We start from the raw sequence: 115,343 nt of genomic DNA, 5'->3' as shown, positions 1-115,343 counted from the left end.
GCCGGAGGTATCTAGCCTCCAGCCCCCACAACACCCTGCATGCGGGTCCGCACAGGGCGTTTCACTTAGAATGGTGAAGCCTGATCCATCCATCACGCAGTGCATATAACCCCTGGGATTTCAGATACGCATTATTCAATGCTTCCTGGATTCCCGGTGTTTTTGAGCTGCGCCATGGGCCTTTGCTGGTAATGCCACATGCCACTGCGGCTTGTACTCTGACGCCACGCGCCATTAAGTTCCTTACCTTGGTGCGTGGCTTTCTCCACTGTCGCCAATAGGCCATCCGCACCCGACGCCTGATCCAGTTATCCAGACCGACGCAGAGCAGCGATACCAAAGTAGTTGATCCAGCCCCGCAGGAACTGGTTGACCTTGAAAAGCTGAAATCTCATCGAGACTCCCCAGTTGCGGTTCGTTAATCGTCGAACTTGCTGCTTAAACTTCAACTGTGTTTTCGGGTGCCATTGAATGCATCCTGCCCGGAAGGTGAATCCCAGGAATTGGCTTTCGGTGGTTTTAACGACCAGTTTCAGGCGGTTTTTCAGGTAATAGCTGATGCAGCGGAGTACCCGTTCGCCGGTACGTCGACTTTTTGCCAAGCTCGAAAAATCATCGGCGTAGCGAGCGAATTTGTGCCCACGTTTCTCAAGTTCTTGGTCCAGCGAATTGAGCATAATGTTGGCCAGCAGAGGGGATAATGGTCCTCCCTGAGGTGCAGCTTCCCGGCTCTCAATATAGAACGCGTTATCGATAATCCCCGCGCGCAAATATTGGCTAATCAGCTTCAATAGACGCTTATCCTGCACTTTGCGGCCAAGATGCGTCATTAATAAGTCGTGATTAACCCGGTCGAAAAATTTTGAGAAATCAACATCCACGGCGAATCGCCGCCCTTCCTTGATGAGGCTTTGTACCTGCTTTACCGCTTGCTGCCCATTTCGACCCGGACGGAAACCGAAGCTGTGCTTCGAGAAGCCGGGATCGAAGAGGGGCGTGAGTACCTGGGCAATGGCTTGCTGGATCACGCGGTCGGTGACGGTTGGTATCCCTGGCTGGCGTTTACCGCCATCCGGTTTATCGATTTCAATACGCCGAACCGGTGACGGTTGGTACTGACCTGATTCCAGATCAGTCGTCACCGTTTTCCAGTGGCCGGCTTTGGCCCAAGCGGGGAACTCATCGAGGGTCATGCCATTAATACCATCTGCCCCCTTATTGGCTCGAACGCGATTCCATGCGGTCTGCAGGTTTTTACGCTGCAGAACCTGTTCGAACAGGTCATGGCTAAAGGCTGGCTTCAGGTCATGGCGCTGAGTCACGTCATCGCCGGACGGCATTTGCGTGTTCAGGTCTGACAAGGCTCTTCCTTTGTTCTAAATGTTCAGGTGACAACTACGCTGACATATAGGGCTCGGGCTTCCTCCAGACAGCCTCTCGCGGGACTGCCCTTGCCTTCGGCTAGTAGTTGTCGTTCAATGGATTTCAACGCAGGGAATCAACCGCTCACAAGGAACTGTATGATCACCCCGATTTGCCATCGACGTTGGTTCTCCTACAGGGGACTTTCACCCCATAAGTTCATGCCCATGCCGGGCGTACACAAGCATGTCAATCGGAACGCCAAAAGCTCCGCTTTTGGTTCCTTACGCTGGCACTCCGGCGCCCGCTTACATGAACGTTATGCATCGAGAATGCTATGACTGATATTTCGAAGAAAACCAAGAAAATATTGAATGAGCTAGCATCACAGGCATATGAAAAAGATTTGAGCCGGTGCTTAGACGTCGTATACAAACACTTTCAGGCTTGGAAGGCTGGTGAAATCGAGGTTTGGGACGTAAATCAGGCGGTTCACGATTATCATGATGGTATAGCCAGAGAACTATATAAAACATACTGCATGAATGATCCTTTATTTTCTGTTGTGTTCGGAGTACACCAAGGGCTTATTTCAATCGATGACGTGCCAGAAGAGGTGCGAATCGACGTTGAAAGGATGGCTAGTTCGATTAAAAAATAAAATGCATAACACATATGGCCGTCCCCGCGTAATAGGCGAAGTAACCTCTGAGGCTTTCCTCATGGGTGCTCTTTAATAGTTCGATCCTTTCTGTTGATTACCTGCTGTGCGGTAACAAACACATATAGAGGGTCTCTTATGCACCAGAAGTGCCGCCATAGCGGAGGTCCAGCATCGTATAGGCCACTGGAAATTACTCGGCAACTCTGGCTGTCCTATTCAAGGAAGGTTGGATCACCTGGGTGTACCCGTTAGTAGCGGGATCAGTCAAAGCGTACAGCAGTCGAATTACTAGATTCAGGTGCGGAGGCTGTCCATCTCATCAAGGCATCATTACAAACTAAATTTTAATGCGGCTGGTATAGTCGAGGTTTTATGCACCAAGCTAGCCAAAAATTAAAAAGCGCCTGCAATCTGGCCTCCGGCAGTTGAGGCGGGCATTATGCCGAAGGGGAGATAATTTGATGCCTGTACCCAATCCATCGAGAATCATGACATTTGCAACACCGAAAGAGCTCGGCCAGTGGCTCAAGGTGAATCACGCCACTGAAAGTGAAATATGGGTGAAGATATACAAGAAAAATACGGGGATTCAGAGCGTGACATGGGACGAAGTCGTGATTGAGGCCCTGTGTTGGGGGTGGATCGACGGTGTTAAGAAGTCAATTGATGACCAAGCCTATCTTCAGCGTATTACTCCCAGAAAAGCGCGAAGCAACTGGTCCAAAAGGAACACAGAGCATGCGGAACGTTTGATAAGTGAGGGCCGAATGATGGAATCAGGGCTAGCGCATGTTCGTGCGGCGAAAGCTGACGGTCGTTGGGAAAACGCTTATGTGGTAAGCGAAATGGAAGTACCCGCGGATTTCCTGGCAGCATTGGAGAGCGAGCCGAATGTGAAGCAGTTTTTTGAAACGCTCAATAAATCGAGTCGTTATGCTATAGCGTACGGATTGACAAGTGCGAAGAAACCAGAAACCAGACAAAAGCGGTTTGCAAAATTTATGAACATGCTGGTTCACGAAGAAAAGCCCAAATGAGTGGAATACGGCATAACACATATGAGCCGCCCCCGAGTCAATAGGCGAAATAACCCCTGAGGCTTGCCTCATGGGTGCTCCCTAATAATTCGATCAACATACCTCGCTCTCTGTTGATTACTGCTGTATCGCTTTAATTCAAAGAAAAATAGGGGAGTGTCTGAGGTGGGTATTTTTAAAATAAAAATTTTGATCCGGCAGCTCTGTTAACTGATAAAGGGTAATACACTAATGAGCGGATATATAATCTATCACTATAATATCCTGGATGATGAGAGAATCAGTGAGTTAGGCCCTCTGTCTCTTCCTGTTCTGGAAAAGTACTCTGGCGAATTAGTCGTCGGCAGCGGTGTACGCGTTCTTGAAGGTACGCCATATACTAATATGGTTATGTACAAGTTTAAAAGCATCGATACTGCGAAGAAGTTCTATGATACTGCAGAGGCCAGGCAGCTCTCTAAGCTTAGAAATGAGATTACAGATGGCATTGTGATGTTAGTTCCTGAGTATAGTTCAGATACTTAGAGAATGCAGCCAACCGCAAAAGGCATTGGACGCAGTGAGTGTCAGCCTTTGTGAAAATTGTGGAGAATACGATGAAAACTGAAGAACTTAGTGACAGGGAAATACTCGATATAGTAAGGCCACTCGCTGAGCACACCGAGAATGCATGGAATGAAAAATGCTACAGTGATTTTGTCCGATACTTTCTTGATGAAGATCCTGCTGAACATTTTCCCGAAGAAGAATTCAATCGGCAAATTGAAGAAAACTACGACATATATGGCAAGCACACAATCGCTGATTTGGTTGCCATACATAGAAATCCAGATCATGTGATTGTATTGTGGAAAGTGGATTTGGAAAAACGAGCAGAGCCCGGTCTACTGATCTACGGTTTTAGAAAGCATAATGGCCAGATACTAATCGAAGGCTGTTCATATCATGCGTAAGACTAACAGACGCATATTGTCGAGAGACGATCAGCGGTTTTCTGTAGCACTCCGAGCCAGCTAATAATGCAGGCGTAGTTTATACTGGGTGAAGAGTGTAAAGGGAATTACATGAGCATAGTGGCAATGGCAGAGAATGATGATGAAGAAATCTCATTGATCATCAGCGAATCGAACAAGGATGTAGCTGAAGTATTTGGCCTGAATATCGACAAGAATCCCAAGCATCCTTGATTCTGTAAAAAAGACTGGGCTTTATCCGGGTTTCGCCGTGGCGAAAAGTACTGCATCTATGAAACAGGAAGTGTAGGTGTCGGGCGCGTAGCTTTTGATAATCCAAGACTTGGTGTTGCTTACCTAAATCGTAATTTCTGTACTCCCAAGGTGCCGATATAATGGCATCGGGGAGGAACTGGTGAAACACATCGTTCGATACACAGCACCTAAAAACATTCAAAGAGTTAGCATCGGCATAATTGCTGAGCATAAAAAACTTAATAATTGGTACTTGAAACTGGGGTTCATTGAAGGTGAGGTAAAGGCCTTTCCACATCTTCCGTTTGATGTCCGCTACATGAGCTATGAGGTCAAATTAGCTAACGGTCAGGTCAGGAATTAGTGATTGGGGTTGAGAGTTCAATATATGAATTATTGTCCTGGGCTCATAATAAATTACTGACTTTATATAGAAACAGTATGTCTTCAGGGGATTAAAAATTGAAGGCTTTCACCTTAACCTTATTGTTTTTCTTAAGCTCAAGTGTTTTATCCTCTGAGCTTGAGATGTTCTCACCGATGTTGCTATGCAAGAAAACAGAGGCAGGGCACCGCTATCCTTATGAGTACTTTGCACGATTTTATCTGAAAAATATTTCAGAAAAGAACATTCGGGTTTTATCTGGTGTCAATAAAAGCATGTTTTTCAAGAACAGTGACAACGAAAATGAACTGCATTTCTCAACCCTGAAAGGTGGAACTATTAACGATATTCCGGTCATTCCAAGTGTTGTTGAGTTGAAGTTGGTGGAACTTCGAACGGGTGAGGCTGTGTATATTGAGACTAGGTTTGGCTCTAAGAGGCTGCTCGAAGAGGTAAATTTTATCTATAACATCGGAGATGATTTTGACGGGCGCTTCGGGTATTGGGTGGGAAGGGTTAGCCTGAATAATGTAAGACTCACGCGGCCGAAGCGATGCAAGACATAGCGATGCCGTAATGTGTATCACTATGATGCCGGGAGGTCTGCGCTACCTCATACATACGCAGGCGTTATGCATCCGATTGCCCCGCGATTAGTCGATACCTTCTGTGCTGTGGTCAGGTTTATCCTGGCCTGTTGAGTGCAAGCTGTCGTAAGCCCGCGTAGCTGGATCTTAGCGCTGTTTGTCTCATACTCTCTGTGCTTGAAATTATTTTGATGGCCCTAAACGGGCTTAACTACCGAGAAAACATGATGAACACCCACGAAAAGCTTAACTATGTAGAGTTTCCGGCAAAGGATCTGGAAGCGACTAAAGCGTTCTTTACTGCTGTCTTTAGCTGGTCGTTCGTTGACTATGGCCCGGACTATGCTGCCTTTGCAGACCAGGGGCTGGACGGTGGTTTCTTCAGGGCAGATGCCTGTAGCCAGACGTCAAACGGCGCGGCACTGCTGGTGTTCTACAGCAGCGATATCCATCAGACCCTGAGTAAAGTGACCGCCAATGGTGGTGTCATCGTGCGGGAGATCTTCGATTTTCCCGGCGGTTGTCGTTTCCATTTTACTGAGCCGAGCGGCAATGAGTTTGCGGTCTGGTCTGAGAAACGCTAACTGATCGGATCACTGATCTCAAAACAGCATCTGTTCAGGGAGGTGATATGCGTTTAAGGATTCTATCTGATCTGCATCTGGAGCATTACGCGCAAGGGCTGGATCTGCCCGATGTAGAGGCAGATGCCGTGATATTGGCGGGAGATATTTACACCGGCACGCAAGGGCTCGCCTGGGCCGCCGAGCGCTTTGCAGGTGTGCCGGTGTTGTACGTGCCGGGCAATCACGAGTTCTATGGCCACTCGATGCCTGCACTGCGGGCCGAGATGCGCTCTGAAGCTGAACGCCTGGGCGTCCATCTGCTTGATAACACCAGTGTTGAACTGGGCGGAGTTAAGTTTATCGGTACCACCCTCTGGACCGATTTTGCCCTGTATGCGGATGATCCCGATTACGAGGCTGATATGACCTATGAGCGGGCGTTGGCGGTCGTGCCTGATTTCAGTCTGATCGAGCAGCCGGATGGGACGGCGTTTACACCGCAGGAGAGTCAGCGCCTGCATCGTGAAGCGATCAGTTGGTTGGAGCGTGAGCTGTCTACTCCATTTTGTGGACCTAAGGTGGTTATCACGCACCATGCACCACTCGCCGACTGTATCCCGACCCGCTATCGGGGTGATTCGCTGTCGCCGGTATTTGCATCCCGGTTGCATCAGTTTATGGGGAAAGCTGTCCTTTGGGTCCACGGACATGTGCATGAACCGGTTGATTTAGTCTGTAAGGGGACAAGGGTTATCGCTAACCCCGGTGGCTATCCCGACGAGTTTGAGACACCTTGTTTTGTTTCCGACCTGGTGGTGGAGGTGACGGTAGCTGCGCCGGAATCGCTGTAGCTGTCTCGGGGCAGGACAAGCACTACCTGTGCGTTCTTTTTAACCGCTTAGCGCGGGTGAGAGTGTGGGTTGCCGCTATTCAGTTTCCTCTATTGCTTCCCCGGATCGCCTTCGGCATCATCGATGGCCGTGCTTTATCATCTCTGTGAGCAACCGTCGGGCCCGGCACAGGGTACCCGCCAGTAACAGTAACTATCAGGACGACACTACCTTGCAGGACGAGACTATCTTGAAAAACACCACTATGGCTGATCAGGAAACCATTGACGTCTATAACGATCAGGTCGAAAGCTATGTCGAGGTGATCGACCCGGAAGCGGTTGATCCGTTGTTACTGAAGTTTATCGCCCGGCTGGCGCCGGAGGCCTATGTGCTGGATCTTGGCTGCGGCCCGGCGCTCTCTTCGGTGACAATGCGTGATCATGGGCTGCGGGTTGATCCCACTGATGCTTCCGAAGAGATGGTGAAGTGGGCCAATGAGAAGTTTGATATCGGCGCCCGGCAGGCGTTGTTTCAGGATATCGATTGCAGCAATACCTATGACGCCGTCTGGGCGAACTTCTGCTTGCTGCATGCCCCGGAGGAGGTCTTTCCGGATATCCTGCGTGCGCTGAACCGGGCCTTGAAACCGCATGGAGTAATGCATCTGGCGATGAAGCTGGGTAGCGGTGCTACCCGGGATAAGATCGGCCGCTTCTACAGCTACTACTCCCAGCAAGCATTATGCAGCTATCTGCAGGATGCGGGCTTTATGGTGGCTGATATCCAGCTGGGCGAGGCGATGAGTCTTGCCGGCGAAGTCGAGCCCTGGATCGCATTAACCGTTTTCTCCGAAAAGGCTGCCTGATTTCGCACTGCATCTGGCCGTGCCCTGACCGTGAATGAGTTGCCACTGTCAGGTCTGATCGCCATGTAAGTGCATTGCTATGACGGCTCCATAATTGCTGCACCGGGTGGCGGTGACTGCGCTGGGTTGTGTGATTCCCCGAACTGCCTTGCCCGCTGCCATCCCTTGCTGACGCTGTCGTTTTTGTTGCTCCAGCATATTATCTCGACCAACCGCTATAACCAACTGCACGGGCATCCGGGACAGGCGGTGCTGGAAAGACCCTTGCCAGCGCTCGGGTGATGGGTAAGGAAACGCCCAGTCAGTCATTCTGATCCGATAGTTCCTTTTCTGAGTACAAGCTTTAACCCGGTCAGCTCAGGCCGGGTTACCGGGGGCTTGCTTAAGGCCCGTTGCGATTGATCTCTTAGGTTCCGAGGATGCGTAGTGATGTCTGAATTCACAGAGAACTTATCCCGTTTGTCGGGTTTTATTGCCGATGGCCTGGTATCCGGGCCGCTGGTTGCCCTGACGGTGTTTCATATCAGTGCAGCCCTTATCGTCTATCTCAGTTTCAGATTTCGGGCTGATCGTCAGTCGTGAGGCCGGGCCGAGGTTGTTTTCGCTATCGGGTCTGTGATGGCAGTTGCGTCAGCCTAAACATTTCCTGATCGCTTTCTATCGCTGTATGATGCCGCTTTTTCTAAACCTTGTCGGGAATCGATCGTGGAAATCAAACGTATTAACCCATGCGCACGCTGGTCTGACGCTACTGTTTTCAATGGCATGGCGCATTTTGTTGAAGTACCTGAAGGTGATCTGAGCGAAGGGATCAGCGGACAGCTGGCGCAGATCTTCGAGCAGGCGGAAGCCTCCCTGGCCACGGTTAACAGTGACAAATCCCGTCTTATCTCGGTCACCATCTACCTCACTGACTTTGCCAATATGGCGGCGCTGAACGAAGCCTGGGAAGCCTGGCTACCGGAAGGAACTGCGCCAAGCCGTGCGTGCGTTAAGGCCGAGCTGGCAAACCCTGATTACCTGGCTGAGATCGCTTTTGTCGCCGCGGGCGAGTAATTCTGCCCTTATCAGCTGTGCCGTAAGGCACAGTAACAGCCAGAAAACCGGATAACTGAAGCAGCCGCTGAGCTGCTTTTTTTATGCCTGGCGCTGTTAGCATTTCTGCTGTCGATGGATTTTATCAATAGATTTTCTAATGCGAACCATTAGCTGAAATTTTCCCAATCCATAACTCTTACCTTTTGGCGACCAGCTATGATCTGTGGGCGACATTGCTGGTCGGGCTAAGAGTCATTTACGACTGCAATGGATTCCGTGCCAGCCGTTGCCGGGTTGCTTCACCCTAAGTACTTCGGGCTGTTTAACCCTGTTTTAACAAACGCAAGCACCGTCTTGATCGTTACCGGAAACGACAGTTGTAACAATTTTGACATATTCCGGGGTTCGGATAATTCTTTCTTTAATTAAACGATCAATTAAAAAAGATTGGTTGTTTTAGCCATCGAATAATAAGAAGTCAAAAGGTGTTGATTGATGAAGAACCCTTATCCAAAGCTGGCACTGACCAGTGCTGTTGTCCTGGCGTCCACCTTCGGTATGGTCGGCCAGAGTCAGGCGGCGGTATCGATCTCCAAAGGGAAAACCAGCATTCCCGCAGGTAACGCCATTAGCGAACAGGATATGACCATCCGCAACGATAAGCTGGCGTTCTCGCTGGCGATCGGCTCTGCACCCCCCTGGGGTGTCGCCAGAGGCTGTATCGTTGATATTGCCAATGTGAAGCCGGATGGCAGTCTGAGTAATGACCGGGTGGCCTTTGCCGATTTCATACCCAACAACTGGTCCGGCTGGCCCAATACCTACCAGAAAGTAGATGTGCTGAAAGACACGCCCCAGGAGGCGGTGGTTAAGGTCAGCCGTGATTTCGGCGAGGTGGATATCACCACGGTTTATACCCTTAAAGAGGGTTCTGACCTGATCCATGTGAAGACCAGCATGACCAATAAAGGCGACGATCTGGACGAGCTGATCTCCGGCTTCACCCTCTGGCCGGACGGTGGCTTTAAGTTTGCCGTACCGGGTTATGCCGGACAGGAAGAGGCCGTGGTCACAGATCCGATTGCCGATCGCTTCGTGGGTTATGACGCTGACTGGGGAATCGCCCTGCACGCGCCTTACTTCAGCGAACTCAAATACAAATCGCGTGACCTGTACAAGAAACATGGCCTGAAGAAGGGGGAGACGGTCACCTTTGAAGGCGATTACCAGGTGCTGGGCAGTGGCGATATCTCACCGGTGGTCAAGGCTGAGATCGAGCGCAAGCAACTTAAGTCCGGCAGCCTCAGTGGCCGCGTGAAAACCCGGGATGGCGCAGTGGTCGAGGCGCCCGCCGTGATCGTGCTGAAGGACGGTGCCCCCTATATCTGGGTGATTGGTGAGAAGGGGCGCTACCAGCTTGATCTGCCGGTGGGTGACTACGAAGTCTATGCCGCCGGCAAGGGATATTCCGATAGCCGCAAGCATAAGGTCAGTATTGGCGCGGGTAAGCGATCCAGCCTGTCATTCGATGACCTGCTGGCACCGGGCGAGGTGAGTATTCAGGTGGTGGACGCCAACACTAACCTGCCGCGTGATGCCAAGATTCAGATCGAGAAGGGCAATAAGCCGCTGATCGAGTTCCTCGGTGCTAAGACCTTCTTTACCGAGCTGACCGAGGTTGGTCAGGCGCGCTTTACCCTGGCACCGGGCGACTACCAGCTTAAAGTCTCAGCGGGCAGTGATTTCCTGTCAAAAGCAGCATTGGTGGATGCGAAGGTTCAGCCGAATAAGACCACCGATCTGACCAGCAAGGTCGAGATCAGGACCTATCCGACCGAGCGCGGCTGGTATGCCGGTGATCTGCACCATCATGCCGATGTGCTGGAAGGCTCAACGCCGCCGGAATACCTGGTGCGCTCCCAGCTTGCTGCAGGCCTGGATGTGACCTTCGTCAGTGACCATGATTCCACCAAAAACCACCAGGCGATCAGCAAGCTGTCAGCCCAGCGCGGTGTGCCTTTCGTGCCTTCGATGGAGGTGTCGCCATCCTGGGGGCACTTTAACCCGTTTCCGCTGAAGATCGGGGCTAAGCTAAGCGTTGATCCGGGTACAGATGATATTCATAGCATTATCCGGGATGCCCGTCGTATGGGGGCGATCAACGTGGCGTCCAACCATCCGTTTATCCCGTACGGCTATATGAGCAGTCTGGAGAAGGGGATTGCGCCGGGTGGTTTTAACGCCGGTATCGATCTGATTGAGATCAATGCTGAAGTGAAATACCAGAAGGCGATCGAGAAAGCGCGGGCGCTCTGGAGTGAAGGGCTGCCGTATTACTATACCGCGGGCTCTGATACCCATGATGTCTGGAATGAAACGACCGGGCATAACCGGATGTTCGTCTATACCGGCAGCAAGCCAAGTGCCGACAGCTTCGCTCAGGCGATGAAAAACGGCCGTGGCTATGTGTCCTTCGGGCCGGTGATCTATCCGCAGAACGTGATGTTTGGCGATACCCTGAAGCTGACTCAAAGCCAGCCGCAGAAGATCAGCTTTGACCTGTTGTCGGTTAACGGCCTGAAGACAGTAAAGCTGATCGGCAACAACGGGGTGATTTCCGAACAGGCACTGGTTGGGGATGAGCAGAGTGTCAGCTTCGACGTGCCGCATCAGTCCGGCTGGCTGGCGCTGGTGGTGGAAGATGGCAAGGAACACAAAGCCTATTCCAACCCGATCTGGCTGAAAACGGTGGCGAAGTCGGAGTTCTGATTACCAGGCTGGAAACATTCAAACGCCCGGAGAGTCCGGGCGCTTTCGTTCTAGCCGCTGATCAGAAGCTGTTCTGCAATACCACTTCGCTCAGAGGTAGCTGACCACCGCGACCGTTGGCAGGCTTAGCCGCCTTACCAATTGCCACCATCATCACGAAGATATGATCTTCCGGCAGGTTAACAATCTTCGCCATCTGCTCCTGATCAAATCCGATCATCGGGCAGGAGTCATAACCCATCGCTTTGGCACTGAGCATCAGGGTCTGGGCTGCCATCGCACCGGAGCGGATCGCTTCGTCACGCTGAATCCACTCTCGGCCATTGTAGAAATCCTGCAGCATCGGTACCAGCATCGCCTGGACATCTTCCGGTGCATCCTGCCAGTAGCGCTCTGGTGATTTCTGCCAGGCGTTGGTGTCACCGCAGATCAGTACCAGCTCTGAGGCTTCGCTGACCTGAGCCTGATCCCAGGCCGCTGCCCGGACAGCCTGACGCTGGTTCTCATCAGTGATGCGCAGGAAACGCCAGTGCTGGATGTTGTAGGAGGTCGGCGAAAGCAGGGCCTGCTCATAGAGGGTGGCGACCTCTGCTTCCGTCATGCGGTGGCTCGGATCGAAATGCTTTACTGAGCGTCTTTCGGTGATCGCTGTTGTCAGGTCCATGGTTATCTCCGGTGATGAAAGTATGCAGCGGAGCTTAACATGGTGCTGAAAACGTAATAAATGGCTTTATTCGTAAGGGTAAGTTGCATAAATGGTGTTAATAAATAGACCCAGGTTAAGGCCTGCGGGTGTCGTTCAGGTTTTAATAGCGGGCTTAGTTGCGCCTGCCCTTTAGGATCTAATGGGCTGAATGATAAGGCATAAATCTTAGTCAGGCGCTAGAGTTGGTATTCAGGCTGTCTTGCAGCGAAACGGTGCCGCAGCGAAACAGGGACAGGTGATGACTATCGTATTTAAATACAGCGTTCAACCCGGTGACAGCCTTTCGGCGATCGCAAACAACATCAGCCGGAGTAGTGGTGTCAGCGGGCAGTCGATTGCCACAGCTAACGGGCTTGCCGATGCCAACCTGATCAGCCTGGGGCAAACGCTTAAGATCCCCTGTAATGATGGGGCCGCTTACTGGAACTATCAGGTCGGGCCGGGCGATACGCTCTCCACAATAGCCGCCAAGATAGGACGCTGCCGGGGCCTCAGCTGGTCGCAGATTGCTGCGGCCAATCCCGATATTAACCCTGACATCATCCATGCCGGACAACGGCTGCTGATTCCCGCCACAGAGGATCCTGCTGCTACAGCGACAACCTCAACTTCAACCGACGCGACAGGCCAGCCTGCAGTGGCGGCTGAACACGTTGGTTATTGGGACTGGACATGGACTGATTCAGCACCGCTTCCCGGCGCTGATATAGCTATCGCATTTAGCGGCTGGGCGGATGTCGATAAGGCAATTACCGACAGTGCCCGTTGCAGAGACAGCCTGCAGGGCGAGCGCTATATCTCCCTCGGGGGTGGCTCGGAGACGACCGGCGCATTTAGCCGTGCGTTTCTCGATCAGATCGATCAGGCGATCGTTCAGGGACGCTTTAGTGGCTATAAGGGGCTGGCCTACGATATCGAAACCGGTGAGGCCGGTCTGGCGAATGCCTTTGCGGCCTCGTTTAAGCGTGCTAAGGCGGCAGGCTTTAAAGTGCTGGTAACCGTCAGTCATTCAGCGCCCTACGGGATTGCTGACCGGGTGGTCCTGATGGAGTCATTGTTCAGCGACGGAAATATCGACTTTATCTCTCCCCAGCTTTATAGCAGCGGCCAGGAGTCGCACAACGACTATGCCGATCCGGCCCTGAGCTGGAGCCAGTATAGCGCGGCTAAGGCGAAGATTATCCCAAGCCTGGTATCGGCCACTAACTACCCGGATGCACAACGATACTTTGCCGCCCAGGGTGTGACGCTGTCCGGCTATATCCAGTGGAAACAGGCAGGTTAACCGGATTTACTGACCTGCACAGCCACTGTGCTGCCTATACTTGTGGCAATGGAATACAGGCAGGAGTGGGCAAGATGGCTGGATTCAGGCAGATTTCTTACATCGCAATACTGTCCCTGGCCGCGCTGCCGGCCCTGGCCCATGATGCGGCGGAGAAGGTCGGTTATGTTGCCCCGCATGGCGGTGGCTTTATGGCAGGGCTCAGCCATCCGGTGCTGGGGTTTGATCACTTACTGGCAATGATCAGTGTGGGCGTGCTCAGCGCTCAGATGGGCGGTCGGGCGATCTGGCAGGTGCCGCTAACCTTTGTATTTCTGATGCTGCTGGGCGGTGTGGCCGGTATGCAGAAAGTCCCGCTGTTTTCGGTTGAGCTAGGGATTGCGATATCGGTACTGGCGCTGGGAATCGCCATTGCCGCAGAAAGCAAATTTTCCGCTCTGCTGGCGATTACCTTCGTCGGCTTCTTTGCCATCTTCCACGGTCATGCTCACGGTACCGAAATGCCCTATCTGGCAAAGCCGGTGCTCTATGCGCTGGGCTTTGTTGCAGGGACTGCGGCGATCCATATTGCCGGAGTCGTCATCGGCCTGGTTTCACAGCGTTATCAGCAAGGGGTGGCGGTATTGCGTTATACCGGTGCCGCGATAGCCGGGATTGGCTTTCACCTGATCCTGATGCCGGTGCTGGGTTAGCTCGCAGAGAAAGGCGGCTCTGCTTTATTGCTGCCAGGTTGTGGTAGGGTGGAGCCACAATCGAACGGGCAGGGTCGCAACCATGAAAATTGAAACCGAAGCGCAGCTAAGGCAGATCTACGGGGAGCCGGTGGATCGGGTAAAGCGCAAGCAACTTGCTGCCTTGGAACAACACTCTGTGCGGTTTATCGAAATGGCTCCCTTCGTTGTGCTGGCTAGCACTAATGGCCGTGGGTTTTGTGACAGCTCGCCAAGAGGTGGCGCGCCCGGGTTTGTTAAGATCATCGACAATCATACGCTGCTGATTCCGGATGCCAGGGGGAATAACCTGCTGGACAGCCATATCAATATTCTGGAAACCGGTCGGATCGGCTGCCTGTTTATGATTCCGGGTATGGATGAGGTGCTGCGCGTTAACGGACGCGCTGAAATACGTACCGATAGCGATTACCTCGGACGCTTTGCCCATCCGAAGCATCCGGCTGTTTCGGTGATCAAGGTCGCTATCGAAGAGGTATTTCTCCATTGTGCCAAAGCGCTAATGAGAGCAGGATTATGGCAGGCCGGGAGTCAGATCGACCGGCGTGAATTTCCCTCTCTGGGCCAGATGGTTAATGACCAGCCTGGTGAGCAGGTCGCAGTCGAAAGTCAGGCTGAGATGGCGGAGCGCTATAGAAAGCTGCTGAGTGACTGAGCACAGCGATCTTATCACCGCATGGGTCCGGGCAGCGAGGCAGTTTAAATCGCCAGGGCCTGAAGGCTTGCGGCGGCACGCGGTTTTGAAAAAGCCCGCTATCCTGAATATGGCGGGTAACAGTTTGATGACAGTTGGGCCTTCATTCTGTCGTCATCTGCTTTGGGTAGGGTTCCGGCGGTATCGGCTTAGCTGAATAAGGAGCTGCGATAGCAACGCATGATTTGCAATGATGCGGAGGCGCGAATGGATTTCAAAGAGCTGGAAAGACTGATTAACCTGGATGCCTTTACCACCGATAAGGCGGGCGTAGACCGAAATGGCGCAGTTTATGCGCAGTGGTTGCAGCCGCTCGGGTTTGAGGTCGAACGCTACCAGCGCGAGCTGATTGGCGACCACCTGATGTTTCGCTCAGAGAGGCGGCCGGGTGCCCGATTGCTGTTACTCGGCCATCTGGATACCGGATCGCCCGCACACTATTCCCCCCGATTTACCGAAGATGATGGCTGGGTATATGGCCCTGGCGTCTGTGATATGAAGGGGGGCAACTACGTTGCCGTCTGCGCCCTGCGTAACCTGCACGAACAGCGTGGCCGGATTGCCAATGTCGATCTGTTACTGGTCAGTGATGCCGAAGGCGGGAGTGGCGACAGTCACAGTCTGACTGCGGCGCTGGCGCGCGAGTATGACAGTTGTCTGGTATTTGCCGCAGCCGGTTCACGGCATGAAGTCGTGACCGGACGCCAGGGAGTGGCGGCCTATGTCATCAGGCTGTCCGGGCGTTCATTTCAGGCAGGCAGTCTGTATACCCAACATACCAATGCAACGGAGACCGCCGGATGGCTGGCCAGCGCGCTGATCGCACTGTCGGACCCGGAACGGGGTTCCTGTGTCAGTGTTGCCCGTATCGGAGAGGATGGAGTCGCCGCTAAAGTGTTGCCTGAAGTCGAGTTACTGGTTGAAGTGCGTTATTCGTCAATTCCGGAGCGGGAGCGACTGCTGGGCGAATTTTCAGAGTTACTCGATTCCAGTAATCTGCGGCTGGTCGATATCGAAATCAGTGGCGGCATACAGCGTGACGTGATGGCGCCGGATATGGAGCAGGCTGACTGGCTGGAGCAGATCGAGGAGTGGCTGGGCTACCCGCTGAAAACAGAGCGGCGGACGGCAACCAGTGATGCCAATATTGTCGCTGCCGAAGGTGTCCCGACATTAGATGGATTCGGCCCTCATGGCGATGGCGAGCACACCCGAAAGGAACGTGCCCGCAAAGCCAGCTTCGTGCGCCGTATCGATGAAGTTACCCGGATTCTACAGGCATTTGATGACCAGTCAGAACTGGTGGAAGAGTCTCGCAAGTGGCTTGAAAAAGACTCTTTAACTCATTGATAATTAAGCATTGCAGCTTGCAGCTTGCAGCTTGCAGCTGCTCTTAACCCTTATTCTTCGACGATATCGTCTTCGTCGTCATAATCGAAGTCGTCGTCTTCCGCGGCTTCCGCACGGGCGGCTTCAGCGGCTGCAATAGCGGCGGCGCGGGCTGCTGCGGCTTCGGCTTCCTGCTCGCGGCGGATTTCACGACGCTCATCGCGACGTTTGTTACGCTGAGTCTGGCCATCCAGGAAACCTTTCAGGGTTTCTTCTGCCCAGGCAATAGCTTCTGCTTCAGTTGCAAAACCATCCTTGCTTTTGGATACGACAGTCCGGCGGGCGGAAACCTTACGGATAATGCCTGCAGTCCAGCCTTTATCGTCCTGCATTACGCTGAAGTCGTATTTTTTACCCTGGCTCATTATCGGTTATGTCCTGTGTGTAGCGGTTAATAAGATTCCCGTTGGATAGGCGTGTATTAGCAATAGATTAGCTCTGCGCTGAGTCAGGTCAGGGCGGGGTTGCCGGGCCGGATTTACGGGATGATCGGGAAAGGGCATCGACCTGGACTGGTCGGGAATCTGCGGGCCTTCCGGATTTTGCGCGCATCTTACCACGTTCTGAGACAGATGCTCAGAAAATGCTGGAAAGAAAGCCAATCCGCAGGCGACGGAAGTGATCCTTTGAAGGCCCGTCTTTATCGGTGTTTTAGCTCCGCTTTCGACGAAGTTGGCCTCACCATGCCGATGTCTAATTAACATTTAGTCTAATGGAGGGTATCGGTAGGGCAGCTGTACACGGATGTTTAATTACCGTGATTTCATTCCATAACAACAATAAGAAGCCGATTTATGAAATATCGTTACGGATTTATCGCATTATCTCTGGCCGGGCTGGTTGCCGGTGCGGCCCAGGCAAACAGTATCAGCGTGGTTTCGTTTGGTGGCGCGACCCAGGACGCGCAGCGCGAAGTGTTCTACCAGCCATTCAGCCGCGAAACCGGGGTTGATATCACTGAAGTGGCATATAACGGCGGCCTCGCTGAGATCGAGTCGATGATCGATCAACAGCAGGTTCGCTGGGATGTGGTGCAGGTGGAAGACCCTGACCTGGTCTCGGGCTGCAAAAAAGGCTATTTCCAGCGTCTGGACTGGCAAAAGCTGGGCGGACCACACCAGTACCTGCCCAGCGGCGTCAGTGACTGTGGCGTGGGGCATATTATCTGGTCCAGTGTTATTACCTACGATAAGAACAGGCTCAGCAGCGGTCCGAAGAACTGGGTCGATTTCTGGGATATCCAACGTTTCGCCGGCACCCGTGCCCTGCGCAAGGGGCCGCGCGGCAACCTTGAATTTGCCCTGATGGCGGATGGGGTGCCACCCGAGAAGGTCTATGTCTACCTGGAAACCCGTACCGGGCAGGACCGGGCTTTTCGCAAGCTTAAAGAGCTGAAACCCTATATTCGCTGGTGGGAATCAGCCTCACTTCCGACCGAATGGGTGGCCAATGGTGAAGTGGCAATGGCAACGGCCTATAACGGCCGGATCAGTAATGCCAATAAAGAGGGCGCTAACCTGGCGATTGTCTGGGATGGGCAGATGTTCTCGGTCGATTCCTGGGTCATTGTCAGCGGCAGTCCGAACGCCAGTAAGGCTATGGAGTTTATTACCTATGCCAGTTCCGCCGAGGCCTCAAGTAAGTTTCCGGCAGCGATGCCCTACGGTGTAACCAACCGGGCAGCCATCAGGGCGATTCCGGAAAGCCTGGCGCTGAGTCTGCCGACCCATCCATCGAACACGGTGCACTCCCTGCGTGAGGACTCCCAGTTCTGGCTGGACCACAGTGACCAGCTCAGCCAGCGCTTTGAACGCTGGCTGGCGGACTAGTGTCGGTTTAAGTCGTCACCCGCTCAGTAACGGCAGACTGTCAGAACAGCCCTTCGATATTACCCTGCTCATCCAGCCCGATATCCAGAGCGGCCGGGTGGCGGGGTAATCCCGGCAGGGTCATCATATCGCCGCAGATCGCCACGACAAATCCCGCCCCGGCCGCGAGGCGGGCCTCTCTGACCGGCAGTATATGTCCCTCAGGGGCACCTTTAAGGCCAGGTTCTGATGAAAAGCTGTACTGGGTCTTGGCGATACAAACCGGCAGGTGGCCGAATCCCAGTGTACGGAATTCTTCCAGCTTAGCGGCGGCTGCGGCGGTGAAGCTGACATCAGCCGCGCCGTACAGACGGGTGGCAACGGTACGGATCTTATCGGGCAGCGGCATATCGTCGTGGTAGAGCAACTCCACCTTGGGCGATGGCTGTTCCAAGCGGTTTATCACCGCTCTGGCGAGATCCAGTGCACCTTCGCTTCCCCGCGCCCAGTGCTCCGAACAGACGGATTCTGCGCCCATCGCCTGGCAGATGCGTGTGACCTCTGCCAGCTCTTCCGCATGATCATTGCTGAAACGGTTGATACAGATGATCGGATTGAGGCCGAACTGCTGCATATTGTCGATATGCCGCTTCAGGTTGGCTGTGCCCTCACGCAGCGCTGGCAGGTTCGGCAATTCCAGTTCTGACTTAGCAACGCCTCCCTGCATCTTTAACGCACGCAGGGTGCAGACCAACACCGCTGCATCGGGGCGCATACCTGACAGCCGGCATTTGATATCGAGGAATTTCTCAGCACCCAGGTCGGCACCAAAGCCGGCTTCGGTAACCGCTACGTCGCAAAGCGCGAGTGCTGAGCGGGTCGCCACGACCGAGTTACAGCCGTGGGCGATATTGGCGAAGGGACCGCCATGTACAAACACCGGATTATGTTCGAGGCTCTGGATCAGGTTAGGCTGAAAGGCCTCCTTCAGCAGTACAGTCATCGCCCGGTGTACGCCGAGATCCCGGGCAGTTACGGCGCTCATATCAAACTTACGTGCGACGATAATATTGCCCAGCCTGCGCTCCATATCGTCGAGGTTCTCTGCCAGGCAGAGGATCGCCATGATCTCCGAGGCGGCGGTGATGTCGAACCCGGTCTCGCGAGGTATACCGTGGGGGCTGCCACCGAGTCCGACCATAGTGTTGCGCAGGCTGCGATCATTCAGGTCGACCACCCGGCGCCAACTGATATGGTGGGAATTGATGCCCAGCTCGTTGCCCCAGTGGAGGTGGTTGTCGATCATCGATGCCAGCAAGTTGTGCGCAGCCGTGACCGCATGAAAGTCACCGTTAAAGTGCAGGTTCAGATCTTCCATCGGAATCGCCTGCGCGCGGCCACCGCCAGCGGCCCCGCCTTTCATACCGAAGCAGGGGCCGAGGGAGGGCTCCCGCAGGCAGACCGCGCTGCGCACACCCAGTGCGTTCAGGCCATCGTTCAGGCCGACACTGGTGGTAGTTTTACCTTCCCCGGCCGGGGTCGGCGTTACTGCAGTGACCAGTACCAGTTTGCCACGGCGGGTCGGTGTGGTGACATCCAGCTTGCTCAGATCAAGTTTCGCTTTGTAGTGGCCATGAGGGATCAGGGCTTCGGGTGACAGGCCGAGTGTCTCATGAGCCAGATTAAGGATCGGTGTCGGTTGCACCGCCCGGGCAATCTCAATATCGGGCGTGCCCGGCGGTGGCAGCTCGTGTAATCCGCGTCCTTCGCTATCCGTTTTGATATTCATGCTGTGCCTCCTTTGCGCCGCATCCGATTGCTGCGCATGACTAACTGGCTGGAATCATTGCTGTAAAGCTTGGACCAGATCAGCCATTGCTGCCATTGAGGGGCGTCAGTAGAAAACTAAAAGACGTTATTAGGGCGCAAGTAAGTGGAACACCAGATCACGGTTGGCATTTGCCTGGGCTGCCAGCGCCAGGGAGGCCTGAACCCAAAGCTGATTGTGGATCTGTTCGGTCAGGATAGCCGCCGAGCCTGAATCACTCAGGATCAGGGCCGGATTAACGCCGTTGAAGGTAAAATCGATCAGGCGCTGGATTGAGTCATTCAGGTTATCCTGGCGCTCACCCAGTTGCAGCGCGATAGTTTGCAGAAACTCTTCGGAGTTACGGATGATATCGACACTGTTGGGGTCTCTGATATCCAGCGTGAAGACGCCGAGGCTTTGCAGTTCGGAGGAGATATTAAACGAAGGGATTACCTCAAAATTCCCGCCGTCAGGCCCGGTTTCGATCACTATCCGGGTGTCATCTTCAAGCAGGGAGGCTCCGTTAAATGTTGCGCCTAGTATAATCAGCAGGATAAGTTCCAGCAGTTCATTGGAGCGCTTTTCCAACGACTCCAGGGCGGTTGCATCGAGGTTGCCGCTCAGCACCAGATCGGTAATTTGCTTAAGCTCGCTGAGGGTAGAGGTGATGTTACCGATGCCGTTTTCAATCACCTGCAAGGTGCTAACGCCCTCAGTACTGCTGCGCAGGGAGTTGGATTGGCTCAGCAACTCGTTGGAAAACTGTATCAGTACTTCGACCCCGACCGGTTTCCGGCTACGGGTTTCAACCGGGGCTACATTGGTATTCGCCGCATCAGTCGGGCTGGCACGGTTAACCTGATTGGCAGGCTGCACGCCTGGGGTCGTCCTGACCGGATTAAATTCGATCGCCATCACAACTCTCCCTTGAGAGGTTGTTTCTGGTCCGTCAGGTATAAATTTAAGAAGGTGCCGGAGTCCGGCTATATGGCACCTAAGGTGACAAACGCCCCGTGGCAGGGCGATTCGTTAAGAAGTTGTTGAATGTAATTATAGCAATCGCAGGGTGGTGCAGATTAATGTGGCTAAGAGCGGGTACAGCTAACCGACTGGCAGCTTCGGTGACGGTACCGCCAGGCAGCAAACCGGCGATAGGCGGCATTCAGCAGGGGTGTCATGCCTGATATCGTTACCAGCCGCGCCAGCCATCGGTATCCCGGGAGTTCGCGCCAGACAATCACGAAGGCGTCCACACCGATATGAAGGTGCTGCATCCTGTCGAGGACATGAAACAGTCGCAATGCTTTGTCAGGACAGATCTTATGCTGTTTGAGCAGTGAGGCGTCGATGGAGATATCGACCCATTGAATCCGATTACGCCTGTCCAGCCGCTGATAGTGTGCGATCTCCCGACGGCAGAGCGGACAGCTGCCATCGTAAAAGACCACTGGTTTCAGCGCAGCGCGCGGAACGCTCATAAGAATTCCCTGGCTGCCAGCCGATGAAGCCCACTCCAGAACGCGTCCAGATCCGATCTGGAAGGGTGATCGGTGCGATGCTTGTGGTGAAAGTAGATCCATAGGTTGACGCGGCCGTCCCCGATCTGCAGGGTATAGCCGTCGACGTCAGACCAGGCAAAGTAGCCATCCAGATAGTAACGTTGCCCGACCTGTTCACCAAAACGGGTAATTTTATGAAACGCCTGTAAGGCATGTTTAATATCGGGCTTATCGCTTTCCATCTCTTAAACCTCATACTCCGACGCATATCCTACGTTTTGCTCCGTTCTCTGGATCTGTTTTTCAAACCGTTCAGGGTAAACGAAAGTTTTAAATAATCGTTTGTATTTACTGCCCGGCCAGAAGTGTTAGAGTTTCTGACGACTTATTGGTGTGTTCAGGGAAGTACGCATCCCGAGGGGTTATATCCTTTAGCCTTTCAAAGGCCCGATGTCATGGACGATATAATGAGGCAATCTACTGCTATTGTGCTTGTTCCCTTCGCTATGCTCTCTGGCCCTTACATGCGTTGACGCACTTTTTTCCTGTCAGCCTGAAAACAGTTTCTCTGGTAGTGCTATCCGACATCGATACGGATGATCGGAGTCCGGCTACTGAATCAGCTTTTTCATTCCGACAGGGCGTTAAATAACTCAAATATCAGGTAAGGAATACTTGTATGGCATGTTTTGGCTTTAAACCCTCGGTATTGGCGCTCGCCGTAGCGCTGTCGAGCTTGAACGCAGTTGCAGTCGATAATGACTTTGACGGCTTATCTGACAATGAAGAGCTGGCGCTTGGCCTGGATCTGTTTAACCGTGACAGTGACAACGATGGCATCATCGACGGGCTTGAGTACGGCAAAAATGCCATCCTGTCGGTGAATATGGCAACACCTTACAGTACGGTCGGCGATTCAAAGCATGCGCGACTGACGCCTGATGGTCGTAAGGTCGTGTTTCATTCCAATAAGCCGGGCCTGATGCACCCCGACAGTAACGGCGCGGCGGATATCTTTCTCCGCGATATAGTTTCAGGTGCAATGACACTGGTGAGCCGCAATGCGGCCGGTGCACAGTGTGACAAGGGTGCCTGGGACCCGGAAATAAGCGCCGATGCCCGTTACGTCGCATTCTCATCATCCTGCACTAATCTGGTGAACCAGACGGTCTCGGGTTCGAAGGTTCAGGTCTATGTGAAAGACCTGCAAACGGGAGCAGTAGAACTGATCAGTCAGACTCAGTCAGGTAACGCCGCCGGTGCCACCAGTCAGTACCCGGCGATCTCTCCTGATGGTCGTTATGTGGCTTTCTCCTCCTATGCTTCTGATCTGGTCGCGACGCCCGCAGGCAGTAACCGGTCTGATATTTACCTATATGATCGTAGTGCTCAAACGATGCAACTGGTCAGTGCAAACCTGACGGGCGTACATAGTAATGGCAGTAACTACAATCCGGGCTTTTCCGCCGACGGACGTTTTATCAGCTTTCATTCGTCGGCCAGTGATCTTGTCCCAGGTGATACCAACAACAAGATGGATGCCTTTGTCTTTGAGATTGCCACGGGGCTGCTTGAGCGGGTGAGTGTTGACAGCAGCGGCGGCCAAAGCGGAGGTGCTTCAACCTTTCCAACGCTGTCGGCTGATGGGCGCTATGTAGTTTTCACCAGTTGGGGCCAGCTAAGTGCAGCTGACAACAACACTAAGTTGGATGTTTATCTGCACGATCGGCAGACAGGTAATACCGAACTGATCAGCCTGGACGGCAATGGCCAGTCTATTCAGCAGCATAGTATCGGCGGCCGGGTGTCCGAAAACGGGCGCTATGTGGCGTTTCGTTCTCAGGTGCGTTCCATGACCAGCGACCTGATGCCGCCGAGCCAGTATCCACCCTCAGCGGGAGCTATTCCGACCCATGCCGATTTCTTTGTATACGTCAAAGATCGTCTGAATGGTACCGTATCTCTGGTGAGTCAGCCCTGGGATGTGGCGGCGGCAGCGGGTGGTTCGGTTCAGGGGATCGACCTCGCGGAAAACGGCACAGTGGCCTTTCATGCCACAGGCCCCGGGAACGCCTGGATAGAGGCTGAGGCTTCACCGGGGCTGGATGTCTATATCGCTAAAACGGAGTTTATCGACAACGCAGGCCCGGAACTGTTTGCCGGCAATATCAGCGCTGTCGATAATACCGACTGGGTGAAGGTAGAGCTTCCCCAGAACTATCGCTCACCGGTCATAGTCACCACGCCGGTATATAACGCTTCGAGCGTGCCGCTGGTCACCCGGGTACGTAACGTCCGGAACAACAGTTTCGAAATCAGGGTACAGCGTACCGATGATATCAGCGCTGCCGTAGAACCCGTTCAGGTGAATTATCTGGTGGCGGAAGAGGGGGTCTATAACGTGCCGGAGCATGGTATTCAGATGGAAGCAACGCGCTTCACAAGTACCTCGGTTGATGGCAAATATGTCGGTTGGAACGGTGAGTCTCGCAGCTACCTCAATAGCTATACTTCGCCTGTGGTACTGGGGCAGGTTCAGTCTGCGAATGAGGCATCCTACTCGGTGTTCTGGTCCCGCGGCAGTGCTGTCGCAAAGGTTCCGGATTCGATCCTCAGAGTGGGGCGTCATATCGGAGAGGGCAGCGTATCCGAGGTGGCAGATGAATCTGTTGGCTATATGGTGTTTGAAGCAGGGACCGGGGTATTGGGCGATAGTAATTACCAGGCTTTGACAACGGCTGACTATATTCGGGGGATGGGGAACGGCAGTTATAATGTCGGGTTGAGTACCGCCTCTGACGAGACTGTCGTGATCAGCAGCGCTACGGGTATGGATGGCCGTGATGGCGGCTGGCCGGTGGTCATCCCTGATAGCACGGACGCCAGTGGTGTCCGTATCGCGGTTGATGAAGATCAGGCAGCAGATAACGAGCGAAAACACACCACCGAGCAGGTCGCAGTGTTCGCTTTTACACCACAATAGCCTTCGGCTGCAGACCGACGCTGGCCGCATATGGCCAGCGTCTGAACACTCTGACTTTGAGCCCGGCCCTTCGGTCTATCCTGATAGTACTATTACCCTAGCATTACTAAGGAAATGGTCTAGACTATTTTCTTATCAAACGTTCAAGATTTCTGCGCAGTGGCTATAAGAAAGGCCCTGTACGCAGAAAACAGGTTCACTGAATGTGAAGCCGTCTTTCAGGGGAACAATCCAAAACACAATCTAATTCGCCACTGCAGGGGTATTGGTACGCTTGCACTGCGCGACAGGGATCTGTTTTGCCTGAATAAGGGCAATGCGCAGCGATCCGGCCAACTGATCTGATCTGATGAGATCTGTCTATCCCCGTGCGGTCAGGGGGAAGAGAAATGAAACGGACGAAGACGTTTACGCCGACCAGGTTGTCTGTGGCGTTAACTCTGGTGTTTGGCCTGACATATGCCCATGCCGAAGTCGGTCTGGAGCGGATCAGGCAGATCGATGAGGGTAGCAGGCTGTTTAATGAGGAGACGTTCGAGGGCAACGGGCGTACCTGCGGTACCTGTCATATTCCTTCAGAGCAATACAACATATTTCCAAGCACTATTCGCAAACTCAAAGGTGACGATCTGGCTAAGGTACTGGCCAGTAATGTGCCGGGGCTTGAAAACCCGACTCTGGTGCTCAAGCGGGCGTTGTTTAATACCGAGGGTGGGATTGCTGATCCACCTACCTCAGATGGGGTACATCCCGGACCGTTTTTCCGCGGCTCTATGACCGTTGGTCCTATTCGGGATGCCAGCGATTGTGGCGGGCATCCCGCGCCCTTTCCTCTGCCAGATCCGGCCGGAGCCGAAGCGGAGATTACTACTCGTCTGGGGCCCTTGCCGCAGCTTGGCTGGGCTGCGATCGGTTCACCCCGTGGCGGATTCCATCATGGCAACGTAGACACCGATGCCAATGGCTGCCTCAGGGCCTTTGCAAACGGCGCGATTGCCCAGCACTTTACCTTGAACCTGCTACGCAAAGAGAAGGGCAACAACCCCGGCCTGACGCCAGGTGCCGGAGATGATAACTACCATTTCCGCTTTGCCACCGGCGAAGAGCTGGATGCAATGGACACCTTCCAGCAGTGGCTGGGACGGCGTGAACAGTTCTTTGTCACTAACCCGGCGACCGGAGATGAGATGGTTTTCTCTGACCCGCGCGCCGAAGCCGGTAAGGAAATATTCCTCAGTAATGAAGCCGGTTGTAATGTTTGTCATGCCAATGGGGGCGCGGGCTTCAACCCTGCGTTTGTTTCCCGTACCGGGATCAATATCAGCCAGCATTCGGATGTGAATAAAGAAGCCGAACGACTGTCGCGACTCACCGGTGTGCACATTCCTGAAGATGAAGGTAATGCGGTGAACCCTCCGGGGCCACCGGACGAGGATGAGCCGGAAGCGTTTAATATCCAGCCGGTGATAGAGGCCGTGCGTAAGAAAAGCTTCTTCCATAACCATGCGGTGTTGAATCGCGGTGAAGGGCGTCGGAACAGAGTAGAAGCCTGTGGCGGCATTGAGGGTGCCTCCATGTTCTATTTCCGGGAGCCTTTCCTGGGATCGGATATCCATGCAGCGCTTCATAATGTGCTGGGCAATCCTAACCTGGCCGACCGTACCGGGAATCCTCACAGCGACTCGATTGAGGAGTTCCTTGAGAAAAAAGGTAAGGACGCCTTTGCCCTGATGGGGGCATTTATGCGGTCCTGGAGCGCCTTCTACAGCCTGCGTGATTGCGAGCGGCTGGTGGATGAAACCATCGAGCGTATCAACCACAATGCCCTGGCTACCTCTGAGGAAGAGAAGGTATCTGCGTCACTGGCCGCCGAGCATTGTGCCTTTAACCTCGAAGATACCCGGGATGTGCTGAGAAAAGTCGATGATCGGAAACATCGCCGCGGAGGTCATGGCGATTTCGATATCGACGGGCTGGATAAGGTGAGTTTCGATAAGGATGACTGGGGACCGCATGAAGATGATCCCTTCATCGGGCACCGGCTCAGCAAAGTCCAGTGCGGTGTCCATCCGGCGCCTTATCCGGAAGTCCGGATTGCGACTTACTGGCTGAAGCATCGTCTCAAATGGGCCGTCCGTCAGGGTGATGTGGCCGAGCTCGAGTCGATCAGGCAACGTATAGTCGAGCTACGAAAACGGATTGCTACCACTACCGAATTACCGGATTAATCGGTATCTAAGACGCCAGGGATGGCTTTGTTCTTCAAGTGCAAAGAAGGAATTCACCGCTTTCCTTGTTTCTTTATAGGGTTGTATCTTTTATCGAATACAAGGATGTTCTCGATGAGTTTATTCAACGTCCGAGGTCAGGCGTTGCGCAAGGGGCGGGTATCGATTGATTCACAGATCTATATGGTTACTGCCTGTACGCGAGGCCGTGTCAGGCTGTTTGAGAATCTGTATATGGGCGCTGCCTTGTGAGAGCGCTTATCAGATCACAGCAATCCGCCGATACGCTGGCTTATGTTGTAATGCTGGATCATTTCCACTGGTTGATGCAGCTAAAAGAGGGTTACGAGCTTTCTTCAGTGGTTAGGTACGTAAAGGCAGATACCACAAGAGGCGTTCGCCGGATAGCAGAACACATCGATCCGGTCTGGCAGCGGGGATTCATCGATCCGGTCTGGCAGCGGGGATTCCACGACCGGGCAATTCGATCTGAGGAGAATCTGGTCGACTATGCTCGCTATATCGTTGCAAACCCTTTAAGAGCAGGGATAGCCGGATCTATCAGACAATATCCTCTTTGGGATGCAAAGTGGGTCTGATAAAAAGCTATGACAGTACACTATGGGCTGAATGAATTCGCTGTAGGAGCCCGGTCCCCGGGCTCTTTCAGTAATTCAGCGCTTCAAGTATTCGCTAAAGTCGATATTGCCTGCAGACAACACAGCCTGGATACGGTTGTGTACGCCCAGTTTACGCAGTATGGCGGATACATGGGCTTTAACCGTGGTTTCGGCGATGTTCAGGTTGTAGGCGATCTGTTTATTGGATTCACCGGCGGACATACGCTCCAGCACCAACAGCTGGCGGCGGGTAAGGGAGGAGAGCAGTTCCGGTGGAATCTGCTTATCGTCGTTACGGCGGTGGCTGCGGGTTTCACTCTGGTTCGAACGGATGATATCCGATGGCAGGTAGACGTTGCCGGCGAGGATCTGCTCCAGTGCTTCGGCCATCTGTTCGCGCGGTGATGATTTGGTGATAAAGCCCACGGCGCCGTAAGTGATCGCCTGTAGCACGATCTGCTTATCCTCCTCGGCAGAGACGATCACCACCGGGATGGTCGGTGATTCGTTGCGCAGGGTGATCAGGCCGTTGAGGCCGTTCATGCCCGGCATATTCAGGTCGAGCAGGATCAGGTCGAATTCATCCTCCGCTTCCTGGCTTAATTGCAGGGCGGAATCCAGGTCCTGGGTTTCCACGGTTTCACAACCGGGAAAGCTGCTCTGAATCACGTTGTTGATCGCTTCGCGAAACAGCGGATGATCATCAGCTATCAGAATTTTGTACATGGCTCTACTCCAGACCTGTCGTTGTTATCTTTTTATTATCAATTCAGCGGTACCGGCGTTGCGGTGCTCATTTTCAGCCCTGCATCGCGCCAGCCATCCGTGCCTTCCCGGTACCAGTACAGCTGTCTAAAGCCCCACCGGGATGCCCTTTTTACCGCGTTCCAGGACATCCAGCAATCGGCACGGCAGTAAATTACCAGCGGGTGATCCCTTTCGCCGTTACTGCTGATCGCCAGCTGATCACGAAAGTACTGTTCCTGATCAGTGGTTAACTCGCCCAGTCCCACATTGGGTATCCAGCGACTGCCCGGGATATGCTGCCTTGCTTCCTTCTGGACAAAAAAACCGTTGTGCCAGGGTAGTGGCTGTACATCCAGCAGCGCCGGCGGCGATGCACTGTCGAGTAGCTGTTTCAGCTGTGCGGTGGACAGGGTTACAGCATCTTCACTCGTGGCGGGTGTCGGGCTGCGGTAGCGCAATAACCGGTAGCCGTCGACGGAGTACAGCTCTATATCGTCGTTAAAGTCATCCAGCCAGTGACCTTCAGCTCCGTTCGCAGCCGCCTGGCTGAGGCTCAGCGCTGCGATCAGCAGGGCGGGGACAATACCCCGGTAAAGCATGATAGCGCTGGTCATGAGGTTCCTCCTGGCTGCTGCGGATTGTCGCTAAAAGTCTAATCCGATCAGTAGGTTATGGGGGCGACCTCTGACTACCTCTATTACACACCCCGGAAGGAGTGGGTCGGAATTGAACCATAGAGTAAAAAAAACAGTACTAAAGTACTATTTTAGCAGTCAGCGGGTCGGTTTTTGGTTCTTCTGTGGATTGAAACCCGTCACCGCCAGCAGGGAGAACACCGCTGTCGCGGCGGCTGTGACCAGTAACGATTCGGTATCAAGCTTCAGATACAGTGCATGGCGCACCAGTTCGACGGCATGGCTGAATGGATTGATGCGGCAAAGCCAGTAGAGCCATTCACTGGACTCCTGCATCTTCCACAATGGATAGAGGGCCGAAGAGAGGAAGAACATCGGAAAGATGACGAAGTTCATAACCCCGGCAAAATTTTCCAGCTGTCTGATCCGGCTGGAGATAAACAATCCCAGCGCGCCCAGCATGACGGCGACCAGCACCAGCGCCGGCAACACGGTGATATAGCCGGCGAGTGGCGGCTCGACGCCTACCAGCAGGGCGATCGCCAGAAAGGCATACACCTGCAGCAGCGAGATAATGGCGATGGAGAGCAGCCGGGACAGCAACAGGAACTGCCGCGGCAGCGGACTCATCAGCAGTACGCGCATGCTGCCCATCTCCCGGTCGTAGACCATCGACAGACTGCTCTGCATTCCGTTAAACAACAGGATCATGCAGCACAGCCCCGGCGCAATATAGACCTCATAGGTGATATAGGTCTCGTAGGGTTCGATAATGGCGATGCCCAGAGCGGCGCGAAAGCCGGCGGCAAACACTATCAGCCACAACAGTGGCCGTACCAGTGCACTGAGAAAGCGTGAGCGCTGGTTGATAAAGCGCAGGTATTCCCGTTTAAGGATACCGCAGAAGCAGTGCCAGTAAGCGCTGGCAGGCAGGGACAATGTCCCGTCAAGATGACTCATGCAGCCTCCCGGTTCAGGCCAGTGATACGGTGGAAGGCTTCGCTAAGTGAGTCGACCTGTTGCTGCAGGCAGATCTGCTGACCACTGTTATGGGCCTTGAGCTGGCCGTTATGCAGCAGCAGGACAGGATCTTGCGGATCGATCTCCTCAATCAGGTGGGTGGCCCAGAGTACGGTGAGGCCTCGGTCTTCACACAGTTGTCTGACGTGCTGGTTCAGGGCGCGGCGCGAGGCGGGGTCCAGTCCGACGCTGGGTTCATCCAGCAGCAATACGCCGGGTTGATGCAGCAGGGCGCGGGCGATCTCTACCCGGCGGCGGTGACCGCCATTCAGGTTGCGCACTTTGTCATGGAGCCGGTCCAGCATCTCCATCCGCATCAGTTCTAGCTCTATCTGTGCCAGCGCGGGTTTCCTGGCGATACCATGCAAAGCAGCATGGTAGAGCAGGTTCTGCTGTACCGTTAGGTCGAGGTCGAGGCTGCTCTGCTGAAACACCACGCCCAGCTGCGACATCACCCTGGCCGGATGCTGGCGGATATCATGGCCGTTGATGCTGGCGCTGCCGCACTGCAGGGCATTAAGCCGGGTCAGCAGTCCGAAGAGGGTGCTTTTACCGGCGCCGTTAGGCCCTAACAAAGCGTTAAAACACCCGGGTTGCAGCTCAAAGCTGACCGATTGCAACGCCTGGCGCTGACCGTAACTGAAACTGATATCCGCAACAGCGATACTCATATAAGCCTCCTCGGCTCAGGGCTTAACCACCACGCCCCAGGGATAGCGGCCAACCTTGATCGATTTGGTGACTTTAAGGTCGGCGATATCAACCACTGACACATCTCCGCTGACGCCGTTGGTGGTCAGTAGCTGAGACTGGTCTTCGTTAAATGCCAGGTGCCAGACGCGACGGCCAACCAGCAGGTAGTCCAGTACTTCGTAGGTTTTAGCATCGACGACGGCGACATGGTTGGCCGGGCCGAGGGCGACAAAGGCATATTTGCCATCGGCGGTCAGCTTGATGCCCACCGGCTGTACTTTGTCCGGATGCACGCCGCGGATCTTGAAGCTGAGCTTTTCGATGATCTGGCGGCTGTCGGTATCGATCACCGATACGGTGCCGCCGATCTCGGAGGAGGCCCAGACCCGGCTGCCATCGTCGCTGAACTCGACGTGGCGGGGACGCTGGTCGACCAGGGTGTTATCAACCAGTGTGTGGGTTTTGGTATCGATCCAGTGCAGCATATTGGTGGTCTCACTGGTGTTGATCGCCCATTTTCCATCCGGACTCACCGCCATACCTTCGGGTTCCACGCCCACATCGATCTGGGCGATGACCTCTTTGCTCTGGGTGTCGACTACGGTCACCAGTGCGTCATCCTCATTGGCGATATAGAGGAAGCGGTTATTCGGGTGCAGGGCAAACTGCTCCGGGTCTTCGCCGGAGGGTAGCTCGGTAATAATCTGGTGGTTGGACAGGTCCATCACCTGCACGGTGTCGGAGTCGCTGGCACAGATATAGAGGTATTTCATATCCTTGGAGAAGATGATGCCACGCGGACGTTCACCGACATCGATGGTCTCGATGACCGTCTGGCTGTCGAGGTCGATAAGCGACAGGGTGTCATCTTTCTCGTTAGAGACGTAGGCCACAGCCGCCAGGGTCTGGGTGCTTGCCAGTAGCAGGGCTGCGCCCAGCGGTTTGAGGGCATGTCGGAAAGCGTGTACAGCGTTTAGTGTTTTCATTGTTATTGTCTCGGCATGTCGGGTCAGATCTGGCACTGGGATTCAGGGGCGTCATAGCCCAGAGTATCCAGCTCGGTTTTTGGATGAAGGAATCCTTCCTGTGGTGGCTGGGATACCAGCGCGCGTGGATGAACCAGCGGGATAGGTTGTCTTAGCTGGCCGTTCCAGGGACGGTAGTTGAGCTTACGGCCCTTGAACGCGGCCAGTTCAAACTGATCAGAGAGGATATAGTTGCGCAGGGTGTTCATATCATTACTTTTCGTGCGCGTGACCGCCTCGGCGATCGAGCGCACGGCTGCCCAGGCGGCATAGTCCTTGTTGGTCATCCAGCGCCCGGTCAGCTTGTCAAAGCGGCTTTGCAGCTGCGCCGCGCCCCACTGTTCGACCACGCGATGCCAGGCAACCGGGGTAAGGCCCTGGGTACCGGCAACGGGGCGGGGCAGCCAGGTGTTAAATTGCACATATTCGCCAAAGTCGCCCAGCTCATCGGCCACCAACACCACATCGTAGTCCTTGCCCTGGGTGAACAGCGGCAGCTCTTTCTGAGCGGTACGGCGAAGGTCGGTATCGAAGCTCCACTGTTTTTCTTCGACAATCTTGCCGCCAAATCGCTTGGCGCTGCGTTTCAGCGCGGCGCTATAGGCTTTATCTGCGGGTTTATCACCACTGATCAGGAACCACTTATTGAGCCGCTTGGCGATCAGCCACTGGCCCAGGGCATCAGTCAGCATCGAGCGGCTGGGCAGGGTATGCAGCACATTGTTCAGACAGCTGTTGCTGCGCAGCTGATCACTGGCACTGCCGGCATTGAAGATCAGTGCCTGATCGCCGAGTCTGGCGGAGAGGGCCTTCAGCTGATCGGCAGGCATATTACTGACAAACAGGCTGATTCCCCGGGCCTGTAGCTGAGTAGCCTGCTGTAACAGCTCGCTTTGCGAATCGCTGACCCGCGTCTCCAGCTGGTAATGCTGCTTCAGGAAGCGTCCGGTGGTATTGCTGTCCTTGATCGCCAGTTCACTGCCGCGTAATCCGGCATCTTCCGGCGGCGGCAGTATATTGGACAGCAGCGGAGGCTTAGGCGGCACGAATTCAAGATAGGCGATATTTACCTCAGTATTCTCCGCAGCAAAGGCTGTGGAACTGCAAAACAAAGTGGCGATAGCCAGAGTACGGCGCATAGGTAACTCCCCCTTGGAAACTCTGCATTCAGCTTAGGGCGAAGGCACTGGCGGAGAAATATGAAGAAAGTACAAAACAAATAGTTCTGAAGTAGCATTTTTTAAAAAACACCGTCTCGTAGCATGTGTAGACAGTAGAAAAACAACAATTTTCAGAGAGGCTGCTATGACAATGCTTAAGACTCCATCCGTAAAATCCCTGCTTGCAGGCGCAGTCCTGGCGTCGACAATGGTTGTATCTACGGCCCAAGCGGCGGGTGACCTGACACGCAAGCCACAGAAACTACCTGATCTGGTGATGGGCAGCGAAGCTTCCGACTACTCCCTGTCGCAAAGCGAATATAACCTGGAAACCGGTACGGCCTATAAGCTGGCCATTATCTCCACTGGTCGTAAAGAGTATGCGGTGCAGGCACCGGAGTTCTTTGCCTCTGTTTTCCTGCGAAAGGTGGAAGCCGGCGGTATGGAAATCAAAGCGATCAGTCTGACCGAACTGGAATTCGAAGATGAAGGCGAAGCTGAAATCTACTTCGTACCGGTTAAGCCCGGGAAGTTCGAGTTCTATATGGATGGGCTGGAAGGCAAAGGTATGGTCGGCGTATTTAACGTTAAATAAGTCTTTGGGCCGCTATGCCGGTGACGACGTAGCGGCCAATAGACCGAGCGAAGGTGTCCCTTGAAAGCCCCGCTGCGACTTCACCTGCTGGTCAGCCTGTTGTTCCTGGTCTCTATGGTCCTGACGCTCTATGGCCTGATCAGCCAGGGGCGTAAGGATATCGCGCGCGAGATCGGTGCCAGTATCCATGTTGCCGAGCAGATGATCGAGGCAGCTGATTATGCCCCGGAACGCCTGGGGCCCCTGCTAAACGGGACGACCCGTCATATCCGCTTCTATCTGAACAGCGCGCCGCAGTCTGATCCGGAAACACTTGCAGACAGCGATATTCCGGCCTGGTTTTATCAGCTTATCTGGCAGCAAAGCCACATCTTCTCCCGCCCCTGGCGCTATCCGCTGGACAATGGCCAGACCCTGTATGTTGTCGCCGCTCCTGCCGATGAGATCGATGAGGTGTGGGAATCGGCATGGCTACTGGCGATGCTGTTTGTAGGGGCGGCATTGCTGTCCAATATAGCCGTCTGGATTGCTGTCCGGCAGGGGCAGCAACCTATCCAGCAGATGCTAAAAGAACTGGAGTGCAAGCCATCCCACCCCTTTAGCACGGGTCTGGAACGATATCCGCAGCCGGAAGCCCGCCGACTTGCCGGACACTTCAACCGCATGGCCGAAGCGCTGCAGCGGGAGCAGAGTGATAAGCGCCAGCTCAGCCGGCAATTAATGGCGTTGCAGGAGAAAGAGCGAACCCGCCTGGCCCATCTGCTGCACGATGACTTCGGCCAGTATCTGACCGGTATCCGCGCTCAGGCATTTATGATCGACAAGGTGAGCGGGCAACCGGAACTGGTTGCGACCACGGCGAAACAGATCATTCAGCACTGCGATGCGATGCAGGGCGGATTCCGGCACCTGATCCGGGATCTTCATCCGGTGATCCTGAGTAAACTTGGACTGACTGAGGCGTTGCAAAGCCTGGCTGACCAGTGGCAGGAAGCCAGCGGCATATCCCTGCGGCTGACGATCAGTGATGGCTTACCTGAGCTGAATACCGAACATAGCAGCCATATCTACCGTCTGGTGCAGGAGGCTTTGCACAATATCCGTCGTCATGCAGACGCAACCGTGGCGGAGGTGATGCTTTGCCGCAGTGCGGAGCAACTGACGCTGAGGGTATCTGATGATGGCAATGGCCTGTCGCCTGATGCAGAGCCGGGGATAGGGATGCATTCGATGCACGAGCGGGCACGTTATCTGGGCGGCGCGCTGAAACTTGATTCTGTGGCCGGAGGCGGCACCCGTATTTCGCTGAATATTTCACTGGAGGTGTTATGAAGATCCTGATTGTTGATGATCATGCGGTCGTCAGGCAGGGCTATGCCAGCCTGTTATCTGTCATGTTACAGGATTGCGAGGTGCTGGAGGCTGCCAGCGGCGAAGAGGCCTGCCAGCTCTACAGTCAGCAGCAACCTGACCTGGTGGTGCTGGATATCAATATGCCAGGCATCAGCGGAATCGAGACGGCGCAGCGGATGTTACGCCGTGATAATCGGGCCCGGGTGCTGTTTTTCAGCATGTATGAAGAGATGCCGATGGTGCAGCAGGCATTGGATACCGGCGCGCTGGGCTATATCACCAAGAACAGCTCCCCTGAGGTACTGATTGAAGCTGTTATGAAAGTGGCGACCGGGCAGATTTATGTCGAGCATGAGATCGCAATGAAGCTGGCAATGCGTCACCAGTCCCACGGCAGCTCTGATCAGCGCCTGCAGGAGATGACCCAGCGCGAATTTGAAGTGTTTGTTATGCTGGCGCGAGGAAACAGCGTGCGGGTTGTAGCGGAGAAGCTTTGTATCAGTGCCAAGACGGTATCTAACTACACCGCCATCCTGAAAGGGAAGCTACAGGTGGATTCAACCGCTGAGCTGGTTCATCTGGCGATTGAAACCGGCGTGCTGAAAGTGGCGGGTTCAGCAGAAGGTGCGGCCCGCACAGTATAATGCCCGGGGTAACCGGAGTGCCTGGTTACCCCATTAAAGCGCATCCCTTTGCAGTTAACCCCCTACAACATATCCCTGCGAAACCTGACCAATCGAAGCTTGCCCTTTAAAGGCTACCAGGGCTTTTGCCAGTCCACCGGGCAGGCCTTGCATCCTTCCATATTGATATCCATAAAGTTGGCATAGTGTTTACGGGTACCGCTCAGATCGGCATTAGCGAAGTTACTGCCACTCATCTTTGCTTCCTGCAGGTTGGCGTTCACCAGCGAGGCGTCTTTCATATCGACTTTTGTTGCCCAGGCCATCTCCAGATTGACCGCCCGCAGGTTGGCATTATGGAATCGCGCCTTGCTGATACGGGCGAACTCCAGATTGGCGCCCTGCAGGTTTGCTCTGCTGAAATCCGCCACTTGGGCGAACATCGCCCAGCCGTTAATGGATTCAAGGTTTGCTTCAGTCAGGTTAGCACCACGTAGATTGGCATGGCGAAGATCTGCACGGGCCAGGTCGGCGTTGTCCAGTCGTGCTTTGCCCAGGTCGGCATTCTTGAGTACCGTGTGACGCAGGTTGGCGCCACGCAGGTCTGCCCCCTGAAGCAGGGCACCGCTGAGATCCAGGTTGCTCAGGTCGGCACCGCGCAGGTCCGCCCCCTGGCACTGGGTTTTCGGCACCAGGTGGCACCCATTGATCGTGCGGTCAGTCTCTTCTGCGGCGCAGAAGGGAGAGAGAAATATGGCGCTGGCCAACACGGCGGTGGCAGATGGCCTATTAGGGAGTGGGTATCTCATATCAGAACTCCAGATCAGAACTCTAAAAAAGCCCGCTGCGACGAGCGGAGCGGGCAAAAAAAGGTGAAGTGCGTTTAAAGCTTCAGGAATCAGTTGCTTGCGACTGATTTGGCCCAACTTGGCAATTTAAAGGCCCAGAAGGAGCCGCCCTGAGGTACAGGCTTGGTCAGGTCAGCCATATCGCCGCCCCATAGCGGTACCGCGCCGCCGTAACCCGTGGTTACCCCGATATACTGTTCGCCATCCATCTCCCATGTGATCGGCGGGGAGATAATGCCGGTGCCGGTCTGGAAGCTCCAGAGTTCCTTACCGGTGCGGTCGTCAAAGGCCTTCAGGTAACCATCACCGGTACCGGTGAATACCAGCCCGCCGGCGGTGGTGAGTACGCCGGCCCACAACGGTAGCTTCTCTTTATGCTCCCAAGCGATTTCGCCGGTTTTCGGGTCCATAGCGCGCAGGATGCCGACATGATCGTCGTACATTTTCTTGATGCGAAAGCCCATGCCCAGGTAGGCACTGCCTTTGTTGTACTGAACCTGTTCGGCCCAGTAATCCTCTTTCCAGTGATTGCCCGGAATATAGAACAGGCCGGTATTCTGGCTGTAGGCCATCGGGTTCCAGTTCTTGCCACCGAGGAACGGCGGGGAGACTTCGACGGATGCCCCGCGCTTCTGGCCTGCCTCTGGCTTCGGTGGGCGCTGGCCCTCCACCTCGATCGGCCGTCCTGTTTCGGGGTCGATACCGGTCGCCCAGGTGATGTTATCGACAAAAGGGAAACCACGGACAAAGTTACCGTTTTCACGGTCAATCACGTAGAAGAAGCCATTTCGATCGGCATGTCCGGTAGCTTTGACGATACGGCCGTCATCTTCCTTATACTCAAACAGCACCAGCTCGTTGTTGCCGGAGAAATCCCAGGCATCATTCGGGGTGTGCTGGTAGAACCACTTCACCTCACCGGTGGTCGGATCTACACCCACCTGACCCGACGTGTACAGGCTGTCAAAGTCCTTCGGATCACCCCCCTCAGCCGTACGTGCCCAGCCATTCCAGGGTGCCGGGTTACCTGCGCCGATAATGATGGTGTTGGTTTCCGCATCAAAGCTGGCGCTCTGCCAGGGTGCACCGCCGCCGTGGCTCCAGGCTTCGGCTTTGCCGGTCGGAGAGTTTGGATCATCAGGCCAGGAGGGCGCGGCCGGATCACCGGTAGGTGTGCTCTTCTCACCGTTCAGGCGGCCATAGTGACCTTCGACAAAGGGACGCATCCAGACCTCTTTACCGGTATCCGGATCGCGTGCAAACAGCTTACCGACTACGCCAAATTCATCGCCTGAAGAGCCGTGAATCAATAATACCTTGCCGGACTTCTGGTCCTTAACCAGCGTGGGCGCACCGGTCATGGTATAGCCGGCACGGTGGTCGCCGAATTTCTTTTTCCATACAACCTTACCGGTATCTTTGTTCAGCGCGACGATTGCCGCATCCAGGGTGCCGAAATAGATCTTATCGCCGAAGATCGCTGCGCCACGGTTGACCACATCGCAGCATGGACGGATATCCTCAGGCAGTCGGGCGGCGTAAGCCCACTTGCGTTTACCGGTGCGGGCATCGATGGCAAAGATACGGGAGTAGGAACCGGTGACGTAGATAGTGCCATCGTGAACCAGGGCCTGGCTTTCCTGACCGCGTTGTTTTTCATCGCCAAAAGAGAACGACCATGCGGGTGTCAGCTTATGGATGTTTTCCTGGTTGACCTTGGTCAGCGGGCTATAGCGCTGGGCTTTGGGGCCAATTCCGTAACCCAGCACATCCTCTGGGGTGTTGGCGTCGTTGGCGATATCATCCCAGGATACGTGAGAGCTGGCCTGCGCCAGTCCGCCAAACCCCAGCGTCAACGTGATCAGGGCTGTCTGTATGCCCGCGCTAAGCGGATGTCGGTTTATTTTTGTTTTCATCTTCAATCACTCAGAGGGTTATTGATCGGGAGTTACCGGTACACCGGCAGATGTCTCTATTCTCAAACTGATGGCCGATCAGCCTCAACGGAACAACGCCCGGCTATCGTGGGACAGCGACATATTTTGAGAGGCGAAAATCCCGAAATTTTTCGGGGCAAACGCCCGGTTGTAAGGGCGTCCTATTTCAGCGGGTAAAAAGGCGTAGTACTTAAGGATTGGGTGAAACAGGCCTGAATGAGGGTGAGGGAAAAGACGATGGAGGAGGGCTGGGAAGCTGTTGAAATCGCCTTGTCGCCGGCGCAAAAGCTGTCCCGGATATCGGCTAACCTTTACAGTAGGGTTCCAACGTGGAGTGCGTTGCTGGTCATGAAATTCCTCAAGATAGATACTTATGAGAAGGATGAAAGGGATGCGAGCATACGGATACCCCTTGCCCTTCTGAAAGTTGCTGCCAGATTGTTTCCCAGAAAGCACCTGACATCGCTGGAAGCGCACGCGATCAGCTTTGAAGATTTGCTACAGATCGCCAGCAGCCCCGAGGTTTCCGGCACCCTGATCGAAATTGAAGATCATCGCAGCGCTGAACGTCTGGTTATCTCGGTGGAGTAGAGTTCAGCGATACAAGGGAAGCTTCAACTTCGGCTTTACTGGGCCGGTAACCAGACGAAAACTGAGACACACCGATAAATCAGTATCTGGAGGGGGCATCGCTATCCCCCAAGAAAAAACTGTGCTGAAGTGGTCAGCGTTATTTCGAAGAATATGTATTAAAAACGAGACCAATATACTCATAGAAGGTACAGAACAGACGTTATCCGTATGAATATATGAAGGACAGGTCGCTTAAGTTGAAAATACAGGATGTAAAAATTTTCAGCCTCTTAGGCTGACTTTATGGACAACCAGTGGATTAAATTAACCCTTAGCAGGACCGTACATTACTCTAATTGTGATGAGTAATATCATGTGTTCTTAAGTCGTCAAATGATATAGTTGCCGGACTCTATTCATCTTACGCTCAAGACTTGGAAACAATCCGTATGAAAAGGATATTCTTACTAGCGGCCTTGTGGGCACCTGCTGTATTCGCGCAGGAATCTGTGACTTTCTCGCTCAGCTACCAGCCGTCGTCAGTTTACCAGATATCGCATGAAATAGACGCGGATAATGTATTGAGTTTCGCTGGAGACCATTCGCAACTTCCGGAAAAGCTAAAGGGCAGGATTCCCCTGAGTTTCAAGATGAGGAAATACAAAAACACTGAGATTGTAACAGGAGGGGTATCAGAGAATGGTGGCTATCCGATTAAGCTCAGTGTCACCAGTGATACAACATACGCTGGAATAAATGGATCTCCACTTAAGCAGGTTTCGGATTCTTCGAAATCGGCGCGGGGGCTCACAGTAGACGGTGTCATCTCCAGTGATGGTCAGTTTGATATTACTGCCGTATCAGGCTCTAAGGTAAAAAAATCGGATGAACAGCTGATAAAGTCGATTTTCGAACAACTATCGGCACTAAAAGCTTTTGAAGGTAAAACGGTATCAGTTGGCGAAGTTTTGAGCCTCGAAACCCCGATTAAGATTCAGGTGCCTACTATAGGGATAATGGATTACCAAATAGATATTGACTATAAGTTGGAGTCAATCGAGCAAGGGATGGCGAGCTTCAGGCCAGATTATAAATTAAAAATTGCCTCAAATATAAAGGGTCAGAGCATAGCCGTTGATGGAAAGGGGCAGGGTATTTTGACCTATGATATTGAAAATCAGCTAACCTCTGAAAATAGCAGCACAATTGAGCTTCAGATGGATATTCCAACCCATTTTGGCGTTTTTAATTTTTCTTCCGTCGCAAAGAGTACATCCAGCACGAGCCGAGAGCGAATTCCGCTGAGTACACTGCACATTCAGGAGTGATCAAGATGGAGTGCAGGCCTGTTTCCTTTCCCCGGGATCAGCAACAGCTCGCTGACCTTATTACCGAGTACGTTGATTGGCTTGGTATTGACCTTTCTTACCAGAGCTTTGAGCTTGAGATGGCCAGCTTAGACTCAATTTTTACATTACCTCATGGTCAGTTTTTCTTTGTTGAAGTGAATACAGTGGTAGCAGGTGGTGTTGGCTTCAGGGCTATAGACAGTCAAACTGCAGAAGTGAAACGCTTTTATGTGCGTAAGCAGTTCCGAGGCAAGGGACTTGGTGTCAAGCTTATGGATACGTTGTTACAGAAGACTAGAAGCCTGGGCTTCAGACGTGTTGTACTTGATGCGGTGCCGCCGACGCAGCGTGCTCAGCAGCTATACCAGTCCTTAGGCTTTTATGAGATCGATCCATACTTCGATAATCCAGTTGAAGGTACGCGCTTTTACGCGCTGGATATCAGTGGAGCCTGCGCTTTTATTGGACCAGGTGCTTGCGGGCGTAAAAGTCACGGCATAGAGTGATCGGCTAAACTCCTTTCAGATGGATCAGGATGATGTCACGTGCCTTGCTACTCCCGACTCTGTTTCTTATCACTACTTTTCTATCGTTGTCGGCTACTGCCGGTCAGACCTATAAACTGCGTCTCTACTTCGGCCTCTCAGTACCCTCGGGTGGCGCGGTATCGCTGCAGCAGTGGCAGACCTTTCGTGATGAACAGCTGGCCATGACCTTTGACGGTTTCAATGTGGTGGATTCGGTGGGCTTCTATAAGGGGAAGCCGGAACGTTCTAAAATCGTGACCCTGATTGTCGATGAAACTGATATTCCCAAGGCGAAGCAGCTAGCTCAGGATTATGCTTCACAGTTCCATCAGGAGTCCGTGATGCTGGTGAAACTGCCGGTACTGGAGTGGGAGTTTGTTAGAGCGCAGTAGCCTCCTGCCAGCGCGATTCTGATCTGTTGCCCGGCCTTATATCTGGATACTGGTTTCCCGGACGTCTGTCGTTTGCTGCTCATGACGATCAGTCCATCTCGTTTTCTACGTAAAATACTGTTTTGCCGATTTAGCGGGTGCGCATGAAAGAGTACGATCTGGATAGCTCTTTAAAAAGTACAAAAGTGCGAGATAAGCACCTGAATACGCTGCGGTTTCTATGGCCTTTTGTGACGCCTTACCGTAGGCGGTTAGGCGCCGCGCTGGTGGCGCTGGTTTTCACTGCGCTCATAACGCTGGCGATCGGACAGGGAGTGAAATACCTGATCGATGCCGGTTTTGTGGCCGGCTCTACAGAGCAGCTCAATAGCGCGGTACTGACGATTATGGGCTTATCGTTGTTGATGGCGCTCGGTACCTTTGCGCGTTTCTACTTTGTTTCCTGGCTGGGGGAGCGGGTCTGCGCCGATATACGGCAGGCGGTGTTTGATCATCTGCTGACGCTGCATCCCAGCTATTTTGAGACCAACCTGAAAGGCGAGATTATGTCGCGCCTGACCACGGATACTACCCTGTTGCAGAGTATTATCGGCTCATCGTTTTCGATGGCGTTGCGCAGTTGTCTGATGCTGGTGGGCACCTTGCTGATGATGCTGATCACCAATGCCAAGCTGACGGCGATTATCCTGTTGGGTGTGCCGCTGATCCTGCTGCCGGTATTGTTCTATGGTCGGAAAGTCCGGGCCTTGTCCCGTCAGAGTCAGGATAAGGTGGCTGACGTCGGTACTTATGCCGGCGAGATTATCCAGCATATCAAGACGGTGCAGAGCTATAGCCGGGAACAGATGGAGAGCGGCGCCTTTGCGGTGGAGGTGGAGCAGGCGTTTGCGGTAGGCCGTCGCCGGGTCTGGCAGCGCGCGGTGCTGATTGCAGCGGTAATCACTATGGTGTTCTCAGCCGTAGCGGTGATGGTCTGGATTGGTGGCACCGATGTGTTGAAGGGCGAACTCAGCGGCGGAGAACTGGCAGCGTTTGTTTTCTATGCCATCCTGATGTCCGGTGCCGTGGCGACCCTGTCTGAAGTGTTTGGCGAACTGCAGCGCGCTGCCGGTGCGGCTGAACGTCTGGTGGAGTTGCTGCAACAACAGACATTAATCAGCGGACCTGCTTCAGGTTCTGACCCAGCTGAAGTAACCACAGAAGCCGCCCGGCTGTGTTTTGTTGCGACCGGATTCAGCTATCCCTCGCGACCGGAGCATCCGGCGATCAGCGAGTTCAGCCTTGATATCCAACCGGGTCAGTCTGTAGCACTGGTCGGGCCTTCCGGGGCAGGCAAGTCGACCTTATTCGAGCTACTGCAGCGTTTTTACGATCCGCAGCAGGGCGCGATATTACTGGGTGAGCGGGACCTGCGTAGTTTCGAACCGCAATTGCTGCGACAGCAGATGGCACTGGTACCTCAACAGCCGGCGCTGTTTACGGCCGATGTCTGGCATAACATCCGTTACGGTAAGCCGGATGCCAGCGATGATGAAGTGATTGCTGCAGCCAAAGCCGCCTATGCGGATGAATTTATCAATCGCCTGCCGCAGGGCTATAACAGCTTTCTGGGTGATCAGGGCGTGCGCCTCTCCGGCGGTCAGAAGCAGCGTATCGCCATCGCCCGGGCGATCCTTAAGAATCCACGTATCCTGCTGCTGGATGAGGCCACCAGTGCGCTGGATGCCGAAAGCGAGCATCAGGTGCAACAGGCACTTGCCGCCCTGATGGAAAACCGCACGACGTTGATTATCGCCCACCGGCTGTCGACCATCCTGAATGCCGACCGGATTATCGTGCTGGACCAGGGCCGAATGGTTGCGTCCGGTACCCATGAGGAGTTGCTGAAAAGCAGTCCGTTATACCAGCGACTGGCGCAGCTACAGTTTGAAAACGGTAACGAGCAGAGCCGGAAAGGCTGAGTATCAGAGGATGAGCCTGGCGCGCTTACCACAGAGGTTCGCGGTGCCTAAGACGGGGGCGGGCAGTGTCCGTGCCTGTTGCTGAAACAGGAGAGCCTTTGCCTCGCCCCGGTTTGGCTAGCCGGAAGTATCAGATCGATTTGTCGACGTGGGCTTCCATTTCGTCGCCGATCTTTTTACGCATCTCCATCAGGCGGATGGCAGAATCACGCAGGTCGATATCTTCCTGAATCTGCGGTACCCATTCCGGTACGTCGGTGGGTTTGCCGTTCTCATCGACGGCAACCATGATCACGATACAGTGGGTTGTGAGGTGGCGCTGGCTCTCTTTGGGATCACCTGCACGTACGTCCAGGCCGATATGCATGGAGCTGCGTCCGGTGTAGATCACCTTGGCGGAGACTTCAACGATATTACCGACATGGATCGGCTGCACAAAACGGATACCACCGGCATAGGCGGTAATGCAGTATTTGCCGCTCCAGCCCGCTGAGCAGGCGTAGGCGGCAAGGTCGATCCACTTCATTACGGCACCGCCGTGTACTTTGCCACCGAAATTGACATCTGCAGGTTCTGCCAGAAACCTGAGGGTGATCTGTCTTTCCTGACCGGCCATCAGTGTTACCCCTGTATGCTATAAATTAAGACCTTAGTCTAAGGTAATTGGCCGCTAATGTATCGGCTATCAGGGAAACTGGTTATACCGGACTGAAGCGGATACTTTATCTGTTCAAGCCAATCGGAGGAGGGAATCATGACTGATACACGCGAAGCCAGTGGACGCTGTTTGTGTGGAGCCTGTGTGCTGCATGCGGAGAAGCTCAGCCGTCACAGCAGTGCCTGTCATTGCAGTATGTGCCGGAAATGGGGCGGCGGGCCTTTGCTGGCTGTTGAGTGCGGCACTGAAGTCCGCTTTGAGGGCGAGGAACATATTGCCACCTATGCCTCGTCGGCCTGGGCAGAACGGGGATTCTGCAGCCATTGCGGTACCCATCTGTTCTATCGCATCAGCGACAACGGCGCTTATATCGTACCGGTAGGATTGTTTGATGATGAAGCGGATTTTGAACTGGTGAATCAGATCTTTATTGATGAGAAGCCGACGTTCTATGACTTTGCCAATAAAACCAAGATGATGACCGGTGCCGAGGTGTTTGCCATGTATGCTCCGGGAGGCGGCGCTGAGTAAAACTATGACAACGCCTGGAGGCCGGGGCTGACAGGTCGGATATGGTGGCCGCTGTAGCGGTGTGCTCTGCAAGCAAATGAGAGGCCAGCCCCGGACAACCTCTGCCGCCGGCTTAGCTCGCCGTGATGATTGTTACGGGGCGCGTGACAGTGCTCCTGACGACGGGCCTGATGGCGATTCTCAGTCGTCCATCTCCTGACCGAAGGCGATATCGTAGCCATCGAGATCCTGAATGCCGAATTCGCGACAGCCATAGGGTTGGTCGCAGAGTTCATAGTCTATCCGGGCACCTTTGGCTTTAAACTCGGCGTAGAGTGACTCTACATCATCAACCCAGAAATAGACGTTCCACATGTTCTGCACCACTTTGTAGTGCGGCAGGATCTTCTCTGGCTGATCTGTCTCGCTCAGCATCATATGACAGTTATCACGCTGCAGGATGGAGAAGCAGGGCGGCTCTCCCCAGATCTGGGCCTTGAACCCCATAGTTTCTTCGTAATAGGCCGCTGACTTGAGTACATCTTTAACCAGCAGGATGGCTGCGCTGCCGATCAGTTTAGGCTGTTTCATAATGATCTCCTTCAGGCACTGATCTCATAGTAGACTCTCCTCTTCAGTCTGTTATCTATGCTCTGCAGGGAGTCCTTTGATGAGCCAGATCGCCAATACACCAGAGCCGCCATACTACGCGGTAATTTTCACGAACGAACGTACCGACATTGAGGCGGGTTACGGCGAGATGGCCGGGCGCATGGTTGCACTGGCGCAGGAGCAACCGGGCTTCCTGGGTATCGAGTCCGTCCGGGAAACGTTGGGTATTACCGTGTCCTATTGGAAGGATCTGGAATCAATCAGGGCCTGGAAGGCCCATGCAGAGCATCAGGTCGCACAGCGGCTGGGGCATGAGAAGTGGTATGCCAGCTTTAAGACCCGGATTGCGAAAGTCGAGCGGGATTACGGTATATAACCGATGGATCAGGCGCTACAGTCATTGCGCCTGATCCGGATTGTCTTGAGACGGGAGTGATCTGATCGTACGGCTTACCAGTCGTCTTTCGGGGCTGGTTTCTTTTGTGTCGGCTTTTTCTTGTTTTTGGTAAAGATATTCAGCAGCTTCTTCTTAGGGTCTTTCTCTTCCGTCGGCAGGGCGTTTTCAAAGCGCTGCTTAAGCGCGTCGGCTTTCTGTTCTTTCTTCTGTTCTTTGGCTTTTTGCTGGCGACTGCTGAAGTCGATAACGTTACCACCCATGCGGAGTTCTCCTGCGTACTGACCGGTTAATCCTGATGAGAGAAGGATAAACCATATTTGAGTGATCGCCTATTGGCAGGGCCGGGAGACAGCATCCTGACGGCCGGCACCTGCGGTTTGCCCGTCTTCAGTTGCATGCACCCGTTGCGAAAAAACTACTACCAAGGAACGAGAGCTAAAACGCCAAAGTACAATTCTGGCATTTGCAGCCATCAGCCATGCTGTTACTCAGTGAACAAACACGCTACGACAGCGGGTTTACAGATTTACCGTTCCTGAAAGTTACTGGTGATAAAAGATGGCTCATAACAAGAAAATTTTTGGTCTCGCCCTGGCATCTATGCTGACTGCCTCGGTTTCCCTGCAGGTTGCTGCCCACGGTGATGTGACACCGCAGGGGGTGAAAACAGAGGGTCTTGAACCACTGGGTGAAGAGTGGGTGGATGAGAATCCATACCGTAAACCTTACGCGAATCACGATCTGGCAGTGACCATCGGCGATTCTGCCTACAACCAGAACTGTGCCCGTTGTCACGGCCTGGAAGCGATCTCCGGCGGCATTGCACCGGATCTGCGCGAACTGGAATCCGATTTCGACGGCGACGAATGGTACCAGTATCGCGTACGTAATGGCGCTGTGCGGGACGGTGCGGTCTATATGCCAAAGATGGCTGACTATCTGAGCCAGGAAGCGCTCTGGGCTATCCGTACTTACATCGAGTCGCGTCGTGAAGCCGAATAAGCTTAACGGCCTGTGGCTGGCAGCCTGTCTGGCATTTGCCGGGCAGGCTGAAGCGCGCTACTACGACGATGTGATCAGCTCCGGCTATATCCGCATCGGCGTCTATCGCGATTTTCCGCCGTACTCCTTTGTCGAAAACGGCACCCCGACCGGTGTCGATATTGAGATCGGGCGCCGGATTGCCAAGGCGCTTGAGGTGGACTTCCGGGTTCACTGGATCACGCCGGATGAGAATCTGGATGATGATCTGCGTAACAACGTCTGGAAGGGACACTACCTCGATAAGAATGACGCACAGCCGCTGGCGCCGAAGCAACTGGCGGATGTGATGATGCGGGTGCCTTACGATCGCGAGTACAGTTTTCGCCGTGATGAGGCGACTGGCGAGATGGTCAACGAGCAGGTGGTGATGTTCGGGCCCTATCAACGTGAAGGCTGGCGCATCGCCTTTGATACCGAAAAGCTTGAAGAGGTCTCTACCGTCGCGGTTTTCCAGTACCACCCGATCGGTGTTGAGATCGACAGTCTGCCGGCGTTTTATCTGACATCCGCATTTCAGGGACGGATGCGAAATAATACCCATCACTTTCCAACGCTGCATAAGGCGTTTGCACAGATGCAACAGGGAAAGGTGGATGCCGTGATGGGGATGCGATCGGAAGTCGACTGGCAGATGCATAAGGTCGGCGATACACGTTACCGCATCGGTGAAAATGGCTTCCCGATGATCGGGCGGCAGAAGTGGGATCTTGGTATGGCAATCAAGCATAGCTATCGCCAGCTGGGATACGCAGTGGAAGAGGTGGTGGATGGCATGATCCGCTCTGGCGAAATGGAGCAGCTGTTCGGTCGTTACGGCCTCACTTATGAACTGCCGGGTTTGTACCAGACGCAGCAGTAGGCGCAGGTACACCCGCAATCCTGTTATCGGCCTGTGCCTGCTCCGATGCAGCGTCCGTATCAGGGCAGGTCTCCAGACAGGGAAGGAGGTAGACGATGAAAAGGCTAATCCGTATAGGGCTGATCCCGCTGTTACTGGCAGGATTGAGTTTCCCGTCAGCAGCGTCCCAGACAGACCCGCAAGGATCGTTGATGTGGGATTATATGCGCAAACTCTTCCTCAATGACGATCCCTACCTGTTTGACGAGCGTATCAAGGTTCTGGTGCCGGAATTCGCTGAAGATCCGACCCAGGTGCCGGTATCCGTCGATGCCCGCGCTCTGGATGGCGATATCCGCCAGATTATCGCCTGGGCCGATTTCAATCCGATCCAGCATATCTTTACCTACCGTCCACTGCGTGATGTGCATCCTCGCCTGTCGCTGCGTATCAAGGTACAGCAGGCGACGCCGATCCGTGCGGCGGTACAGACGATGGACGGCACCTGGCATGTGGGTACGGCGCAGATTGATGCCGCAGGCGGTGGTTGCACCACGCCCAGCGTGGGTAATGCCGATCCCTATTGGGAGAGCCATCTGGGTGAGATCAGCAGCCGCCGGTTCAGCCGTGACTTCGGCTCACGTTACAAGTTTAAGGTGATCCATCCGATGGATACCGGTCTGGTGGATCTGATCCCCGAATTCTACCTGCAGCAGGTGACGCTTAAAGATGAGGCGGGCAATGAGTTGCTGCAGATGGATCTGTCTCAGCCGGTGAGTGAAAACCCGGTACTGACATTCGATACCAAAAACAGCGATCAGTCTCACTACCTGCTGTTACGGGATAATAACGGCAACGAATTTGAACAGGCGCTGTGAGGAGGCATGATGGCAAATCCGACAATCAAATGTTTGTTTTCCGCCGCAGTGCTTGCGTCTGCCGTGCTGGGCGGGGTTAAGGTGACCGCGGCGGCACCGTTGCAGTACAACCTTCAGCCGCAGGAGATTGCCCGGGATACCTGGCTGCTGCAGGGAAAAACCGAAGACTTCAGTCGTAAAAATGGCGGCAATATCGTCAATACAGCATTTATCGTCACGAAAGACGGTGTGGTGGTGTTTGATACCGGTCCTTCGTTCCGTTACGGCCGTGCCCTGCGCCAGGCCATCGCATCAGTGACGGACAAGCCGGTGGTGCATGTGTTTAACAGCCATCACCATCCGGATCATTTCCTCGGCAATCAGGCTTTTCAGGATTCAACCATCTGGTCGTTGCCAGAGACCGGCAAACAGCTGGCACTGCACGGGAATGGCTTCACCGACAATATGTATCGGTTGGTCGGGGACTGGATGCGCGATACCGAGATGCGCCTGCCCGATAAGCCGATCAGTGAGGCGATGATGTCTCAGGGCCTGGAGATGGGGGCACATCGCTTGCAGTTTTACCGCTTTAGTGGTCATACCGGATCTGATCTGGTGATGCTGGATAAAACCACCGGCGTGTTGTTTGCCTCCGATATGCTGTTTTTCCAGCGCATGCTGACCACGCCGCATACACCGGGGCTGGATATCTGGCGTCAGGAACTGGACAAGCTCAAAGCGATGAAATATCGCAAGGTAGTACCCGGTCACGGACCGGTTACTGAAGGCAGCGCCGCAATCGATCAGATGCGTGACTATCTCAGCTGGCTCGATCAGCGCCTGAAAAAATCGGCAGAGCAGGGACTGGAAATGGTGGAAGTGATTAACCTGCCGGTGGATGAGCGTTTTAAGGGCATCAGCCTGAGTCAGGCAGAGTACCGGCGCAGTGTAGTGCATCTTTATCCCGCCTATGAGGATGCGCAGTTTTGAAAAATAACCTGATGTTTTAGCTGATTTCGTTCTGTTCTGTTTGGGAGATCTACTGTGGACAGTAATCAACTGATGGCGCTGTCGCCGGAATTGACACCCCGCAGCCACCTCTACTTTGATAGCCGCCGCCAGCGCTGGATTCTGACGGCACCCAATCAACTGGTTATGCCAGACCCTCTATCGCTGGATATTCTGTTGTGTTGCGACGGTGAACACGCTACGGCAGAGATTGCTGACGGACTCGACCGGAGCCTGCATGAGCTGGCAGCGCCATCCCGCGAGATTACCGCCGAGATAGTATCAGGCTTTATGCAGCGCGGTTTCCTCAAAGTCGCCTGAAGTACGTTTAATCATCGGCTTCCTCCTGCCGGCTGATCCCGTTAAAGCCCTGGGCCTGGTCCGGGGCTTTTTGCTCTATGTCCCGTGATATATGGCGTTGCGGCGAGTAGTACTACTAAGTGACGAGAAATCTTGTACCCCTGTTTAATGTCGCCTTTTGCTGATTTGCAGAAAAATCACTATCAGTCACGGGAAAAATTCCTGACTCGGAGAACGTCAGATCAAAGTCCTCAGGAGCCACTGAGAACACCCAACGACGTATTCACGGTTTTCAGAATAAAAACTAATCCGTAAGGAGAGTGCGATGAAGTACAAAGGCAGCAAAAAAGGCTTTGCCGTCACTGCGATGGTCGCGGCAATGTCTCTGGCTGGCATGGCCAACGCCGGTGTAACCGATCAGGATATCCTGAACGATGCGATGACCACTGATGATGTTGTTTCTAACGGTCTGGGACCGCGGGGGCAGCGCTTCAGCCCGTTGACCAAGGTAAACACCGACACGGTTAAAGACCTGCGTCCGGTCTGGGCCTTCTCCTTCGGCGGCGAGAAGCAGCGTGGTCAGGAATCACAGCCGATGGTAAAAGACGGCGTGATGTATGTAACCGGTTCTTACTCCCGTGTTTTTGCCGTAGATGTGCGAACCGGTGATGAGCTGTGGCAGTATGATGCCCGCCTGCCGGACGGTATTATGCCTTGCTGTGACGTGATTAACCGTGGTGTGGCCCTGTACGATGATCTGGTGATTTTCGGCACCCTCGATGCCAAGATGGTCGCGCTGAACAAAGACACCGGTAAAGTGGTGTGGAAGAAGAAAGTCGCCGACTACAAAGCCGGTTACTCCATTACCGCCGCGCCTTTGCTGGTAAACGGTAAGGTGATCACCGGTGTATCCGGTGGTGAGTTCGGTGTCGTTGGTAAGGTCGAAGCCTATGACGCCAAGACTGGCCAGATCGTCTGGACCCGTCCGACCGTTGAAGGTCATATGGGCTATATCTGGAAAGACGGTAAAAAAGTTGAAAACGGTATCTCTGGCGGTGAAGCCGGTAAAACCTGGCCAGGCGATATGTGGAAAAACGGTGGTGCGGCGACCTGGCTGGGCGGCACCTACGATCCCGATGTAAACCTGTTGTTCTTCGGCACCGGTAACCCGGCACCATGGAACTCCCACCTGCGCCCGGGTGACAACCTCTTCTCCAGTTCCCGCCTGGGTATCAACCCGGATACCGGTAAGATTGCCTGGCACTTCCAGACCACGCCGAACGATGGCTGGGATTTCGATGGTGTGAACGAACTGATCTCTTTCGACTATAAAGAGAAAGGCAAAACGATCAAAGCCGCAGCGACTGCCGACCGTAACGGCTTTATGTATGTCCTGAACCGTGAGAACGGTGATTTCATCCGTGGTTTCCCGTTCGTTGATGAGATCAGCTGGGCTAAGGGCCTGGATAAGAATGGCCGTCCGATCTACAACGATGACAACCGTCCGGGTGACCCGACCGCTTCCGCTGATGGTAAGAAAGGTAAGGCGATCCGTGCCGTACCATCCTTCCTGGGTGGTAAAAACTGGATGCCGATCGCCTATAGCCAACAGACTGAGCTGTTCTACGTACCGTCAAACGAATGGGCGATGGATATCTGGAACGAGCCGGTTTCCTACAAAAAAGGCGCTGCTTACCTGGGTGCTGGCTTTACCATCAAATCACTCAATGACGACTACATCGGCGTACTGCGCGCGATGGACCCGAAAACCGGTAAGGAAGTATGGCGCTATAAAAACTACGCGCCACTGTGGGGCGGTGTACTGGCGACAGCCGGTAATCTGGTCTTCATGGGTAATCCTGAAGGTTACCTGATGGCGTTCGATGCCAAGACCGGCGATGTCAAATACAAGTTCAACACCGGTTCCGGCATTGTCGGCTCGCCTATCACCTGGGAGATGGACGGCGAACAGTATATCTCTGTGGTCTCCGGCTGGGGTGGTGCGGTACCGCTCTGGGGTGGTGAAGTGGCAAAACGCGTGAAGCACCTTAACCAGGGTGGTTCTGTCTGGACCTTCAAGCTGCCTAAGGATGCTTAAAAGCTGCTGCGCGCGACGCGCGGTAAGCTTTCAGCCAGGAGTTAGAAGCTAGGAGCAAAGTGCAACCCGATTGATACAGCAAAAAGGGCCGGTTTTCCGGCCCTTTTTACGTCTGGAGACAGGGGGAATGGTCGGAAGAGTTACAACTAAAGGCGTTGTTTTTAACGACCTCAGTGCAATGGGTTACGGCAGTCAGCCGGTTAAAATAGGGCTATTCCCAGTGAGGGAGCGCTCTGTCTTATCCGGTGTAGTTGTTGCGTATACAGATTGAGTCTGGCGACAACCTTGGGGCGGCCTGCGGGTCGCCCTTTCTTTTCTGCAGGCTTTCGTCTGTATTAGGCACAATGCCGATCTCCTAGCTAAACTTTCAATGGGTCACACTCATTGCCGAAAGGCGGGAGGTCACATGGCCATTGCAATAACACTTAAAGATTACCTTTCTAATAATCATATAGAGTATGACGTGGTCAGCCATCGCCATACCGATAACGCATTTAACTCCGCCACGGCTTCACATCTTCCTACCGCCCAGGTCGCTAAGGCCGTGGTACTGAAAAACCGTGACGACAAATATCTGATGGCGGTACTGCCGGCAAATCGGAAGCTGGCTCTGGAAGAGCTGAACCGGATTACCGGTAAAGAGTACCGTATGGTTTCGGAACCTGAACTGGGTCATCTGTTCGGGGATTGTGAAACCGGCGCGGTGCCAGGCGTTGGTGATGCCTACAAGATCAACTCGATGCTGGATGATGAGTTGTTCGCGATGCGTAAGGTTTATATTGAGGCGGGAGACCATGAACACCTGATCGAACTGGATCAGGCACAGTTTATGGAGATGATGTATGGCGTTCCCCATGCCCATATTTCCGGGAGCGCGGTCAGCGAGCAGGGCAGGAGGGAGCAGCCCCGTCGCTTATAAATGCCTAATGCGTGTTATAAAGCCCGGTGTCGCAAATGTTGCGATACCGGGCTTTGTCGTACAGCGGGCACAGGCTCAGCGCATCGCGCAGATCGATGAACTTTGACGCAGATTGCTGAGCCGGTAAAGTCGATTGGCGCACCAGTAAAAAGGGGCAAACCGCATCATTGATGCCAGTAACTGAAAACGCCGCTTCGGCAGGTGTGACCAGAGCAGGCGGATCGCATCAACACCTCTGATACGGTTACGCTGTTCATCGAGAACATGCAGCTCGCGCCGGGCTGCTTCAGGCAGGATACCGCGATCGCGGAGCCAGAGGTCCTCACCGGTGATATCAAACCATTCAATGCTGTCGCCGGTCATCTGGCGATACTGCTGAATAATACTTCTGCAGATCCTGCAACGACCGTCATAGAGCACTGTGATACTCATTGTTTCCTTGTCCCCGTTTCTGAACTAACAGGCTGCGTTTCCGCAGCGTTGCTGGTCTGGCGGATAACGACAACTCTTCCTGAGTCTGCGAACTGTACTCCGGCGATAATAAAGCGTTGTTACATAGTGCAGCGGAGTGAAACGCAACAATAATCCCAGTAACCGGTAGTGCCAATAGGGCATCATTCGTAACAGGTAACTGTAACTGTCGATTCCCTTCACTATGCGGCCATCTGCCGTAAGCAGGTAGAGCTCGATCAGGGCGTCGGTCGGGTCTATGCCAAGGTGACGCAGATGCTCCTGCTGTCCGGTGATATCAAACCAGTGGATCGGCTGATCGGGCATCATCTGCCGACAGCGGGTTACCGATTCGATGCACAGCGGACAAAGTCCGTCATAAAAAACGGTGATAATCGATCGCATAAAGCCTCCGGTTGGGCTGCTGGCCTGAGGGTCGCCTTTTAAAGTATAGCGTTAGGGGAATATCCCTAAATTGAAAGTTATGGAAGGTAATAAATCGCTGTTAAAAATCCTGGTTGCGCGTAATTTTGCTGAAAAAATTGGCGTATACAGTGGTAGTACACTTGCGACCTGATAACGCACATGTTGCAATGACGTCTGAAGTTTTTCCGAGACAGGTAGCGCAACGCATGCAGAGTCACCCGCTTCAAACTCAACTGGCAAACGAAGTTCACGCACGGCCATTTCTTAAACTGAATCCCCCCCTGAGCATTACCCATATGGCGGTTATGCTGGATGGCGAGCGGATGCAGGAGATGGTTGGACTGATGCTCTGTATGGCAGAAGAGATGGGGATGAAGATCGAGAAACAGATCGGAGGCTTCTTTTACGCTGCATCAAAAGAGGGAGCGTTACGCTTTGAACCTCATAATGAGTTTTACAGCCTCACGCTGTACAGTTTTGGTCACGCCGATCCCCCGGAGATACCTGACGCATGGCAGGAGCAGCTGCCTGGCGCCGTGCTGTGCAGTGTCGAGATCGTGTTTCGTAAGAAGCGCTCGGATCTGAAGGGCTGGTACGTTGAATCTTTTGGCGATAACCAGGTATCCGGTTCGGAGGTGATGAGCGGGGCTGCCAGTATCTGGACTGATTTCGTGCTGCGACCGGATACCGGCCGGGTGCGGGTGTTGGTGGAAGACAGGGCGCTGCTGCCGTTTCAGGCAGGCCGCCTGTTACAAAGGATCTGTGAAGTCGAGACCTACCGCCACATGGCCCTGCTGGCCCTGCCATCTGCGACAGACGCGATGCCTCAGGTGACGCAGCTGGACCGCCAGCTGGCCGATATTACCCACCGGATGTCGGGCGAAGATTCAGCCCCGGCCCAGAAACTGCTTGCCGAACTGACCCTGTTGGCCGCCAATGTAGAAGAGCTGGCGGCAGATACTGCAAACCGGTTTGGCGCATCGGAAGCCTACTTCGCCATGCTGGATAAGCGAATCACCGAGCTGCGAGAAGTGCGTGTCGAGGGGTATCAGACCGTTGCCCAGTTTATGGAACGTCGACTTGAGCCCGCACGCCGTACCTGCCTCGCTGCCGGAGCGCGCATCGAACGGCTGTCGAAACGAATTGCCCGGGTCACCGAACTGATCCGCTCTCAGGTTGACCTCTCGGTCGAACAACAGAACCGTGACCTGCTCGAAGCGCTTAACGGCCGCGCCCGGCGCCAGCTGCGTATGCAGGCTAAACTGGAAAGTTTTACTATTATTGTGGTGACATATTACGCTTTCGACCTGATTGAGCGCACCCTGCGCAATACGGTTCAGGCGGATGATATGCGTGATACCGCATTAATGGTACTGAGCTTTTCAGTTCCTCTGATTGCCGGTGTTCTCTGGTGGTACGTTCGCAACCTGCTTAAGCACTATGGCGAAGACTAGGGGATAGCCCGACAGGCCGGGACGCAATTTATTTAGTGACAGAGGGTCTAAAGAGCTACAAACCGCCTTGAAGAAGAGGTGCCTGATATGAAGCTCTTCAAGTTCCTGCTGATTGCCATCGCCGCGCTGGCGTTGCTGACCATTCCGGCCCAGGCTGCTACCGAGCAGAGTGAGTCTGAAGTGGGTAAATTACCTCCTGCCGTCCAGAGCCTGATTCAGGAGGACGACTTTTGTCGCTCCTGCCGTTAAAACTGTAAACACGGACGATAAAGAAGCGACCAGCAATGCCAGTCTGGACCGTCGCGAGCTGAGGTTTATCTACCTGATACAGGCAATCCACGCCGCAACGTCTAAACGCTAGCCAGTAGTTGTACAGGAATTGACCTGATTGGTAACTTATTAAAAATAAAGCGATATTCCTGTTGCATCTCCGAGATTCGACTGTATACTACGCCCCTGTCCTGAGACGACATCTCAGAGACGCGTTATGGTGGCCCTGTTGGTCCTCCCGCAACGATAAGCCGTGAACCTGGTCAGGCCCGGAAGGGAGCAGCCACAGCGGTGGATTTGTGTGCCGGGATGTGGCTGGCGGGGCCATCTCCATTTCTACCCCTCCTTGTTGTCGTTTGTATCATAAGTCTGCATAGACAGTTCTTCCCGTTTTCCTAAACTGCTATCGCGCTTCAAGATCGCAGCTTCGCGTGGCCGCGCCATCCTTAGCTTTCTTCGTATCTCTCTTTACCCTGTGCGCTTTCGGCCGCTGGAGTTAGATCCTGTGCTGGATTTCATTGACCGCATTTACTCTGATACTTGTTGAGCGGTAGCTATCAATTCGCATTGCCTCTCCGCAATCAACGTTACTTGGTGATGGGGCCGTTTGAGGCGCTTCATCGGTGATAGTTAGTATGGAATTCAATCATCACGAAAGCTCCGGAATGGCTGTCTCTGAGGTGCTAGGAGTTCTGCGCTTTCTCTCCTATATTCCAGAACTTGATGATTCGCCGGGCGCTTGGAAAATCCTATGCTAAGCTGAAATTTGATACTGGATCGGTTCAACGTTCAGGGAATCAGTAAGGTCACAGGGAGATGATTGCATGAACAGCAATCCGGAAGCGATGAGGGATGCGCAATCTGTTGCCCAGATGCAGGAGCTGGTCAATGTACTTGCTCACGATATGGGGGCACCGCTTCGCGCCATTGTTCAATTTTCTTCCTTGTTACAACAGTCCGCCGCGGATGATTTACCGCAGAAGCAGCGTCACTGGCTTCAGATTATTAACGAAAATGGCGTTAATGCCCAACAGATGCTGGAAGCGTTGAGTATATATTCACGCCTGGGACGTGAAGGAAGTCATCACGGCTGGTTTTCGCTTGATGCTGTGCTTGCTCGGGTAGTAGAGAATTTCGATCTACAGAAAGCGGCAAAGCCTATCAGTATCGAAGTCCGCGTCAGCTCGACAGACATTTATGGCTGTCAGTCTCAGTGGCAGCAGTTACTACATTGTCTGTTGGATAACGCACTTCGTTATCAAACAGCCGATACAGGCCATCATTCAGTCATAATTGTCACCGCGTCTATAACAGACAAGGAGTTCACCTTGGCTGTTGAAGATAATGGCATGGGTGTTGCCGCCGAATTGCAGCCATTGCTTACACTGCCTTTCAAACGTATAGATCCCTCAGGGGCGCGACCAGGGATGGGGCTCGCTTATTGCGAGCGCATTGCGCAGTTACATGGTGGTGGGATGTCATTCACTACTTCCAGTCAGGGTGGCTTGGTCGCCATTCTAAATATACCTGCCTCCCGATTCAGGAAATCCGGCAATGACTGATTCAAGGTGTCTAATTTTAATTTGTATAAATGGTAGTGGCATGGTGTTTAAGTGATATTGAAATATCGGAAAATGATTTTTATGGCTGCTCTGGATTTTGTTAGGTGTACTTTAAGTTAACTGGAAGGCGTTGGTTATTTAGTATGAAATAGTTTTATTTGGTGCTGTTGGGTTATTTGAGTCAGGTGTCCTAATGATGGCAAGGGAAAGCTCAGTGGATTTTATTCGTCATAGTGAGAATAAAGTATTCTTGATGGCCGAAGATAATCCGAGTGATGTTGAAATTGTAAGTGAAATGCTAAGGCAGGCGTTTAAAGGTGCCTGTTCCATCGTCTGCGTTGATTGTTATGACAAAATTGTCGAGGCAGTTGAGGAAAGAGAATTTCGCGCACTTATTCTGGATATGAACCTGCCCGGTCCTTCAGGCGTTAAAAACATTACGCATTTATCAGAGAAGTACCCAGATTTACCAATAGTAGTATTAACAGGCCAGCAGGACTTAAGTGTGGCCGTTGAGTCTATTAAAGAAGGCGCTCTGGACTACCTTACCAAAAACAATATTACACCGGAGGTTCTTGCCAGGAGTTTAGAATATGCTGTGGACCAGAAGCTGATAGAGTCCAAGCTAAAAGAAGCTCTGGATGAATCAACCTATAGGAATGTTCAGCTAGAGGCCATGGTACGGCATGATCCTTTAACAGGCCTTCCTAATCGATCCTATTTTCATGATGCTTCTACACGCATACTGCATCGCGCAGACCGGGCCAAAAAGCAGGTTGCACTGTTATTCTTTGATCTCAACGGTTTCAAGAGAATAAATGATACCTATGGACACCTGATTGGCGACGAGTTGCTAAAGCAGATGTCCCGAAGGCTGGAGAATGTTGTTCGTGATACAGATTTTCTGTCGAGGCTTGGAGGCGATGAGTTTGTCATAATCACTGACTGTCTTGATAGCAGGGAACAGATTCATCCATTGATAAACAGAGTGTTATCGGTATTTGATCAGCCTTTTGTGATCGAAGATCACAGCATCACAACGGCGGCATCTATTGGAGTCTCTTTCTATCCCCTTGCCAAATCGCTCGACCAGTTGGTTAAGCAGGCCGATTGTGCAATGTATGAAGCCAAAAGTAATCACAATCATCCGTTGTGCTTTTTCACGGACAGCATTGCCAACAGAATATCAAAGAAAGAAAAGATAGAAAATGAATTGGATAACGCTATTGCCAATTCAGAATTGAGCTGCTGTTTTCAGCCGATAGTATCAACCAGTAAAGATAAGGTTGGGATTATGGAGGCTTTGGTTCGCTGGTCCTCCCCGGTTATTGGAAGAGTACCTCCCTCCGACTTTATTCCACTCGCTGATAGCAAACCTGTTGCGAATAGTATTACCTGGGCTGTTATTTCTGATGTGGCAGATCTGTACCATGGATCTATAAGTAAAGGCAGAGAGATAAGCATATTTTCAATTAATGTTACCGCATCCCAGCTGGCTGAGAATGACTTTATAGACTCATTTTTAGACTGTCTTATTGAAAAAGCCCTTCCGGTTGACGCCATCTGCATAGAGTTAACAGAGCGACAGATCGTTCAATGCTCGGCTATGTGCAGGGATCAGTTGCAGCGACTCAGGGCGGAAGGCGTCAAGGTTGCGTTAGATGACTTCAGCACCGACCACTCCTCCGTTATGAAACTCCTAAGCCTGCCGCTTGATATGCTTAAGCTGGACCGTGCTTTTATCGATCACCTTGATTTGAATAAAAAAAGTCAGGCAGTTATTGCAGGTATAGTGGAAATGGCACACCGGTTGGGTATTGAAGTGGTCGCTGAAGGTATAGAGAGGAAAGAAGAATACCGTATCGCGGTCTCTCTGGGATGTGACTATGTGCAGGGCTTCTACATAGCGCAGCCGATGCAGCCCGATAAGGCAGTTTCGTTCTACGGTCTGAATGCTGGCGAAGGTTGTGTTTGCAGCTAGTTTATAGTTAGTGGTTTTTGATTTTTGTAGGTTAAGGTGTTGTTTCTGCTGGAATAATGTGTTCTATGTAAGGTTGTAGGTAAAGGAATATATGCATTGGAGCTTAGGCTAAGGCGTTTATTGTAAGTCGCATGTTTTTATATGCTGATTTTTACGCGGTGTTTTAAGCTGTAATCCATCAAAATTACTATAAATTCGGGAAGGTAAGGATGAGTCCCATTCAGATCTTAGCGGTTGATGATCAGATATCGAGCCTGCTGGCGCTGGAAGATGTACTTGGCACAATCGATGCAAAATTTATAAAAGCTACGTCCGCAAAAGAAGCCTTGCTTATCATGCTTAACCGGTCCGTCGATTGCGTACTGTTGGATGTAAGTATGCCGGAAATGGACGGCTTCGAGTTTTTGAAGACACTGCGAAATGCACCGGCCCATGCAAAGATTCCGGTCATTATGATCACCGGAAAAGTGTTTAGTGAAAACGAGACACTTAAAGCCTATCAGTATGGCGCGGTGGACTTTTTGCTAAAGCCGCTTGATCCCCAAACGGTGTACCGTAAAGTCAGTTTTATCGTGCAACAGGCGCGCCGGATCAAGTCGATTGAGAAAGTCGAGCAGCACCTGAATAACCTGGGTACCGGAGTTATCATGCCATTGGATGCTTTGCTAGGGAAAGAAGGCTTACAACATTACTGCAATGAGCTGACTGAACTGTCCCTGCAACTAAAAGAACTGGATGCCAGCTGGCAAGGGATCCGAGATGCCAAATGATACCTCATCGACCTACGAAGAAGCTGTAACGGCTGAAACAAATTTGCTGGGCGAGCCACCGGAGTATGTGGTTGGTATAGGGGCGTCTGCAGGGGGGCTGGAAGCCCTGGAGGAGTTATTTAGCAGCATGCCGTTTCAGACGGGTATGGCCTTTGTAATCATCCAGCATCTATCGCCCGATTACAAAAGCATGATGGATGAACTTTTGGCGCGAAAGACCATGATTCCAATCAGGGTTGCTGCCGACCAGATGCCGCTAGAAGCTGACTCCATCTATCTGTTACCGCCAAAGAAAGAGATGATCGCCGCAAATGGGCGGCTTTACCTGACCGAGCGGGAAAGCGGTGATTTTGTAAATCTGCCGATCAATACGTTTTTCCGCTCTCTGGCCGAGACCTACGAGGAAAAATGTATTGCCATCGTGCTGTCCGGTACCGGATCAGATGGCAGTAAAGGTGTGCCATTGGTCCATGACTGTGGTGGCTTTGTCATTGCACAGGAGCCGGACAGTTGCCGCTTCGATTCAATGCCTAGCAACGCAATCGCGACCAATAAGGTTGACCTGGTGCTGTCACCAGAGCGGATTCCCGAGGCTCTGATTAAATACTCTAAGCGTACAGCAACTGTCGAACAGCAGATCGAGCAAGGCAGTATCGATCCTGAAGTCGGGGAGTTTTCAGAAATACTGATTCTGCTACACAGCCGCTTCGATCTGGATTTCTCACAATATAAACCTTCTACGATTACGCGACGGTTAGAGCGGCGACTGGCATACCGAAAGGCCAGTTCGTTACGTGAATATATAAATGTTCTGGTTTCAAATCACGATGAGCTTGAGTTGCTCTATCGAGATCTGTTGATTGGCGTTACCCGCTTCTTCAGGGATAGTGGGGCCTTCAAGTCATTGAGGGCTGAGTTGCCGAAGATGCTGGAGCATTTTCAGGACGAAGCCGAAATCCGCATCTGGGTTGCCGCTTGTGCTACCGGCCAGGAAGCCTACAGCATGGCAATGTTAATGACAGAGGTGATGGCGGAATCACCTTACGGAAAGAAACCATTCAAGATTTTTGCAACTGATATTCACTCCCGCTCCATCCAGACTGCGGCTACCGGGATATATCGGGAAGATGAAATGCTCGGTCTGGAAGACAGTTACCGTAAGCGCTTTTTTACGCCCCTGTCTTCCGGCAGTTATCAGGTCAATGCAGAAATTCGTAAGCCCATCGTTTTTGCCCAGCATAACCTGTTGAAAGATCCGCCATTTACCCGCACTCAGATCGTAAACTGCCGCAACCTGCTCATCTATTTTAACAATGTTGCGCAACAGCGGGTGTTAAGCCTGCTGAGCTTTTCGCTAATGAATCAGGGAATTATGTTTCTTGGTCCGAGCGAGTCTATCGGAAATCATTCTTCAGACTTTCATGGTATCGATTCAAATCGCCGCATATTTCGTAAAAGCCGTGACTCCTCCAGACGAATTGATATGCCGTTAACCGTATCTCCGAAGCCTTCCCGTGCTCTCAAGGCCAGCGCCTCGGGCAGGGTGATGAGTGTTAAAAGCAAAAAGGCAATGGAGATACTGCTACAGCGCTACGTGCCGGCCAGCATACTGGTTGACCAGTCCGGAGATGTACTCCATGTATTTGGTGATGCAGGAGACTTCCTGTCGATATCTTTTGGTGCAGTATCGCTGAATATTCGCGCGATGGTGAAGGATCAGGCAAAAGCCGTAGTCAGCCAGATGCTACAGCAGGTTGTGCGGACAGGTAATCCGCTTAAATCCAGAGCGGTGACTGGGTTTAGTACTGCCGAGCCGGTGGATATAGAGATGCATCTTCTGTCCGAAGCCTCAGGCGACCAGAGCTACGTCATTATCTCACTACGGAATTCTCAGGAAAGTTGTCTTGAGGCGTCAGGTAATGAGGCGGGTGAAGTGGTAGGGGAGGTTTCTGCACTTGTAACCACAGCCAGGATAAGAGAACTCGAAGATGAGCTGAAGTATACGCAGGAGAGCCTTCAGTCCACGGTCGAAGAACTTGAAGCCAGCAATGAAGAATTGCAGGCGGCAAACGAAGAGTTGATGGCCTCGAATGAGGAACTGCAAAGTACCAACGAAGAGCTTCAGTCGGTTAACGAAGAGCTGTTTACAGTCAATAACGAGTTCCAGAAGAAAGAGCGTGAGCGCAGCCAGTTGAAGTCCGACGAGCGCAGCATCATCGAAGAATCCAATATAGGCATTCTCTTTCTAGACGATCGCCTGCGCGTACGTAAGCTGTCACCTGCAGCTGCCCATTTGTTTAATCTGATTGATGATGACTTCGGCCGGCCATTTTCGGCGGCATCTGGACGGATTGTTAGTCAGCTTCAGCAAGATATCTACGCTGTATTTAAAGGAGGCGGGCTTGTTGAGCGTGAGTTGGTGGATGAAGATGGTTCGGTCTACCTGATCCGTATTAATGCGCATCAGCGTGATGAAGCCATGAGGAGCCAGGAAGACGGAGAATTATTACCCTGCAATAGTGGAATCGTGCTGACGTTTACCAATATTACGCGCTACAGAGTCTTACAAAACGCTTTGGAGCAGACACAGCGGCGCTTCCACAGCACTCTGGATGCTATCTCTGATGGCTACTTCGAGTGGACAATGGAGAGTGACGAAAGTTATTTCTCTCAGACATTCCTGCAACAACTTGGATACTCCGAAGAGCTCCCGGATCTGAATCAACTGCTGGGAGACCAGGTTGATACCTTTAAAAACCGGGTTAGGGAAGGAGCGGCCGATGGGCGCAGCCTGCAGGAAGTTCTTAGGTTTGTATGTAAAGACGGGCAGGAACAGTGGATGATCTGTAAAGGCCGGGTTATGCATGGCACAGAGAAAGAATCCAGCCGCTTCACTGGCATACTAATGGACTTCAGCCGTCAGAAACTGGTTGAGGGACAGTTGAGCCAGCAGGCATCAGACCTTGAACGTTCTAATCAGCTTTTGGAACAGTTTGCCCATATTGTTTCCCATGATATGAAGGCACCGCTTCGCCATATTCAAAGTTACCTCGGGTTCCTGGAGCACGCGATTAAGCAAGGTGATAGTGACGCTATTGAAAGTGAGATTCGTGCACTGAAAGAGAATACCGACGGCCTAGGGGAGCTGATCGACGATATCATTACTTACTCGCGAGTGACTTCTGAAAAGAAAGCCGTTGATGACGTCAATATTAATGAAATTATCGAATCAGTATTAACAACCTTATCTCCTGTCATTCTTGAAAAGAGTATCAGGATATCAACCGTTGAATTACCACTGTTGCGTGGCGACAGGAACTTATTGACCCATCTATTCCAGAACCTGATTGGTAATGCCTGTAAGTATACCGATAAGGAACAGCCGGATATTGCAATCAGCTACGAAATCGAACGCGATTATTGTGTGATCGATGTTCGGGATAATGGTATCGGTTTTGATCCGGCCTTTGCTGATCGGATTTTCGCCCCGTTTCAGCGATTGGTTTCCAAGGCCCAGTTTGAGGGAACAGGGATTGGTCTTTCGATCTGTAAAACTGTGGTTGAACAGCATGGTGGTACTATCAGTGCCAGTTCTGCATTGGGTGAAGGTGCCTGTTTTACGGTGTCGTTACCAATGAGTTAAGGAAACCAATATGGATTATGATTATAGCCATTTCAGTGTTTTGCACGGTGAAGACGACGTTGCCGACACCAGAATGATGGAAGTTGTGCTTGATAAAATGGGTTTCAATGGTTCGTACGAGAACCTGTACCTTGGCCAGGATGTCATGGCCCGGATGAATGATCCGGCTTTGGCAGTACCGGATCTGTTGATTCTTGATATTGGCTTGCCAGGCATGAATGGCAAGGAGATTCTGGCGGGCTTACGGCAGAATGAGCGAACTTTGGCCGTACCTGTACTTATGCTATCGGGGTCCAGCTCTCTTCGCGATTATCAGGAATGCGTCAGGCTTGGCGCGAATGGTTATATTAAGAAATCGTCAGATTTTGTTCAGTTTTCACTGACTTGTGAACACTTTATTGAAGGCTGGGCTCGCTTGTCGAATCAAAGCTTTTTCTGACTCCCCATCCAGTTTATATCACCCGCTATAAATCTAACTATATGTCGAGGGATCGCCGCGTGAATGTCCAGGAAGTTGACTCAAAGGAACTCCTAAAGGCCTTACAAGCCTGGAAGGATGAGTCCGAAGTTGTTGATCACAAAGCCTTGCTTAAAGCCTTGCGAGATTATCGAAATGGTAATTTCGCTGTTCGCCTACCCGAAAATAAAACCGGAATAGCCGGCGAAATAGCGCGGGCATTTAATGAATCCGTTGAGCTTAACCAAATGATGCTCAAGGAGTTTCAGAGGGTAAGCCGAGCAGTGGGCAGAGATGGACGCCTGAGCCAGCGGGTTTCGATAAGTGCTGCCAAGGGGCATTGGGCCGATACGGTGGTGTCGTACAACACGACGATTGACGGCATGGCAGAACCTGTTGGTGAGTTCGGCCGGGTGGTTGCGGCCATTGCCAAAGGCGATCTCACAGAACCGATGTCGATGACGATTGAAGGGCGCCCGTTAAAAGGTGAGTTCTTGCGTGTTGCCCGCACGACCAATCAGATGATTGACCTCCTCAACACATTTTCGACCGAGGTAACCCGTGTTGCGCTCGATGTCGGGACTGACGGCATCCTGGGCGGACAGGCACGCATTAAGGGTGTTTCCGGCGTTTGGTTGGAACTTACGAACAGCGTAAATGGCATGGGGGATAACCTCACCAACCAGGTACGTAATATCGCCAGTGTTGCAACGGCTGTTGCCAATGGCGACCTGTCGCAACGCATCACCGTGCAGGCGAAAGGCGAAGTACTGGAGCTGAAAGAAACCATCAATACCATGGTTGAGCGTCTGACGCAGTTTTCCTCTGAGGTAACACGGGTTGCACGCGATGTAGGCACCGCAGGCAAGCTGGGAGGGCGTGCGGAGGTGCCGGGTGTATCCGGCGTCTGGCAGGAGCTGACCAATAACGTTAACGGTATGGCGGACAACCTGACCGGACAGGTACGTAATATCGCAACGGTGGCGACCGCGGTGGCCAATGGTGATCTGAACCAGAAAATTGTTGTGGATGCCCAGGGTGAAGTCCTGGAGTTGAAAAACACCATCAATACCATGGTCGACAGTCTGACTCAGTTTTCTTCGGAGGTGACCCGAGTTGCCCGCGAAGTAGGAACTGAGGGCAAGTTAGGCGGTAAGGCCGAAGTATCCGGCGTAACAGGCGTATGGCGGGATCTGACCAACAACGTTAATGGCATGGCAGATAACCTGACCAATCAGGTGCGTAATATTGCTACGGTCGCAACGGCCGTTGCCAACGGTGATCTCTCTCAGAAGATTACCGTCAATGCCCAGGGTGAAGTGGCGGACCTGAAAGAGACGATCAATACCATGGTCGACAGCCTGACCCAGTTCTCATCTGAGGTGACGCGAGTGGCGCGTGAGGTGGGCACAGAAGGCAAACTCGGCGGTAAGGCTGAAGTGACACGAGTTGACGGTGTCTGGCAGGACCTGACCAATAACGTAAATGGTATGGCGGACAACCTGACCAATCAGGTGCGTAATATCGCAACGGTCGCAGGGGCGGTTGCCAATGGAGATCTGTCGCAGAAGATCACCGTAGACGCCCAGGGTGAGGTGGCCGACCTTAAAGACACCATCAATACCATGGTCGAGCGCCTGACCCAGTTTTCCAGTGAGGTAACCCGGGTAGCACGTGAGGTGGGAACCGATGGTCAGCTTGGCGGTCAGGCTGCGGTGCCGGGCGTGTCCGGGGTATGGCTTGATCTGACCGACAATGTAAATGGTATGGCCGATAACCTGACCGGCCAGGTACGCAACATTTCAAATGTCGCCGCCGCCGTAGCCAATGGTGATCTCAGCCAGCGAATAACGGTAGAAGCGCAGGGAGAAATGGCGCAGCTTAAGGACACCATCAATATCATGGTGGAGAAGCTGACCCAGTTCTCATCCGAGGTTACCCGGGTAGCCCAGGAGGTGGGTACCGATGGCCAGCTGGGCGGAAGTGCCGTTGTAGAGGGCGTCGCCGGCGTTTGGCAGGATCTGACCAACAACGTAAATAATATGGCTGATAACCTGACCAATCAGGTGCGTAATATCGCCACGGTGGCCACCGCTGTAGCCAACGGCGATCTCAGCCAGGAGATCACCGTTGAAGCTAAAGGCGAGGTACTTGAGCTTAAAAACACCATCAACACCATGGTGGACAAGCTCAACCAGTTTTCGTCTGAGGTTACCCGAGTCGCCCGAGAGGTGGGTACAGAAGGTATCCTGGGTGGACGAGCCAACGTATCGGACGTCGGTGGAGTTTGGGAAGAACTGACCGGCAATGTTAACGGTATGGCAGATAACCTGACCAATCAGGTGCGTAACATCGCCACGGTTGCAACGGCCGTCGCGAATGGCGACCTCAGTCAGCGTATTACCGTTGATGCGCAGGGCGAGGTTGCAGAGCTTAAAGATACCCTCAATACCATGGTGGAAAAGCTGACGCGCTTCTCATCTGAGGTAACGCGTGTTGCCCAGCAGGTCGGTACGGAAGGGATTCTCGGCGGTAAGGCAGAGGTAGAAGATGTCTCCGGTGTCTGGCAAGACCTCACCAGTAACGTAAACAATATGGCGGACAACCTGACCAATCAGGTACGTAATATCGCCACGGTGGCAACCGCGGTGGCTAATGGAGATCTGTCTCAGAAGATCACTGTTGAGGCTCGTGGTGAGATTCTTGAACTGAAAGAAACGATCAACATCATGGTTGATAAGCTGACACGATTTGCCGCAGAGGTAACCCGTGTCGCACAGGAAGTAGGTACTGATGGTGTACTGGGTGGTAAAGCCGACGTAGAAGGCGTCTCCGGCGCCTGGCAGGCGCTGACCGACAATGTAAACGGAATGGCCGATAACCTGACCAATCAGGTGCGGAATATCGCCACGGTTGCAGCGGCAGTGGCAAACGGTGACCTCAGCCAGAAAATCATGGTGGATGCTCAGGGTGAAGTACTTGAGCTGAAAAACACCATTAACGGCATGGTGGATAATCTGACACGCTTCTCGTCTGAAGTGAGTCGTGTCGCGCAGGAAGTGGGTACCGAAGGTAAGCTGGGCGGGCAGGCCGAAGTAAAAGGTGTAGCCGGTGCCTGGGAAGATCTGACACGCAATGTAAACCAGCTCGCCAATAATCTGACCGGTCAGGTACGTGACATCGCGCGCGTGACCTCTGCTGTGGCAAGGGGTGATCTCGAACAGAAGATCACTGTTGATGCACAGGGGGAAGTACTGACCCTGAAAAATACTATTAATGCGATGATCGACACTCTGTCGGTGTTTGCCAATCAGGTTACGTTCGTTGCAAAAGAGGTGGGTAACGAGGGTAACCTTGGCAATCAGGCCGATGTGCCGGCGGCCGAAGGTGTATGGCGAGACCTGACGGAGAATGTAAATGAGCTGGCGGATAACCTGACACGTCAGATCCGATCAATTCTTACCGTGGTGACGGATGTAACCAAAGGCGATCTGAGCGGCAGTATCGATGTTGCCGCTAAAGGCGAGGTTGAAACGTTGAAAAACGGCCTCAACCAGATGATCGTGACGCTCAGGGAGACTTCGGAGCTAAACGCCGAGCAGGACTGGCTGAAGTCCAACCTATCAACATTCAGTGGCTTAATGCAGGGTAAAAAGGACCTGCAAAACCTTGCCGACGTAGTAGTGACAGAGGTATGTCCTGTTATCAACGCGCAGCACGGCGTGTTTTATGCGCTTGAAAGCGGGCTTGATGAAAGCCGCACCAACGATACGCCGGAGCTGGTCATGCTTGCCAGCTACGCCTACCACGAGCGTAAATCGGTGGCGAACCGGTTCGAGGTTGGCCAGGGGCTGGTAGGGCAGTCTGCTCGTGAGAAGAAACGGATTATGGTGCACCAGATCCCGGATGACTATATCCGTGTCAGCTCGGGGCTTGGTAACGCCAAGCCGGGCGTATTGGTGGTGTTGCCGGTACTGTTTGAGGGCGGATTGATCGGCGTTGTGGAACTCGGCTCCTTCGAGCCGTTCAGCGATAATGTGCTGACTTTCCTCGACCAGCTGATGATCAGCTTGGGCATCGTAGCCAACGCCGTTACCGCCAGTGCGCGTACTGAACGCCTGTTGAAAGAGTCGCAGGCATTGTCTGAAGAGCTGCAAAGCCAGCAGCAGGAGCTGAAAAATACCAACGACAAGCTTGAGACCCAGGCGAAAAACCTCAAGGAGTCTGAAGGTAAGCTCAAGTCCCAGCAGGAAGAGCTGCAGCAGACCAATGAAGAGCTGGAAGAGAAGTCCCGCGTCCTGGTAGATCAGAAGCGCGAAGTTGAATCCGCTAAGGCTGAGTTGGAAGAGAAAGCCCAGCAGCTGTCGATCTCCTCGAAATACAAATCTGAATTCCTCGCCAATATGTCTCATGAGTTGCGTACGCCATTGAACAGCCTGATGGTGCTGTCCGATGGATTACGGAAGAACATAGACAAGAACTTCACTGAAAAACAGATCGAGAAAATGAACACCATCCACGACTCGGGTATCGAGTTGCTGGAGCTGATCAATGAAATCCTCGATCTGGCGAAGATAGAAGCCGGCAAGATGTCGATACAGGTCGGCGATATTTTCCTACAACGAATTCAGAACTGGGCAGTGCGCGGCTTCCAGCTGATGGCTGAGAACAAGGGCATTGTTTTTGAAACTGAGCTGGATTCAGGCCTGCGTAAAACCATCCAGACGGACGAGAAGCGCGTCCAGCAGGTAATTAAAAACTTCCTCTCGAATGCGATTAAATTTACGGAAAAAGGCTTTGTTAAATTTAATATACGCAGTGCACAAACAGGCTGGAGCCCACATATCAACAGCCTGAATGAAGCGGCGAATGTCATTGCCTTCAGTGTGGTTGATAGTGGAATTGGCATTCCTGCGGATAAACATCAGGTTGTATTCGAGGCCTTCCAGCAGGCGGATGGCAGTACCAGTCGCAAGTTTGGCGGTACCGGACTGGGATTGTCGATCAGTCGTGAGATCGCCTACATGCTGGGCGGAGAGATCGTATTGGAGAGTGAGGAGGGTAAGGGCAGTACCTTTACCCTGTTTATTCCTCAGACTTACCCGGAGGCACTGGTCGTGGCCGCTGAGCATGGCATGCCTGCCTACACGCCGAGTCCGCAGTCCCTGCTTTCGCCTCCATCTGTGAACAACCGTGAACCTGATCCAGCCTTGCTACCTGTGCAACAGCCGGTGCTGAGTGCCGGTGGGCGCTCGGCGCAGGTAACAACAGGCACCGTTGGTGGTTTGATCAGCGAAGTAGAAGACGACCGCATCGATATTAAGGCCGGTGACCGGATAGTATTGATTATCGAAGATGATATCGCCTTTGCCCGCATTCTGTTGGAGAAGGCACGTAGCAACGGTTTTAAAGGTGTGGTCGCAACAACCGGTGATGCCGGACTGCTTTGCGCGCAGGAGTACCGTCCGGATGCCATCATTCTCGATATTAAACTGCCGATTATGAACGGCTGGACCGTGCTTGACCGGATCAAGCATGATCCTAAGATCCGCCATATTCCGGTGCATATCGCCTCGGTCGAAGATGTGCGTAAACGCAGCCTGAAACAAGGGGCGGTCTCCTTCCTGCACAAACCGCTGAATGACAGCTGCCTGAAAGATATTTTCGTGCAGATAGACAGCTTCCAGAAGCAGAAACTGAAGCAACTGCTGGTAGTGGAGGACAACGATAAGCAGCGTGCTGCCATCATTGACCTGATTGGTAACGGCGATGTTCATGTCACGGCGGTGGGTACCGCGAAGGAAGCCAGAAAACTCCTCAGCGAGCAGACATTCCATTGCATGGTACTTGACCTGGTATTGCCGGATGAAGATGGCCTGTCGTTGATTGAAGCGATCAAGAAGGACCCGGCGCTGGTGAATCTGCCGATTATTATCTATACCGGCAAAGAACTGAGTGAGGATGAAGAAACCCGCCTGCGCTCTGTTGCCGAAACGATCATCGTTAAAAACGTGAAGTCGCCCGAACGGTTGCTGGACGAAACGGCGCTGTTCCTTCATCGGGTAGAGTCGAGACTGCCAGAGTCTAAGCGCCAGATGCTGCAGCAGGTGCACGAGAACGATCCACAGCTGAACGGTCGTACCATCCTGATAGTGGATGACGATGTACGGAATATCTTCACCTTAACTTCGGTATTCGAGGCCCATGACAGTGTCACACTGTATGCTGAGAGCGGAGCGCAGGCGTTGGATAAACTGGAGCAGCATCCGGAGATCGAAATCGTACTGATGGATATTATGATGCCGGAGATGGACGGCTACGAAACCATGCGCGAGATACGTAAGAAGGAGCAGTATCGCAACCTGCCGATTATCGCTGTGACGGCGAAGGCGATGATGGAAGACCGACAGAAGTGCCTGGAGGCTGGCGCATCTGACTATATTGTCAAGCCGGTGGATACCGAACAGCTGTTGTCGCTGGTACGGGTCTGGCTCTACAAGGAACGAAACTAATGGACCGGAAAAGGTGGCAATGCCAGGGTCGATACCGACATGACTGATGCAGTGAGTGACAACACTGAAAGTAGCGAATATACCGAGAATGCTGAAATTCCGGCCAGGCATCGACAGCTGGAGCAGATCGAAATTGATCTGCTCTGCGAGGCCATTTATCGGTACTACGGCTTCGACTTTCGTCAGTACGCGAGGGCTTCACTTAAACGGCGCATTATGAACCTTCTGAGCCTGGAAGGGCTCGGTTCGATCAGCGCTCTGCAAGACCGCGTGCTGCATGACCGGCAGATGATGGAGCGTTTCTTACTGAATCTGTCGATCAATGTCACCGCAATGTTTCGTGATCCCGCAATGTACGTTGCCTTGCGCAATAAAGTTGTGCCGCTGCTCCAGACCTACCCCTCGATACGGGTCTGGCATGCGGGTTGCTCATCAGGCGAGGAAGCCTACTCGATGAGCATCCTTCTGGAGGAGGAAGGGATGTCGTCGCATAGCAAAATATATGCGACGGATTTTAACGAAGCGATTATCAAGCACGCGCAGGCCGGTGTTATGCCGTTGAATGAGATGCAGGCATATACGGCTAACTACCAGAAAGCAGGAGGAAAAAGGTCATTCTCGGAGTATTACAGTGCCCGCTATGACAGAGCGATCCTGGTGCCGCGCTTGCGTAACCCTATCGTGTTTTCCCGCCATAACCTGGCGACAGATGGCTCTTTCAATGAGTTCAATATTATCTTCTGTCGCAATGTGATGATCTACTTTGACGATAACCTGCGGAACCGCGTGCTGGAATTATTGCATAACAGTCTGTGCAGGTTCGGGATTCTCGTGCTGGGCACCAAGGAGAGTCTGCAGTTCACGCCGTTTGAGCAGTACTACAAAGAGCTGGACGGCCCCGGGCGAATCTATCAGAGGATTCGGTAACTGATGACGGTCGATTGTATCGCAATAGGCACCAGTCTGGGTGGCATGGACGCGCTTCGCAGGTTATTGACCTCGCTTCCTGCAACACTGAAGGTGCCTCTGGTTGTTGTTATCCATCGCGCCTCGGTACAGCATGATTATCTTCTGGAGGTGTTGCAAAAGCACACCCCGCTAAAGGTTCAGGAGGCTCAGGATCGATTAGCGGTGACACCCGGAACTATCACTATTGCACCGGCGGACTACCATCTGCTGGTTGATAGCGGACGTTTTGTCCTGTCACTGGATGCGCCGCTTAAATTTGCACGCCCCTCGATTGATGCATTACTGGAATCTGTTGCCGATGAGTATGCCGAAAATGCGCTTGGAATCTTGCTGACCGGAGGAGGCGAGGACGGTCTTAAGGGGCTGCAGGCTATTAAGAACGCGGGTGGGATCGTTTTGGTGGAAAATCCGCAAACCGCGTTTGAACCCGGGTTGCCAGCTGCTGCGATTGGGGCCGGTATTGTTAGCGACGGCCTCACGCTGGAAGAGATTTCGCATTTTCTGGCGAAGTTTGCTGAGCCATAGAAGCGGTGTCATAAGGGCGTGCTCGGGCGATCGGCCTTTTGATCACGAATCGGATCGGGGTGATCTCCGCTACCGGCCGCAGAATAATATCTGCGGCGTCTTCCTATGTGGATGCTAAGCAACAATAGTATCTGTTTTAAGGTCTTACTCATTGTTACTCCCTCATACAGAATTTGGCCTCAGATAATTAAAATAATCCTTTTCCAGTAAGCATAAACTTAAGTGCATCCACCACTAAAACGAAGCCAGCCAGTGCGAGCAATATCGGCATAATATAGCTGCTAACGCGCTCTACTATCCCATTAATACGTCCCAATATAGATTGACTGCGCTTACCAATGATCTTCACTAATACTGGGATAATCAAAAAGGGCAGGGCATAAAAAAGGTTATAGGCTGCCAGCACCATTATTGAATCAATAACCGCAAGATCTGCCTTCAGTATTTGGTCTAGAGCCGCAAAGTAAGGTAACGCAAACGGAATACCTACGAAATTAACGATAGCCCCCAGGCCGAGTGCTTTTATCGGAGTAAGTGTGCCACTAGGCTCTTCTTGCTTTTGTGATTTATTGGGAGATCGGAATGCAACTCCTATCAGAAGGACGCCGATTAAAAAGCCAATGATGTAGTCGATGAGTTGCGGGTTTTCTAAACGATCGGTGAGTTGCTCGAGCCCAAGCGCTAAGGCGATACCAACAATAAAGTAGGCACAAGTATGCCCGAGCAAAATTGCACTGCTATTTGAAACCGGACGTTCCGTTCCAGCTGCATAGACCATAAAGGCGAATAATACAGGATTGACTGCATCTACAATTAGGATAGGGATTAGAACAGCGAAAATGTCAGCCATAGTCCTATATACTCCTCTGAATTTTTCTCAATACATACCAGCTTGCGCCTAAATTCAACTAGATCGAAGCTGTGATTAAAACACGGAAACTATTTGAGAGGGGCTACATATTCATCCCCGTATAAGTTCCTCCATGCCGACTATTTCCATCTGACTATCTCTGGATTAAGTAAGAATTATAGGTCGTAGCAGCATACCTTATATAAATTAGTAGGAATTATATAGGTGTTGAGTCACTGGGACAGCACGCTGTCCCAGACCTTCTTGTAACTTAGTGCGCCGCAGTGTCGCCGAAATTGAGCTAGCGAATTGCGCTGCTGAGTATTGCCTGTAGAAGTACGTTACCGCCGGCTGCGACATCTTCCAGATCGACATTCTCTGCTTCGTTGTGTGATATACCCTTTTCGCAGGGGATAAAAATCATGCTGGTTGGTGCAACCTGGCTGACGTATACAGAATCATGGCCGGCGCCGCTGAAGAGTTCCATATTGGAGTAACCCAGCGACTGCACCGCATCTCGCACTGCATCAACGCAATTTAGATCAAAGACAACGGCGGGGGAGTTCCATTCATCGCGCACACAGACCTTCAAACCGCGGGGATTGGATTCCTCTTCTACGATGCGGCGGAATGACTGGTCCATGCTATCCAGAGTATCCTGATCCGGGTGGCGCAGGTCCACTGCCAGCACGATTCGCTCCGGCACCGTATTGCGGGCACCCGGTTCGGTTTTAATGTCTCCAAAGGTGACACGGGCCCAGGGGCCGTGTCGCTCGGCCAGCTGGTATAGTCGCTGTAGAATTGGAGCCAGGGCCATCATCGGATCCTTGCGTACCTCCATAGGGCTAGGTCCGGCATGACAGGGCTGGCCTTCAATGGTCAGATCGTACCAGCGCATGCCCTGTACTCCAGAAACGATGCCAATTTGCTTCTGCTCTTTTTCCAGTATCGGTCCCTGTTCAATATGCAGCTCAAAAGCTGCTTTGACAGGTTTGGCTTCCGCTGGTTGCTCTCCCAGATAGCCAATGCGCGCTAGTTCTTCGCCGAGGCTCTTTCCCTTGGCATCGGTGCGACTGTGGCCATATTCCTCGTTGAATACTCCTGCCCAGACACCAGAGCCGATCATTGCCGGGGAGAAGCGGGCGCCTTCTTCATTGGTCCAGGCGATCACTTCGATTGGGTGCTCTGTTTCGATCTGGTGTTCGTGCAGAGTTTCGAGAATTTCAACGCCAGCTAATACCCCGTAGACACCGTCAAATTTTCCGCCAGTTGGCTGCGTGTCGAGGTGGCTGCCAGTGATCACGGGTGGCAGATCGTTATTTCGGCCGGGACGTCGGGCAAATACGTTACCCATGCGGTCAATGGTGATGCTGCAACCAACCGCTTCGCACCACTGGATAAACAGATCGCGTCCTGCTTTGTCTTCGTCTGTCAGTGCCTGACGGTTACAGCCTCCATTGGCCGTGCCGCCAATTTCTGCCATCGATTGCAGGCGTTGCCACAGCCGCTGGCCGTTAATTTTTAGCGTCATCAGATCTGACTTATTCATCGTATTTTCCTGTGCTGTACTTTTGGGAATAGGTGTTGGCTTGTCCATCGACACCTGCAGTGGCCAGGCTAATTACTTTGAGCTCAACTGGGAGCGCCTCGGTTGTTTCCGCTAACTAGAGTTCGAACTGCGCAATAGGATCTGGATTGAGATCTGCCTGATGCGGGAAGCCCAGATTGAGCGGTCTCTAGCCACTGCCTTTCATGGGCGAAGTTATCGCCTTTCACCCGGTACAGGGGAATACCACCTAGTGGGTATTAACCATTCCGTGGTATTGGGGAGGGGGGGAGCCAGGGCTAGGATAATTCGAAAACGGGTAAGTGGTATTCACTGCCGTTTGGAGAGTTACCTCAGATATAAAACACCTGAGGGGTTATCTCCTCCTCGCTCGAGAGGCCCATACTTAAACAGATGCAACCGATAGAGACACAATAAAAATGAATCAGCATCTTAGACAGATCGATAGCCGTATCAGTTTGCTGGGGGCCTGTGCACTGGGCACCGCTGGCGTCAAAATCTTTGCGGTTCTACCGCTGTTGCTTGGCACCATCGCTGAGCATCTTCAACTCGATGACACCGAAACGGGCATGGTTGCTTCGTTGTATTACGTTGCCTACTTTGTTGTGACATTGACCTCAATGTTTTGGATTCGCCGTGTCAGCTGGCGTGTGTTGGCGTCGCTGGGTTGTGGTCTGATGGTGCTTGGGTTGATTGGTAGCGCAGTTTTCAGTGAATCCTATCAGGGCGTGGTTGCCGGGATGATGGTGTCGGGTCTGGGGGCTGCTGTGGTGTTCGCACTGAGCTTCACGCTGGTATCTGATATGTCCGACAAGGATCGCCGCTTTGCCATAAAGCTGGTGCCGGAGCAGATTATCCCGGCAGCGCTGATGTTTATTCTCCCTGCACTGGTAATCGAAGACTTTGGCCTGAAAGGGATGCTGTATGCATTGGCGTTGGCCATTCTGGTGCTGGCGTTTCTAAGCGGCGGTATTCCAACCCGAGGCGCGGCAAAGGATGACGCGCCACAGGCCCGTAAGCAGGTGAGTGGCGCCTTGGTGTTCACCGGTTTGGGTGCTCTGGTGCTGTTTTTCGCTGGATTTGCCGGCCTCTGGGCATTTTCGGAGCGTCTGGCGCACGATTCTCTCGATCCAGTGCTTGTCGGCCAATTGCTGGCACTGGGTTTGGTGTCCTCGGCTGTTGGGCCTTTTGTTGCCGCATTTGTTGCTGATCGCTGGGGTCGAGTTACCCCTATTGTCATCGGTGTCGTACTCAGCCTGGGCTCTCTGTTCCTGTTGGTCGGTCAGATCACCGCAGTCAAGTTTGGCTTGCTGATGGCCGTACTTCCGGCGGCCTACTACTTCTCCCTTGCTTATCTGTTCGGAATTATCAGCGATGCAGATTTTTCAGGTCGCTTTGCTGCGCTGATCGCGTCGGCATTGGCATTGGGTGCAGCGGTCGGACCGGCTGTATTTGGTGTGATTCTTGATGAGCAGGGCCAGAACGCAGCCTACCTGACCGCGGCCATTCTAGTCGCTGTTGGTGCCCTGATTTTTATCTGGATGGAGCGCCGCCTGGAGAGAGCGCATCTGATCGCTGGCGAAGGCGCAGAAAAGTATCCGCGGGCTGAAATCTCGAAATAACAAACCGCTAATCGGAAAGAGGAACACTGAATGTCTGTAACCGATACTCGCACCGAGAATATCAATTTTATCGAATACGCCATTAAGCGGGTGTGGATGGCCGCAGGGGCTAGCGAAATCCATGCGAACTATGTTGCTGATGCTATTGGTTTTGGGCACCGACAGGGCAAGTTGAACCAGGGGTTGGGGGTGTACGAATGTATCGACCTCTGTCTGGAAGCTGCTGGCTTGGATATTAAAGCGGTTCCGGACGTGATCAGCGAGGGAGCGGCGTGGGCGGTAGTCGATGGCAAGCGGTCATCGGGATATTACACCCTGAATGTAATGGCTGATATTGCGATCGAGAAAGCACGTACCAGTGGTATCGCGATAGTTTACGGTGGCAATCACTTCGATGGCGGTAGCTTTTCCGCTTACGTCTACAAGGCGTATAAAGAAAACATGATGGCTATGGCCTCCAACAATACGGTGCCACTGGCTGCACCTTATGGAGGCATGGAGAACCAGCTGTCTTGTCCACCTTTTGATGCGATCGGTCCCAGTGGCGAACAGCCGCCAATCTGGACTTCGATAAAATTCGCCGAGTTTTATGATGCGGATATCGCAGAAGCGGTTCTGCAGAACAAGCCGATGAAAGGTAAGTGGTGTATCGATCCTCAGAGCGGTGAAGTGACCGATGATCCGCGGCCCTATGCCAAGCAAATCGAAGGCTATGGCCGTCTTTGGGACTATACCTGCGCCGGGCAGCTTGAAACGCCAAGAACCTACGCGATGAATATGTGGAATGAGTTGATGACAGCCATTATCAACCCGATCGGGATTCCATCAACGCAGATGCCAACTATTGATGATTTTGAGCATGCCGCTGAAAGTGAAGATGAGATCGGCACTAGTGTTGGCGGCAGCTACTTCCTCTGTATCAACCCGGCTGTATTTGGACCGCTGGCAGGGGTGCTGGCGCGTTCCGATGAGTATGTGAGTCATATTAAAGACTGTAAGCCGCGTCCCGGGCACAGTGTGCGGGTACCGGGAGAGGCTGGCTATGAAAGTCTGCAGCAGCACAATGACCAGGTTGAAGTGCTGACCAACCACTGGGCACCATTTTTTGAAACCATAGCTCATCGTTATGGTTTGTCGGAAGCACAACTACGCTCGGAGTTTGCCGCCGTACAAGGAGACGCTGTTCGATAGAGGTGCGTATTTGTATCTCCCTGCTTGCCGGTATGCATCTGCATACCGGCTCTTTTTGTTAGCAAGAAGGTCGAATGGCAGAGTAAAAAGTGGTTTAACTCGCTATCCGGCAGGCGTTTTGTGAAAAGTAGAAGCTAAGTGGGTCTTCGTCGCTGTTGAGGGGCGCTAACGAGATCGCATCCAGGAATAGCGAGAATAGTTCGGCTTGTGAACTTACTTTAAGCTTTGCATGAAAGCGTTTACGGTGAACTTTCACGGTATCAGGACTGATGTCGAGTACCCGCGCGATGGACTTGCTGGAGTGCCCTTTTAGGATAAGACGGATTACCTCGCATTCTCTTTCGCTCAGAAAGTCACGTCCGAAGTTCATAAAGGTACGATCCAGTGATTCACCGTAGAGGGGCTGGATGCAATCCACAGCTCCTCCCAGCATCTCCATGCCGATACCGTTTCCAGACCAGAACTGTTCACAGATACTGACCAGCATGGTGCTGATCGTCTGAAGGTCCTGATAACGGACTTTATGGCTTTCGTTATCCTCAGAACGGAGGCCAAGAGAGACAACGATATACAGATCTGCAGTCACGCTGATCACTATGCCTGCTTCATCGCGCAGTTGAGTTCCTGCGTAATAGGTGTGGTAGTACTCGCTCTCATAGAACTCGTCCGGAGCCAGGTCAGCTAGGCGATAGATGCCGCTGGGAGCCTTGTTTTGGCACAGTGCGTAAAAAGGATCCAGTAAGTAGGCACCGTAAAAATAGGGCGTGAGAGTACGGCTGATCTGATTTGCCGGAAGATTACTGTAGATATGAACTGGTCGGCGGTTGCGGGGATAAGCGGTGATCAGGGTGCTATTGTAGCCGGATACCTTTTGGCAGGCTTTAGCCAGCAAGTGCGGGCAATTCTGGTCTCCGGTATGTTTTACCAATCTCGCTAAAAGGCTGTACCAGTCACTGGTTCCAAGATATTTGTCCGTCATAGCCCGTTCTCCTGTTTCTTATGTTTATTCGTAGCTGTCGACGTTTATATGCATAGAGCCGTCCGGGCTGGCGCTGTAGTTCGCCTCAGCTTGTAACCACTAATGGGTATCTTTGCTGCTGTGTTGGATTGAGGTTAATGCACTATCCCTGAATGGGTGATAGCATTTAAGATCAATACCAGTAGCACTTAGGCTCAAGGTAATGAAAAATCGAATGCAAGATCAGACACTCGCGCTATATGCGATTAAAGCGATAGAGGTAATGGAGAGCCGAGGTGTAGATTGCTCCACTTATATAGCTGCAGCGGGCCTGCACCGGCATGATCTGCAAGATAGTCAGCAGCTGATCCCGGTGGATGGCTACCTGAAGCTGATGGATATCCTGCTGGCGGACACACCGGTCCAGGGGTTGGGGCTGATCGTGGGGCAACACACCTCGCTGCCTGAACACGGCGTATTGGGATACGCCCTGCTGGGCAGTAAAACCTTCCGTCAGGCACTCGAGCGGTTGCAGCGTTATATCATCCTCTATGGTGAGATGCTTGAACTGGAGTTACAGCAAGAGGGGAAGGAGGCTTGGATTGCTGTAAGGACATTCAAGCGGCCTTTTATGTCTGATAGGGTAACTTGCTATCTGACAGAGGAGCTATTGGCCAATCTCTGCAATATAGGCGTTGATATTGAGATCGGATACCAGTGGTTTACCCGCATTGAGCTGGGCTTCCGGTCGCCGGGTTATCCGGAGTTGTATGCCACCGAGTTGGGATGCCCGATCAGCTACAATCAGGCTGAAACCCGACTCTTCTTTTCAGCACATATGCTTGAGCAACCCTTTGACTGTCGCAGTGAAAGGGCCGATATACTCTGTGAGCAGCAGTGTGAGATGTTGCTCAATGACCTGCAGTTAGAGCGGGGGTTAACCAGCGAAATCCACCATATGCTGGCACGGGCGCCTGAGAATATACCGACGATCGATGATGTGGCCCGTGTATTTAATATGTCAGTCAGCACCCTAAAGCGCCGCCTTGCAGAGGAGCAGATGACATTCCGGCAGATTGTGCTGGACTTTCGCCTAGGGATGGCCAAGGCCTATTTGCAGCAATCGCCGCTCTCGGCCAATGAGATTTCCAGACTACTGGGTTACTCAGATCCTCCCAGTTTCTATCGTGCGTTCCGCAGGAAATTCGGCTTCTCCCCACAGCAGTTCCGAACGCAAAACTGATGCCTTGATATAGACTGTTTGTGCCGTGAAATGCCGACACGGCGCGTTCTGCGAGCAAGGCCGTTACCCATTTCGGGTAACTACTCAGCCAATTTTTAAAGTGATTAGATGAGCCTAACAGTGGCGCGCTTACTTCATCTCAGCCGCCCTTGAGAACTGGTTAGGAGAATCTAATGTCAATGCAAACCGAATTTGATGCCAAGCAACTTTGGCAGATGGATAAGGATCACTTTATCCATCCCTACACTGACTTCAGTACATTCAAGAGTGAAGGCAGTCAGGTCATCGTTAATGCTGAAGGTGCCTATGTATCGGACACTGAAGGTAACCGTTTTCTCGACGGAATAGCGGGTTTGTGGTGTGTAAACATCGGCCATGGCCGTCGTGAAATGGCTGAAGCTATCGCGCAGCAGGTCGTGCAGATGGACTACTACAATCCATTCGGGCACACCACCAATGCACCGGCGTCCATTCTGTCCGCTAAGCTGGCCGAGATGGCACCGGGTGATCTGAACCATGTGTTTTACGGTTGCGGTGGTTCTGTGGCCAACGACACCGCAATCCGTCTGGTTCACTACTATTTCAACCTGTTGGGTAAACCCAACAAGAAGAAGATCATCTCCCGTGTCGACGGCTATCACGGTTCAACCTATCTGGCAGCGACCCTGACCGGTATTCACGCGACCAAAAACAGCTTCGACGGTATCGACGGCATGATCCACCACGTCTCCGCGGCCAATATGTACCGCCGTCCGGACGGTATGGATGAAGCCCAGTACTGTGATTTCCTGGTCGCGGAGTTCGAAAACCGTATCGAACAGCTGGGTGCCGACAACGTGGCCGCCTTTATTGCCGAGCCGATCATGGGGGCCGGTGGCGTGCTGGTGGCGCCGCAGGGCTATCACAAGCGTATGTACGACGTGTGTAAGAAGTACGACATGCTGTATATCGCCGATGAAGTGGTGACAGCATTTGGTCGTCTGGGCCACATGTTTGCCTCCGAAGCGGTATTTGGTGTGCAGCCGGATATCATCTGTATAGCCAAAGGCCTGACCTCTGGCTACCAGCCGCTGGGTGCCACCCTGTTGTCAGACAAAATCTATGACGTGATCAGCGAGCCACAATGTGAAGGTGGTGTGCTGTCGCTCGGTTTCACCTATTCCGGTCACCCGGTTGCCTGTGCTGCGGCGCTGAAAAACATCGAGATCATGGAGCGTGAAGGTATTTGCGATGAGGTCAGAGAGCTTGGGCCATACTTCTACGAGAAGGCGCAAGGCCTGATGGATCTGCCGATCGTGGGTGATGTGCGCGGTAGCCACTTTATGGTGGGTATCGAGCTGGTCTCCGACAAGCAGAGCAAAGAAGGTTTTGATGCCGCTACCGGTTCTGCCATGCGTGTGTTCAAGCGCTGCCTGAACCGTGGCGTGGTTGTCCGTCCGATCGGCAACCTGCTTGTCCTTTCTCCACCGCTGACACTGTCGAAAGAGCAGTGTGACGAGATCATAACGACCCTGCGCGGAAGTATCGAAGAGGTGTCGGCCGAACTCAAGGTCGCGGGCCTTCTGTAACCGTTTTATCCATCCGTGCCCCACGGTTTGGGGCACGGGTGCGACCTATCTCTGTTAGGGAGTAATACATGAAAAAAATAAAACCAGCCGTATTTCCTAAACAGCGCAGCAGCTCCGAGCAGATCCTGGAGCAGTTAGATCGCCTGAAGCAGGAAATGACTCCCGACACCGAAGGGAAGTTAAGTAGCAACTCACTGAAAGGCGGCGAAGACATTCAGGCTCTGATTGAACAAGCCTACCTGAAGTTTTTCTCCCACAACGCACTGTTCAGTTTCCAGCAGGCCGGCGCGGCCAAGCTGGAGAACGAAGTGATGGATATGTGTGTTGAGATTATGCACGGTGATGAGGAGTCCCGTTGCAACATTACCTCCGGTGGTACCGAGAGTATTTTCTGTGCTCTGCACGCCATGCGCGAACAGGCCAAGGTGACCAAGCCCCATATCACAGAGCCTGAAATCGTCGCGCCGTACTCCATCCACTCAACCTTTTCCAAAGGTGCGCATTTCCTCGGCATCAAAGTCATTCGTGTTCCGGTAGGGGAGGACTTCCTGGCGGATGTGGAAGCAATGGAAGCAGCAATCGGGTCGAACACCATCGGTATCGCCGCGTCTGCACCGAGTTGGCCTTACGGGCTGGTGGACCCGGTCGAAGAGCTGGGACAGCTGGCGCTGAAGCACGATCTCTGGTTCCACGTGGATGCTTGTGTGGGTGGTTACGTGCTGCCGTTCCTGCGCGAGGTGGGCTGCGAAATCCCATTGTATGACTTCCGTGTACCGGGTGTGTCTACGATCTCTGCGGATCTGCATAAATACGGTTATGCGGCGAAGCCATGTTCGACTGTACTGTGGCGCTCCAAAGAGGAACAGCAGTACCACTATGTGCCGATTACCGACTGGCCCTGTGGCCTCTATGTCTCCCAGTCATTTGTGGGCAGTCGTCCGCTGGCGTCCACCGCCGCTGCGTGGGCGATTCTGAAATACATGGGGGAAGAGGGTTATCTCGATAACGCCCGTAAGATCCTGCATGTGAAGAACTCGATTCAGGGCAAAGTTGAGGCGATAGATGGCCTGAACTGCTGGCATACCCACGGCCCGCTGATGATGATTCAGGCCGAAGGTGACCTGAACATTCAGCATGTGGTGGGTGGCATGACCGAACGCGGCTGGGTGTTGCTTGGCGTGAATGAACCACCGGCGATCCACCTGACGATAGATCCTATGGAAGAGGCGCTGCTGAACAAATTCCTACAGGACCTGGAAGAAGTAGTGGCGGCGATCCGAGCCGGTGAAATTGATACTGAAGGCCTGCTCAGTTACGGCGGCGTGGGTGATTCAGGTACGGCTCCAAAGTGGTTGCTTGATTGTGTGGAGTATATGGAAAAGCAATCGGATTCCTGATTTGAAGCTTAAACCGTATCAACCGAATCAAGTGAGAGAACGATGAAACCACTTCATGAAAAAGTAGCGTTGGTGACCGGTGCGGGTCATCCGAACGGGATCGGTCGCGCCATTGCACAGAAACTGGCGGAACAGGGGGCGACCGTTGTCGTAACCGATCTTGAACAGGCAGCTGAAGATATGGCCGACGCCGTGGAACAGCTGAAAGCGCTGTCCGGTGATGCGATGGCCGTGGCCATGGATGTGACTAAAAAAGAGCAGATCGCATCCTGTGTTGAGCAGGTTCAGGCGCGTTTCGGCAAGATTGATGTCTTGGTGAATAACGCCGGGGTCGGGCTGGGGTCCACCGATTTTACAGAGCTGACCGAACAGGACTGGAATATCAGTCTGCAGGTTAACGTAGTCGGTATGGCGAACTTCTGTCAGGCGGTGATTCCTATCATGCAGGCGCAGGGTGGCGGCAGCATTGTCAATATTGCGTCCCTGGCCGGCCTGGGGGCTATTGAAGCGATTCCCGCCTGCTATACAGCCAGTAAGTTTGCCGCGATTGGACTGACAAAGCAGTTGGCGGTCAACTATGCCAAACAGAATATCCGTTGCAATGCGGTGTGCCCAGGTTCAATCGTGACCCAGATGCATAAGGCCACGCTGGAATTTATTGCCCAGGAGCATGGCATCAGCGTTGAAGAGGCTCAGCAGCATGAAGATGCCGGTATTCCATTGGGATACTCTGCGCAACCGTCCGTTGTGGGAGATGCTGTCGCCTACCTTGCTAGCCCCGCAGCTACGTACGTCACTGGCATAACGATGCCGGTGGCGGGCGGCATGTCACCGGGTATTTGATCTGAATAGATATAGAGGAACCCAACGATGGATTCTTTTTTTTCCCTGAAAGGTAAGGTGGCGGTCGTCACCGGTGGTGGCTCGGGTATCGGTAAAGCCGTAGTAGAACGCTTTGCCCGCGCGGGCGCCAAAGTGGTGATCGGTGATCTGCGAGACTGCCCGGAGCTGGCGGCCGAGGTAGGAGGTATTTCCGTACCCACCGATGTCACCGTTGAACAGCAGGTTAAGCAGCTGTTGCAGACTGCCGTCGATCGTTTCGGCCGTCTCGACATCCTGGTTAACAACGCCGGTATCTTCGCCAACTACCGTCAGCTAAAGGATGCGACCGCTGAGGATTTTCAGCGCTGTTTCGATGTAAACACCCTGGGTGCGTTCTACGGCATTAAACACGCTGCAGCCCTGATGAACGAAGGCGGCAGCCTGATCAACACCGCTTCCTATGCCGGTAAAACCGGATTTATCGACCTGGGCTCCTACGGTGCCAGCAAGTTCTCCGTGGTCGGTATGACCCAGACCGCCGCGCTGGAGCTGTCCGAGCGCAACATCCGCGTGAACTGCGTGTGCCCGACCTCGGTAAATACACCGATGGCCCTTGAAGAGGGCGGTGACGCCCTGCTGCAGATGGAGAAAACACTGGTACCGCTGGGCCGTATTTGTGAACCGGAGGAGGTGGCCGCGATGATCCATTTCCTGGCGGCGGATGACTGCGGCTTTATCAACGGACAAGCACTCAACCTGTGCGGTGGCTGGTCGGCCGGCCTTAACCAGCGGGTATGGGACAAACTGGGCGCTTAAAGAGAGCAATAACAATGGCAAAAATGAGTAAAGAGCGTCTGGAAAAGTACCGGGCGCTGGACCACGCAGCCTTCGATTTTGGTAACAACTACGTAGCCAATTTCTTCGAACGTGCCGCCGCACAGGGGTACAACCTGGATACCACAGGCTTCCTGGCCCATCCGGGCTTTTTCCAGGCACCGCACAGCCGCGACAACCTGGATCAGGTGGATATCGCCATGGTGGGTTCACCGTTGGATCTGGGGGCCATCGGCCTGGCCGGTACGCGACATGGCCCGAAAGCGATCCGCGAGTGGAGCCGCAACTACGGCCCGATCAACGATGTGACCGGCAAGATTCCGTTCGAACAGTGCTCGGTGATCGACTACGGCGATGTGGAGTGGTCTTCCACCGATCTGCAGACTCGTGTGAACGATATCTACGAGGTGTTCAAACGGCTGGGTGATGCGGGTATCTACACCCTGAACTGTGGTGGCGAACACACTACCGCCTTTGGCGCCCTGAAGGGCTTGTCCGAGGCGCACGGTGACGAGGCGTTTGGCGTTATCCATATTGATGCGCACTCCGACACCATGGCCACCTGGGGCGGTGATGCAGTGAACGACGGTTCCATCTTCCGTCAGGCAGTGCTGAACGGCTACGTGGATCCGGAACGTACCGTACAGATCGGTGTGCGTGGCCGCGCCAACTTCCTGTGGGAATTTGCCCACGACAGTGGCATGACGGTGATTACCGCCGATGAGGTGTTCGACAAAGGCACCCAGTACGTCATCGATAAAGCCCGTGAGATCGTGGGGCGGGAGAAAACCTACTTCTCCTTCGACGTGGACGGCCTGGACAGCAACTACATGATGGGCACCACCGGACCGGAACCCTTTGGCCTGACCCCACGCCAGGCGCGCGACATCATTCATGGTTCCCGTGGCCTGAACATCATTGGTGCTGACTTGGTGGAGTACAACCCCAACCGTGATCCAGACGGCAAGTCCGGCCACATCGCCGCAGCTATCTACTTTGAACTGCTCTGCCTGCTGGCGGATAGCCGTGAAGCTGCAACAGGGCGTACCCGCCCAACGAACTGGGCCTGAGGCTTCAGGTCGGTGTGAATCACTGGCAATAAGGGGTGGTTTTCCGCCCCGTTCCAATTCTGATCCCCCAACAATAATAACTATCCGGATACCCCTATGAATACACAGGCCCAAGACCCTATCAATTCGCGAAGCTGTATTGCAGCGACCTCAATTATCTCAGCCGCCGGGGCAGCCATCTTCCTCATTCTGCCGATTCTTTTAGGTGCTGCGGCAGAACATCTGCAGCTGGATGAAGAGCAAGCTGGCTTGATCGCGTCCAGTTACTTTATCGGCTTCCTGTTGGTGTGCCTGAGCGCCGTATTCTGGATTCGCCGCTTTGACTGGCAGTATGTCAGCGGTACCGGCTTTCTGTTGTTGTCGGGCGGTCTTGCTGCAGCTGCGTTTATTAATCAGTACAGCATCTTGCTGGCGCTGATGGCCCTGTCCGGTATCGGTGCCGGCATTCTGTTTGGTCTGGCTGTGTGTGTAGTGTCGGATACCGACGATCCGGATCGTTATTTTGGGATCAAAATACTCGCGGAACAGGTGGTGGGTGCCGCCTTGCTCTTTTTGTTGCCGATCTATGTGACAGTACACTGGGGCTTTCCCGGTATGTTGCTGACCGTTGCTGCGGTGTTGGCGTTGCTGGGGCTGTCAACCGCTTGGTTGCCAAAGCGTGGCAAACGAGGGGTTGAGTCAGCATCCAGTAGTGACCATACAGCCACGAAAATCTCTGTATGGCCGGTCTGGGCCGCGCTGCTTGCGTTGATGGTCTATTTTGCCGGACTATCAGGTCTGTGGGCCTTTGTGGAGCGTATCGCCACCCAGCAGGGGATCGATGCGGTGACGATTGGTAAGGCTCTCTCCTTTGGACTCGTGGGTGGAGGTCTGGGGGCGTTTGCCGCCGCGCTGTTGGGCGACCGCTTTGGACGCCTGTTCCCATTGGTGCTTTCCACCGGATTTCTGGCTGCGGTGATCTTTATCTACAGTAGCGCCTTCGATGCCTTGCTGTTTGCGGCGTCTACCTTCGTGTTCTCCGGCGTATGGAACTACGGTCTGGCCTACCAGATGGGCCTCGTAGTGAGCCTCGACAAGCGTGGCAATCTGTCGGTCCTGATCTCTTCCTTCCTCTCTCTTGGCGCAATAGTGGGACCTGCAATCGCTGGCATGCTGATTGGTGAGCAGGGCTATGGCGGCCTGTTTGTGTTTACGGCGATCACCATCGTATTCGGTCTTGCCGTATTTGCATTGCTTCTGACCAAGGCGGGAGCACCCGTTGCACAAAAGAAGTTGAGTAAGGTTTAAGTTTTCCAAGGAGTTTATGCAATGTTTTCAGTGAAGGATAAACGAGTTTTGATCACGGGCGGTGCCAGTGGTATTGGGCTGGCGTTGGTCAGGCATTTCCAAAGTGCCGGGGCAACGGTGGCGGTGATTGACCTATGCAGCAGTGAGCAACTGGATGCTACCGGTGCCGAGGTTTATCTCGCGGACGTAGGGGATGAAGCGCAGCTGGCCGATGCATTTGGCAATGCGGCCGCAGATTCCCCACTGGATGTGGTGATCAACAACGCTGGTATTGCGCTGCCTGAAGGGCGCTATGAAGATGCCGACCTGTCTAATCTAGATAAAGTCCTGCATGTAAATGTGCGTGGCGTCTATCTGGGGCTTAAGTATGCCGCGAGGTATCTGCGGGATGGCGGTGCCATCATCAATACTGCCTCGGCTGCTGCGCATATCACCTTTCCGGAGTACTCCTCCTATTCCGTATCCAAAGGTGGCGTACTGGCCATGACCCGCACTGCCGCGTTGCAATTGGGACGTCGGGGGATCCGGGTCAATGCAGTCAGCCCCGGCACTGTGCTCACCCCTATGGAGTCGAGCGAGGGGGCGGAAGCGAGGATTAGCGTACAAGCTACTGCGCTGGAAAGGCCCGCCAGAGTGGAAGATATTCTGGGCGCGTACCATTTTTTAGCCGCTGATGAGAGTAGCTATATTACTGGTACTGAGATCCGTGTGGATGGTGGTTGGATTGCCGGCATGACCTATAACCTGATGGAAAGAGCATTAGCGTAATTGATATAAGAGGGCGGTGTGATGTAATTCCGTTAACCCGTTGTGGGTATTTTTATAGCCTGCATGGTCGTTTAGCCTCTTAGTTATAAATAATAACTAGGAGAAGTTTTATGGCTATCCATAAAATAATAATAAGCATCCATTATTTATTGGGGCAGCACGGAATTAAGGTAGACCTATTTAAGGGTTTTAGTTCCCCGGTTTATAGCGTATTTAATCTGGGCGGGGGGCATTAAGATGGAGAGTTATGGCGTTTACGCAATATTTCCAACCCTTGCTGTTCTCATTGTCGCACTCATCACTAAACGTACAATTGAATCACTGCTAGCCGGTGTTGTGATTGGTTTGCTGATGATCTCGCCGACTGAGCTGGTAACCGGATTCGCCACTGTTGCGCTGGACACCATGCGTGATGACACTATTGGCTGGATCATCCTGGTGTGTGGTTTCTTCGGAAGCCTGATTGCGTTGCTGATTAAAACCGGCAGTGCAGTTGCATTTAGCGATTACATGGCGCATTTCGTAAAATCCCGTCGCAGCAGTCTGGTCGTGACCTGGATTCTTGGTCTGATTATCTTTATCGACGATTACCTGAACGCATTAGCAATCAGTTCGTCGATGAAAAAAGTGACCGACAAATTCAAAGTGTCGCGTGAGATGCTGTCTTATATTGTTGACTCAACAGCAGCCCCTATTTGTGTTTTGGTTCCGTTTTCTACCTGGGCTATATTCTTTGCCGGTCTTCTGGAAGATAATGGCATTGCCGACAAAGGTGAGGGGTTAGCTGTTTATATTGAGTCGATCCCTTACATGTTTTATGCATGGGTAGCAGCCATCATCGTACCACTGGTAGCGATGGGTAAATTCCCACTGCTGGGGGCGATGAAAAAGGCGGAGCTGCGGGCGCAGGGTGGTGAAGTGATACCGCCGGGTGCAACCGAAATTGATCTGACCGTGGCTACCGGTGAGAGTCTGAGCTCTGCCCGCACCAAACCTGCACTTCACAACTTCTTTATCCCGATTGTGTCGCTGATCTTTTTCACTTGGTACTTCGACGTCGATATTCTGATGGGTGTCATTGTGGCACTGGCAATCACCATGCTGCTGTACATGTCCCAGCGTATGCTGACGTTTAATGAGATCTTTGACACTGGTATGGAAGGCTTTAAGTCAATGATGGTGCCGCTGGGGACCGTAGTGGCCGGTTTCATGCTTAAAGATGTGAACGATGACTTGGGTCTGACCCTGTATATCATCAATACCGTGAAACCATTGATGACAGCTGATCTCCTGCCAGTAATGGTATTCCTGGTGATGGCACTGATCGCGTTTGCGACCGGTACCTTCTGGGGCATGCTGGCGGTGGCTCTGCCAATCGTGATGCCACTGGCAATCGCGATGGATGCTAATTTGCCGCTGGTGATTGGTGCCCTGATGTCGGCGGCGGCATTTGGTAGTCACGCCTGCTTCTATGGTGATTCCACCGTATTGTCCGCGCAGGGCAGTGGCTGTACCCCAATGCAGCACGCATTGACTCAGTTGCCATATGCGCTGTTGGCAGCAGCCGTAGCCAGCGTTCTGTTCTATGTAGCAGCTTAGATGTGGTAATGCCTGAAACGTTACTGGCTTCGTCACACTGAGGTTGTGTACGAAATTGTAGGCTGGTTATGCGAGTCGCAGAAAAAAGCTCAAAATTACCGTAAAGTTTCATAACTCGATGGAGTTTTAGCCAGTTTTCTGGGATTCGCTATCTTATAGCCAGCCTATACCCGTCCTTATAAAGTTACTTTCACAGTCTGTCTGCAGCTGTGAAAGTATTCGTTTTTATGCGGCTGTAACTGTGGATACTAAATAGATTGTTCGCAAGGCTTAGGTATTCGATATAACGGCGGTAAGACAACAATAATGCTATGACAACGCTCTCGGTTATAGTGATTTACCCAGTTTACCTATGCCCAGTGACGTATCACCGAGATAGCGTAGGGCACCACATAGGCGCACTCTCACAACAGGGTCTGAATAAGGCACTCTGTCTTACCATTGTTTCCAGGCGCAATATTATGGTCGAACCAACTACGATACTAGAACCCCGTCAGATTATTTATCGGTCGGGTTGCTTTCCAGCATTGCTTGCCAAGCTTCGCTGCCAGGTCCGACTACGCAGCGGCCCTGGTCGCGCATAGATAGCCTTAATTTGCAGCGACGTATCTCTTCGGTAAATTCGTGAGTAGGGATCGTGCGTACGGCAGCCAGGGCCTGGGCGAAGAAGGCTTCGTTTTCATTATTGAGTGTGTAAAACACCCACTTGCCTTCCTTCTGGGCTGAGACCAGTCCTGCTTTCTGTAAAGTCTTGAGATTGCGTGAGACGTTGTAGTGGGTATCGCCCAATACATCCATGGCTTCTGCCACACAGATGCGTTGATGGATCTGTACCAGCAGCCAGTACAGGCGTAACCGTCCTGGTTCAGCCAGTGCTTTAAGGATATCTACGTAGCGTTCGATCATAGGCGTTCCTGAGAGAGTGGCGATTTTATGGGCTAAATTGGCAGCTTCAAAGGAGTATTACTCCTCTGGTCGTCTGCGGGAATGATACATCTGTAGTAAGCCTGCCAACATCAATAACCCCGAATGTACGGCATTGAGAATCATGACTTTCTGGCTAACGCCGGCGAAATAATCAATCCAGAAAAGCGGACAAAACAATCCCCGCAAGAAGATGACCATGTCAGGGTGCGTCCTGTGTTTACCTGGAAGATGCTAGCGTTTTAGGATCGAGTGCAACTGCTGGCTGTATGGCCACCGCTCCAATAATTTGAGTAGTAGGCGGCAGGCTGAAAAGGTAACGGGCATACTGTTGCCGATTTTCTCTGCAAGGAGGTGACGGGCACGGGCTATTTTTGCAGAGCATCAGGCAGTTTTCAAACGTTCTTTGATCCGAATAGATGCGCGCATTTGTCTTCATTCGATGTTGGTTAAATGACGGGCTACTTTGGGACGGATATGCCCTGTAGTCACCTCCATACGACCGTCTGGCTGTATGGAGGCGGACAGGTGAAACTTTCTGTTGAACGCAGATCAGGTGAGGCTGTTGAAAACCATGCCGCCAATGACTGCAGCCATCAGTACGGTTAGTACAAAGGCCACAACGGCTTTGGGTTTAAGTACGGAAGAGATGAGCGCGATCTCTGGCAGGCTTGCCCCGGTACCGCCAATGATCAACGCCATGGATGCGCCCATGCTCATACCTTTAGCGATCAGGACCTTGAGCAAGGGCAGTGCCATTTCTATACGCAGGTAAAGAGGGACTCCGATGACTGCTGCGAGGGGAACTGAATACCAGGTATCACCACCGACATAGCGTTCGACCATATCCGCTGGCAGATATGCCGCTGATACTGCGCTGATCGCTGCGCCAATCAGCACATAGGGAATAATCCGGGTGAACAGGGCGCGGGCAAAGCGGGCTGCATTTTGTAGTTTCTGCTTTGTATCTGGGCTGGTAGTGCTTTGAGACGCAGCCGCCGCACAGCTACCAGCCGGGAGTGCTGTTGCCAGCTGTGGTGTCATACTTGCCATCACCGCTTCTGCGCTACAGCTGTTGCTGGCTGGTTCCGGGGTATTGGTGGCGCTGCAATTGGGAGCGCTCGCTTTGCTTCTGAGCAGTTCTTCCCCGCGTTTAACCTCATTGCGTAGCGGCGAGCGACCGATCAGAAAGCCGGATATCACCGCGGCACTGAAAGTAATCAGGAAGTATAGTGCCGCGACCTGCCAGCCGAAGACGGCAGTAATCATGCCGACCACAACAAAGTTACACAATGGTGCGGAGATCAGAAAGCCGAAGATAGTGCTGAGTGATACGCCCATCTCGGCCATACCCATGGAGACAGGTACGACTGAGGCGCTGCAGAAAGGTGTCAGCGTGCCAAATGCGGCGCCGATCAGGGAGCCGAAGCGTTCGTGCTTGATGAGTTTTTTCTGAATTCTATCCTGTGGAATGAATTCGCGCATGATACCCGTTAGTAAGGCGACGACTGCGATAATGACGACCAGTGCTCCACCGACGTGGACGAACTCTTCGAGGGCAATTGTCAGGCTGCTTTGTTGCATGCTTTAGGTCTCTCTGTGAATGGCTAGGAAGGCTAGTGAACGCTAGCGTTGCGTTACTATATATGCATGTATGCGCGTATGTAAATATGATGTCTTGATCCTAGTACCAAAAGACGCGTCGCTTTTGTCTTCCGCCTATTTGAAGTAAGGAAAATAGGACCCGGCTCAGAGAAGGGGCCGAGTGACAGCCTTTGTAGGCGTTTATCGAAAAAAATCGAGGTACTTGGCGATAGATAAGAGAGTCGGGGGGCAGGCGAAGCAGACTTCAATCGAAAAGAAGGCTGCGCTATTTGCTGTCCTCTTTGTATTCTTCTGTAACGAATCGTGTTGCTTGCAATCCAATGTGGTAATTCGGGGGAAGGGTTAATCTTCGGGCATCTGAGCGGAGGTGAGTTATGAAACCTTCAAATTTCATGATTACCTTATTGTGTCTGCTTCTGGCTGTTTCAGTAAGGGCGCAGGCTGGACATGGTTCCTCTGCGCTGGTTGTAGGGGCGTTCTTCAAGCGAGTGTCTGAGTGATCTGCGTATCAAGGTAGCACCCGCAACAATAGGCTGGGTGGGCGTGATGCGTCTGGATAATCTGGATAGCAAAAGCGCGAAGTGCAAAGCCCTGTTTCGTAGCGGGCCAGAAAACACTGGTCAGCGCCGTGTGTGCCTGGCACCGGGTAGGTAGGTCACTCTGGCTAAATCCGTCTGGCGTTATGCATCGGGAATGCACATTACGGTAACGTGTAAGGCATTGTGACACAGGAAGGTGAAGTACTGGCCTGAGGGTTCAGGCCAGTTTGCGCAGTAGCAGGTGCTTCTTAGAAGGGCCCGTAGGCCTCATCCAAAACCTTGCTCATGATGGACATCGGCAGCAGTACTGGCTTTTGGGTGGCGTTGCGCACGCATTGCCAGTGTTCACGGGTAAAGGCCAGGCAGTCGAGCACGATCAGATCAGCCCCCTGGGATACCAGATCCCGCGTGGCGGCGGCCAGCTCATCCAGGCTGTTTTCGTGGGGCGAGATCGTTGCTCGGGCCACAGGCACATCCAGTGCCGTCCAGTGTTTGATCTCTTCGTCTTTTGTCAGTGCATCCGGCTGGATGACGCCGATACAGCCGCCTTTGGGCAGCAGTGCGATAGCGTTGGCTTCCAACACCCGGCTCGGGCAGATGACACCCGGCAAGGATTCGAGTGAATGCCATGGCAGGGTGCAGCACATCATCACAGTATCGGCGCCTTCGTTCAGCATCCCTTTGATGATGCTGTTTGCACGCTGGTCGATCTGGTCATGGTCGATGTACAGCCAGTTGCCGTCACTCAGTTCTACCGGTACACCTTTTGCGATAGGATCGGCTGCCATGGTGCGCAGCTGGTCGTCATCGAGACCATCCAGTGCGCCGGAGATATGAATGTCAGCAGAAGTTTCCAGATGCTCACCTACAAACGCTGCAAGTTCTTCTGAGAACTGGGAGTAGAGTACGACCTCAACGGTTTTCTTCTTAGCCATCGTTATTACCTCGCCAGTCAGACCTTGATCCAGACACCTTTGGTCTCCAGGAAGTGCTCAAGCTGTTCCGGTCCCAGATCCTTACCGATACCGGACTGTTTAAAGCCACCAAACGGCATAGACGGATCACCCGGATCATGGATATTGACCCAGACACTGCCTGCATCCATCTGTGGGATCAGGCGGTGGGCGCGGGATAGATCCTGGGTCCAGATACTTGCCGCCAGACCGAAGATACTGTCGTTGGCCAGTGTCATCGCTTCCTCTTCGTCATCGAACACAGACATTGCCAGTACCGGGCCAAAGATCTCCTCCTGGACGATGGTCATGTCGTTGCGGCAATCCGCAAACAGGGTTGGCTGGATAAAGTGGCCCGGACCGTCAAGCGACTGGCCACCGGTGACCAGTGTGGCACCTTCGGCCTTACCTTTATCAATATAACCCAGGATGCTGTTACGCTGGCCGGCGGAGATAACCGGGCCCATCACACCAGTTGGGTCCAGAGATGGCGCCAGTTTGATGCTCTCGGCGATCGCTTTGACCTTCTCTACCGCCTCTTCGTAGCGGGAGCGGTGCACGTAGAGGCGGGAACCCGCCGAGCAGACCTGACCGGCGTTGAAGTAGACGCTGTTGAGGGTTGCGCGCGCGACAGCGTCGATATCCGCATCTTCAAACGCCACCATCGGTGACTTGCCACCCAATTCCAGTGTCATATGGGCGATGTTATCGATGGCTGCGGCACCGACCATTTTGCCGACCGGTGTTGAACCGGTGAAGGAGACTTTCGCCACATCCGGGTGACCCACGATGTAGTTACCCACCACGGAGCCTTTGCCGGTGATGATGTTGATTGCGCCGCGTGGCAGGCCCGCTTTTACACACAATTCCATCAGGTACAGCATCGACAGTGAGGTCATCTCGGCCGGTTTCAGTACGACGGAACAGCCCACAGCCAGTGGTGCAGCCAGCTTCCATACCGCCATCGCAAACGGCCAGTTCCAAGGTACGATGGCGCCGACTACGCCGACCGGTTCTTTACGGGTGTAGGTCATGCACTGGACCGGGAAGGAGTTATCGCGGGTGGCGCCCTGGATCTTAGTTGCCCAGCCGGCAAAATACTCAAAGGTGTTAGCACCGACATTAATATCAACCGCTTTACAGCCGGTGATCGCCTTACCGCTGTCCAGACACTCAATCTCAGCCAGGGTCTGGGCATTCTCGCGGATCAGTTCGGCAATACGGCGCAGAATCTGTTCACGTTCACGCGGTGTCTTCTGCGACCATTCGCCTTTTTTCATGGCGTATTTTGCGGCAGCAACAGCAGAATCGACATCCTCTGTGGTGGCCAATGGAATCTCTGTTAGCTGACCGCCGGTGGAGGGGTCTTCGACCCGAGCCATTTGGTGGTTACCCTCGATGAACTCGCCATCGATGAACATCCGTTTCGGTTGATCAAGAAAGCGAAGGGTATCGGTTGTTACACCGTACTGATTGATCAGCGCGCGAACATTCGCATCCATAATTCTCTACCTTTTTATTGTGGTCGAATAAGTTGAATGGGTACGTATCTAGTGCATTGATTTATATGGATTGATCGGGAGATAACTACCTAACCAATGCGAATTCAGACGTTGATCTATTTAAGCACGGGCATCTGAGGAATGAGTTACCACCAACAGGGTACGGGATGCCGTGGCTGATTTTATCGGATAAGGATTGGATCAATCCGGGTGCGGGTAGATGCGATGGCTTAGCGCACCAAAGGCTGGTGTCAGAGCGAAAAATTGCGCATTTCAGCGAAGACGTGTGAGGCTATCGATTTTGGCGATGACAGTCCTCAGTATCGGGATGCGATTTGTGGTAGCGTAGCGCCCTCAATAATCTGGCGCCGATAAGAATGGTCTGGCTGTCATAAAATTAATGTCGAACAAATAAAGAATGCTTTGTTATGTCGTTTAATACAGTTGAACTCAATCGCCAGCGCCAACCGTTGGATCATTTAGATACGGTTTGGCTTTTTGGCTATGGTTCACTGATTTTTAAAGTGGACTTTGAGTATCTGGAATCGCGTCCCGCCAGCATTCAAGACTGGGAACGACGCTTCTGGCAAGGGTCTCATGACCATCGAGGAACTTATGAGATGCCAGGGCGGGTGGTGACACTGGTCGAGTGTAAAGGCAGCCACTGCAAAGGGATCGCATATCGGGTATCCACCGCAGTGTTTGATCATCTGGATGTGCGGGAAAAGAACGGATATCTGCGCTTTTTTACGCCGATGACCTTTGATGATGGACGCCAGGAAGATGGACTGGTTTATGTTGCATCCGAAGATAACGCTGCTTATCTGGGCCCGGATAAGGATGAGTTGATTGCCAGGCAGATAGCGATGGCATCTGGCCCTAGTGGCCCTAATGCAGAATATCTGCTGAAACTGGCAGAAGCGCTGCGTACCCTGGGAGATCATGATGAGCACGTATTTCGGCTGGAAAAGCTGCTCAAGAGTGAATCGATATAAACCACCAACTTACGCCAGTTATAGTGAACTGGCGTGATGATTTTAGTTTTTGCCTATTTCAGTCGCTCAGGTACTAAATGGCGGACGAAGACGTCATCCAGTGTCTCATGACGTTTTATCAGGTCGGCCTGATCGCCATTCACCAGCACCATGCCCGGGCGAGGCAGAGCGTTGAAGTTGGCTGCCATCGGTTCGATGTAGGCGCCGGTATTTAGCATGGCGATGATGTCGCCTTCTTCCAGCTCCGGCACCGGTACCTGCTGGTAGAGCCATTCGGCATTGCACGTTATACCCACAATATCAAACTGGCAGTTGTGAGGTTGCTCTGCTTTGTTTGCGACAACGTAGTCAAATGGGGGGGATGGGTTAACACCCGTGATGCCGAGAAACACTTCGGAAGTGTCTACTTCCGCCCAGCGGTGCTGGATATGAGTGGTTTCCTGTTTGATGTTATGTACCCGTGTCAGGTGAAGCATGGTTTCGTTGTGCAGGCCCCGGCCGGGTTCCACTTCAATGGTAATGCCGTCAGTCACAAGGCCGTTCTGCTGCATCGCAGTGCGAAAGCTTGTGGTGACAGTACGGGCGTAATCCTCCAGCGACGGGGTGGGGTAGTCAGTAACGGCGACCCGGGTTTCCTGATCCTGTGGTGCTGCGAAACCGCCGCCGAAGTCTACCTCTTGTGGTATCCAGCCACCCATTAGCTCGCTGAGTTTCTTTATCAGCTGTACATAGCTTTCGACCAGCTGTGCCCAGACTTCGAGCTTTTTACTGTGGCGTCCCATATGGATATGCACGCCCACCGGCTCTACGTATGGCAATTCGATGGCGCGCGGTCCCATCGGCAGCAGTTCGGAAGTGGGAATGCCGTATTTGATGGTCTGGGTCAGTTCCCGTATCTCCTGTTGGGGTAGAAAATCCGATTTTTCTTCCAGGTGATGCAGGTAAGGCTTAAGGCGCAGCATGACGCGAACGGTCTTATTCAACTCTTCGCCCACTTCATTGCAGATCTCCAGCTCCTTGGGGCTGTCCAGCACGATACGGGCACCCAATGAGGCCGCCTTTCGAATGATATCCCGGTCTTTAATCGAGCCGTTCACCGAGATCATTTCCGGTGGCACGCCGCCACGTAGCGCACATTCAAGTTCTCCGGGACCAAATACATCGCAACCGGCACCTTCCTCCGTCAGTATTTTGCGTACTGCGACCGTTGGATTGGCTTTGATAGCGGGCATGATGCGGACCTTTCCTTCCGGCCAGTGCGCTTCAAAAGTTCGCTGATACTCGCGCAGATTGTTACGCAGATGTTGTTCAGAAAGAACGAATAGCGGAGTGCCGAATCTATTTGCCAACTCGGTGGTGTTGCAGCCTTCGCAATAAAGCTGGCCAAATTCTATAGTCAACGGAGTGCCCGGATTATCTTTTAAGTCAGTCATATAGATGCTCTTGTATATTGGTTGTATTTGTTTTCTTGAGCGATTAGTTAATTAGAACTTTATTTTGTGTAATTAATCCAGGTCCTCAAGGTTGAAAATAAATTGAAATAAAAGAGAGTTTGTAGGCATAGGCTGGCTGTACAAAAATATAACGATTTTGACTATGAGTATAAATAAAAATCAATCCAAGAATGAGTGTTTTACTCATGGGCTGTTATCTGATTTATACACTGAGCATTTTGTTCCCCATGGAAATGTTCATCGACTTCAAAGGTAACAGTTCTAGCTGATTAGTTGCTATTCGTGAATACCCATAACGGGTTAAGAGGCCTGTTATCCCTGTGATGTTGTACTTTCTAGTAGCCTATTATATTAGGCTGATCATCGGTGGCGCATATCAAAGTGCAATAATTACAGATAGTTGGGTTTCCAATTTCGTGCGTCTTATAACGACAATTTACGTTCTTTCTTTTTGGTGCAAAATTTTAAGCGTTGGGTCTGCCTGTGGGAGTTAGACGATTTTTTCTATAGAGCGTGGCGTTAACTCTTTGTGGGTATTCAAGAGGCGCATGGTATGGCGTAGAAATATAAATGTATCGCGATGTAGATAGTGTTCGTGGCGCTATGTTGCGGTTGTTGGTAATGCTTACTTCAATCCAATGTTTGAATTTAGATATGTAGCACGGTGAAATCGATGAAAAATAAAAAGACTAAATCGAAAAATAGGTGGCGCTCTATTACGCCGCGGCTGCCAATGTTTGCGGCAGCCGCATTACCGCTGGCGATAGCACTCAATGTGCATGCTATAGAGCTGGATTTTGGTGATGATAGCGAGTTGTCAGGAAACCTGGATATGACGTTGGGCTATGCTGCGTCGATCCGAGCCCAGGATGCCGACAGTGCGGCGATCAATCCCGCAAACAATCTGGCTGGCTCCTACACCACGCCAAACTACCTTTCAGATGCTCGCGTGCCCGATGCGGGTGATCTTATCTCAAACGTATTCAAAGCAACGGCAGAGCTGAACCTGGATTGGCGTAACTATGGTTTTGTCGGAGCAGCCGCTTATCAGTACGACACAGAGATTATGGACGGTGATGCAATCGATCTGGCAGGCAACACAGCCTCCTGGTCTGACGGCGCTCGGGACTACTCCGGAAATGTTTTCGATGTTCTAGATGCCTATGCATACGGCACTTTTGATGTGGGTGAGAATCCGCTGGAAGTTCGGGTCGGTAAGCAGGTGATCAATTGGGGGGAAGGGCTATTCTTCCTTGATGGCGTGGCAACTCAGGTCCCCCTTAATATCAACAAGCTGGTGACGCCGGGCTCCGAATTGAAGGAAGCCTATATCGGTGTAGAGAGTGTCTACGCTCAGATGGGTGTTGGTGATGCATCCTCAATCGAAGCTTACGTCCAGACCGATTGGCGTCGCACGGAAATGGCTCCGCGTGGCACCTTCTACGGTGATGACGCGTTTTTCCGAGGTGGAGATGAGATCGATCCCGTGCTGGGAGTGCCGGTACGTGATCCGGATATTGAGGCAAGTGACTCGGGGCAGTGGGGTGTTTCTGGTCGCACTATGGTCGGAGAGGATACCGAAGTTGGACTTTATTACTCCCGCTATCATGAAACCTTCCCATTTGTGAAATGGACCGGCGGTGCATCTGCCCTGGGGGCTTCCCAGATCTGGCCAGAAGATCTCGATATGATCGGTGCCAGTATTGCTACCACACTTGGCTCTTGGTCGGTCAATGGCGAGGTCGCCTATCGTCCAAACCGCCCTCTGTTTACCAATTTAGGCGTGACCAACGCGGCGGGTGAGGGTATTGAAGAGCACGACACTATCAGTGCGACGGTGCACGGCATTTGGCTGGGGGGGCCGCTGGCCTTTGGTATCGATTCACAGGCCGTATTGGTGCAGTTCGGTGCTGATTACATTGAGGGCGATCTGTCCAACCTGGCTGCGCAAAGCTCCATTACCAAAGAATCTCTGAACCCGGATGACCTTGCCTATGGTGTCGCCGCGGAGTGGACCGGTACCTGGCAAGGCGTCTACCCCGGTACGGATCTGGCGTTGAGCCTGTTCCTGCAGCATGACCTCCAAGGTAACTCTCATTTCTGGGGTAACTTCGCAGAAGACCGCACGCTTGGTTCAGTTTCCTTGACCGCAAATGTCGGCACCGATTGGGAAGCTAGTGCAGGTTACTCCTTCACAGTGCAGGACAACTCCCACTATGACACTCAGGACGTCTTTAACCTGTCCGTTAACTACAAATTCTGAGCCGCGTTGCTGAGAGGAGATAGCAAATGTTTAACAAATCTATTCTGTGTGCAGCAGTCGCTGTGTTGGCATTTAGTGCGGGTAGTGCCTTTGCCGAAATCAGCCCAGATGACGTAAAGCGTCTGCAAGCGGATCTGACGCCTCTGGGCGCAGAACGTGCTGGCAATGCCGATGGAACTATCCCCGAGTGGACCGGTGGTCTGAGCGGCGCGTTCCCAGGTTGGCCAAACAAGGACAACCACCGTCCGAATCCGCATGCGGATGACAAGGCGCAGTTCACTATTACTGCTGCCAATATGGATCAGTATGCTGCCAAGCTGCCGGAAGCGGCAAAGGCGATGTTTAAGGCGTACCCGGATACGTTCAAGATGAACGTTTATCCAACGCGCCGTACTGCCGCGTATCCGCAGACCTTCTACGATGCGATTGCCCGTGATGCGGTGACCGCCAAGCTGACCCGAGGTGGTGATGCTGTCGAGGGTGTATGGGGTGCGGTTCCGTTCCCGATCCCGACAAACGGCCATGAGGTGATCTGGAATCACTTGTTGCGTTATACCGGTGTCTACCGTGAGGCTTCCGTGGGTGAAAACCTGGTTTACACCAACGGCTCCAACCTGCAGTACGACTTCAAGCTGGATATCCACCATACGTTCCACGATCCAAATGTGTCCGAGAAAGACCGTAAGGGTGGTGTCTTGTGGAAATATTCCTCCACCATGAGTAAGCCTGCTCGTGATGCGGGTGAGGGCATTCTGGCGATGGATAACATCAACTTCGCCGATAATCCACGTAAAGCGTGGATCTATGATCCGGGTGAGCGTCGTGTGCGTCGTGCGCCAAACATGGGCTTCGATACCCCGGACCGTGCGCTAAACGTGTTTGACGACTATGAGCTCTACAGTGGTTCGCCTGAGCGTTACGACTTCAAGCTGATCGGCAAGAAAGAGATGTACATCCCGTACAACAACAACGAAGTGAACTCGCCACGTCACGATGTGAGCACGGCGCTGACACCGGGGTTCATCAATGCTGATCTGCTGCGTTACGAATTGCACCGTGTGTGGGTAGTAGAAGCAACCGTTAAGAATGGCCACCGTCACGTGTATGCAAAACGTCGTTTCTACGTCGATGAGGATACCTGGAACATCATGGTGACCGATAAATACGATGGTAACGGTAATCTGTGGCGTGTGGGTTTCTCCTATCCAGTCGTAGCGGCTGAGATGCCTCTGACCGGTGGCGGTAGCTACGTGCACGTTGATCTGAAGAAGAATGGCTACTACCTGGCATTTACCTCCCTGGGTAAAGGCCGCAAAGGTACCGACTTCTCCCAGACACCGCCAAAAGCGTCTTACTACACCGCGGGAGCACTGCGCCGCCGCGGTCGTTAAGCACTATCTATGCATTGCTGATCAGGCCCGGCCCCCTTCCCGGGCCTGACGGCACTTCTCAAATTACCTGCAGCAGATTCGAACGGACGCGTGACGCTCACGTTGGATCCTGCGTGAAGGTTTAATTATGAAAAAAACAATTATAAATCCAACGCTCCGAGACCGATTGTATACCCTGACCGCATCGGCGCTGGTATACCTGGCGTTGAGTACCGGGTCAGCCACAATTGCCCATGCGGAATATCTGGATCCTCTGGACCAACCCGCAGTGGTGATGGCCTCTGCACAGCATTCTCTGTTACTGGACGTGGCACGTGCCGGTAACCGCTTGGTGGCTGTGGGTGAGCGTGGCCACATTATCTATTCCGATGATCAGGGCGCAAGCTGGACGCAAGCACAGGTGGCGGTACGTTCGCAGCTTAACGCCGTGCACTTCTGGGATGATAAACGCGGTTGGGCCGTGGGTGAGGACGCGGTAATTCTGCACACCAACGATGGTGGTCAGAGCTGGTCCAAACAGTTCGATGCCCGCGATACCGAGATGAAAGGCCCGCTGCTGGATCTCTTCTTTATCAGCGCCAACGAAGGTTTTGCCATTGGCGTTTTCAACAAGCTGTATCGCACCACCGATGGTGGCCAGAGCTGGGAAAACTGGCAGGCGCATGCCGACAACCTGGACGAGTGGCACCTGTTTGCAATGGCGTCTCCCGTAGCGGGTGTGATCTATGTGGCGTCTGAAGCTGGGCTGCTGTTCCGTTCACTCGACGGCGGTGACAGCTTTGCGCCACTGCAGACCGATCATGATGGTTCTTTTCACGGTGTCCTGGTGCGTCGTGGTGACGATGGTCAGGATCAGATCCTGTTGTCCGGGGTGGGCGGTAAGTTGTTTGTCAGCCGCGACAGCGGTGACAGCTGGCATGAGCTGGACTCGCATACCGAAGCCGGTTTGTCCGGTGGTGCCTGGCTGGCGGATGGCTCGGCGCTGATTGTGGGCGCAGATGGCATCATGTTGAACGTCTCTGCTGATCTTACCTCCGTACAGAAGTACCAGCGCGATAACGGCTTACCGTTGAGCAATATGACGACTGTCGGACAGGACCAGTGGGTTCTGGTGGGGCTGGGCGGTATCCAGACCCTGAACGCAGCTGAGGTGAAGCAGAATGATGAATAACAACGACACCCTTAAGTTCTCCGTGCTGACACAGCTGATATTCCGCCACCGTCTGGCCATCATTCTATTCAGCTTGCTGGCGACACTATACCTGGCGTGGCAGGCAAGTTTTGTACGCCCAGATACCCGTCTGGAGCGTCTGATCCCAGGTAGCCACGAGTTTGTCCTGAATGCAAAGACCTTCCTGGGCAATGAAACAGCTGGCGGCAGCAGTGTAATCCGTGTAGCGGTAGCGCGTTCCGAAGGTACCATCTTTGACTACGAGCACCTTGTAACCCTGCAGAAGATCAGCGATGAGCTGTCACTGCTGGATGGCGTGGATACGGGCAGCATCAACTCCCTCTGGGCACCGGGTATGCTCTGGTTTGCCATTACACCGGAAGGTTTTGGCAGCGGCCCGGTGATCGATAACGCGACCTTTAATGACTCTGCTGAGTCGATGGACCTGATCCGCACCAATGTCTTCCGTGCAGGGATCGTCGGCAGTTATGTCTCCAACGACTTCAAGGCGAGCATGATCGACTTTGAAGTACTGCCGATCAATCCGACCACCCGCGCGCCGATCGATTTTAACGAGTTTTCCGAGCGCCTGGAGCAGGTGCGCCAGAAGTACCAGAACGACGATCTGAGCATCCACGTGATCGGTGACGTGAAGAAGGTCGCTGATCTGGTGGATGGTTTCGGCCAGATCGCACTGTTCTTCCTGGCGGCGTTTGTGATTACCGCAGTGCTGCTGTTCAACTACTCCCGTTGTTACAAGTCCACCCTGATTCCGCTGCTGTGTTCGGTGGTCGCGGTGGTTTGGCAGCTGGGTATCCTCAACCTGATGGGCTACGGCCTGGGTGTGTTCTCCGTACTGGTACCGTTTTTGGTGTTTGCCATTGCGGTGAGCCACGGTGTGCAGGTGATCAATGCGATCGCCCATGAAACCGCCAAGGGCGAGGACCGTCTGAATGCGTCTCGCGTGACCTTCCACCATCTGCATAAGGCGGGACTGGTGGCGCTGATCAGTGACGGTATCGGTTTTGCCACCCTGTTTGTCATCGATATCGGTGGTATCAAAGACCTGGCGATGGTGGCCAGTGTGGGTGTTGCGCTGGTGATCTTTACCAATCTGGTGCTGCTGCCGGTGCTGATGTCTTACGTGGGGGTGACCCAGCGTTGTGTCGATCACGCCCAGCATAAACTGGAGAACAAGACTGCCCTGTGGGATGGCCTGTCCCACTTTGCCGAGCCGAAATTGGCACGAGGCGCCCTGGTTGTGGCGCTGGTGCTGGTGGGCGTGGGGACCTGGTATAGCCAGGGCTTGAAGATTGGCGATCTGGATAAAGGCGCGCCGGAGCTGCGTGCCGACTCTCGCTACAACCTGGATAACAACTACATCACTGGTAACTTCACCACCAGTACCGATCTGATGACCATCTTTATGGGTATGCCGGAAGGGCTGTGTGAAACCTACAAGGCTATCGATCTGATCGACCGCCTAGGCTGGCAGCTGGAGAACACTCAGGGTGTTAAATCGGTGGCGTCACCAGCCACCCGTGCCAAGCTCAACCGTTACCTGGGCAACGAAGGCAACCTGAAGATGATGGCGCTGCCGCGTGACGAGCGCGTGCTGAGCCGTGCGATTGCCTACTCCGGTTTTACCACCACCGGTGGCGGCGGTGCCTGTGATCAGCAGCAGCTGAATCTGGAGTTGACCGACCACAAACAGGAAACGCTGCAGCGTGTCGTAAGCGTAGTGCGTGACTTTGCCAACGCTAACGATGATGCCGAGATCTGGTTCCGCTTAGGGGACGGTAATGCTGCCTATGAAGCGGCTACCAATGAAGTGATCGACCGTGCGCAGTACGAGATTCTGGCCTATGTCTACGGCATCGTGGCGCTGATGATCCTGTTGATGTTCCGTTCCATCAAGGCGGTGATCTGCATCCTGCTGCCGTTGGCACTGACCTCGCTGTTGTGTCAGGCCCTGATGGCCGTGCTGGGTATCGGCGTGAAGGTGGCTACGTTGCCGGTGATCGCCTTGGGCGTCGGTATCGGTGTGGACTACGGTATCTACATCTACAGCCGTCTGCACTCCTATATGGAGCTGGGACACCCACTGCGTCTGGCATACCTTGAAGCGCTAAAGACCACTGGGAAGGCGGTTTCGTTTACCGGGGTGACGCTGGCGATTGGTGTGGCCACCTGGATTCTGTCGCCAATCAAGTTCCAGGCCGATATGGGTATCCTGCTGACCTTCATGTTCCTGTGGAACATGGTGGGGGCGCTGACCCTGCTGCCGGCGCTGGCGCACTTCCTGCTCAAAGCACCTGCGCCTGTAGAAGAAGCGTTTGGTAACGCGTCTGATAAGACTTTGTCTTCCGGTTCATAACCCGGGATACCGTCTCGTCGCAATTGTAATCAAGGACAGTCCGCACTGTTATCGCGGTAACTAAGGTGAGAAACGATGAATACAAAGATCATAAAACCCGCTGCCAACGCCTATCAGTATCCTCTGCTGATTAAAAGCCTGTTGTTGTCAGGGAAGCGGTATGAGCCGAACAATGAAATTGTCTATAGCGATGTGATCCGCTATGACTACCGTACCTTCTATCAACGGGTCTGCAGGCTGGCGAATATGCTTACTGACTTAGGTGTTCAGGCTGGTGATACCGTTGCGGTGATGGACTGGGACAGCCATCGCTACCTCGAAGCTTATTTTGCGGTACCGATGATGGGGGCGGTGCTGCACCATGTAAATATCCGTCTAAGCCCAGATCAGATCGCTTACACCATCAACCATGCCGATGACAGCCTGGTTTTAGTGCATGAAGATTTCCTGGCAATTGCCGAATCGATCCAGGCTGAGCTTCCTAACGTGCGTGGCTATATCCAGCTAACCGATGAGGAAGGGTGCTCATCTACCACCCTGAACACACTGGGCGAGTATGAACAGCTGCTGCAAAAAGCTGGCGCTGAGTATGATTTCCCGGACTTTGACGAGAACTCGGTTGCCACCACTTTCTATACCACCGGCACTACCGGAAGCCCCAAAGGGGTTTACTTCACCCACCGTCAACTGGTGCTACATACCCTGAACGGCGCTGCCACGCTCGGTCTGTACGAAGGACAGCCGCTGTTGCGCTCCGATGACGTCTACATGCCGATGACGCCAATGTTTCATGTCCACGCATGGGGTGTGCCGTATATCGCCACCATGCTGGGTGTGAAGCAGGTGTATCCGGGCCGCTACGAGCCGAACAAACTGGTGAAACTGTTCCGTGAAGAGGGTGTGACCTTCTCCCATGGCGTGCCAACCGTGCTGCAGATGATCCTCAACTCTGCCGAAGCTGAGACGACTGATTTGAGCGGTTGGAAGCTACTGACCGGCGGCAGTGCACCAACCCTGGCACTGGCCGAACAGATGGCGCAGCGGGGTATCCTGTTTCATACCGGTTATGGCATGTCCGAGACCTGCCCGCTGCTGAGTACCACATATTTACGCCAGGCCGAGCGACAGCTGACGATGGATAAGCAGATGCCGGAACGTATAAAAACCGGTGTGCCAATAGGCCTTGTGGATCTGCGTATTGTAGATACAGATGGTAACGAATTGCCTCATGACGGTGAGACGATGGGGGAGATCGTGGTGCGGACCCCATGGCTGACGCAGGGGTACTACAAGGAGCCGCAAAAGGGCGAAGAGCTGTGGGAAAACGGCTGGCTACACACTGGTGATGTGGCTTCGATCGATACCGACGGTGTTATTGAAATCAAGGACCGCATCAAAGACGTCATCAAAACCGGCGGTGAATGGGTCTCTTCCCTCGAACTGGAGAATCTGATTAGCCAGCACGAGCAGGTAGCTGAGGTGGCCGTTGTTGGTATCCCTGATGAGAAGTGGGGCGAACGTCCATGCGCCATGATCGTACCTGTGGCCGGTGCCGAAATCGATGGTCAGACTCTAAAGCAACACCTGACCCAGTTTGTTGAATCCGGTCAGATCAACAAGTGGGCGATTCCGCAGCAGATCTCGATTGTCACCGAAATCCCGAAAACTAGCGTCGGTAAAATCAACAAAAAGGTCATCCGCACGCAATTTGATTAACCGTTGTTTGTCCCCGTCACTCATCCCCTGATGAGCTTTGGGGAAGCTTTGCTTCCCCTTTTTTTCTCCCGCTACATGCCGTCTAAGGTGTATCTAACTAGTCGACCAACTTGAAGCTGCAAGGCATATCGTTATTACTATACAAGTGATTTATGGAAGATTTATCATAATTAAAACAAAAGGTTATGTTTTATTGTTTACGTGTGTTATCAGGATGCAAAGTCCTGAGGGATGAGTCTGGACAGGACTCTCTTTGTAAAGGAATAGTGCAATTATTCTTCTGCGCTGATCCACTCCACGGGTGTTGAGAGAATATAGCCTGCACCGTACACCGTTTTAATAATCCGCGGGTCTTTAGGATCGGTTTCCAGTTTTTTCCGCAAGCGGGACATGCGGGAGTCGATACTGCGGTCATACGGAATGGCCTGTTCGCCCAGTAAGCGGTCACGGGACAGGATCTGTTGCGGCGCACGGAGCAGTGTGATCAGCAGGTCGGCCTCGGCGGTGCTGAGTGTCAGCTCTTCGCCGGAATCTTTTTTGAGGACGAGGCTGGAGGGATTAAATATCCAGTCGGCGAAGCGTACTTTTTTGGCCGCACAATAGTGAGTCGCTACCTCATCCTTATCCTTATTGATACGACGCAGCAGGCTGTGTACGCGTGCGACCAGTTCCCGGGGCTCGAATGGCTTGGTGATGTAATCGTCGGCCCCCAGCTCCAGCCCCAGCACCCGATCAGGCAGGCTGCCGCGTCCGGACAGGATCAGCACCCCTACGTTGTCACTGTCACAGAGCGCTTTAACCAGAGCCAGTCCATCCATATCCGGCAGTCCGAGATCGACAATGCAGAGTTTCGGCACTTGTCGCTTAATCGCTAACAGTGCCTGGGCGCCGGTATGGAAAGCCCGTATATCAAAGCCGTAGTACTCCAGCTCTTCACAGACCAGATCGCAGATATCTTTATCGTCATCTACCACATAGATCAGGTCACTTTTACTCATACCGATTGTCCTTAATGCCGATTGTCGTTGTGTTATGGATTGCGGCCCTGAGACTTTCTGGTATCTCGGATAGCATCCGCCAGTGCGTCGCGGTTGAAGGGTTTCAGGAGAATATTCCAGGGCTGTAGGGTGCCGTCCGGTTGCTGATACAGTGCATTGCCGCTGATCAGAACGATGCTGCTGTTGCTGTCCTGCTGACGCATCAACTCTGCCAGGCCAAAGCCGTCGAGCCGCCCGGGCATATCGATATCGCTCACCAGACCTTCAATCTCGGGCAGGGACCGGATCAGCTGTTCGGCTTCGTCGGCATCGCCGGCCTCAAGTACGCTAAAGCCCAGAGAGATCAACTGATCACGCACCACAGCCCGGACATCCTTATCATCTTCCACCAGAAGCATAAGCTGATCGGTCGAATACAGCGGATCAGGGCACGACTCGATAGCACTGTGTTGTTGTACCATATCCACGCCGGCTAATGGCAGCAACAAGGATACCGAGGCCCCGCCCTCAGCACGGTTCTCAATATTAATAAAGCCGCGGGACTGCTTGATGAAACCGTAGACCATGCTGAGGCCGAGGCCGGAGCCTTTTCCGGAGCCCTTGGTCGTAAAGAAGGGTTCACAGGCCTGTGCCAGTGCCTCATCGGAAAAACCACTGCCGCAGTCGCTGACCGTGATCTCGACGTAATCGCCCGGCGGCACGGCTTCATCGTACTCAAGCGGTGTTTTTACACTCAGGTTGCAGGCACGGAACCTGATCTCTCCCCCCTCCGGCATGGCATCCCTGGCATTGAGAGCCAGGTTGACCAGGGCGTTTTCCAGCTGAGCGGGATCGACAAACAGTGCTTCATCCGTTTCGATCTGCTGGGTCAGCTGGATATTGCCAGGCAGCGAACTGGTCACCATTTCTACCGTGTCCTCTATCAGCGACTTCACGGGTACTGCGGTGGGGGCCAGGGCCTGTCGCCTGGAGAACGCCATCAGTCGGGCGATAATGTCGGCGCCCCGGCGAGAGGCACGGATCGCCCGGGTCAGATATTTTTCCAGGCCTGCAGTCTCAGTACAGCGATCGGCAGCGGCCAGCAGGTTGCCCTGGATAACTGACAGCAGGTTATTGAAATCATGTGCCAGGCCGCCCGCCAGCTGGCCGGCGGCGTTCATACGCTGAGCTTCGGTCAGACGGCGCTCGGCCTCTTTCTCTGCGGTGATGTCGAGTGAAAGGTTAAGCAGCCCGATGATCTCGCCGCCGCTGTTGATATCCGGTAGCAGGGTCCGCTTGGTGATAATCTCCTGGCCGTCTTTGATGAAGCTATATTCGTACGCTACTTCGCTCCCGGCCAGGCATCGCTCTACCTGGGGTTGGATGGTGGCCATCATCTGCGGATCGATGACTGCATCGAGCGAGCGGCCAACAATATACCCCTTGTCAGCACCAAACAGGTCCGCGTATCCCTGATTGACGAACAGGTAGTGCAGATCCGCATCGAGGTAGGCGATCTGTGCGGGCAGGGCATCCAGGATCAGGCGTTGCCTCTCTTCCAGCTGGGCCAGCTCCCGGGTACGTTCCTGCACCTTGCTGTCCAGCGTCTGAATGTTGTTGCGCAGTCGCTCGACCATAGTGTCGAAGGTCCGGGCCAGCATGCCAAGCTCGTCATCGCGCTGGATTCCGCTTCGGGCGGTGAGGTCTCCGCCGCGCACCCGTTTTGCCGTGCGGGCCAGTTGATTGACCGGCTGCACGATACGATTGATAAAGAACACGGCCAGTGCCATTGCCAGCAGGATCGATATCAGAGCAATGGTCAGGATTCGCTGGCTGAGCAGAACCGAACTGTGGCGCAGCTCATCCACATACACCGAGGAACAGATGTACCAGCCAAAGCCCTCCATTGAGCGCACCAGCGAGATCTTGTCGTAAATATAGTTGCCCGGATCGGATGGACTGTCCCACTTGTAGTGCAGCTCTTGCCCTGTGTCAGCAATCTCGATCAGTTCCTCAAGGATTGGACGACCAGAGGAGGGATTGATCAGGCTAAGGGCGCTGGTCTGATCGATGTTGGGGTTAGGGTGGGTTAATAGGTGGCCTTTACTATCGAATATATACAGATAACCGGTCTTGGCGACCCTGATCTCACTGAGCGCTTCGCGCACTTCCTGAATAGCCGCCTGCATGCGGTTCTGTACTTCCGCTTCCAGGTCATCCAGATAGAGACCGCTGCCGATGACAAAGCCCCACTTCGGAAAATTTTTCACATAGGAGAGTTTGTCGATCACCGGGCCTTCGCCTAAACGTTGCCACTTGTACTGAAAAAAACCTTCACCCTCTGCAACCGCCGTGTCGATGACCTGGCGAAAGAGCTGGCTCTGGTCGTGGTTATCCGTTTGGGAGATCTCAATGCCCTGAAAGCGCGGATCCGGATGGGAGAGCAGGGTAGCGCCGTGATCGGCTACCCATATATAGCCATCTTTGCCGTACTTCATATTGCGCAGGTTGGCGAATACCCGGGCGCGTACCTGATGGGGGCTCAGATTATCCCGCTCAGCCTGAGCAAATGCGCCGACAATCTGCGCTTCGGTGAGCTCGACAACTGCTTTAAGGCGCTCTTTATGGGCATCCAGCGCCTGCTCGCGATAGCTCTCCAGGTTGGAGTACATCTTATTGGCCAGTTGAAACACATTGTTCAGCGCCAGCCGGGCGGAGTTGCGCTCGATCTCATACACCTCCTTCTGAATCAGCGGGACGGTGTACATATACACGGCAACAAACATCACGGCGGTGATCATTAAAATCACCTGGGAAAAGCGCCTGACCAGCTTTGTGCCTGACATCATCGACTATCAAACCCGTCCAATATTTCCGTTCAGTCTACTGTCAATTCCTGCCGAATTCTGCCAGCGCGCACATTTCGGTGCATTTGTGACAAACCCTCGCCAGATTCCTGCTGTTGAATGGTTTTAGTCATGCGACGAATAACAATAAAAACCGTTCCAGGAGAACAGATCATGAAAACGATGAAATCCTCACTGCTGACTATAGCGATCGCCAGTGCAATGACGGTATCAGCTGCGCAGGCGCAGGGGATATCAGACGATAAAGTGAAGATTGGTGTGCTTGGGGATATGGGGGGCGTGTACGCCGATGTCTGCGGTCCGGGCTGTGTCACGGCGGCAAAGATGGCGGTTGAAGACTTCGGCGGCACGGTACTGGGTAAACCGATCGAACTGGTTAGCGCGGACGATCAGAATAAACCGGATATAGGTTCGGCCAAAGTACGTCAGTGGGTTGAAAGTCAGGAGGTGGATGCCGTAACCGGGCTGGTGGCATCTTCGGTGACAGGCGCGGTGACCAAGGTACTGACCGATGCGAAGAAGATCGCATTGATATCAGGTTCCGCATCTCATGCATTTACCACTAAGGCGTGCAGCCCCTATAACGCTCATTGGACCTACAACGTAGTGGCGCTGGCTCAGGGCACGGTAAAACCGATGGTAAAGGCTGGCAAGAAAAACTGGTTCTTTATCACGGCGGATTACGCCTTTGGCCATGCATTGGAAAAGGTGGCGACAGGGGTCATCAACAACAATGGTGGCGAAGTGGTGGGATCGGTACGTGTTCCGCTGGGCACTACAGACTTTTCCTCCTACGTATTGCAGGCTCAGTCCTCTGGTGCAGACGTCGTTGCTTTGGCTAATGCCGGAGCCGACTTTGTAAATGCTCTTAAAACAGCCTCCGAATTTGGCCTTACTGAGATGATGGACGTTGCGGGGCTGTTGGTATTTACCCAAAACGCCAAAGCGCTTGATCCGACCATCGCAGGGGGCATGAAGCTAACCACTGGGTTCTACTGGGACCGGGATGATGCCAGTCGCCAGTGGTCTGCTCGCTTTAAAGGCCTTCACGGCAGCATTCCATCTATGGCTCACGCCGGCGTGTACTCAGCCACCTTACACTACCTCAACAGTATCAAAGCAACCGGTACCGATAACGCGGATGTGGTGATGCGAGAGATGAAAGCAACGCCGCCGAATGACTTCTTCGCCCGTAACGCCACCCTGCGCAACGACGGTCGCATGGTGCATGACATGTACCAGGTGCGGATCAAAAATGCCGAAGAGCGGAAAAATGATGACGATATTTTCGCTATCGAGCAGGTCATTCCCGGCAATGAAGCCTACGGTGCCATGCTGGCGCAGTGCGACTTCAAGTAACCACCCCTTGGGCATCAAAATAATAATGAACATCGCAGGTATATGATGATGAATACCAAAATCCTCGCACCAACCCAGAGCGCCTATCAGTATCCCCTGTTGATCAAAAGTCTGCTGTTATCCGGACAACGCTATGAGCCGGGTCGTGAAATCGTCTATGGCGATAAGATTCGCTATGACTACCGCACCCTCAATCAGCGTATTCGAAAGCTGGCAAACGTTCTGACCAATGCGGGCGTTACTGCCGGAGATACCGTGGCGGTGATGGACTGGGACAGCCACCGTTACCTGGAAGCTTATTTTGCGGTACCGATGATTGGTGCTGTGCTGCACCACGTCAACATCCGCCTCAGTCCGGATCAGATCGCCTATACCATGAACCATGCTGAGGACGACCTGGTGCTGGTGCATGATGATTTTCTGGCGATTGCAGAATCCCTGGCCGATCAGATCCCGAGTGTGCACAGCTATCTCCAGCTATCCGATGACGACACACCGGCATCGACCACGCTCAAATCGATCGGGGAATACGAAAGCCTGCTGGCGGACGCCGATGACCAGTACGACTTCCCGGACTTTGATGAGAACTCCATCGCCACCACCTTTTACACCACCGGTACCACTGGTAATCCAAAAGGGGTGTACTTCAGCCACCGTCAGCTGGTGCTGCATACGCTGAATATGGCAACCACCTTGGGGGCTTATGAGGGACTGCCGCTGCTGCGTTCCGACGACGTCTACATGCCGATGACGCCGATGTTCCATGTACACGCCTGGGGTGTGCCGTATGTGGCAACCATGATGGGTGTAAAGCAGGTTTATCCGGGCCGTTACGAACCGAACAAACTTGTACGCCTGTTCCGCGATGAGAAAGTGACCTTCTCCCACGGTGTGCCTGCCGTGTTGCAGATGATCCTGGGTTGCGACGAAGCCAAAGACACCGACCTAAGTGGCTGGAAACTGCTCACCGGTGGCAGCGCGCCAACCCTGGGGCTGGCGCAGGAGATGGCAGATCGCGGCATCCTATTCCATACCGCCTATGGTATGTCGGAAACCTGTCCGCTTCTGACCGCTACCTACCTGCACGGCGACGAACGGGAACAGGCAATGAGCGACCAGATGCCGCAACGTATCAAAACCGGTGTGCCGTGCGGTATGGTCGATCTGCGTATTGTTAATCCGGATGGGAAAGAAGTTCCCCATGATGGCGAAGCGATGGGAGAGGTTGTGGTACGGGCACCCTGGCTGACCCAGGGCTATGCAAAAGAGTCTGAGAAAAGCGAAGAGTTATGGGACGGTGGCTGGCTACATACCGGCGATGTGGGTTCAATTGATTCGGCGGGCGTGCTGCAGATCAAGGACCGCATCAAGGACGTGATCAAAACCGGTGGTGAGTGGATCTCCTCGCTGGAGCTGGAAAGCCTGATCAGTCAGCACGAAGCGGTTGCTGAAGTGGCAGTGGTGGGTATTCCGGACGAACAATGGGATGAACGACCGCTTGCGCTGGTGGTTGCGCTGGCCGGAACCGAACTGGATGCAGCTGTGCTGCAGGTGCATCTGCAGCAGTTTGTCGACAGTGGCCGGATTAACAAGTGGGCGATACCCCAGGAGATCAATATCGTTACTGAAATACCGAAAACCAGTGTCGGCAAGATCAACAAGAAACTGATCCGGGGACAGTTCTAACAACCCCCTGCGGATTTCGCCACCGGCCATGTTACAGCCCAGAGCCTGTGGCGAAGCAAAGGTTGTCTCTCAATCGATATCCTCTGGTATCGATCTTAACCAGTGCATGATGCGGTGCACTGGTCCTTTTCATCGCAGTCCTCCTTACCCTAAACATCAGCATCTGTCCGAAATTATCAATTTTATGGCTTGATCGGTAATAGCCAGGTTGCTCGGAAATTAGACAGAATAGGTTTTTAGACTTTCGTCTAAGTGGCGCGCCACAGTTCCCCGATGCGACAAGGGACGCCCTGTAAGCCTGTCTTACCTGGCCATTAACTAGAATAAATCAGGACTGAAGTATGCTGATCGCATTGCTGTCTCCGGCCATCAGGCTGATGAACAGATTGAATTACCTCTATAAATTCACCCTCATCAATGTGTTGTTTCTTATTCCGCTATTGAGTCTTGCCTATATGCAGCTGGATGAAATCTCTGAATCGCAGCAGGTAACCCGGACCGAGTTGGGTGGAATCGAGACCCTGCGGAAGGCCGTTGCGTTAGTCGCGACAGCATCAGAGCTGAGAGACCTGACAGTCGTTCAGGGCAGTGGGTTTGAGCTGGAGGCAAAGCTTAATGGGTTGCAGGCCCGCTACAGCGACGGTTTGAGTAACCTTGAACTGGACATTGCCAGCCTGGAGAGGGCGGAAAAGCTGAAAGAACTTATATCCAGATTGCACCAGTTGGGCGCCGAGGAAAGAGGTGCCGGTACGCTGAATGAAGCGGCGATCTTTGTAAATAACAACGCCCTGGTATTGGAAAGCTGGATACTGGTGCATCGCCTCAGCTACGAGACCGGGGTATATCAGGACAGGGATCCATATAACTTCCTTCTGATGAAGGCGGTGCTGGATGGGACCGAAGCGTTACTCGAACATCAGGGGCAGCAGCGCGCGTTCTCCACCCGCGTGGTTAAGGCCGGCGTGGTGAATTCTGGTGTGATGGAAACGCTTAATCGGGTAATGGATGCGCTGATTGACGATCAGAAGCGGCTGAGCAGTAGCCTAAGGCCCATCCTGTCGGCACAAGATGTCTTTGGCAGAGAGCTGATCGCACGGGCCGAAGCCACAGCGATAAAGCTGAAGCAGGGGGCCGAGCGCTTTGAGAACGATATTCTGATTGATGAGAACCTCGATCATAACTGGCAGCAGTATTTCCAGCAGGAGTCGGATACGGGGGCTGCCATCTATGACTTTATCTATGGCGCGCTCGACTTTGTCGAAGCACGCCTGCGTTCCAGAGATAGCGCACAAAACCATCGGTATTACGGCTTATTGGCGGTTGTCCTGACGGTTTTCTTGCTTACCAACTATCTGATGCTGGCCTTTAATCTGTCAGTACGAAACAGTATGCAGGCCATACTGGATGCCGCAGAACGCGTTACACAGGGCGATATGACCAGTCAGGTACAGATCTCCAACCGTGATGAGTTGGGGACTCTGGCCACGCGGTTTAATCAGATGACAGAGCGGATGCGATCGCTGCTGTCACAGGTGACCAGCACGGTGGAATCGGTAGCCTCCCAGGCCGGTGTAGTTGATGGTATTGCCCGGCAAAGCAGTGAAGCGACTGAAGCTCAGCGCCGCGAAACCGATCAGGTCGCGGCGGCAATCAGCCAGATGGCGGGCAGTGCACAGGAAGTGGCCGCTAAGACATTGATCGCATCGCAGGAATCTGAAGAGGTAGATCGAAAGGCTGCGGCAGGGCAGCAGCTGGTGACGAATACCCTGGAGGATATCAATCAGCTGTCCCGGGATATCGATCACGCAATGAAGGTGATCCACCAACTGGTGCAAGACAGTGGAAGTATTACCCAGGTGCTGGATGTCATTAAAGGCGTAGCGGAACAGACTAATCTGCTAGCCCTCAATGCGGCGATCGAGGCAGCCCGGGCCGGTGAGCAGGGACGCGGATTCGCGGTTGTAGCTGATGAAGTACGCACCCTGGCGCAACGGACGCAGGAATCCACCGCTGTGATTGATGAGATGATTACACGGCTGCAGATAGGGGTTAACGATGCAGTCCGGGCAATGGAAGTCAGTCATGAAAAGGTCGGCCAGACAGTAATCAACTCAGCAGAAGTAGGACGCACACTGGAAGGTATTTCAGGCGCGATCTCCCGTATCGTTGAGTTCAATGCCCAGATCGCTTCGGCGGGTGAAGAACAGACCCTGGTGGCGAACGAGATCGAGCGCAATGTGCGCTCCATCAGCGATGTGAGTAATCAGACGGCAGAAGGCGCAAAGGGGACCGTTGCTGCCTGTCAGCAGATGACCGGTCAGGCCGGTGAGCTGCAGACTGTGGTGGCTACTTTTAAGGTTTAATCAGGTGAGGTGGCTGGTCAGATGGTGACTTGTGGTTTATGCCCGTTTCGAACCCGTTGCCTCCGGCTGCCAATGCCTGGCGGACAGCGGAAAATTACGAGCGTCGGTAGATGCCTGGCGGCACACCGGTCCAGTGCTTGAAAGCTCGGGTAAAGGCAGCGGGTTCTGAGAAGCCGAGCTGTCTGGAAATTTCGGAGATAGGGATTGAAGGCTGACTCAGGGAATGGATTGCCGCATCGCGTCGCACGCCGTCTTTCAGCTCCTGGAAGCTGGTGCCTTCATCAGAGAGCTTTCTGCGCAGGGTCCTTGAAGTAACGTTCAGTTCTGCCGCAATCTCATCCATGTTGGTTGTCGCCAGAACGTCACTGCGCTCGAGATAATCCATAACCCGTCGGGTGTAGGACTGGTAATAGGCCTGGCGCCTGAACCAGTCAAGCGGGGCGCGACGCAGGTAAGCACTGAGGGTGGCGGGCGTTTGTACAACAGGCTCATCCAGCCATGCCGCATCAAAGGCCAGGGCGCAGTCCGGTTGGCTGTATCTGGCGCTACAGGGGTACATAAGCCGGTGCTCGGCTTTATGCGCCGGCTCGGGAAAATCGAGGCTGACATAGCTGAGCGGGATACGCTGACCAATCAACCAGCTGGGGAAGCGGTGCCAGAGTAAAAGCAGAAACTCCCTGAGTGTGCAGTCGGGATCTTTGGCCGGATCAGCAAGTTGCAGGGCGAAGCGTGCCTCGCCGTCCGTGACGGAAAGCTCCAGATTCAGCGCCTCGGCAACCAGGTTGTAGAAGTGTCCCAGATGGTGGTACACCGCGCGCAGATTCCTGCAGCGTACCGCCTGCTTTGCCATCAGGGTAAAAACACCGTGTCGCGACGGGCGGCTGCCCATACACATGAACTCATCATCCGCGACCCGCCACATCTCCTGCATCAACCGGCTCAACTGGTCCGGAGTGATACGCAGGCCCGGGTTCTCCAGCATCCTTTCGTTCAGCCCGGCAAAGCGCATCGGTTTCTGGTAATCGACACCATTGCGCCTGGCCGCTGCGATCAGGGTGCGGGCAAAGTGAATAGAGATGGAGTGGCGTTCACGGCTCATATTGATATTTGTTTCTGACTGGTTGCATGGTGTTAATGGATAGGCGTGAGTTCCTAGTGTAGAGCCTGTGTCCGAAAATGTTAACTATCAGACTTCTTTCGTTATTGTTGATCGACTGATTGAACGGGACACTAGGTGCATCCAGGTACGGCTTTCTTCAGCAAAAGATCCCGCTACCTCAAACGGAAGAAGAGTGCTTTAAAACAGCGCTGCACATAAGAGAGAGTCCCATGCAGAAACGTGAAGTGGTTGTGGTGAGTGGAGTACGTACGGCAATTGGCAGCTACGGCGGCAGCCTGAAGAACCATAAGCCCGGTCAGCTGGCGGCGATGCTGGTTGCTGAAGCGGTACGGCGTGCCGGCGTGGCACCTGAAACGGTGGGGCACAGCGTATTTGGTAACGTAATCCACTCTGAGCCTGCGGATATGTATATGGGGCGGGTGGCTGCTCTGAATGGCGGCTTGCCTGAGGCGGCTCCGGCTCTGACCGTAAACCGTCTGTGTGGCAGCGGCCTGCAGGCGGTACTGACAGCGGCTCAGCAGATCGAGCTGGGTATCTGTG

At 53.2% G+C, this 115,343-nt stretch carries 101 protein-coding genes and 1 other RNA gene (1 of these 102 running past the window's edge); 71 read left to right on the top strand and 31 right to left on the bottom strand.

The annotated features are described in order from the left end of the window. Positions 1-308 precede the first annotated feature (308 nt). Positions 309-1,361 carry a group II intron reverse transcriptase/maturase gene (ltrA, locus tag Q354_RS24640; RefSeq protein WP_245600991.1) on the bottom strand — a complete coding sequence of 351 codons (1,053 nt, stop codon included), beginning with the start codon at positions 1,359-1,361 and terminating at the stop codon, positions 309-311. Positions 1,362-1,699: 338 nt separating this feature from the next. On the opposite strand from ltrA, the gene Q354_RS0104870 reads away from it, so the two are divergent. The 13 genes from Q354_RS0104870 (at position 1,700) to Q354_RS0104810 (ending at position 11,314) form a co-directional block, all read left to right on the top strand. Continuing rightward, positions 1,700-2,023: a hypothetical protein gene (locus Q354_RS0104870; RefSeq protein WP_027856634.1), complete on the top strand. Its 324-nt coding sequence runs from the start codon at positions 1,700-1,702 to the stop codon at positions 2,021-2,023. A 464-nt stretch (positions 2,024-2,487) separates the two neighbouring features. Beyond that, on the top strand, positions 2,488-3,063 hold the full coding sequence (locus Q354_RS0104865; protein WP_027856633.1) for a YdeI/OmpD-associated family protein: 576 nt from the start codon (positions 2,488-2,490) through the stop codon (positions 3,061-3,063). 231 nt (positions 3,064-3,294) lie between these two features. After that, entirely contained in the window at positions 3,295-3,588 is a 294-nt protein-coding gene (locus Q354_RS0104860; RefSeq protein WP_027856632.1) for a DUF1330 domain-containing protein, read from the top strand. Positions 3,589-3,659: 71 nt separating this feature from the next. Next, on the top strand, positions 3,660-4,016 hold the full coding sequence (locus Q354_RS28160; RefSeq protein WP_156948201.1) for a hypothetical protein: 357 nt from the start codon (positions 3,660-3,662) through the stop codon (positions 4,014-4,016). Positions 4,017-4,127: 111 nt separating this feature from the next. After that, positions 4,128-4,250, top strand: coding sequence for a hypothetical protein (locus Q354_RS28840; protein WP_281174709.1), 123 nt, complete (start codon positions 4,128-4,130; stop codon positions 4,248-4,250). Between the two features lie 181 nt (positions 4,251-4,431). Beyond that, complete coding sequence (locus Q354_RS28645; RefSeq protein ID WP_245600990.1) at positions 4,432-4,635, top strand: hypothetical protein; 204 nt, start codon at positions 4,432-4,434, stop codon at positions 4,633-4,635. A gap of 98 nt (positions 4,636-4,733) precedes the next feature. Beyond that, positions 4,734-5,222 carry a hypothetical protein gene (locus tag Q354_RS0104845; protein WP_027856630.1) on the top strand — a complete coding sequence of 163 codons (489 nt, stop codon included), beginning with the start codon at positions 4,734-4,736 and terminating at the stop codon, positions 5,220-5,222. Between the two features lie 248 nt (positions 5,223-5,470). Next, entirely contained in the window at positions 5,471-5,827 is a 357-nt protein-coding gene (locus Q354_RS0104840; RefSeq protein WP_027856629.1) for a VOC family protein, read from the top strand. Positions 5,828-5,874: 47 nt separating this feature from the next. Beyond that, positions 5,875-6,660, top strand: a complete 786-nt coding sequence (locus Q354_RS0104835; RefSeq protein WP_027856628.1) for a metallophosphoesterase family protein — start codon at positions 5,875-5,877, stop codon at positions 6,658-6,660. Positions 6,661-6,889: 229 nt separating this feature from the next. Continuing rightward, positions 6,890-7,507, top strand: coding sequence for a class I SAM-dependent methyltransferase (locus Q354_RS0104830; RefSeq protein ID WP_156948199.1), 618 nt, complete (start codon positions 6,890-6,892; stop codon positions 7,505-7,507). Positions 7,508-7,936: 429 nt separating this feature from the next. Next, positions 7,937-8,089: a hypothetical protein gene (locus tag Q354_RS28155; protein ID WP_156948197.1), complete on the top strand. Its 153-nt coding sequence runs from the start codon at positions 7,937-7,939 to the stop codon at positions 8,087-8,089. 123 nt (positions 8,090-8,212) lie between these two features. Continuing rightward, complete coding sequence (locus tag Q354_RS0104815) at positions 8,213-8,563, top strand: RidA family protein (RefSeq protein ID WP_027856625.1); 351 nt, start codon at positions 8,213-8,215, stop codon at positions 8,561-8,563. A 477-nt stretch (positions 8,564-9,040) separates the two neighbouring features. Next, a complete protein-coding gene (locus tag Q354_RS0104810) occupies positions 9,041-11,314 on the top strand; it encodes a CehA/McbA family metallohydrolase (protein WP_036228479.1) in 2,274 nt (757 codons plus the stop codon). A gap of 61 nt (positions 11,315-11,375) precedes the next feature. Here the strand turns inward: Q354_RS0104810 and Q354_RS0104805 are convergent, their stop codons facing one another. Next, positions 11,376-11,978, bottom strand: coding sequence for a nitroreductase family protein (locus tag Q354_RS0104805; RefSeq protein WP_027856623.1), 603 nt, complete (start codon positions 11,976-11,978; stop codon positions 11,376-11,378). Between the two features lie 280 nt (positions 11,979-12,258). Between Q354_RS0104805 and Q354_RS27190 the strand changes: the two genes are divergently transcribed. From Q354_RS27190 to Q354_RS24625, 4 genes are all read left to right on the top strand, one after another. Beyond that, positions 12,259-13,305, top strand: a complete 1,047-nt coding sequence (locus Q354_RS27190) for a LysM peptidoglycan-binding domain-containing protein (RefSeq protein ID WP_051559893.1) — start codon at positions 12,259-12,261, stop codon at positions 13,303-13,305. 74 nt (positions 13,306-13,379) lie between these two features. Further along, positions 13,380-13,997: a HupE/UreJ family protein gene (locus tag Q354_RS0104795; RefSeq protein ID WP_156948195.1), complete on the top strand. Its 618-nt coding sequence runs from the start codon at positions 13,380-13,382 to the stop codon at positions 13,995-13,997. An 82-nt stretch (positions 13,998-14,079) separates the two neighbouring features. Further along, complete coding sequence (locus Q354_RS0104790; RefSeq protein WP_027856621.1) at positions 14,080-14,691, top strand: pyridoxamine 5'-phosphate oxidase family protein; 612 nt, start codon at positions 14,080-14,082, stop codon at positions 14,689-14,691. Between the two features lie 246 nt (positions 14,692-14,937). Further along, positions 14,938-16,080, top strand: coding sequence for a M20/M25/M40 family metallo-hydrolase (locus tag Q354_RS24625; protein WP_051559900.1), 1,143 nt, complete (start codon positions 14,938-14,940; stop codon positions 16,078-16,080). A gap of 50 nt (positions 16,081-16,130) precedes the next feature. Here the strand turns inward: Q354_RS24625 and Q354_RS0104780 are convergent, their stop codons facing one another. Beyond that, on the bottom strand, positions 16,131-16,484 hold the full coding sequence (locus Q354_RS0104780) for a DUF3622 domain-containing protein (protein ID WP_027856620.1): 354 nt from the start codon (positions 16,482-16,484) through the stop codon (positions 16,131-16,133). A 429-nt stretch (positions 16,485-16,913) separates the two neighbouring features. On the opposite strand from Q354_RS0104780, the gene Q354_RS0104775 reads away from it, so the two are divergent. Continuing rightward, on the top strand, positions 16,914-17,948 hold the full coding sequence (locus Q354_RS0104775; protein ID WP_027856619.1) for an ABC transporter substrate-binding protein: 1,035 nt from the start codon (positions 16,914-16,916) through the stop codon (positions 17,946-17,948). A gap of 40 nt (positions 17,949-17,988) precedes the next feature. Here the strand turns inward: Q354_RS0104775 and Q354_RS0104770 are convergent, their stop codons facing one another. The 4 genes from Q354_RS0104770 to Q354_RS0104755 form a co-directional block, all read right to left on the bottom strand. Next, positions 17,989-19,716, bottom strand: a complete 1,728-nt coding sequence (locus Q354_RS0104770) for a formate--tetrahydrofolate ligase (protein WP_027856618.1) — start codon at positions 19,714-19,716, stop codon at positions 17,989-17,991. A gap of 129 nt (positions 19,717-19,845) precedes the next feature. After that, a complete protein-coding gene (locus Q354_RS0104765) occupies positions 19,846-20,652 on the bottom strand; it encodes a hypothetical protein (protein ID WP_027856617.1) in 807 nt (268 codons plus the stop codon). Between the two features lie 170 nt (positions 20,653-20,822). Then, positions 20,823-21,215, bottom strand: a complete 393-nt coding sequence (locus tag Q354_RS0104760) for a thiol-disulfide oxidoreductase DCC family protein (RefSeq protein WP_036228477.1) — start codon at positions 21,213-21,215, stop codon at positions 20,823-20,825. Beyond that, positions 21,212-21,478, bottom strand: a complete 267-nt coding sequence (locus Q354_RS0104755) for a DUF3081 family protein (protein WP_027856615.1) — start codon at positions 21,476-21,478, stop codon at positions 21,212-21,214. The genes Q354_RS0104760 and Q354_RS0104755 overlap by 4 nt, the downstream gene beginning before the upstream one ends. Positions 21,479-21,915: 437 nt before the next feature. On the opposite strand from Q354_RS0104755, the gene Q354_RS27185 reads away from it, so the two are divergent. The 4 genes from Q354_RS27185 (at position 21,916) to Q354_RS24615 (ending at position 27,046) form a co-directional block, all read left to right on the top strand. Then, positions 21,916-24,219, top strand: a complete 2,304-nt coding sequence (locus Q354_RS27185) for a TolB family protein (protein WP_051559892.1) — start codon at positions 21,916-21,918, stop codon at positions 24,217-24,219. Positions 24,220-24,608: 389 nt separating this feature from the next. Then, complete coding sequence (locus Q354_RS0104745) at positions 24,609-26,447, top strand: hypothetical protein (protein ID WP_027856614.1); 1,839 nt, start codon at positions 24,609-24,611, stop codon at positions 26,445-26,447. A 114-nt stretch (positions 26,448-26,561) separates the two neighbouring features. Beyond that, on the top strand, positions 26,562-26,699 hold the full coding sequence (locus tag Q354_RS28520) for a hypothetical protein (protein ID WP_211252209.1): 138 nt from the start codon (positions 26,562-26,564) through the stop codon (positions 26,697-26,699). Positions 26,700-26,749: 50 nt separating this feature from the next. After that, on the top strand, positions 26,750-27,046 hold the full coding sequence (locus tag Q354_RS24615) for an REP-associated tyrosine transposase (protein ID WP_322786133.1): 297 nt from the start codon (positions 26,750-26,752) through the stop codon (positions 27,044-27,046). 75 nt (positions 27,047-27,121) lie between these two features. Here Q354_RS24615 and Q354_RS0104735 read toward each other — a convergent pair whose 3' ends face one another. From Q354_RS0104735 to Q354_RS0104710, 6 genes are all read right to left on the bottom strand, one after another. Beyond that, a complete protein-coding gene (locus Q354_RS0104735; protein WP_027856613.1) occupies positions 27,122-27,793 on the bottom strand; it encodes a response regulator in 672 nt (223 codons plus the stop codon). 38 nt (positions 27,794-27,831) lie between these two features. Continuing rightward, positions 27,832-28,428, bottom strand: coding sequence for a rhodanese-like domain-containing protein (locus Q354_RS0104730; protein WP_027856612.1), 597 nt, complete (start codon positions 28,426-28,428; stop codon positions 27,832-27,834). Positions 28,429-28,587: 159 nt separating this feature from the next. Then, positions 28,588-29,409, bottom strand: a complete 822-nt coding sequence (locus Q354_RS0104725) for an ABC transporter permease (RefSeq protein WP_051559889.1) — start codon at positions 29,407-29,409, stop codon at positions 28,588-28,590. Beyond that, positions 29,406-30,140, bottom strand: coding sequence for an ABC transporter ATP-binding protein (locus Q354_RS0104720; RefSeq protein WP_027856610.1), 735 nt, complete (start codon positions 30,138-30,140; stop codon positions 29,406-29,408). Before Q354_RS0104720 ends, Q354_RS0104725 begins: the two co-directional genes overlap by 4 nt. A 15-nt stretch (positions 30,141-30,155) precedes the next feature. After that, positions 30,156-31,148 (bottom strand): YVTN family beta-propeller repeat protein, encoded by a 993-nt coding sequence (locus Q354_RS0104715; protein ID WP_036228474.1) that lies wholly within the window; start codon positions 31,146-31,148, stop codon positions 30,156-30,158. 23 nt (positions 31,149-31,171) lie between these two features. After that, complete coding sequence (locus Q354_RS0104710; RefSeq protein ID WP_027856608.1) at positions 31,172-32,326, bottom strand: ABC transporter substrate-binding protein; 1,155 nt, start codon at positions 32,324-32,326, stop codon at positions 31,172-31,174. 166 nt (positions 32,327-32,492) lie between these two features. On the opposite strand from Q354_RS0104710, the gene Q354_RS0104705 reads away from it, so the two are divergent. The 3 genes from Q354_RS0104705 to Q354_RS0104695 are packed head-to-tail and all read left to right on the top strand — an operon-like array spanning position 32,493 to position 34,939. After that, complete coding sequence (locus Q354_RS0104705; RefSeq protein ID WP_027856607.1) at positions 32,493-32,942, top strand: cupredoxin domain-containing protein; 450 nt, start codon at positions 32,493-32,495, stop codon at positions 32,940-32,942. A gap of 60 nt (positions 32,943-33,002) precedes the next feature. Continuing rightward, a complete protein-coding gene (locus tag Q354_RS0104700) occupies positions 33,003-34,274 on the top strand; it encodes a sensor histidine kinase (protein ID WP_027856606.1) in 1,272 nt (423 codons plus the stop codon). Beyond that, the gene (locus Q354_RS0104695; RefSeq protein ID WP_027856605.1) at positions 34,271-34,939 is read left to right on the top strand and encodes a response regulator transcription factor; all 669 of its coding nucleotides are present in this window, start codon (positions 34,271-34,273) and stop codon (positions 34,937-34,939) included. Before Q354_RS0104700 ends, Q354_RS0104695 begins: the two co-directional genes overlap by 4 nt. A 113-nt stretch (positions 34,940-35,052) precedes the next feature. Here the strand turns inward: Q354_RS0104695 and Q354_RS0104690 are convergent, their stop codons facing one another. Both Q354_RS0104690 and Q354_RS0104685 read right to left on the bottom strand, forming a co-directional pair. Then, positions 35,053-35,727 carry a pentapeptide repeat-containing protein gene (locus tag Q354_RS0104690; RefSeq protein WP_051559888.1) on the bottom strand — a complete coding sequence of 225 codons (675 nt, stop codon included), beginning with the start codon at positions 35,725-35,727 and terminating at the stop codon, positions 35,053-35,055. 89 nt (positions 35,728-35,816) lie between these two features. Next, positions 35,817-37,682: a methanol/ethanol family PQQ-dependent dehydrogenase gene (locus Q354_RS0104685; protein ID WP_027856603.1), complete on the bottom strand. Its 1,866-nt coding sequence runs from the start codon at positions 37,680-37,682 to the stop codon at positions 35,817-35,819. Between the two features lie 258 nt (positions 37,683-37,940). Between Q354_RS0104685 and Q354_RS0104680 the strand changes: the two genes are divergently transcribed. The 5 genes from Q354_RS0104680 (at position 37,941) to Q354_RS0104660 (ending at position 42,505) form a co-directional block, all read left to right on the top strand. After that, positions 37,941-38,294 carry a hypothetical protein gene (locus Q354_RS0104680; protein WP_156948193.1) on the top strand — a complete coding sequence of 118 codons (354 nt, stop codon included), beginning with the start codon at positions 37,941-37,943 and terminating at the stop codon, positions 38,292-38,294. A gap of 431 nt (positions 38,295-38,725) precedes the next feature. After that, positions 38,726-39,604, top strand: coding sequence for a hypothetical protein (locus Q354_RS0104675; RefSeq protein ID WP_027856601.1), 879 nt, complete (start codon positions 38,726-38,728; stop codon positions 39,602-39,604). A gap of 5 nt (positions 39,605-39,609) precedes the next feature. Further along, positions 39,610-40,131, top strand: coding sequence for a GNAT family N-acetyltransferase (locus Q354_RS24610; protein ID WP_051559887.1), 522 nt, complete (start codon positions 39,610-39,612; stop codon positions 40,129-40,131). Positions 40,132-40,160: 29 nt separating this feature from the next. After that, the gene (locus tag Q354_RS24605) at positions 40,161-40,544 is read left to right on the top strand and encodes a DUF3574 domain-containing protein (RefSeq protein ID WP_084332478.1); all 384 of its coding nucleotides are present in this window, start codon (positions 40,161-40,163) and stop codon (positions 40,542-40,544) included. A gap of 143 nt (positions 40,545-40,687) precedes the next feature. Further along, on the top strand, positions 40,688-42,505 hold the full coding sequence (locus Q354_RS0104660) for an ABC transporter transmembrane domain-containing protein (protein WP_051559885.1): 1,818 nt from the start codon (positions 40,688-40,690) through the stop codon (positions 42,503-42,505). Between the two features lie 130 nt (positions 42,506-42,635). Here the strand turns inward: Q354_RS0104660 and Q354_RS0104655 are convergent, their stop codons facing one another. Beyond that, a complete protein-coding gene (locus Q354_RS0104655; RefSeq protein WP_027856599.1) occupies positions 42,636-43,121 on the bottom strand; it encodes an acyl-CoA thioesterase in 486 nt (161 codons plus the stop codon). Positions 43,122-43,259: 138 nt separating this feature from the next. Here Q354_RS0104655 and Q354_RS0104650 point away from each other — a divergent pair, with 138 nt between their 5' ends. After that, positions 43,260-43,694, top strand: a complete 435-nt coding sequence (locus Q354_RS0104650; RefSeq protein ID WP_027856598.1) for a GFA family protein — start codon at positions 43,260-43,262, stop codon at positions 43,692-43,694. Positions 43,695-43,874: 180 nt separating this feature from the next. Here the strand turns inward: Q354_RS0104650 and Q354_RS0104645 are convergent, their stop codons facing one another. Continuing rightward, complete coding sequence (locus Q354_RS0104645; protein WP_027856597.1) at positions 43,875-44,264, bottom strand: VOC family protein; 390 nt, start codon at positions 44,262-44,264, stop codon at positions 43,875-43,877. A 79-nt stretch (positions 44,265-44,343) separates the two neighbouring features. Between Q354_RS0104645 and Q354_RS0104640 the strand changes: the two genes are divergently transcribed. Continuing rightward, entirely contained in the window at positions 44,344-44,661 is a 318-nt protein-coding gene (locus Q354_RS0104640) for an antibiotic biosynthesis monooxygenase family protein (RefSeq protein WP_027856596.1), read from the top strand. 74 nt (positions 44,662-44,735) lie between these two features. On the opposite strand, the gene Q354_RS0104635 is transcribed toward Q354_RS0104640, so the two are convergent. Next, positions 44,736-44,942, bottom strand: coding sequence for a hypothetical protein (locus Q354_RS0104635; protein ID WP_027856595.1), 207 nt, complete (start codon positions 44,940-44,942; stop codon positions 44,736-44,738). A 298-nt stretch (positions 44,943-45,240) separates the two neighbouring features. On the opposite strand from Q354_RS0104635, the gene pedF reads away from it, so the two are divergent. From pedF to Q354_RS0104600, 7 genes are all read left to right on the top strand, one after another. Beyond that, entirely contained in the window at positions 45,241-45,684 is a 444-nt protein-coding gene (gene pedF / locus Q354_RS0104630; protein ID WP_036228473.1) for a cytochrome c-550 PedF, read from the top strand. After that, complete coding sequence (locus Q354_RS0104625; protein WP_027856593.1) at positions 45,671-46,585, top strand: substrate-binding periplasmic protein; 915 nt, start codon at positions 45,671-45,673, stop codon at positions 46,583-46,585. The genes pedF and Q354_RS0104625 overlap by 14 nt, the downstream gene beginning before the upstream one ends. Before the next feature lie 95 nt (positions 46,586-46,680). After that, positions 46,681-47,442 (top strand): quinoprotein dehydrogenase-associated SoxYZ-like carrier, encoded by a 762-nt coding sequence (locus tag Q354_RS0104620; protein ID WP_036228472.1) that lies wholly within the window; start codon positions 46,681-46,683, stop codon positions 47,440-47,442. Positions 47,443-47,451: 9 nt separating this feature from the next. Then, positions 47,452-48,411 (top strand): quinoprotein relay system zinc metallohydrolase 1, encoded by a 960-nt coding sequence (locus Q354_RS0104615; RefSeq protein ID WP_051559899.1) that lies wholly within the window; start codon positions 47,452-47,454, stop codon positions 48,409-48,411. A 54-nt stretch (positions 48,412-48,465) separates the two neighbouring features. Further along, positions 48,466-48,750 (top strand): hypothetical protein, encoded by a 285-nt coding sequence (locus tag Q354_RS0104610; RefSeq protein WP_156948191.1) that lies wholly within the window; start codon positions 48,466-48,468, stop codon positions 48,748-48,750. A 304-nt stretch (positions 48,751-49,054) separates the two neighbouring features. Further along, on the top strand, positions 49,055-50,827 hold the full coding sequence (locus tag Q354_RS0104605; RefSeq protein WP_027856589.1) for a PQQ-dependent methanol/ethanol family dehydrogenase: 1,773 nt from the start codon (positions 49,055-49,057) through the stop codon (positions 50,825-50,827). A 406-nt stretch (positions 50,828-51,233) separates the two neighbouring features. Beyond that, positions 51,234-51,746 (top strand): aminoacyl-tRNA deacylase, encoded by a 513-nt coding sequence (locus Q354_RS0104600; RefSeq protein ID WP_027856588.1) that lies wholly within the window; start codon positions 51,234-51,236, stop codon positions 51,744-51,746. A gap of 75 nt (positions 51,747-51,821) precedes the next feature. On the opposite strand, the gene Q354_RS24600 is transcribed toward Q354_RS0104600, so the two are convergent. Both Q354_RS24600 and Q354_RS27810 read right to left on the bottom strand, forming a co-directional pair. Further along, the gene (locus Q354_RS24600; protein ID WP_036228471.1) at positions 51,822-52,178 is read right to left on the bottom strand and encodes a thiol-disulfide oxidoreductase DCC family protein; all 357 of its coding nucleotides are present in this window, start codon (positions 52,176-52,178) and stop codon (positions 51,822-51,824) included. A 24-nt stretch (positions 52,179-52,202) separates the two neighbouring features. Then, on the bottom strand, positions 52,203-52,601 hold the full coding sequence (locus Q354_RS27810; protein WP_084332477.1) for a thiol-disulfide oxidoreductase DCC family protein: 399 nt from the start codon (positions 52,599-52,601) through the stop codon (positions 52,203-52,205). A 227-nt stretch (positions 52,602-52,828) separates the two neighbouring features. Here Q354_RS27810 and Q354_RS0104585 point away from each other — a divergent pair, with 227 nt between their 5' ends. The 11 genes from Q354_RS0104585 (at position 52,829) to Q354_RS0104540 (ending at position 70,765) form a co-directional block, all read left to right on the top strand. Then, positions 52,829-54,076, top strand: a complete 1,248-nt coding sequence (locus Q354_RS0104585) for a DUF3422 domain-containing protein (RefSeq protein ID WP_027856587.1) — start codon at positions 52,829-52,831, stop codon at positions 54,074-54,076. A gap of 87 nt (positions 54,077-54,163) precedes the next feature. Beyond that, positions 54,164-54,325 (top strand): hypothetical protein, encoded by a 162-nt coding sequence (locus Q354_RS28150; protein ID WP_156948189.1) that lies wholly within the window; start codon positions 54,164-54,166, stop codon positions 54,323-54,325. 248 nt (positions 54,326-54,573) lie between these two features. After that, an RNA gene (ffs, locus tag Q354_RS27805) (signal recognition particle sRNA small type) lies at positions 54,574-54,670 on the top strand. Between the two features lie 500 nt (positions 54,671-55,170). Then, entirely contained in the window at positions 55,171-55,908 is a 738-nt protein-coding gene (locus tag Q354_RS0104575) for a sensor histidine kinase (RefSeq protein WP_027856586.1), read from the top strand. Positions 55,909-56,101: 193 nt separating this feature from the next. Continuing rightward, positions 56,102-57,889, top strand: a complete 1,788-nt coding sequence (locus Q354_RS0104570; RefSeq protein WP_027856585.1) for a GGDEF domain-containing response regulator — start codon at positions 56,102-56,104, stop codon at positions 57,887-57,889. A 209-nt stretch (positions 57,890-58,098) separates the two neighbouring features. Next, entirely contained in the window at positions 58,099-58,659 is a 561-nt protein-coding gene (locus Q354_RS0104565) for a response regulator (RefSeq protein ID WP_027856584.1), read from the top strand. Beyond that, on the top strand, positions 58,625-62,302 hold the full coding sequence (locus Q354_RS24595) for a chemotaxis protein CheB (protein WP_084332476.1): 3,678 nt from the start codon (positions 58,625-58,627) through the stop codon (positions 62,300-62,302). Before Q354_RS0104565 ends, Q354_RS24595 begins: the two co-directional genes overlap by 35 nt. Positions 62,303-62,312: 10 nt before the next feature. Beyond that, positions 62,313-62,741: a response regulator gene (locus tag Q354_RS24590; protein WP_051559884.1), complete on the top strand. Its 429-nt coding sequence runs from the start codon at positions 62,313-62,315 to the stop codon at positions 62,739-62,741. Positions 62,742-63,043: 302 nt separating this feature from the next. Further along, positions 63,044-69,271 carry a HAMP domain-containing protein gene (locus tag Q354_RS0104550; protein ID WP_211252207.1) on the top strand — a complete coding sequence of 2,076 codons (6,228 nt, stop codon included), beginning with the start codon at positions 63,044-63,046 and terminating at the stop codon, positions 69,269-69,271. A 39-nt stretch (positions 69,272-69,310) separates the two neighbouring features. Further along, positions 69,311-70,198: a CheR family methyltransferase gene (locus Q354_RS0104545; protein WP_084332475.1), complete on the top strand. Its 888-nt coding sequence runs from the start codon at positions 69,311-69,313 to the stop codon at positions 70,196-70,198. Positions 70,199-70,201: 3 nt separating this feature from the next. Next, a complete protein-coding gene (locus Q354_RS0104540; protein WP_027856580.1) occupies positions 70,202-70,765 on the top strand; it encodes a chemotaxis protein CheB in 564 nt (187 codons plus the stop codon). Between the two features lie 187 nt (positions 70,766-70,952). Here the strand turns inward: Q354_RS0104540 and Q354_RS0104535 are convergent, their stop codons facing one another. Further along, a complete protein-coding gene (locus Q354_RS0104535) occupies positions 70,953-71,615 on the bottom strand; it encodes a GAP family protein (protein ID WP_027856579.1) in 663 nt (220 codons plus the stop codon). Between the two features lie 301 nt (positions 71,616-71,916). Continuing rightward, entirely contained in the window at positions 71,917-73,164 is a 1,248-nt protein-coding gene (locus Q354_RS0104530) for a Zn-dependent hydrolase (RefSeq protein ID WP_036228465.1), read from the bottom strand. 437 nt (positions 73,165-73,601) lie between these two features. On the opposite strand from Q354_RS0104530, the gene Q354_RS0104525 reads away from it, so the two are divergent. Both Q354_RS0104525 and Q354_RS0104520 read left to right on the top strand, forming a co-directional pair. Continuing rightward, positions 73,602-74,804, top strand: a complete 1,203-nt coding sequence (locus Q354_RS0104525) for an MFS transporter (RefSeq protein WP_027856577.1) — start codon at positions 73,602-73,604, stop codon at positions 74,802-74,804. 30 nt (positions 74,805-74,834) lie between these two features. Then, on the top strand, positions 74,835-75,995 hold the full coding sequence (locus Q354_RS0104520) for an Ldh family oxidoreductase (protein WP_027856576.1): 1,161 nt from the start codon (positions 74,835-74,837) through the stop codon (positions 75,993-75,995). A gap of 94 nt (positions 75,996-76,089) precedes the next feature. Here Q354_RS0104520 and Q354_RS0104515 read toward each other — a convergent pair whose 3' ends face one another. Beyond that, positions 76,090-76,974: a helix-turn-helix transcriptional regulator gene (locus Q354_RS0104515; protein ID WP_084332474.1), complete on the bottom strand. Its 885-nt coding sequence runs from the start codon at positions 76,972-76,974 to the stop codon at positions 76,090-76,092. 214 nt (positions 76,975-77,188) lie between these two features. Here Q354_RS0104515 and Q354_RS0104510 point away from each other — a divergent pair, with 214 nt between their 5' ends. From Q354_RS0104510 to Q354_RS0104470, 9 genes are all read left to right on the top strand, one after another. Beyond that, a complete protein-coding gene (locus tag Q354_RS0104510; protein WP_027856574.1) occupies positions 77,189-78,196 on the top strand; it encodes an AraC family transcriptional regulator in 1,008 nt (335 codons plus the stop codon). A 173-nt stretch (positions 78,197-78,369) separates the two neighbouring features. Continuing rightward, positions 78,370-79,764, top strand: coding sequence for an aminotransferase (locus tag Q354_RS0104505; RefSeq protein WP_027856573.1), 1,395 nt, complete (start codon positions 78,370-78,372; stop codon positions 79,762-79,764). A 68-nt stretch (positions 79,765-79,832) separates the two neighbouring features. Next, positions 79,833-81,161, top strand: a complete 1,329-nt coding sequence (locus Q354_RS24585) for a pyridoxal phosphate-dependent decarboxylase family protein (protein WP_051559883.1) — start codon at positions 79,833-79,835, stop codon at positions 81,159-81,161. A 42-nt stretch (positions 81,162-81,203) separates the two neighbouring features. After that, positions 81,204-82,004, top strand: a complete 801-nt coding sequence (locus Q354_RS0104495; protein WP_027856572.1) for an SDR family NAD(P)-dependent oxidoreductase — start codon at positions 81,204-81,206, stop codon at positions 82,002-82,004. A 27-nt stretch (positions 82,005-82,031) separates the two neighbouring features. Continuing rightward, positions 82,032-82,799 carry an SDR family NAD(P)-dependent oxidoreductase gene (locus Q354_RS0104490; protein ID WP_027856571.1) on the top strand — a complete coding sequence of 256 codons (768 nt, stop codon included), beginning with the start codon at positions 82,032-82,034 and terminating at the stop codon, positions 82,797-82,799. A gap of 14 nt (positions 82,800-82,813) precedes the next feature. Continuing rightward, positions 82,814-83,887, top strand: coding sequence for an arginase family protein (locus Q354_RS24580; RefSeq protein WP_051559882.1), 1,074 nt, complete (start codon positions 82,814-82,816; stop codon positions 83,885-83,887). 96 nt (positions 83,888-83,983) lie between these two features. Further along, complete coding sequence (locus Q354_RS0104480) at positions 83,984-85,174, top strand: MFS transporter (protein WP_027856570.1); 1,191 nt, start codon at positions 83,984-83,986, stop codon at positions 85,172-85,174. A 21-nt stretch (positions 85,175-85,195) separates the two neighbouring features. Then, positions 85,196-85,942 (top strand): SDR family NAD(P)-dependent oxidoreductase, encoded by a 747-nt coding sequence (locus Q354_RS0104475; RefSeq protein ID WP_027856569.1) that lies wholly within the window; start codon positions 85,196-85,198, stop codon positions 85,940-85,942. Positions 85,943-86,293: 351 nt separating this feature from the next. Continuing rightward, complete coding sequence (locus Q354_RS0104470) at positions 86,294-87,541, top strand: Na+/H+ antiporter NhaC family protein (RefSeq protein WP_245600988.1); 1,248 nt, start codon at positions 86,294-86,296, stop codon at positions 87,539-87,541. A gap of 498 nt (positions 87,542-88,039) precedes the next feature. On the opposite strand, the gene Q354_RS0104465 is transcribed toward Q354_RS0104470, so the two are convergent. The 4 genes from Q354_RS0104465 to Q354_RS0104445 form a co-directional block, all read right to left on the bottom strand. Next, on the bottom strand, positions 88,040-88,447 hold the full coding sequence (locus tag Q354_RS0104465; protein ID WP_027856567.1) for an ArsR/SmtB family transcription factor: 408 nt from the start codon (positions 88,445-88,447) through the stop codon (positions 88,040-88,042). Between the two features lie 570 nt (positions 88,448-89,017). Next, on the bottom strand, positions 89,018-90,049 hold the full coding sequence (locus Q354_RS0104455) for a permease (protein WP_027856566.1): 1,032 nt from the start codon (positions 90,047-90,049) through the stop codon (positions 89,018-89,020). 808 nt (positions 90,050-90,857) lie between these two features. Next, positions 90,858-91,544 carry an AroM family protein gene (locus Q354_RS0104450; protein ID WP_027856565.1) on the bottom strand — a complete coding sequence of 229 codons (687 nt, stop codon included), beginning with the start codon at positions 91,542-91,544 and terminating at the stop codon, positions 90,858-90,860. A gap of 17 nt (positions 91,545-91,561) precedes the next feature. Continuing rightward, complete coding sequence (locus Q354_RS0104445) at positions 91,562-93,064, bottom strand: aldehyde dehydrogenase family protein (protein WP_027856564.1); 1,503 nt, start codon at positions 93,062-93,064, stop codon at positions 91,562-91,564. Positions 93,065-93,492: 428 nt separating this feature from the next. Between Q354_RS0104445 and Q354_RS0104440 the strand changes: the two genes are divergently transcribed. After that, positions 93,493-94,059: a gamma-glutamylcyclotransferase gene (locus tag Q354_RS0104440; protein WP_027856563.1), complete on the top strand. Its 567-nt coding sequence runs from the start codon at positions 93,493-93,495 to the stop codon at positions 94,057-94,059. A 53-nt stretch (positions 94,060-94,112) separates the two neighbouring features. Here Q354_RS0104440 and Q354_RS0104435 read toward each other — a convergent pair whose 3' ends face one another. Further along, the gene (locus Q354_RS0104435) at positions 94,113-95,492 is read right to left on the bottom strand and encodes a diaminopimelate decarboxylase family protein (protein ID WP_027856562.1); all 1,380 of its coding nucleotides are present in this window, start codon (positions 95,490-95,492) and stop codon (positions 94,113-94,115) included. A 694-nt stretch (positions 95,493-96,186) separates the two neighbouring features. Here Q354_RS0104435 and Q354_RS0104430 point away from each other — a divergent pair. The 5 genes from Q354_RS0104430 to Q354_RS0104410 all read left to right on the top strand — a co-directional run bounded on the left by Q354_RS0104430 (position 96,187) and on the right by Q354_RS0104410 (position 104,431). Next, positions 96,187-97,776, top strand: a complete 1,590-nt coding sequence (locus Q354_RS0104430) for a DUF1302 domain-containing protein (RefSeq protein WP_084332471.1) — start codon at positions 96,187-96,189, stop codon at positions 97,774-97,776. Between the two features lie 26 nt (positions 97,777-97,802). After that, entirely contained in the window at positions 97,803-99,167 is a 1,365-nt protein-coding gene (locus tag Q354_RS0104425) for a DUF1329 domain-containing protein (RefSeq protein WP_027856560.1), read from the top strand. A 127-nt stretch (positions 99,168-99,294) separates the two neighbouring features. Then, positions 99,295-100,338, top strand: a complete 1,044-nt coding sequence (locus tag Q354_RS0104420; RefSeq protein ID WP_084332470.1) for a WD40/YVTN/BNR-like repeat-containing protein — start codon at positions 99,295-99,297, stop codon at positions 100,336-100,338. Then, positions 100,328-102,715: an efflux RND transporter permease subunit gene (locus Q354_RS0104415; protein WP_027856558.1), complete on the top strand. Its 2,388-nt coding sequence runs from the start codon at positions 100,328-100,330 to the stop codon at positions 102,713-102,715. The genes Q354_RS0104420 and Q354_RS0104415 overlap by 11 nt, the downstream gene beginning before the upstream one ends. Positions 102,716-102,790: 75 nt before the next feature. Next, positions 102,791-104,431 (top strand): fatty acid--CoA ligase, encoded by a 1,641-nt coding sequence (locus Q354_RS0104410; RefSeq protein WP_027856557.1) that lies wholly within the window; start codon positions 102,791-102,793, stop codon positions 104,429-104,431. Positions 104,432-104,703: 272 nt separating this feature from the next. Here Q354_RS0104410 and Q354_RS0104405 read toward each other — a convergent pair whose 3' ends face one another. Continuing rightward, positions 104,704-105,429 (bottom strand): response regulator transcription factor, encoded by a 726-nt coding sequence (locus Q354_RS0104405; protein WP_027856556.1) that lies wholly within the window; start codon positions 105,427-105,429, stop codon positions 104,704-104,706. A gap of 32 nt (positions 105,430-105,461) precedes the next feature. Continuing rightward, positions 105,462-108,209 carry a cache domain-containing protein gene (locus tag Q354_RS0104400; protein WP_245600987.1) on the bottom strand — a complete coding sequence of 916 codons (2,748 nt, stop codon included), beginning with the start codon at positions 108,207-108,209 and terminating at the stop codon, positions 105,462-105,464. Between the two features lie 219 nt (positions 108,210-108,428). Between Q354_RS0104400 and Q354_RS0104395 the strand changes: the two genes are divergently transcribed. From Q354_RS0104395 to Q354_RS0104385, 3 genes are all read left to right on the top strand, one after another. Beyond that, positions 108,429-109,634 carry an ABC transporter substrate-binding protein gene (locus tag Q354_RS0104395; RefSeq protein ID WP_027856554.1) on the top strand — a complete coding sequence of 402 codons (1,206 nt, stop codon included), beginning with the start codon at positions 108,429-108,431 and terminating at the stop codon, positions 109,632-109,634. A 48-nt stretch (positions 109,635-109,682) separates the two neighbouring features. Then, on the top strand, positions 109,683-111,320 hold the full coding sequence (locus Q354_RS0104390) for a fatty acid--CoA ligase (RefSeq protein ID WP_211252206.1): 1,638 nt from the start codon (positions 109,683-109,685) through the stop codon (positions 111,318-111,320). A gap of 341 nt (positions 111,321-111,661) precedes the next feature. Further along, positions 111,662-113,683, top strand: a complete 2,022-nt coding sequence (locus Q354_RS0104385) for a methyl-accepting chemotaxis protein (protein ID WP_027856552.1) — start codon at positions 111,662-111,664, stop codon at positions 113,681-113,683. A 94-nt stretch (positions 113,684-113,777) separates the two neighbouring features. Here the strand turns inward: Q354_RS0104385 and Q354_RS0104380 are convergent, their stop codons facing one another. Beyond that, positions 113,778-114,782: an AraC family transcriptional regulator gene (locus Q354_RS0104380; RefSeq protein ID WP_027856551.1), complete on the bottom strand. Its 1,005-nt coding sequence runs from the start codon at positions 114,780-114,782 to the stop codon at positions 113,778-113,780. A 230-nt stretch (positions 114,783-115,012) separates the two neighbouring features. Between Q354_RS0104380 and bktB the strand changes: the two genes are divergently transcribed. After that, a protein-coding gene (gene bktB, locus Q354_RS0104375) for a beta-ketothiolase BktB (protein WP_027856550.1) crosses the window boundary here: on the top strand, positions 115,013-115,343 show its 5' portion. The gene runs 854 nt beyond the window's last position; 331 of the gene's 1,185 nt are visible here — the first part of the coding sequence; it begins with the start codon at positions 115,013-115,015; its stop codon lies beyond the right edge, outside the window.

It is taken from the genome of Marinobacterium jannaschii DSM 6295, from assembly GCF_000620085.1.
Lineage (GTDB): Bacteria > Pseudomonadota > Gammaproteobacteria > Pseudomonadales > Balneatricaceae > Pontibacterium > Pontibacterium jannaschii.
This window is presented reverse-complemented; position numbering and strand designations above follow the sequence as displayed.

What these genes read in the sequence shown, in the direction of transcription:
- Q354_RS0104870 (WP_027856634.1), top strand. Translation starts at nt 1,700, where the DNA reads ATGACTGATATTTCGAAGAAAACCAAGAAAATATTGAATGAGCTAGCA.
- Q354_RS0104865 (WP_027856633.1), top strand. Translation starts at nt 2,488, where the DNA reads ATGCCTGTACCCAATCCATCGAGAATCATGACATTTGCAACACCGAAA.
- Q354_RS0104860 (WP_027856632.1), top strand. Translation starts at nt 3,295, where the DNA reads ATGAGCGGATATATAATCTATCACTATAATATCCTGGATGATGAGAGA.
- Q354_RS28160 (WP_156948201.1), top strand. Translation starts at nt 3,660, where the DNA reads ATGAAAACTGAAGAACTTAGTGACAGGGAAATACTCGATATAGTAAGG.
- Q354_RS28840 (WP_281174709.1), top strand. Translation starts at nt 4,128, where the DNA reads ATGAGCATAGTGGCAATGGCAGAGAATGATGATGAAGAAATCTCATTG.
- Q354_RS0104840 (WP_027856629.1), top strand. Translation starts at nt 5,471, where the DNA reads ATGAACACCCACGAAAAGCTTAACTATGTAGAGTTTCCGGCAAAGGAT.
- Q354_RS0104835 (WP_027856628.1), top strand. Translation starts at nt 5,875, where the DNA reads ATGCGTTTAAGGATTCTATCTGATCTGCATCTGGAGCATTACGCGCAA.
- Q354_RS28155 (WP_156948197.1), top strand. Translation starts at nt 7,937, where the DNA reads ATGTCTGAATTCACAGAGAACTTATCCCGTTTGTCGGGTTTTATTGCC.
- Q354_RS0104810 (WP_036228479.1), top strand. Translation starts at nt 9,041, where the DNA reads ATGAAGAACCCTTATCCAAAGCTGGCACTGACCAGTGCTGTTGTCCTG.
- Q354_RS0104805 (WP_027856623.1), bottom strand. Translation starts at nt 11,978, where the DNA reads ATGGACCTGACAACAGCGATCACCGAAAGACGCTCAGTAAAGCATTTC.
- Q354_RS27190 (WP_051559893.1), top strand. Translation starts at nt 12,259, where the DNA reads ATGACTATCGTATTTAAATACAGCGTTCAACCCGGTGACAGCCTTTCG.
- Q354_RS0104795 (WP_156948195.1), top strand. Translation starts at nt 13,380, where the DNA reads ATGGCTGGATTCAGGCAGATTTCTTACATCGCAATACTGTCCCTGGCC.
- Q354_RS0104790 (WP_027856621.1), top strand. Translation starts at nt 14,080, where the DNA reads ATGAAAATTGAAACCGAAGCGCAGCTAAGGCAGATCTACGGGGAGCCG.
- Q354_RS24625 (WP_051559900.1), top strand. Translation starts at nt 14,938, where the DNA reads ATGGATTTCAAAGAGCTGGAAAGACTGATTAACCTGGATGCCTTTACC.
- Q354_RS0104780 (WP_027856620.1), bottom strand. Translation starts at nt 16,484, where the DNA reads ATGAGCCAGGGTAAAAAATACGACTTCAGCGTAATGCAGGACGATAAA.
- Q354_RS0104775 (WP_027856619.1), top strand. Translation starts at nt 16,914, where the DNA reads ATGAAATATCGTTACGGATTTATCGCATTATCTCTGGCCGGGCTGGTT.
- Q354_RS0104770 (WP_027856618.1), bottom strand. Translation starts at nt 19,716, where the DNA reads ATGAATATCAAAACGGATAGCGAAGGACGCGGATTACACGAGCTGCCA.
- Q354_RS0104765 (WP_027856617.1), bottom strand. Translation starts at nt 20,652, where the DNA reads ATGGCGATCGAATTTAATCCGGTCAGGACGACCCCAGGCGTGCAGCCT.
- Q354_RS0104760 (WP_036228477.1), bottom strand. Translation starts at nt 21,215, where the DNA reads ATGAGCGTTCCGCGCGCTGCGCTGAAACCAGTGGTCTTTTACGATGGC.
- Q354_RS0104755 (WP_027856615.1), bottom strand. Translation starts at nt 21,478, where the DNA reads ATGGAAAGCGATAAGCCCGATATTAAACATGCCTTACAGGCGTTTCAT.
- Q354_RS27185 (WP_051559892.1), top strand. Translation starts at nt 21,916, where the DNA reads ATGGCATGTTTTGGCTTTAAACCCTCGGTATTGGCGCTCGCCGTAGCG.
- Q354_RS0104745 (WP_027856614.1), top strand. Translation starts at nt 24,609, where the DNA reads ATGAAACGGACGAAGACGTTTACGCCGACCAGGTTGTCTGTGGCGTTA.
- Q354_RS28520 (WP_211252209.1), top strand. Translation starts at nt 26,562, where the DNA reads ATGAGTTTATTCAACGTCCGAGGTCAGGCGTTGCGCAAGGGGCGGGTA.
- Q354_RS24615 (WP_322786133.1), top strand. Translation starts at nt 26,750, where the DNA reads ATGCTGGATCATTTCCACTGGTTGATGCAGCTAAAAGAGGGTTACGAG.
- Q354_RS0104735 (WP_027856613.1), bottom strand. Translation starts at nt 27,793, where the DNA reads ATGTACAAAATTCTGATAGCTGATGATCATCCGCTGTTTCGCGAAGCG.
- Q354_RS0104730 (WP_027856612.1), bottom strand. Translation starts at nt 28,428, where the DNA reads ATGACCAGCGCTATCATGCTTTACCGGGGTATTGTCCCCGCCCTGCTG.
- Q354_RS0104725 (WP_051559889.1), bottom strand. Translation starts at nt 29,409, where the DNA reads ATGAGTCATCTTGACGGGACATTGTCCCTGCCTGCCAGCGCTTACTGG.
- Q354_RS0104720 (WP_027856610.1), bottom strand. Translation starts at nt 30,140, where the DNA reads ATGAGTATCGCTGTTGCGGATATCAGTTTCAGTTACGGTCAGCGCCAG.
- Q354_RS0104715 (WP_036228474.1), bottom strand. Translation starts at nt 31,148, where the DNA reads ATGAAAACACTAAACGCTGTACACGCTTTCCGACATGCCCTCAAACCG.
- Q354_RS0104710 (WP_027856608.1), bottom strand. Translation starts at nt 32,326, where the DNA reads ATGCGCCGTACTCTGGCTATCGCCACTTTGTTTTGCAGTTCCACAGCC.
- Q354_RS0104705 (WP_027856607.1), top strand. Translation starts at nt 32,493, where the DNA reads ATGACAATGCTTAAGACTCCATCCGTAAAATCCCTGCTTGCAGGCGCA.
- Q354_RS0104695 (WP_027856605.1), top strand. Translation starts at nt 34,271, where the DNA reads ATGAAGATCCTGATTGTTGATGATCATGCGGTCGTCAGGCAGGGCTAT.
- Q354_RS0104690 (WP_051559888.1), bottom strand. Translation starts at nt 35,727, where the DNA reads ATGAGATACCCACTCCCTAATAGGCCATCTGCCACCGCCGTGTTGGCC.
- Q354_RS0104685 (WP_027856603.1), bottom strand. Translation starts at nt 37,682, where the DNA reads ATGAAAACAAAAATAAACCGACATCCGCTTAGCGCGGGCATACAGACA.
- Q354_RS0104680 (WP_156948193.1), top strand. Translation starts at nt 37,941, where the DNA reads ATGGAGGAGGGCTGGGAAGCTGTTGAAATCGCCTTGTCGCCGGCGCAA.
- Q354_RS0104675 (WP_027856601.1), top strand. Translation starts at nt 38,726, where the DNA reads ATGAAAAGGATATTCTTACTAGCGGCCTTGTGGGCACCTGCTGTATTC.
- Q354_RS24610 (WP_051559887.1), top strand. Translation starts at nt 39,610, where the DNA reads ATGGAGTGCAGGCCTGTTTCCTTTCCCCGGGATCAGCAACAGCTCGCT.
- Q354_RS24605 (WP_084332478.1), top strand. Translation starts at nt 40,161, where the DNA reads ATGATGTCACGTGCCTTGCTACTCCCGACTCTGTTTCTTATCACTACT.
- Q354_RS0104660 (WP_051559885.1), top strand. Translation starts at nt 40,688, where the DNA reads ATGAAAGAGTACGATCTGGATAGCTCTTTAAAAAGTACAAAAGTGCGA.
- Q354_RS0104655 (WP_027856599.1), bottom strand. Translation starts at nt 43,121, where the DNA reads ATGGCCGGTCAGGAAAGACAGATCACCCTCAGGTTTCTGGCAGAACCT.
- Q354_RS0104650 (WP_027856598.1), top strand. Translation starts at nt 43,260, where the DNA reads ATGACTGATACACGCGAAGCCAGTGGACGCTGTTTGTGTGGAGCCTGT.
- Q354_RS0104645 (WP_027856597.1), bottom strand. Translation starts at nt 44,264, where the DNA reads ATGAAACAGCCTAAACTGATCGGCAGCGCAGCCATCCTGCTGGTTAAA.
- Q354_RS0104640 (WP_027856596.1), top strand. Translation starts at nt 44,344, where the DNA reads ATGAGCCAGATCGCCAATACACCAGAGCCGCCATACTACGCGGTAATT.
- Q354_RS0104635 (WP_027856595.1), bottom strand. Translation starts at nt 44,942, where the DNA reads ATGGGTGGTAACGTTATCGACTTCAGCAGTCGCCAGCAAAAAGCCAAA.
- pedF (WP_036228473.1), top strand. Translation starts at nt 45,241, where the DNA reads ATGGCTCATAACAAGAAAATTTTTGGTCTCGCCCTGGCATCTATGCTG.
- Q354_RS0104620 (WP_036228472.1), top strand. Translation starts at nt 46,681, where the DNA reads ATGAAAAGGCTAATCCGTATAGGGCTGATCCCGCTGTTACTGGCAGGA.
- Q354_RS0104615 (WP_051559899.1), top strand. Translation starts at nt 47,452, where the DNA reads ATGGCAAATCCGACAATCAAATGTTTGTTTTCCGCCGCAGTGCTTGCG.
- Q354_RS0104605 (WP_027856589.1), top strand. Translation starts at nt 49,055, where the DNA reads ATGAAGTACAAAGGCAGCAAAAAAGGCTTTGCCGTCACTGCGATGGTC.
- Q354_RS0104600 (WP_027856588.1), top strand. Translation starts at nt 51,234, where the DNA reads ATGGCCATTGCAATAACACTTAAAGATTACCTTTCTAATAATCATATA.
- Q354_RS24600 (WP_036228471.1), bottom strand. Translation starts at nt 52,178, where the DNA reads ATGAGTATCACAGTGCTCTATGACGGTCGTTGCAGGATCTGCAGAAGT.
- Q354_RS27810 (WP_084332477.1), bottom strand. Translation starts at nt 52,601, where the DNA reads ATGCGATCGATTATCACCGTTTTTTATGACGGACTTTGTCCGCTGTGC.
- Q354_RS0104585 (WP_027856587.1), top strand. Translation starts at nt 52,829, where the DNA reads ATGCAGAGTCACCCGCTTCAAACTCAACTGGCAAACGAAGTTCACGCA.
- Q354_RS28150 (WP_156948189.1), top strand. Translation starts at nt 54,164, where the DNA reads ATGAAGCTCTTCAAGTTCCTGCTGATTGCCATCGCCGCGCTGGCGTTG.
- Q354_RS0104575 (WP_027856586.1), top strand. Translation starts at nt 55,171, where the DNA reads ATGAACAGCAATCCGGAAGCGATGAGGGATGCGCAATCTGTTGCCCAG.
- Q354_RS0104570 (WP_027856585.1), top strand. Translation starts at nt 56,102, where the DNA reads ATGATGGCAAGGGAAAGCTCAGTGGATTTTATTCGTCATAGTGAGAAT.
- Q354_RS0104565 (WP_027856584.1), top strand. Translation starts at nt 58,099, where the DNA reads ATGAGTCCCATTCAGATCTTAGCGGTTGATGATCAGATATCGAGCCTG.
- Q354_RS24595 (WP_084332476.1), top strand. Translation starts at nt 58,625, where the DNA reads ATGCCAGCTGGCAAGGGATCCGAGATGCCAAATGATACCTCATCGACC.
- Q354_RS24590 (WP_051559884.1), top strand. Translation starts at nt 62,313, where the DNA reads ATGGATTATGATTATAGCCATTTCAGTGTTTTGCACGGTGAAGACGAC.
- Q354_RS0104545 (WP_084332475.1), top strand. Translation starts at nt 69,311, where the DNA reads ATGACTGATGCAGTGAGTGACAACACTGAAAGTAGCGAATATACCGAG.
- Q354_RS0104540 (WP_027856580.1), top strand. Translation starts at nt 70,202, where the DNA reads ATGACGGTCGATTGTATCGCAATAGGCACCAGTCTGGGTGGCATGGAC.
- Q354_RS0104535 (WP_027856579.1), bottom strand. Translation starts at nt 71,615, where the DNA reads ATGGCTGACATTTTCGCTGTTCTAATCCCTATCCTAATTGTAGATGCA.
- Q354_RS0104530 (WP_036228465.1), bottom strand. Translation starts at nt 73,164, where the DNA reads ATGAATAAGTCAGATCTGATGACGCTAAAAATTAACGGCCAGCGGCTG.
- Q354_RS0104525 (WP_027856577.1), top strand. Translation starts at nt 73,602, where the DNA reads ATGAATCAGCATCTTAGACAGATCGATAGCCGTATCAGTTTGCTGGGG.
- Q354_RS0104520 (WP_027856576.1), top strand. Translation starts at nt 74,835, where the DNA reads ATGTCTGTAACCGATACTCGCACCGAGAATATCAATTTTATCGAATAC.
- Q354_RS0104515 (WP_084332474.1), bottom strand. Translation starts at nt 76,974, where the DNA reads ATGACGGACAAATATCTTGGAACCAGTGACTGGTACAGCCTTTTAGCG.
- Q354_RS0104510 (WP_027856574.1), top strand. Translation starts at nt 77,189, where the DNA reads ATGCAAGATCAGACACTCGCGCTATATGCGATTAAAGCGATAGAGGTA.
- Q354_RS0104505 (WP_027856573.1), top strand. Translation starts at nt 78,370, where the DNA reads ATGTCAATGCAAACCGAATTTGATGCCAAGCAACTTTGGCAGATGGAT.
- Q354_RS24585 (WP_051559883.1), top strand. Translation starts at nt 79,833, where the DNA reads ATGAAAAAAATAAAACCAGCCGTATTTCCTAAACAGCGCAGCAGCTCC.
- Q354_RS0104495 (WP_027856572.1), top strand. Translation starts at nt 81,204, where the DNA reads ATGAAACCACTTCATGAAAAAGTAGCGTTGGTGACCGGTGCGGGTCAT.
- Q354_RS0104490 (WP_027856571.1), top strand. Translation starts at nt 82,032, where the DNA reads ATGGATTCTTTTTTTTCCCTGAAAGGTAAGGTGGCGGTCGTCACCGGT.
- Q354_RS24580 (WP_051559882.1), top strand. Translation starts at nt 82,814, where the DNA reads ATGGCAAAAATGAGTAAAGAGCGTCTGGAAAAGTACCGGGCGCTGGAC.
- Q354_RS0104480 (WP_027856570.1), top strand. Translation starts at nt 83,984, where the DNA reads ATGAATACACAGGCCCAAGACCCTATCAATTCGCGAAGCTGTATTGCA.
- Q354_RS0104475 (WP_027856569.1), top strand. Translation starts at nt 85,196, where the DNA reads ATGTTTTCAGTGAAGGATAAACGAGTTTTGATCACGGGCGGTGCCAGT.
- Q354_RS0104470 (WP_245600988.1), top strand. Translation starts at nt 86,294, where the DNA reads ATGATCTCGCCGACTGAGCTGGTAACCGGATTCGCCACTGTTGCGCTG.
- Q354_RS0104465 (WP_027856567.1), bottom strand. Translation starts at nt 88,447, where the DNA reads ATGATCGAACGCTACGTAGATATCCTTAAAGCACTGGCTGAACCAGGA.
- Q354_RS0104455 (WP_027856566.1), bottom strand. Translation starts at nt 90,049, where the DNA reads ATGCAACAAAGCAGCCTGACAATTGCCCTCGAAGAGTTCGTCCACGTC.
- Q354_RS0104450 (WP_027856565.1), bottom strand. Translation starts at nt 91,544, where the DNA reads ATGGCTAAGAAGAAAACCGTTGAGGTCGTACTCTACTCCCAGTTCTCA.
- Q354_RS0104445 (WP_027856564.1), bottom strand. Translation starts at nt 93,064, where the DNA reads ATGGATGCGAATGTTCGCGCGCTGATCAATCAGTACGGTGTAACAACC.
- Q354_RS0104440 (WP_027856563.1), top strand. Translation starts at nt 93,493, where the DNA reads ATGTCGTTTAATACAGTTGAACTCAATCGCCAGCGCCAACCGTTGGAT.
- Q354_RS0104435 (WP_027856562.1), bottom strand. Translation starts at nt 95,492, where the DNA reads ATGACTGACTTAAAAGATAATCCGGGCACTCCGTTGACTATAGAATTT.
- Q354_RS0104430 (WP_084332471.1), top strand. Translation starts at nt 96,187, where the DNA reads ATGAAAAATAAAAAGACTAAATCGAAAAATAGGTGGCGCTCTATTACG.
- Q354_RS0104425 (WP_027856560.1), top strand. Translation starts at nt 97,803, where the DNA reads ATGTTTAACAAATCTATTCTGTGTGCAGCAGTCGCTGTGTTGGCATTT.
- Q354_RS0104420 (WP_084332470.1), top strand. Translation starts at nt 99,295, where the DNA reads ATGAAAAAAACAATTATAAATCCAACGCTCCGAGACCGATTGTATACC.
- Q354_RS0104415 (WP_027856558.1), top strand. Translation starts at nt 100,328, where the DNA reads ATGATGAATAACAACGACACCCTTAAGTTCTCCGTGCTGACACAGCTG.
- Q354_RS0104410 (WP_027856557.1), top strand. Translation starts at nt 102,791, where the DNA reads ATGAATACAAAGATCATAAAACCCGCTGCCAACGCCTATCAGTATCCT.
- Q354_RS0104405 (WP_027856556.1), bottom strand. Translation starts at nt 105,429, where the DNA reads ATGAGTAAAAGTGACCTGATCTATGTGGTAGATGACGATAAAGATATC.
- Q354_RS0104400 (WP_245600987.1), bottom strand. Translation starts at nt 108,209, where the DNA reads ATGATCACCGCCGTGATGTTTGTTGCCGTGTATATGTACACCGTCCCG.
- Q354_RS0104395 (WP_027856554.1), top strand. Translation starts at nt 108,429, where the DNA reads ATGAAAACGATGAAATCCTCACTGCTGACTATAGCGATCGCCAGTGCA.
- Q354_RS0104390 (WP_211252206.1), top strand. Translation starts at nt 109,683, where the DNA reads ATGAATACCAAAATCCTCGCACCAACCCAGAGCGCCTATCAGTATCCC.
- Q354_RS0104385 (WP_027856552.1), top strand. Translation starts at nt 111,662, where the DNA reads ATGCTGATCGCATTGCTGTCTCCGGCCATCAGGCTGATGAACAGATTG.
- Q354_RS0104380 (WP_027856551.1), bottom strand. Translation starts at nt 114,782, where the DNA reads ATGAGCCGTGAACGCCACTCCATCTCTATTCACTTTGCCCGCACCCTG.